At 47.9% G+C, this 115,343-nt stretch carries 93 protein-coding genes (2 of these 93 only partly in view); 58 read left to right on the top strand and 35 right to left on the bottom strand.

Annotated elements, in window-relative coordinates:
• Positions 1-526, bottom strand: the 5' portion of a protein-coding gene (locus KFF03_RS13280; protein WP_255857407.1) for a sterol desaturase family protein. 392 nt of this gene lie to the left of the window's left edge; only the first 526 of its 918 coding nucleotides appear in the window; it begins with the start codon at positions 524-526; the stop codon falls past the left edge of the window.
• A 124-nt stretch (positions 527-650) separates the two neighbouring features.
• Here KFF03_RS13280 and KFF03_RS13275 point away from each other — a divergent pair, with 124 nt between their 5' ends.
• Positions 651-2,906 carry a TonB-dependent receptor domain-containing protein gene (locus KFF03_RS13275; protein WP_255857406.1) on the top strand — a complete coding sequence of 752 codons (2,256 nt, stop codon included), beginning with the start codon at positions 651-653 and terminating at the stop codon, positions 2,904-2,906.
• Positions 2,907-3,035: 129 nt separating this feature from the next.
• On the opposite strand, the gene KFF03_RS13270 is transcribed toward KFF03_RS13275, so the two are convergent.
• The 4 genes from KFF03_RS13270 to mqo form a co-directional block, all read right to left on the bottom strand.
• Positions 3,036-4,445 carry an NAD(P)(+) transhydrogenase (Re/Si-specific) subunit beta gene (locus KFF03_RS13270; protein ID WP_255857405.1) on the bottom strand — a complete coding sequence of 470 codons (1,410 nt, stop codon included), beginning with the start codon at positions 4,443-4,445 and terminating at the stop codon, positions 3,036-3,038.
• An 11-nt stretch (positions 4,446-4,456) separates the two neighbouring features.
• A complete protein-coding gene (locus KFF03_RS13265) occupies positions 4,457-4,741 on the bottom strand; it encodes an NAD(P) transhydrogenase subunit alpha (protein ID WP_255857404.1) in 285 nt (94 codons plus the stop codon).
• A 14-nt stretch (positions 4,742-4,755) separates the two neighbouring features.
• On the bottom strand, positions 4,756-5,889 hold the full coding sequence (locus KFF03_RS13260) for a Re/Si-specific NAD(P)(+) transhydrogenase subunit alpha (RefSeq protein ID WP_255857403.1): 1,134 nt from the start codon (positions 5,887-5,889) through the stop codon (positions 4,756-4,758).
• A gap of 119 nt (positions 5,890-6,008) precedes the next feature.
• Complete coding sequence (mqo, locus tag KFF03_RS13255) at positions 6,009-7,544, bottom strand: malate dehydrogenase (quinone) (protein WP_255860916.1); 1,536 nt, start codon at positions 7,542-7,544, stop codon at positions 6,009-6,011.
• A 599-nt stretch (positions 7,545-8,143) separates the two neighbouring features.
• On the opposite strand from mqo, the gene KFF03_RS13250 reads away from it, so the two are divergent.
• From KFF03_RS13250 to fliD, 3 genes are all read left to right on the top strand, one after another.
• Positions 8,144-11,722: a flagellin gene (locus KFF03_RS13250; protein ID WP_255857402.1), complete on the top strand. Its 3,579-nt coding sequence runs from the start codon at positions 8,144-8,146 to the stop codon at positions 11,720-11,722.
• 79 nt (positions 11,723-11,801) lie between these two features.
• Positions 11,802-12,212, top strand: a complete 411-nt coding sequence (locus KFF03_RS13245; protein ID WP_255857401.1) for a flagellar protein FlaG — start codon at positions 11,802-11,804, stop codon at positions 12,210-12,212.
• A gap of 128 nt (positions 12,213-12,340) precedes the next feature.
• Positions 12,341-16,309: a flagellar filament capping protein FliD gene (fliD, locus tag KFF03_RS13240; protein ID WP_255857400.1), complete on the top strand. Its 3,969-nt coding sequence runs from the start codon at positions 12,341-12,343 to the stop codon at positions 16,307-16,309.
• 114 nt (positions 16,310-16,423) lie between these two features.
• On the opposite strand, the gene KFF03_RS13235 is transcribed toward fliD, so the two are convergent.
• Positions 16,424-17,392: a class 1 fructose-bisphosphatase gene (locus KFF03_RS13235; protein WP_255857399.1), complete on the bottom strand. Its 969-nt coding sequence runs from the start codon at positions 17,390-17,392 to the stop codon at positions 16,424-16,426.
• A 204-nt stretch (positions 17,393-17,596) separates the two neighbouring features.
• On the opposite strand from KFF03_RS13235, the gene mpl reads away from it, so the two are divergent.
• The 5 genes from mpl (at position 17,597) to KFF03_RS13210 (ending at position 22,924) form a co-directional block, all read left to right on the top strand.
• A complete protein-coding gene (mpl, locus tag KFF03_RS13230) occupies positions 17,597-19,006 on the top strand; it encodes a UDP-N-acetylmuramate:L-alanyl-gamma-D-glutamyl-meso-diaminopimelate ligase (protein WP_255857398.1) in 1,410 nt (469 codons plus the stop codon).
• Entirely contained in the window at positions 19,003-19,644 is a 642-nt protein-coding gene (locus KFF03_RS13225; protein WP_255857397.1) for a flavin prenyltransferase UbiX, read from the top strand. The genes mpl and KFF03_RS13225 overlap by 4 nt, the downstream gene beginning before the upstream one ends.
• Positions 19,641-20,048, top strand: a complete 408-nt coding sequence (locus tag KFF03_RS13220; RefSeq protein ID WP_255857396.1) for a hypothetical protein — start codon at positions 19,641-19,643, stop codon at positions 20,046-20,048. Before KFF03_RS13225 ends, KFF03_RS13220 begins: the two co-directional genes overlap by 4 nt.
• Positions 20,049-20,090: 42 nt before the next feature.
• On the top strand, positions 20,091-22,586 hold the full coding sequence (locus KFF03_RS13215; protein ID WP_255857395.1) for a thrombospondin type 3 repeat-containing protein: 2,496 nt from the start codon (positions 20,091-20,093) through the stop codon (positions 22,584-22,586).
• An 80-nt stretch (positions 22,587-22,666) separates the two neighbouring features.
• Positions 22,667-22,924 (top strand): DUF2175 domain-containing protein, encoded by a 258-nt coding sequence (locus KFF03_RS13210; RefSeq protein ID WP_255857394.1) that lies wholly within the window; start codon positions 22,667-22,669, stop codon positions 22,922-22,924.
• A gap of 12 nt (positions 22,925-22,936) precedes the next feature.
• On the opposite strand, the gene KFF03_RS13205 is transcribed toward KFF03_RS13210, so the two are convergent.
• The gene (locus KFF03_RS13205; RefSeq protein ID WP_255857393.1) at positions 22,937-24,493 is read right to left on the bottom strand and encodes a response regulator; all 1,557 of its coding nucleotides are present in this window, start codon (positions 24,491-24,493) and stop codon (positions 22,937-22,939) included.
• A 113-nt stretch (positions 24,494-24,606) separates the two neighbouring features.
• Complete coding sequence (gene crp, locus KFF03_RS13200; RefSeq protein WP_255857392.1) at positions 24,607-25,245, bottom strand: cAMP-activated global transcriptional regulator CRP; 639 nt, start codon at positions 25,243-25,245, stop codon at positions 24,607-24,609.
• 264 nt (positions 25,246-25,509) lie between these two features.
• On the opposite strand from crp, the gene KFF03_RS13195 reads away from it, so the two are divergent.
• The 3 genes from KFF03_RS13195 to KFF03_RS13185 are packed head-to-tail and all read left to right on the top strand — an operon-like array spanning position 25,510 to position 27,971.
• Positions 25,510-25,932, top strand: coding sequence for an OsmC family protein (locus KFF03_RS13195; RefSeq protein ID WP_255857391.1), 423 nt, complete (start codon positions 25,510-25,512; stop codon positions 25,930-25,932).
• A 24-nt stretch (positions 25,933-25,956) separates the two neighbouring features.
• A complete protein-coding gene (gene speD, locus KFF03_RS13190) occupies positions 25,957-26,769 on the top strand; it encodes an adenosylmethionine decarboxylase (protein WP_255857390.1) in 813 nt (270 codons plus the stop codon).
• A 14-nt stretch (positions 26,770-26,783) separates the two neighbouring features.
• Positions 26,784-27,971 carry an MFS transporter gene (locus tag KFF03_RS13185; protein ID WP_255857389.1) on the top strand — a complete coding sequence of 396 codons (1,188 nt, stop codon included), beginning with the start codon at positions 26,784-26,786 and terminating at the stop codon, positions 27,969-27,971.
• A 13-nt stretch (positions 27,972-27,984) separates the two neighbouring features.
• Here KFF03_RS13185 and KFF03_RS13180 read toward each other — a convergent pair whose 3' ends face one another.
• The 3 genes from KFF03_RS13180 to KFF03_RS13170 are packed head-to-tail and all read right to left on the bottom strand — an operon-like array spanning position 27,985 to position 31,943.
• Complete coding sequence (locus tag KFF03_RS13180) at positions 27,985-29,967, bottom strand: TonB-dependent siderophore receptor (RefSeq protein WP_255857388.1); 1,983 nt, start codon at positions 29,965-29,967, stop codon at positions 27,985-27,987.
• Between the two features lie 30 nt (positions 29,968-29,997).
• Complete coding sequence (locus KFF03_RS13175) at positions 29,998-31,014, bottom strand: class I SAM-dependent methyltransferase (protein WP_255857387.1); 1,017 nt, start codon at positions 31,012-31,014, stop codon at positions 29,998-30,000.
• On the bottom strand, positions 31,011-31,943 hold the full coding sequence (locus tag KFF03_RS13170; protein ID WP_255857386.1) for a MerR family transcriptional regulator: 933 nt from the start codon (positions 31,941-31,943) through the stop codon (positions 31,011-31,013). Before KFF03_RS13170 ends, KFF03_RS13175 begins: the two co-directional genes overlap by 4 nt.
• 189 nt (positions 31,944-32,132) lie before the next feature.
• Here KFF03_RS13170 and KFF03_RS13165 point away from each other — a divergent pair, with 189 nt between their 5' ends.
• Positions 32,133-32,594: a PAS domain-containing protein gene (locus tag KFF03_RS13165; protein ID WP_255857385.1), complete on the top strand. Its 462-nt coding sequence runs from the start codon at positions 32,133-32,135 to the stop codon at positions 32,592-32,594.
• A gap of 138 nt (positions 32,595-32,732) precedes the next feature.
• Here KFF03_RS13165 and ppa read toward each other — a convergent pair whose 3' ends face one another.
• Positions 32,733-33,266, bottom strand: a complete 534-nt coding sequence (gene ppa / locus KFF03_RS13160; protein WP_255857384.1) for an inorganic diphosphatase — start codon at positions 33,264-33,266, stop codon at positions 32,733-32,735.
• A gap of 200 nt (positions 33,267-33,466) precedes the next feature.
• Here ppa and KFF03_RS13155 point away from each other — a divergent pair, with 200 nt between their 5' ends.
• From KFF03_RS13155 to KFF03_RS13145, 3 genes are all read left to right on the top strand, one after another.
• Positions 33,467-35,689, top strand: coding sequence for a TonB-dependent siderophore receptor (locus KFF03_RS13155; RefSeq protein ID WP_255857383.1), 2,223 nt, complete (start codon positions 33,467-33,469; stop codon positions 35,687-35,689).
• A 105-nt stretch (positions 35,690-35,794) separates the two neighbouring features.
• Positions 35,795-36,673, top strand: coding sequence for a hypothetical protein (locus KFF03_RS13150; protein ID WP_255857382.1), 879 nt, complete (start codon positions 35,795-35,797; stop codon positions 36,671-36,673).
• Positions 36,670-38,544, top strand: a complete 1,875-nt coding sequence (locus KFF03_RS13145; RefSeq protein ID WP_255857381.1) for a response regulator — start codon at positions 36,670-36,672, stop codon at positions 38,542-38,544. The genes KFF03_RS13150 and KFF03_RS13145 overlap by 4 nt, the downstream gene beginning before the upstream one ends.
• A 74-nt stretch (positions 38,545-38,618) precedes the next feature.
• Here KFF03_RS13145 and KFF03_RS13140 read toward each other — a convergent pair whose 3' ends face one another.
• Both KFF03_RS13140 and KFF03_RS13135 read right to left on the bottom strand, forming a co-directional pair.
• Positions 38,619-39,425: a TatD family hydrolase gene (locus KFF03_RS13140; RefSeq protein ID WP_255857380.1), complete on the bottom strand. Its 807-nt coding sequence runs from the start codon at positions 39,423-39,425 to the stop codon at positions 38,619-38,621.
• Between the two features lie 114 nt (positions 39,426-39,539).
• Positions 39,540-40,127, bottom strand: coding sequence for a lysophospholipid acyltransferase family protein (locus KFF03_RS13135; protein ID WP_255857379.1), 588 nt, complete (start codon positions 40,125-40,127; stop codon positions 39,540-39,542).
• A 195-nt stretch (positions 40,128-40,322) separates the two neighbouring features.
• On the opposite strand from KFF03_RS13135, the gene KFF03_RS13130 reads away from it, so the two are divergent.
• Complete coding sequence (locus KFF03_RS13130) at positions 40,323-40,895, top strand: methylated-DNA--[protein]-cysteine S-methyltransferase (protein WP_255857378.1); 573 nt, start codon at positions 40,323-40,325, stop codon at positions 40,893-40,895.
• On the opposite strand, the gene KFF03_RS13125 is transcribed toward KFF03_RS13130, so the two are convergent.
• From KFF03_RS13125 to urtA, 7 genes are all read right to left on the bottom strand, one after another.
• The gene (locus KFF03_RS13125) at positions 40,892-41,305 is read right to left on the bottom strand and encodes a zinc ribbon domain-containing protein (RefSeq protein ID WP_255857377.1); all 414 of its coding nucleotides are present in this window, start codon (positions 41,303-41,305) and stop codon (positions 40,892-40,894) included. The two genes, KFF03_RS13130 and KFF03_RS13125, sit on opposite strands and share 4 nt — an antisense overlap.
• Positions 41,306-41,421: 116 nt before the next feature.
• Positions 41,422-42,657 carry a formamidase gene (gene fmdA, locus KFF03_RS13120; protein ID WP_255857376.1) on the bottom strand — a complete coding sequence of 412 codons (1,236 nt, stop codon included), beginning with the start codon at positions 42,655-42,657 and terminating at the stop codon, positions 41,422-41,424.
• 43 nt (positions 42,658-42,700) lie between these two features.
• Positions 42,701-43,390 carry an urea ABC transporter ATP-binding subunit UrtE gene (gene urtE / locus KFF03_RS13115; RefSeq protein WP_255857375.1) on the bottom strand — a complete coding sequence of 230 codons (690 nt, stop codon included), beginning with the start codon at positions 43,388-43,390 and terminating at the stop codon, positions 42,701-42,703.
• Positions 43,391-43,400: 10 nt separating this feature from the next.
• Positions 43,401-44,162: an urea ABC transporter ATP-binding protein UrtD gene (urtD, locus tag KFF03_RS13110; RefSeq protein ID WP_255857374.1), complete on the bottom strand. Its 762-nt coding sequence runs from the start codon at positions 44,160-44,162 to the stop codon at positions 43,401-43,403.
• Positions 44,149-45,390 (bottom strand): urea ABC transporter permease subunit UrtC, encoded by a 1,242-nt coding sequence (urtC, locus tag KFF03_RS13105; RefSeq protein ID WP_255857373.1) that lies wholly within the window; start codon positions 45,388-45,390, stop codon positions 44,149-44,151. Before urtC ends, urtD begins: the two co-directional genes overlap by 14 nt.
• 9 nt (positions 45,391-45,399) lie before the next feature.
• Positions 45,400-46,326 (bottom strand): urea ABC transporter permease subunit UrtB, encoded by a 927-nt coding sequence (gene urtB / locus KFF03_RS13100; protein ID WP_255857372.1) that lies wholly within the window; start codon positions 46,324-46,326, stop codon positions 45,400-45,402.
• A 90-nt stretch (positions 46,327-46,416) separates the two neighbouring features.
• On the bottom strand, positions 46,417-47,685 hold the full coding sequence (gene urtA, locus KFF03_RS13095; protein WP_255857371.1) for an urea ABC transporter substrate-binding protein: 1,269 nt from the start codon (positions 47,683-47,685) through the stop codon (positions 46,417-46,419).
• A gap of 202 nt (positions 47,686-47,887) precedes the next feature.
• Between urtA and KFF03_RS13090 the strand changes: the two genes are divergently transcribed.
• The 4 genes from KFF03_RS13090 to KFF03_RS13075 all read left to right on the top strand — a co-directional run bounded on the left by KFF03_RS13090 (position 47,888) and on the right by KFF03_RS13075 (position 53,922).
• Complete coding sequence (locus KFF03_RS13090; protein WP_255857370.1) at positions 47,888-51,307, top strand: ATP-binding protein; 3,420 nt, start codon at positions 47,888-47,890, stop codon at positions 51,305-51,307.
• Positions 51,294-52,211, top strand: coding sequence for a response regulator transcription factor (locus KFF03_RS13085; RefSeq protein ID WP_255857369.1), 918 nt, complete (start codon positions 51,294-51,296; stop codon positions 52,209-52,211). Before KFF03_RS13090 ends, KFF03_RS13085 begins: the two co-directional genes overlap by 14 nt.
• A gap of 82 nt (positions 52,212-52,293) precedes the next feature.
• A complete protein-coding gene (locus KFF03_RS13080) occupies positions 52,294-52,440 on the top strand; it encodes a hypothetical protein (protein WP_255857368.1) in 147 nt (48 codons plus the stop codon).
• A 375-nt stretch (positions 52,441-52,815) separates the two neighbouring features.
• Complete coding sequence (locus tag KFF03_RS13075) at positions 52,816-53,922, top strand: 3-deoxy-7-phosphoheptulonate synthase (protein ID WP_255857367.1); 1,107 nt, start codon at positions 52,816-52,818, stop codon at positions 53,920-53,922.
• A gap of 17 nt (positions 53,923-53,939) precedes the next feature.
• Here the strand turns inward: KFF03_RS13075 and KFF03_RS13070 are convergent, their stop codons facing one another.
• The 4 genes from KFF03_RS13070 to KFF03_RS13055 all read right to left on the bottom strand — a co-directional run bounded on the left by KFF03_RS13070 (position 53,940) and on the right by KFF03_RS13055 (position 60,811).
• A complete protein-coding gene (locus KFF03_RS13070) occupies positions 53,940-54,989 on the bottom strand; it encodes a tRNA dihydrouridine synthase (protein ID WP_370647411.1) in 1,050 nt (349 codons plus the stop codon).
• 154 nt (positions 54,990-55,143) lie between these two features.
• On the bottom strand, positions 55,144-56,277 hold the full coding sequence (locus KFF03_RS13065) for a porin (protein WP_255857366.1): 1,134 nt from the start codon (positions 56,275-56,277) through the stop codon (positions 55,144-55,146).
• Positions 56,278-56,422: 145 nt separating this feature from the next.
• Positions 56,423-58,129: a BCCT family transporter gene (locus KFF03_RS13060; protein ID WP_255857365.1), complete on the bottom strand. Its 1,707-nt coding sequence runs from the start codon at positions 58,127-58,129 to the stop codon at positions 56,423-56,425.
• A 168-nt stretch (positions 58,130-58,297) separates the two neighbouring features.
• The gene (locus tag KFF03_RS13055; RefSeq protein ID WP_255857364.1) at positions 58,298-60,811 is read right to left on the bottom strand and encodes a CoA transferase; all 2,514 of its coding nucleotides are present in this window, start codon (positions 60,809-60,811) and stop codon (positions 58,298-58,300) included.
• A gap of 512 nt (positions 60,812-61,323) precedes the next feature.
• On the opposite strand from KFF03_RS13055, the gene KFF03_RS13050 reads away from it, so the two are divergent.
• From KFF03_RS13050 to KFF03_RS13020, 7 genes are all read left to right on the top strand, one after another.
• Complete coding sequence (locus tag KFF03_RS13050) at positions 61,324-62,481, top strand: iron-containing alcohol dehydrogenase (RefSeq protein WP_255857363.1); 1,158 nt, start codon at positions 61,324-61,326, stop codon at positions 62,479-62,481.
• A 90-nt stretch (positions 62,482-62,571) separates the two neighbouring features.
• On the top strand, positions 62,572-64,062 hold the full coding sequence (locus KFF03_RS13045; protein WP_255857362.1) for a CoA-acylating methylmalonate-semialdehyde dehydrogenase: 1,491 nt from the start codon (positions 62,572-62,574) through the stop codon (positions 64,060-64,062).
• Positions 64,063-64,216: 154 nt separating this feature from the next.
• Entirely contained in the window at positions 64,217-65,113 is an 897-nt protein-coding gene (locus KFF03_RS13040) for a LysR substrate-binding domain-containing protein (protein ID WP_255857361.1), read from the top strand.
• A 238-nt stretch (positions 65,114-65,351) separates the two neighbouring features.
• A complete protein-coding gene (locus KFF03_RS13035; RefSeq protein WP_255857360.1) occupies positions 65,352-65,597 on the top strand; it encodes an OadG family protein in 246 nt (81 codons plus the stop codon).
• Between the two features lie 98 nt (positions 65,598-65,695).
• Positions 65,696-67,474: a sodium-extruding oxaloacetate decarboxylase subunit alpha gene (oadA, locus tag KFF03_RS13030; RefSeq protein WP_255857359.1), complete on the top strand. Its 1,779-nt coding sequence runs from the start codon at positions 65,696-65,698 to the stop codon at positions 67,472-67,474.
• 14 nt (positions 67,475-67,488) lie between these two features.
• Positions 67,489-68,799, top strand: coding sequence for a sodium ion-translocating decarboxylase subunit beta (locus tag KFF03_RS13025; RefSeq protein WP_255857358.1), 1,311 nt, complete (start codon positions 67,489-67,491; stop codon positions 68,797-68,799).
• A 180-nt stretch (positions 68,800-68,979) separates the two neighbouring features.
• Positions 68,980-69,576 (top strand): outer membrane beta-barrel protein, encoded by a 597-nt coding sequence (locus KFF03_RS13020; RefSeq protein WP_255857357.1) that lies wholly within the window; start codon positions 68,980-68,982, stop codon positions 69,574-69,576.
• A gap of 44 nt (positions 69,577-69,620) precedes the next feature.
• Here the strand turns inward: KFF03_RS13020 and KFF03_RS13015 are convergent, their stop codons facing one another.
• The gene (locus KFF03_RS13015; RefSeq protein ID WP_255857356.1) at positions 69,621-70,025 is read right to left on the bottom strand and encodes a DUF2956 domain-containing protein; all 405 of its coding nucleotides are present in this window, start codon (positions 70,023-70,025) and stop codon (positions 69,621-69,623) included.
• Between the two features lie 202 nt (positions 70,026-70,227).
• Between KFF03_RS13015 and KFF03_RS13010 the strand changes: the two genes are divergently transcribed.
• The gene (locus KFF03_RS13010; protein WP_255857355.1) at positions 70,228-70,365 is read left to right on the top strand and encodes a hypothetical protein; all 138 of its coding nucleotides are present in this window, start codon (positions 70,228-70,230) and stop codon (positions 70,363-70,365) included.
• Between the two features lie 123 nt (positions 70,366-70,488).
• Positions 70,489-70,659, top strand: a complete 171-nt coding sequence (locus tag KFF03_RS13005; protein WP_255857354.1) for a hypothetical protein — start codon at positions 70,489-70,491, stop codon at positions 70,657-70,659.
• On the opposite strand, the gene KFF03_RS13000 is transcribed toward KFF03_RS13005, so the two are convergent.
• The gene (locus KFF03_RS13000; protein ID WP_255857353.1) at positions 70,640-71,497 is read right to left on the bottom strand and encodes a hypothetical protein; all 858 of its coding nucleotides are present in this window, start codon (positions 71,495-71,497) and stop codon (positions 70,640-70,642) included. The genes KFF03_RS13005 and KFF03_RS13000 overlap by 20 nt on opposite strands.
• Positions 71,498-71,662: 165 nt before the next feature.
• Between KFF03_RS13000 and dnaE the strand changes: the two genes are divergently transcribed.
• From dnaE to KFF03_RS12980, 4 genes are read left to right on the top strand one after another with little or no spacing between them, the layout of a single operon-like run.
• Positions 71,663-75,157 carry a DNA polymerase III subunit alpha gene (gene dnaE / locus KFF03_RS12995; protein ID WP_255857352.1) on the top strand — a complete coding sequence of 1,165 codons (3,495 nt, stop codon included), beginning with the start codon at positions 71,663-71,665 and terminating at the stop codon, positions 75,155-75,157.
• Entirely contained in the window at positions 75,117-76,493 is a 1,377-nt protein-coding gene (gene tilS / locus KFF03_RS12990; protein ID WP_255857351.1) for a tRNA lysidine(34) synthetase TilS, read from the top strand. Before dnaE ends, tilS begins: the two co-directional genes overlap by 41 nt.
• Entirely contained in the window at positions 76,490-76,930 is a 441-nt protein-coding gene (locus KFF03_RS12985) for a hypothetical protein (RefSeq protein ID WP_255857350.1), read from the top strand. Before tilS ends, KFF03_RS12985 begins: the two co-directional genes overlap by 4 nt.
• Positions 76,921-77,409 (top strand): hypothetical protein, encoded by a 489-nt coding sequence (locus KFF03_RS12980; protein WP_255857349.1) that lies wholly within the window; start codon positions 76,921-76,923, stop codon positions 77,407-77,409. Before KFF03_RS12985 ends, KFF03_RS12980 begins: the two co-directional genes overlap by 10 nt.
• A gap of 29 nt (positions 77,410-77,438) precedes the next feature.
• Here the strand turns inward: KFF03_RS12980 and KFF03_RS12975 are convergent, their stop codons facing one another.
• Genes KFF03_RS12975 through pyrC form a run of 3 tightly spaced genes read right to left on the bottom strand, consistent with a single transcriptional unit; the run spans position 77,439 to position 79,534 of the window.
• On the bottom strand, positions 77,439-77,813 hold the full coding sequence (locus tag KFF03_RS12975) for a YacL family protein (RefSeq protein ID WP_255857348.1): 375 nt from the start codon (positions 77,811-77,813) through the stop codon (positions 77,439-77,441).
• Positions 77,813-78,478 (bottom strand): ribonuclease T, encoded by a 666-nt coding sequence (gene rnt / locus KFF03_RS12970; protein ID WP_255857347.1) that lies wholly within the window; start codon positions 78,476-78,478, stop codon positions 77,813-77,815. The genes KFF03_RS12975 and rnt overlap by 1 nt, the downstream gene beginning before the upstream one ends.
• A gap of 18 nt (positions 78,479-78,496) precedes the next feature.
• Positions 78,497-79,534, bottom strand: coding sequence for a dihydroorotase (gene pyrC / locus KFF03_RS12965; RefSeq protein WP_255857346.1), 1,038 nt, complete (start codon positions 79,532-79,534; stop codon positions 78,497-78,499).
• Between the two features lie 223 nt (positions 79,535-79,757).
• On the opposite strand from pyrC, the gene KFF03_RS12960 reads away from it, so the two are divergent.
• From KFF03_RS12960 to KFF03_RS12925, 8 genes are all read left to right on the top strand, one after another.
• Complete coding sequence (locus tag KFF03_RS12960) at positions 79,758-80,678, top strand: OmpA family protein (protein ID WP_255857345.1); 921 nt, start codon at positions 79,758-79,760, stop codon at positions 80,676-80,678.
• A 114-nt stretch (positions 80,679-80,792) separates the two neighbouring features.
• Positions 80,793-82,010, top strand: coding sequence for an argininosuccinate synthase (locus KFF03_RS12955; RefSeq protein ID WP_255857344.1), 1,218 nt, complete (start codon positions 80,793-80,795; stop codon positions 82,008-82,010).
• 316 nt (positions 82,011-82,326) lie between these two features.
• A complete protein-coding gene (gene ppc, locus KFF03_RS12950; RefSeq protein ID WP_255857343.1) occupies positions 82,327-84,957 on the top strand; it encodes a phosphoenolpyruvate carboxylase in 2,631 nt (876 codons plus the stop codon).
• Between the two features lie 215 nt (positions 84,958-85,172).
• Positions 85,173-85,826 carry an adenylate kinase gene (adk, locus tag KFF03_RS12945; protein WP_255857342.1) on the top strand — a complete coding sequence of 218 codons (654 nt, stop codon included), beginning with the start codon at positions 85,173-85,175 and terminating at the stop codon, positions 85,824-85,826.
• Between the two features lie 465 nt (positions 85,827-86,291).
• The gene (locus KFF03_RS12940; RefSeq protein ID WP_255857341.1) at positions 86,292-87,203 is read left to right on the top strand and encodes a hypothetical protein; all 912 of its coding nucleotides are present in this window, start codon (positions 86,292-86,294) and stop codon (positions 87,201-87,203) included.
• Positions 87,204-87,327: 124 nt separating this feature from the next.
• A complete protein-coding gene (gene tsaB / locus KFF03_RS12935) occupies positions 87,328-88,032 on the top strand; it encodes a tRNA (adenosine(37)-N6)-threonylcarbamoyltransferase complex dimerization subunit type 1 TsaB (protein ID WP_255857340.1) in 705 nt (234 codons plus the stop codon).
• Between the two features lie 9 nt (positions 88,033-88,041).
• Positions 88,042-88,839, top strand: a complete 798-nt coding sequence (locus KFF03_RS12930) for an undecaprenyl-diphosphate phosphatase (protein WP_255857339.1) — start codon at positions 88,042-88,044, stop codon at positions 88,837-88,839.
• On the top strand, positions 88,839-89,633 hold the full coding sequence (locus KFF03_RS12925) for a class I SAM-dependent methyltransferase (protein WP_255857338.1): 795 nt from the start codon (positions 88,839-88,841) through the stop codon (positions 89,631-89,633). The genes KFF03_RS12930 and KFF03_RS12925 overlap by 1 nt, the downstream gene beginning before the upstream one ends.
• Before the next feature lie 33 nt (positions 89,634-89,666).
• On the opposite strand, the gene plsB is transcribed toward KFF03_RS12925, so the two are convergent.
• Positions 89,667-92,135, bottom strand: coding sequence for a glycerol-3-phosphate 1-O-acyltransferase PlsB (gene plsB, locus KFF03_RS12920; protein ID WP_255857337.1), 2,469 nt, complete (start codon positions 92,133-92,135; stop codon positions 89,667-89,669).
• A gap of 293 nt (positions 92,136-92,428) precedes the next feature.
• Between plsB and KFF03_RS12915 the strand changes: the two genes are divergently transcribed.
• Genes KFF03_RS12915 through KFF03_RS12905 form a run of 3 tightly spaced genes read left to right on the top strand, consistent with a single transcriptional unit; the run spans position 92,429 to position 95,982 of the window.
• Entirely contained in the window at positions 92,429-93,379 is a 951-nt protein-coding gene (locus KFF03_RS12915) for an ABC transporter ATP-binding protein (RefSeq protein WP_255857336.1), read from the top strand.
• Positions 93,380-93,389: 10 nt separating this feature from the next.
• Entirely contained in the window at positions 93,390-94,121 is a 732-nt protein-coding gene (locus tag KFF03_RS12910) for an ABC transporter permease subunit (protein WP_255857335.1), read from the top strand.
• Between the two features lie 10 nt (positions 94,122-94,131).
• Complete coding sequence (locus KFF03_RS12905) at positions 94,132-95,982, top strand: Gldg family protein (RefSeq protein WP_255857334.1); 1,851 nt, start codon at positions 94,132-94,134, stop codon at positions 95,980-95,982.
• Positions 95,983-96,083: 101 nt separating this feature from the next.
• Here KFF03_RS12905 and KFF03_RS12900 read toward each other — a convergent pair whose 3' ends face one another.
• The gene (locus tag KFF03_RS12900) at positions 96,084-96,359 is read right to left on the bottom strand and encodes a SlyX family protein (protein WP_255857333.1); all 276 of its coding nucleotides are present in this window, start codon (positions 96,357-96,359) and stop codon (positions 96,084-96,086) included.
• 192 nt (positions 96,360-96,551) lie between these two features.
• Between KFF03_RS12900 and KFF03_RS17690 the strand changes: the two genes are divergently transcribed.
• Positions 96,552-96,986 carry a cold shock domain-containing protein gene (locus KFF03_RS17690; RefSeq protein WP_304941499.1) on the top strand — a complete coding sequence of 145 codons (435 nt, stop codon included), beginning with the start codon at positions 96,552-96,554 and terminating at the stop codon, positions 96,984-96,986.
• A gap of 238 nt (positions 96,987-97,224) precedes the next feature.
• Here KFF03_RS17690 and KFF03_RS12890 read toward each other — a convergent pair whose 3' ends face one another.
• Positions 97,225-97,998: an inositol monophosphatase family protein gene (locus KFF03_RS12890; protein WP_255857332.1), complete on the bottom strand. Its 774-nt coding sequence runs from the start codon at positions 97,996-97,998 to the stop codon at positions 97,225-97,227.
• Positions 97,999-98,135: 137 nt separating this feature from the next.
• On the opposite strand from KFF03_RS12890, the gene KFF03_RS12885 reads away from it, so the two are divergent.
• From KFF03_RS12885 to der, 12 genes are all read left to right on the top strand, one after another.
• A complete protein-coding gene (locus KFF03_RS12885; RefSeq protein WP_255857331.1) occupies positions 98,136-98,921 on the top strand; it encodes an RNA methyltransferase in 786 nt (261 codons plus the stop codon).
• Positions 98,918-99,760: a serine O-acetyltransferase gene (gene cysE, locus KFF03_RS12880; RefSeq protein ID WP_255857330.1), complete on the top strand. Its 843-nt coding sequence runs from the start codon at positions 98,918-98,920 to the stop codon at positions 99,758-99,760. The genes KFF03_RS12885 and cysE overlap by 4 nt, the downstream gene beginning before the upstream one ends.
• Before the next feature lie 60 nt (positions 99,761-99,820).
• Positions 99,821-100,306, top strand: coding sequence for a Fe-S cluster assembly transcriptional regulator IscR (gene iscR / locus KFF03_RS12875; RefSeq protein WP_255857329.1), 486 nt, complete (start codon positions 99,821-99,823; stop codon positions 100,304-100,306).
• A gap of 172 nt (positions 100,307-100,478) precedes the next feature.
• Positions 100,479-101,636, top strand: a complete 1,158-nt coding sequence (locus tag KFF03_RS12870; protein WP_255857328.1) for an IscS subfamily cysteine desulfurase — start codon at positions 100,479-100,481, stop codon at positions 101,634-101,636.
• A 190-nt stretch (positions 101,637-101,826) separates the two neighbouring features.
• On the top strand, positions 101,827-102,252 hold the full coding sequence (gene ndk, locus KFF03_RS12865) for a nucleoside-diphosphate kinase (protein WP_255857327.1): 426 nt from the start codon (positions 101,827-101,829) through the stop codon (positions 102,250-102,252).
• 138 nt (positions 102,253-102,390) lie between these two features.
• Positions 102,391-103,530 carry a 23S rRNA (adenine(2503)-C(2))-methyltransferase RlmN gene (gene rlmN / locus KFF03_RS12860; protein WP_255857326.1) on the top strand — a complete coding sequence of 380 codons (1,140 nt, stop codon included), beginning with the start codon at positions 102,391-102,393 and terminating at the stop codon, positions 103,528-103,530.
• Positions 103,530-104,333 (top strand): tetratricopeptide repeat protein, encoded by an 804-nt coding sequence (locus KFF03_RS12855; protein WP_255857325.1) that lies wholly within the window; start codon positions 103,530-103,532, stop codon positions 104,331-104,333. The genes rlmN and KFF03_RS12855 overlap by 1 nt, the downstream gene beginning before the upstream one ends.
• 6 nt (positions 104,334-104,339) lie before the next feature.
• Complete coding sequence (ispG, locus tag KFF03_RS12850) at positions 104,340-105,458, top strand: flavodoxin-dependent (E)-4-hydroxy-3-methylbut-2-enyl-diphosphate synthase (RefSeq protein WP_255857324.1); 1,119 nt, start codon at positions 104,340-104,342, stop codon at positions 105,456-105,458.
• A gap of 37 nt (positions 105,459-105,495) precedes the next feature.
• Positions 105,496-106,776, top strand: a complete 1,281-nt coding sequence (hisS, locus tag KFF03_RS12845) for a histidine--tRNA ligase (RefSeq protein WP_255857323.1) — start codon at positions 105,496-105,498, stop codon at positions 106,774-106,776.
• Between the two features lie 83 nt (positions 106,777-106,859).
• The gene (locus KFF03_RS12840; protein WP_255857322.1) at positions 106,860-107,534 is read left to right on the top strand and encodes a tetratricopeptide repeat protein; all 675 of its coding nucleotides are present in this window, start codon (positions 106,860-106,862) and stop codon (positions 107,532-107,534) included.
• Between the two features lie 5 nt (positions 107,535-107,539).
• A complete protein-coding gene (gene bamB, locus KFF03_RS12835; protein ID WP_255857321.1) occupies positions 107,540-108,811 on the top strand; it encodes an outer membrane protein assembly factor BamB in 1,272 nt (423 codons plus the stop codon).
• A gap of 77 nt (positions 108,812-108,888) precedes the next feature.
• Positions 108,889-110,415 (top strand): ribosome biogenesis GTPase Der, encoded by a 1,527-nt coding sequence (gene der, locus KFF03_RS12830; protein WP_255857320.1) that lies wholly within the window; start codon positions 108,889-108,891, stop codon positions 110,413-110,415.
• Between the two features lie 110 nt (positions 110,416-110,525).
• Here the strand turns inward: der and KFF03_RS12825 are convergent, their stop codons facing one another.
• Both KFF03_RS12825 and KFF03_RS12820 read right to left on the bottom strand, forming a co-directional pair.
• Entirely contained in the window at positions 110,526-111,548 is a 1,023-nt protein-coding gene (locus KFF03_RS12825) for a DUF2804 domain-containing protein (RefSeq protein WP_255857319.1), read from the bottom strand.
• A 94-nt stretch (positions 111,549-111,642) separates the two neighbouring features.
• Positions 111,643-115,343 carry the 3' portion of an OmpA family protein gene (locus KFF03_RS12820; protein WP_255857318.1) on the bottom strand. 2,206 nt of this gene lie beyond the right edge of the window, so 3,701 of the gene's 5,907 nt are visible here — the last part of the coding sequence; its start codon lies off the right edge, out of view; it ends in the stop codon at positions 111,643-111,645.

The raw sequence follows: 115,343 nt of genomic DNA, 5'->3' as shown, positions 1-115,343 counted from the left end.
TGAATAATGACAAAGGGGTAAGGATTGAAGCGCTGTGATGCACCGCGTGGATACGCCATAACCAGCGGCTATGGAGTAGCTTATGCAAACCGTAACGACTCAGATCTTCGGCCAGAAACAATACAATGCTATAGCTAACCAGTAACGTCAGGGAAGTGCTGGTTGCTAACTCGGCAGCAGGAGAAAGACTGCTGAGCGCAATAAAAGCCCAATTTGCCATACTGATACTAACAACCAGCCAGAACCCTGCGGAGCCAATAAAAATCAGACTGTTCAGAAGAATTAACAGGTAGTCTTGCCGGGTTGATGTGTTCCACCAATAAGACAGTGTCAACCAGGGTTTCAGGTGTTGTTTTCGACTTGGCCATGAGGCTGTTGCCCATATAACAACAATCACGGCAGCACTGAGCCAATAAGCCCAAAAAGTTCGGCTTTCTGGTGTCCAAATAATGGCTGATAACGCCTGAAGCCACTGTATCAGGGTAAATAACAAGCCATCCGGAAACATATCGGGAAAAGCTGACATAGCAAGGTTGCAACTAAATCAAAGTCTGAATGATAACTCATCTCCAACACCTTTAATATTGAATCTCATTTATGGTTAAATGCGCCACAGATTATTTTTTATAGTAGTTCCTGCGGAGTAAGCCGTGTCTAAACTGTTGCTGAACCTTCCCCTTTTTTCTAATCCTGGCCGTTATGCGGTGAAGCCCCTGGCTCTCGCCGTTGCTTTGGCTACTGCCCCATCTGTTATGGCGGTGGAAGCGAATGACGATGAAGTGGCTCTTGATAATGTTTATATCACTGGTGGTGCGGATGAAATCAGCCGCCAGCCAGGTTCAGCCACGCTGATCGATGATGTGGCACTGGATACGTTTGAATACACCGACATTCACCGGGTATTAAATGCGGTTCCTGGCGTTAACCTTCAGGAAGAAGACGGTTACGGTTTGCGTCCGAATATTGGTTTGCGTGGCACCGCTCCTGAACGCAGTAAGAAGGTCACAGTGATGGAAGACGGCGTGTTATCCGGCCCGGCTCCGTATTCAGCTCCTGCGGCCTATTATTTCCCGAATGTATCTCGTATGAGTGCGGTGGAAGTGTTTAAAGGCCCATCCACGATTCAGTATGGTCCCGCAACCATTGGCGGTGCCATTAACCTGGTAAGCCGCCCGATTCCTTTCAACCGTGAAGGGGAGGTTGATGTTCAGTACGGCAGCTTCAACTTTCAGCGTTTGGCGGCTCATTACGGCGGTCAACAGGGTGACTTTGGCTATCTGATTGAAGGCCTGAATGTCTCAACTGATGGTTTTAAGGATCTGGATACCGGCGAAGACACGGGTTTTGAACGCAACGACTTTAACTTAAAAACCAGCTATCAATTACAAGGCAGTGAGAGCAGCCAGTTATTTCAGCTGAAGTTGGGTTATGCCGATGAAAATTCAGATGAAACCTATCTGGGATTAACCAAAGATGACTTTGATGATGATGCGTATCGTCGTTATGCCGCATCACGTCTGGACAACATGGAATGGGAACATACCCAGATCCACCTGACGCATCAGTTTGAGATGAATGACTTTACGTTAACCACCGATGTGTATCGTAATGGATTCGAACGTGATTGGTTTAAGCTGAACAGTTTCAATACTAATGACGTTAGCCTGAGTGAAATCCTGGCAAATCCGGATGATCCGCAAAATCGTTCTTTCTATCAGATCCTGACTGGTGAGCGTGCCAGTGGCCAGTCTGAAGTAGAAGAGTTAAGAATTGGTAATAATGGTCGTGAATTTGTTTCTCAGGGTTTCCAGACTCGGGCAAATTATGTGCTGAACAGCGCTGATATCACGCACGATGTTGAGGTTGGTTTGCGCATTCATCAGGATGAAATCAAACGTCATCATACCGAGCAGAGTTACCGTATGCTGCAAGGCGGGGATTTGCAGGCCGTTGATGGTACGTTTGAATCCACCACTCGCAATAAAGATGAAGCAACAGCAATTGCGGTCTATATCAAAGATGATATTCAGATTGATAACACAACGATCACCGTTGGTGTACGTCATGAAGAAATCGAAACCACTCGTACCGTATACGACCTGGTTAATGGTTCTAAAGTAAGTAAAACGACATTAAATCAATCCATTACTCTGCCGGGTATCGGGGTATATTCCCAGCTCACCGAGAGCTTCGGTGTGTTAGGTGGTGTTCATAAAGGTTTCACTGCCGCAACGCCAAGCAGCTCCGCTGATATTCAGCCGGAAGAAAGCATCAATTATGAGTTTGGTGGTCGCTACAGTGGCTATGGCCAGGCGGAAGTCATTGCCTTCTTAAACGACTATAACCAGTTCAGCGGCACCTGCTCGTTCCAGAATGGCTGTGATAATGATCTGGTGGATGAGCAAGCCAATGCCGGTAATGCTCAGGTGTATGGTGTCGAAGCCAGTTGGGGTCATGAATATCAGCTCAGCAATCTGTCGTTACCAGTATCAACCAGCTATACCTACAGCCGTGGTGAGTTTGGTGAAGACTTTACTGATACCAGTGGAGCGTTTGGTGAAGCTGGTTTGGATATCGAAGAAGGCTACCGTATTGCTTACCTGCCAGAACATCGCCTGAATGTACAAACCGGTTTAACCAATGGCGTATGGGCTGTTCATGTATCTGCTTTGTATCAGAGCGAAGTGCGTAATGTGCCGGGCAAAGGCAGCATTGCCGAAGAAGATAAGGTCGATGCTTACACCGTATTCGATTTATCCGGTAGTTATCAGGTAACCAAGCAGTTACAGCTATACAGCACAGTTGATAACTTATTGGGTAACGAATATGTGGTAGCAGTTAAGCCTTATGGCTTCCGCCCGGGTAAAGATCGTTCCGTGAATGTGGGTGCTAAATTTAAGTTCTGATTGTGTTTTGATCCGAGTTTTAATCTAACTAGTACCGTACAAAAAAGCCCGTCATAGATTCAATATCTATGACGGGCTTTTTATTTTCAGGCAACTTGCAGAAGTTTTACTGATCCTGCAGTGCAGAGCTTACAGGTCTTTCAATGCAGAAATCGTATCCTGCAGCACCTTCTTCGCATCGCCAGCAACCATCAACGAGTTATCACGGATAAACAGCTCGTTTGGAATACCTGCAAAACCTGGTGATAAGCCACGTTTAACCACAACTACGGTTTTGGCGTTATGCACGTCCAGAATTGGCATACCAAAGATCGGTGAGTTTGGATCTTGTGCCGCTGCCGGGTTCACTACGTCGTTAGCACCCAATACGATAGTCACGTCGGTTTGCGAGAATTCCGGGTTAATGGCATCCATTTCAACCAGCTGATCGTATGGAACTTCGGCCTCGGCCAGTAATACGTTCATATGACCCGGCATACGACCGGCAACCGGGTGAATGGCGTATTTAACGCTGGCACCCTGAGCTTCCAGCATATTAGCCAGTTCACGGGTTGCGTGTTGTGCCTGGGCAACGGCTAAACCATAACCCGGAACAAAGACCACGTTTTGTGCGCCATCCAGCAACATAGCCAGCTCATCAGCAGAAGAGAACTTCACTTTACCTTCGTAGAAGGCATCGTTTTCATCACGGCTTACACCAGCTGTTTCAGCCATTGAACCACCAAACAGAACGTTGGTCAGTGAGCGGTTCATCGCTTTACACATAATGCTGGTTAAGATGATGCCCGATGCACCTACCAGAGAACCGGTGATAATCAGGCCGTTGTTCTCCAGCACAAAACCCGCGGCAGCGCCTGCTAAACCGGAGTATGAGTTCAGCAGGGCAACAACAACTGGCATGTCGGCACCGCCAATTGGCATCACCAGACAGATACCCAGTACCAGACACAGAACAATCAAACCAGCAATCAGCAGATCAGAGTTCAGTGGATCAACCGCCGCGAAGTAAGCCGCACCAGCCAGCAGAGCCACTAAGCACAGTTTTACGATGGTCTTAAACAGGAAAACTTTGTTGGAATCACCAATGCTGCCTTTTAATTTGCCCACGGCAATAAAAGAACCGGTTAAGGTAACGGCACCAATCAGAATCGACATAATAACGGCAATCGACCAGTCGTAGCTGGGAACAAACTTGCCCATTTCAGCCAGTTTCTGGCTCTCCAGATAGTTCGCCGCAGCAACCAGCAGAGATGCACCACCACCAATACCGTTCAGAGCGGCAACCAGTTCTGGCATATCGGTCATGGCGATTTTTTTCGCTAAGATCGCACCAATGGTGCCACCAATTAACACACCAATAATGATGTATTCGTAAGTCACCACGTTGTTGTCGAGCAGAGCAACGATAACCGCAATCAGCATGCCGGTGGCTGACATCTGGTTACCACGAACCGCCGTTTTGGGGGTGGTCATACCTTTGATGCCGAGGATAAACAGTACGGCAGAAACCAGGTAACCTAAATTAATTAATGTATCCACAAATCAGCCCCTTACTTCTTTTTAAACATATTCAGCATGCGGTCGGTCACCAAGAAACCGGCCACAATGTTGATGGTGGCTAAGGCAATTGCCGCAACGCCTAAAACGGTCGACAGAACCGTAGTGTGCTCACTGCCGCCAGAGCTGATAATCGCACCCACAACGACAATGCCGGAGATGGCATTGGTGCCACTCATTAACGGTGTGTGCAGGGTAGGCGGTACTTTATTGATCACTTCGACACCGACAAAAACAGCCAGCACAAAAATGGTCAGGCTCATGATGAACATTTCCATCTTGGGAATTCCTCTTAAGCGTTTTCGATTTGGGCTTTTAAGCCATCGTGTTTAATGGCACCGTCTTCGGTCACTAACGTGGCGGCGATGATGTCGTCTTCCATATCGATATTCAGCGCGCCATCAGCGGTCATATTCAGTAGGAAGGTGGTGATGTTTTTGGTTAACAGCTGTGATGCGTGTACCGGAACACGACCTGGGTGGTCGGTGTAACCAATAATGGTGACGCCATCCAGATAGACTTTTTCACCCGCAACTGTACCTTCGACGTTACCGCCACGTTCAGCCGCCAGATCGACAATCACGGAACCTTTTTTCATGTAATGCAGCATGTCTTTGGTGATCAGGCGTGGGCTGGCTTTACCCGGAATCGCGGCTGTGGTGATGACCATATCGGCTTGTGAGATTTTGGTGGTCATCTGTTCGCGCTGTTTGCGGTAGAAGGCTTCTGACTTCTCGCTGGCGTAACCCGATTCGTTGCCGCTTTCGGTTTCCAGGTCAAACTCGACGAACTTGGCACCCAGAGATTCTACCTGTTCGCGCACTTCGGCACGGGTGTCGTAGGCTTCCACTACAGCGCCTAAACGACGGGCGGTGGAAATCGCCATCAGGCCAGCAACGCCAGCACCAATGATGAATACACGTGCCGGGTGAATCGTACCCGCAGCGGTCATTAACATTGGGAAGTATTGTGGCAGTGCCATCGCACCCGCCAATACCGAACGGTAACCGCTGATGGCACCCATGGAGCTTAATACATCCATCGATTGCGCGCGTGTCGTCCGTGGAATAAATTCCAGCGCAAACGAACGCACTTTTTTCTCGGCTAACTGGCTGACCAGCGGCAAGTTAAACCAGGCATCCAGCAGACAGATCAGGGTACTGTTTTCTTTTAACAGTGGGATTTCCTGATCCAGCGGCTGGCGGACTTTTAAAATAATATCCGCTTGTTGGTATAACGACTCTGCGGTTGGCGCAATGCTGGCACCACAGTTACGGTATTCGTCGTCAGCAAAATGTGCCTCGTCACCGGCACCTTCCTGCACAACCACTTCAAAGCCGTTATCCAATAGCGCCTGAATACCCGACGGTATCAGGGCAACGCGGGCTTCCCCAGGATAAATTTCCTTAGGTACACCAATTAACATAGTGTGTACTCCTGTTAAGTTAATTATTAAATGTTTTTAAGCGAGCAAAAGCCGCCTGCAGCCAATAAATGACTGTGGAAAGCGACTTTTAAAATCAGGGATGTAGTTACATAAGGGTGTTACATAGCAATCGGCTTTTCTGACTCGTCAGCCGGGCGTAACCCCAGCGTATATAAGGTGTGTGAACGCACCTGCTCCAGCAGTTGAGCGTTATCAATCAGAGATTCACCATAAGAAGGAATCAACTGTTTCAGACGCTGTTGCCAGCCTGAGTTCATCTGTTGCTCAAAGCAGCGTTCCAGTACTTCAATCATGGCTTTGGCGGCAACCGAAGCACCGGGCGACGCGCCTAATAATGCAGCCAGAGAGCCATCCGCTGCGGCAACCAGCTCGGTACCAAATTCCAGTTTGCCTTTGCCGTTTTCATCTTTTTTGATGATCTGCACACGTTGTCCGGCGTGCGCTAAGCTCCAATCGCTTGCCTTCGCCGCTGGTAAATATTGCTGCAGAGTTTTAATTCGGTCTTCATGCGACTGCATCACTTCACTGATTAAATAACGCGTCAGATCCATATTGTTCAGACCAACCTGCATCATCGGCAGCAGATTATTGGCGCTGACGGATTTGATCAGATCCAGCTTCGAACCTTGCTTTAAAAACTGCGTGGTAAATCCGGCGTATGGGCCAAATAACAAGGCGGACTTGCCATTAATAATGCGGGTATCCAAATGAGGAACCGACATTGGTGGTGCACCGATGGCTGCTTTGCCGTACACCTTAGCGTGATGTTGTTTTATAACGTCCGGGTTCTGACAGACCAACCATTGGCCTGATACCGGGAAACCGCCGTAACCTTTGCTTTCAGGGATGTTGGATTTTTGCAGCAACGGCAAAGCACCGCCGCCAGCACCTAAAAACACAAACTTCGCCTGAATGGTTTCGGCCTGGCGGGTGATGCGGTTCTTAACCACAACCTGCCAATGATCTGCAGATTTGTTGAGCTGGCTGACTTCGTGATTCAGCAGCAGGTCAAAACCGTTCTGCTGCTCCAGGTTATTCACCAGATTACGGGTCAGCGAGCCAAAGTCGATATCCGCGCCATAGCTCACACGGGTAGCGGCAACCGCTTCATCCTGACCTCGCTCGGCCATCACCAGTGGCATCCATTGTTGTAAAACCGCCGGATCTTCGCTGTATTCCATATCGGCAAATAATGGATGAACCGACAACTTCTGGTAGCGTTTGCGTAAAAATTCAACGTTGTCTTTACCCCAAACAAAGCTGATGTGTGGGGTTGGGTTGATAAACTGTTGTGGTGCCGGTAAATCACCGGAAGCAATAAGAGAAGACCAGAGTTGCAAAGAGACTTCGAAATTAGCGTTGATGGCTAATGCACGTTCTATTTCAACCTCACCCTTGGCATTTTCCGGGGTGTAGTTGAGTTCACAATAACCCGCATGGCCAGTACCGGCGTTGTTCCAGCCATCGGTACTTTCGGCGGCAATCTCGTCGAGGCGCTCAACCATCAAAATATTCAGTGATGGATCAAGCTTCTTCAGTAAAGTGGCCAGTGTTGTGCTCATGACACCACTGCCGACTAGTAAGGCATCAACGTGTTTTTTGGTCATCGTCAGTCTCCTGGGCCTGTTATTCAGGCACCTGTTCGGGAACAGCTCTTGTTTCAGAGTTGATCCGATTCCGGATGGCACAGGTCAGCGCCGGTTATTCAGAGCTTATGGCTCGATATTGATCAGATTGGTCAGGCCAATGGCGACAATATGGCGATTTATACGGATATGCGACTTTAGTCGCAATAGCTGAGACAGTTATCAATCAGTAGAGTTTTTTATATTTTGCATAAGCTTTTGTTTATGGATCAGCTGTTATCTATTTGTATTCGATTATATTTTGATCGTTTTTGTATAAGAAACTGTCCTCAAAGGCCTTGGTTGTGACGTATTCAGCTTTTTGGTTGTTATTTGATCAGCAACTAGGGTTTGGTTTTTGGATTCCTTACCAGAGAGGGGGGACGTATTACTCCTTTCAGATGAAGCTGTCTTATGAATCAGAAAATTATTTCATAACGGGTGGATTTTTAGTTTTTAACTGAACCTTTAGAGATTAAAAGTAATATTTAAATTCCAAAAGGGTATAAAAGTAATCGTCTGACGTGCCGTTATAAAGGGTGTAACGAACTAAGTTGAGCCCCGCATCGTGGGCAATAGCCACCTCGGGTGGCAAAGGAGACGAAGCTATGCCTCAAATTATTAATACCAACATTGCCTCGATTAATGCCCAGCGTAACCTGGACAAATCGCAGTCTGCTAACCAACAAGCACTGCAGCGTTTGTCATCCGGTCTGCGTATTAACAGCGCAAAAGACGACGCGGCGGGTCTGGCTATTTCGACTCGTTTTACCTCCCAGATCAAAGGTCTGAATGTTGCGACCCGAAACGCGGGTGACGGTATTGCACTGGCGCAAACCGCTGAAGGTGCACTGGGTTCTATTAACGACAGCTTACAGCGTATTCGTGAGCTGGCGGTTCAGTCTGCTAACGCAACCAACTCCGATGTTGACCGTGATGCATTGCAGGCAGAGGTTGATCAGCTGGTTGCTGAGATTACCCGTACTTCTGAAGAAACTGATTTCAACGGCCGTAATCTGTTAGACGGCTCTTTTGCTGCAACCTTCCAGATTGGTGCTAATGCCGGTCAGACGGTAGATATCTCTATTGCAGAGTTAACGGCTGATAAACTGGGTTCTTCATCTCAGTCTGGTTTGAGTGCTATCGGTACTGACAGTGCGTTGGAAAATGGCGACTTAACCATTAATGGTGTTGCAATTTCAGCTTCTCGCGCAGAAGACGACACGGCTTCTGTTGCTAATAATTCAGCTTCAGCAATCTCCAAGGCGGCTGCAATTAACCGTTTTGCTGATCAAACCGGTGTGACGGCTCAGGTAAACGAAAATGTTGCTGCCGGTAGTGAGCAAACTGGCTTAGCTGGCTCTGGTAAGTTTACGTTGAACGGCGTAGATATTTCTTTCTCTACCACTACTGATGCGGCACAAACTCGTGCAGCCATTTCTCAGGCGATCAATGCGGTTGCAGATCAGACTGGTGTGAAGGCGATTGATACTGAGTCTGGAGCGACAGGTGTGAACCTGGTTGCTGAAGATGGTCGTAATATTACTCTGACTTTTGACACGACCGATTTGACTGGTCTTGATCAAAATACTTTCGCATCAGCAACTGGCCTTTCAGGTGGTGCGGATAATGGTGGTTCAGGTTCGGTTTACACCAACACTTACGAGGGTGGTTATACCCTGATTGCAGATGGGGATCAGAAATCGATTGAAATTGGTGGTGGTAATGGTACCGGCCGTGGTGACCTGGCCAATGCGGGTTTAACCGCGGGTACTTACGACCGTGCCGAAGCGGTTACCGTTTCCAGTAAAGAGTCGGATAGTTCTACAGCGTCGTCAATTGGTGCTGACTCAGCAGCTCTGACCAATAAAGTTGCTCGTGCTGATGATAATCGTGCATCGCTGGATGGTGGCTCATTTGCAAACCGCTTGATTGCAACGGCTGAAACTACAACGGCGGATACTGAATTTGCAGTGGATGTGAATGGTACCGTTAGTAATGTGCAGGTTGCAGCGGGTCAAACCACAGCACAGGCCGCCGCTACTCTGGATGGTGTAACAGGCATTGACGTGCAGGAACGCATTGAATTCAGCGTTTCTAACTACGCAACTGCAGCGAATACTGCTGGTACTTTGACTCTTGCTGGTGCAAACATTGCTCTGGCTTCTTCAGATACCTTTACCGGTGGTACTGCAACAGCAGATCGTTTAACAGCATTGGCTGATTCGATTAACACCGCTACAGGTTTTACTGCTGGAGTGACGGTTACAGCGGAACTGAACTTCGCTAAAACAGCAGTCAATATTACGGTGATTGATGACACTCAAAGTGGTACGGGCCAAACCATCGCAACGGATGCCGGTACAACCTCTCTGACTTCTGCAGATTCCGCAGGTGCTGTGTCTGTTACGAATACAGCTCTGACATTGCAGGGCAGCCTGGAAATCAAGAATACCACTGCTGGCCAGTCCGTTAGTGTTACTGGTACAGAAGCTGGTGGTGCCAGCAATGCTGAAATTTTGGATGCAGGTACGCAAACCATTACAACCGATGGCTCTGATGTGCTGGCGACTTCTGGTGAAAATCAGCTGACCATTGCTGTTGGTGATGCAGCGCCAGTGACTTCCACGATTGCGGCAAACTCAACTGTTGCTGATATTGCAAACAGCATCAATACTGCCAGCAATGGCGTTAAGGCTTATGAAGAGATCAACCTGACTCTGGATGGCTCAACACTGGAGTCTGGTGATGTGCTGGATATTGCCGGGGTTGATGTCACGGTTGCTGGTGCTACTGGTAATTTATCGGATCTGGTTGATGACATTAACAGTACTGACTTCTCAGGCGCTAACGTTGATGTTTCTGCAACATTGGACAGCAGCGGTGAAATTGCCTTGCAGATTCGTAACTACTCAGCCACTGAAGTCACTATTGCTACTGAAGCGGAAGGTCGTGCTTTAACGGCTGAAAATGCCAACGGTGATTCCTTCGAAATTACTTCGGTTACTAAGAATGTTTCTGGTGAGTTGAAGTTCTTCTCTGAAGATGGCCAGGATGTATCGGTTAGCTTGTCTGATCCGGACGTGGGTGGTGAGCTGTATTCAGGTAACTCATCGACTGTTGACTATACCGGTGTTAATGGGCTTGAAGATGGCGATGTACTGATTAATGGTGTGACCATTGGTGGTGCCGATGTTAATGCTGATACGGCGTCCGCGACTGTAGCATCCGATGGTGCTCGTATCTTGTCTTCTGAAAAGTCTCAGTCAGCTATCGCGATTGCTGCGGCTGTAAACGAAGTTTCTGACGAGACGGGTGTTACTGCAACTGTTAACGCAACGGAAGTTGTAGGTGGCACCGGCGTTGATACCTCTACACTATCTCAATTTGAGCAGGGTGATCAGGCTGGCATTTTCATCAACGGTGTTGAAATTGGTGTTGTGACTCTGCAGAACGATGCAGGGAATAATATTGATACTGACCGTGCACGAGCTGATGCCTTGAATCTGATCAATCAGAATGCCGGTAAAACCGGGGTTACTGCAGAGGACAACGGTGTATCTCTGACCCTGACTGCTGCTGATGGTCGTAACGTATCTATCGCGATCGATGACCGCTCTGGTGCTAACGCTTCTATCGGTGCGCTGTTTGGTCTGGATTCTTCGGTTGCCGGCATTGGTGAATCAACCTTTGGTGCTGCATCAGTCGACGGTGCTGCCACTTCTTCCGAAGCGGCGACATACGAAACTACATACGGTACTGTGAAGCTCTCTTCTGCTAAAGAGTTCACCTTAGAAGGTGGTGCTAACGGTAATTCTGAGTTGAACGCATTGGGTCTGGCAACAGGCACCTATGGTGGTGGTGAAGATGGTCAGTTCCTGAGTGATATTGATATCTCTACCTTCGAAGGTGCAACAGCTGCAATTACTGCCATCGATAACGCGATTGGCCAGGTAGCCAGCCAGCGAGCTGACTTGGGTGCGATTCAGAACCGTCTGGAATCTACTGTAAGTAACCTGCAGATCACCTCTGAAAACCTGAATGCTGCAAACTCCCGTATTCAGGATGCGGACTTCGCGGCTGAAACAGCGGAACTGCAGCGTACTAACGTACTGCAGCAGGCGGGTATTTCGGTACTGGCTCAGGCCAACGCCGCCGGTCAGCAGGTTCTGTCTCTGCTGGGATAAGTTCTTAAGAACTTACTTCTACGGCCTTTTGCCCTCTGGGTGAGGCCGTAGTTCCCCATTAAGAGATATGAGGTGATTTATGAGTGATTTAAAAGCCAATATTAATGATCGGGTTCTGCAGCTTTCTTCTGCAGCACAAAAACCGGTAACGGCTGTATCCTCGGGTGCTCGTGCATATCAGGCAGAACAGGGAGCGGCGGTATCCGGCAAGGATTTGCCGCAATCCACTGCTCCGGCTGCCACCGCTGAAAGCGAAGCTATTAGCCGCGAGAAGGTGAAGGAAGCCATCTCAAAGTTAAACGATTATGTACAATCAACCGAACGTACGCTGGACTTTCAGTTAGACGAGGATAGTGGCCAAACCGTTATTAAAGTGTTTGATAAGCAGTCTTCTGAGTTGATTCGTCAGATTCCCGACGAGCTGGCTCTGACACTGGCGCAGAAATTGAATGACGAAGAACCATCGTTATTATTCAGCGCTCAGGTGTAAGCAAGGCTCTTGTGATTAACAGATGACTTAACTGACACAGGCTCTAATAATAACCCCGGATCGGCCGATAAGGTTGATACCGGGGTTTTCTTTTTTCAGCTCTCAACCGCAAGGTATTGAGGAAGTATATGGCAGCAATTGAATCGTTGGGTTTAGGCTCTGGCGTTTTGACCAATGATCTGGTAGACAAAATCATTGGTGCAGAACGAGAAGCCAGTGAGCTTCGCTTAGATCGCGAAGAAACTATTGTTGATGCCAAAATTACCGCTTATGGTGAAATTCAGTCGCTGGCGGATAAGCTGAAATCCGCGGCTGGCGCACTGGCTTCTCCCAGTGAGGCGGGCTCAACCATTGCGACCTCTTCTGATGAGTCCATTTTAACGGCAACCGGTTCGGCATTAGCTGATCCGGGCACTTACAATATCGAAGTGTTAAATACGGCTAAGTCACATTCATTGGTAACGGCGGCGTATTCCAGTTTTAACGAAATTATTGGTTCGGGTGAGATTCGTATCACCTTTGGTGAGATCAGTTATAACGCTGGTGGTGATTTTCTCAGCCAGGATGTGAACCCTGATAAGGGTGGTGATCCGATCACCATTGATTCATCTAACCAAACTTTGAGCGGTATTCGCGATGCCATTAATAACGCTAATATTGGCGCGCGTGCGAATATTATTAACGACGGCACGGGTTATCGCCTGGTTATCAGCTCAGAAGATACTGGTGCTGAAAATGCGCTACGCATTGAGACTTTTGATGCCGATGGCAATCTGGCGACATCCGGCTTGTCGGCGTTGGCCTTTAATGAAAATCAAAACGGCAGTGGTAATCTGGAAGAGACTGCCCGTGGCGAAGATGCTCAATTGCAGGTTAACGGCCTGACTATTACCCGCTCATCCAATTCGGTGGATGAAGTCATTGATGGCGTCACACTGGACTTAAAAAGTGCGGATGTCGGAAAACAAGTCACGGTTTCTGTTGAGCCGGACTCTGAAGGTATTCAGGAAAATATTCAGGCGTTTGTTGATGCTTACAATGAATTTAAAAAATTCTCTGATGACCTGACTTCCTTTAATTCTGATACCGAACAAGCGGGTTTGTTATTAGGTGATTCCACCATTCGTTCGATTCAACAACAAATCCGTTCGTTAATCAGCCAACCCATTGTTGGTTTGGCGGGTACGCAGTATCGTTCTTTAACTGAATTAGGTGTAAACACCGATCGCAACAACGATTTTTTGTTAGGATTTGATGCCTCTGTTTTTAACAAAGCCATCCGTAACGAGCCGGATTCAATTGTTAGTATTCTGTCGAAGAGTGGCAATACTTCCGATAGCCAGATTACTTATGTCAATGACTCCATTAATACCCAGCCAGGTAGTTACGGAGTCGAGATTACTCAGCTTGCAACTCAAGCCAAACTCCTTGGCGGCAGTGTCAGTACGTTGGACTTTTCCCAGCCGGTGATCATCGATGAAAACAATGACGGCTTCACCATTAATGTTGATGGTACTAATGAAGCGGTAACATTAACCCATGGCAGTTATGCCACTGGTGATGACTTAGCCAAACAAATTGCGCTGCAGATTAATAGCGGAAAAAATATCCGTAATAACTTCTCGTCGGTTTCGGTTGATTACAATGCGAATAACCAGTCGTTTGATATTACCTCCAATAAATTTGGCTCGAAATCACGCGTTTCTTTTACCAGTGTGGATTCAAATTCTGCCAATACCTTAGGGTTTAATATTCTTGGCAAAGGTGAGTACCAAGGTGTTCCTTTAACGACCATTAACTCCGATGCATTTTTAGGTGAGGGCGCCTCTACTCAACCAGGCAGTCGTGCCTTAGCACAAAATGAAGGCATTAACTTTGCTGCCAATAACGCCACCTTTTCCATTGATATTGGAGGTGGCCCTGTTGCGGTCACCGTTAATCAAAATGCAGCCGGTAATGACTTAAATAGTGATGGTGTAATTGGTGATCGCAAAGATACTTTGCAGGCAATTCAGACGGCGATCGATGCTACTTCATTAAACGGTGATGTTGAAGCCAGCTTTGATAACAACGGAAATCTGATTTTTAACACCACGGCTGTGGGTGATGCTCAACAAATTGAAATTACCGCCGTTGGTAGCTCTGTGGCTGATGGTCAGTTAGGCCTGGATGCGACCCAGGGCGTTCAAATTAATGGTGATGATGCCGGTATTACTTTTTCTGATCCGGTTGAATTTAATCTCACTGTTGATGGTGTGACGACGTCATCCAAAGTCAGTGTGCCAGCAGGCACGTATCTCAATGGCGACGATATGGCGACCGCCATTCAAGCGGCCATTAAAACGCAATTAGATGTTGATCCTGAATTTTCAGCAGTAACCAGAGGAGCTGAGACATCAGTTGGTAGCCGTGATATCAGTACCAATATTGATTTTTCCAGCGTGAATGCTGGTTTCACCCTGAATGTTTCTGGTGTGGAAAAAGAAGTCATTGTGAACTCGGACTCCGGCGATAATGTTGCCGATGTTCAGGCCGCGTTAGACACCGCTTTTGGTGCCAATGTTGTGACTGCCAGTCAGGATGGTAATGGCCTGAAGTTAACCACTGTCGTTGCTACACCACCGACCACTCCGCCACATCAGGATTTTATTCAGGTGACCAGTGATGGACGTGGTGCCCAAACGTCGGCTGGCGCTGTGATTAACTCAGGTGTTGATTTCAGCGGCGCTAATAACGCTACCTTTACGCTGGCGGTTGCCGGTATCGATATTAATGTTGATGTAAATGGCAACGGAACAAATGGCAATAATGATAAAAACTCTACGCTGAATGTGGTTCAGCAAGCACTGGATCGGGCTTTGGTGTCTTCAGGGCAATTCCAAGCTGGTGATGTGGTAGCTAAGCTGGATGACTCTGACCAGTTGTACTTTGAAACCTTGTCGAAAGAAGGTACCAAAACCGCAGCAACCTTTGGTGCTGCTGCGCAGATTGAAATTAAAAATCTCGGTGGTGCCGCTGCTACCACGCTTGGTTTAACCGCTGAGACGCAAACCAACGGCTATGATGCATTTGGCTTATCGGATACCCGTAGCTATGGCTATGATGTGATTCCTGAGGTGTCTTACGAGTTTGACCCGGAAACCAACCTCGGTTCTTTTGCTATTAATATTGGTGGTAATGCTACCAGCGTGTCTTTTTCGGATCTGGATACACCTGCGGTTACCATTTTTGGTTTATTGGATGCAGACAGTTTTACGCCGCGTGGTGCCACCGGTACGGACGTTGCGGGAAAAATTAACGGGGTTGATGCAAAAGGTAATGGCCAGTTTTTAACCGCTGAAAATGGCAATAAAGAAGCCACCAATGGGTTTTATATTGCTAACCCAACTGCCGATTTGAGCAGTGGTATCACCATTAATAGCTCAAATAATACGTTCACAATTAATGTCGATGGTACCGAAGCAGAAATTACCTTGGTAGATGGTGCTTATAATTCAGGTGAAACCCTTGCAGCTGCTTTGCAAAAAGCCATTAACGACAATGCGACTCTAAAAGCTGAAAAAATAAGCGTAAAAGTCGAATTTAATAATGATCCAGAGTCTTTTGCCTTTCAGAAGCTGGGGATTATTTCGGCATCAACGGGCGCAGAATCATCGGTTACCATGGTGGATGTACCTGCGGGTGCTGCAGCGGCATTTGGTTTTATTGCGGGTCGAGCTGATGGCGAAGCCGGAAAAGCCAAAGAAGGTGAAATAGACCCATCCAGCGGCATTCGTTTAAAAGTTACGGGTGGCATCATAGGTAATCGGGGTAATGTGACGTATATCACCGGTTTTGGTGATCAGCTGAATGATATTCTCGGCAGCATCCTGGATGGTTCCAGCGGAACCATCAAAACCCGGCAAGATGCATTGGATAAAGAGAAACTGACTATTACCGAAGATCGGGAGCGCCTGGATACGCGCCTGGCCGCTCAGGAAGCACGCTTAAAAAGTCAGTTTTTATTTAATGACGCCATTATTCAGAAACTGAATTCCACGGGTGATTTTATTAAACAGCAGTTTGAAGCTATTACCGGCGCGAATCAGCGGAACTAGCTATCCTTGAGTCATAGGGGATAAAATAAAAAATGCCCGTTTCAAAGTGACTTGAAGCGGGCATTTTTATTATCTGCGTTTTTATTCACAGAAGTTTTATTAGCTGTTCTTGTATTAACCGTGATACTTGATCACTGTTTCGACTTCTTTAGCCGAGCCCATCACAACGGAAACGCGCTGGTGAATACCTTCCGGTTTTACCGACATAATATCCTCGAATGCTGTTGAGGCTTTACCACCGGCTTGCTCAATTAGCATGCTCATTGGATTACCTTCGTACATCAAACGCAGCTTGCCCGGTTTTTTTGGATCACGTTTGTCGTAGGGGTACATAAAGATACCACCACGGGTCAGGATGCGATGGATTTCCGCTACCATGGAAGCAATCCAACGCATGTTATAACGCTTGCCTAGAGGGCCTTCTTCACCTTGCAGCAAGTCAGCAACATAGCTTTGCATTTCTGGCAGCCAGAAACGCTGGTTCGACATATTGATGGCAAATTCCTGGGTTTCTGCAGGAACCTGGATGTTTTCACGCTGCAAGAAGAATTCACCATCGCGAGGGTCCAGCGTAAATGAAAATACACCGTTACCGACGGTTAAAACTAATAATGTCGATGGGCCATACAGAACATAACCGGCGGCAACTTGCTCTGTGCCTGCTTGCAGGTAAGCTTGTTGTTGCGCTGCGTCGGCATCCGGTGCGGCTTTCAGAATGGAAAAAATAGTACCAACGGTGACATTCACGTCGATATTGGAGGAACCGTCCAGCGGGTCAAACAACACCAGGTATTCACCATTGTCGTTGCAGGCAACTGGCTCATCTTCTTCTTCGCTGGCGATGCCTTTCACGTGAGCAATTTTAGCCAGCGTATCTTTGATCAGATCGTTGGAGATAACATCCAGCTTCTTCTGACATTCACCCTGAACGTTTTCCTGCTCGGCGCTGCCTAAGATGCCTGCCAGAGAACCCAGGTGCAGTTGATGGGTGATGTCTTTGCACGCAACCATCAGTCCGTCGATGATTTCAGTGACGGCCAGATTGTCACAGTGCTGATCCAGGAAGGGGCGCAGGCGTTGCATGATGGATGATCCTCTCTCTCAGGCGATTTCAAATGCGGCGCAGTCTACCGGAAAATTGCTGGAATTTCAGTCGATCTCTGCTAATGAACATTTGAAAACCGTAAGAAAAGCGCGATTCACCTGTCAAAAGTCATATTTCCAAGCTTGGGGACAGACAAAGATGTCAGTACACTATGGCCTTTCTCTACGACAAGTGTACTAGTCATGCGTCTTCATATTCTTGGCATTTGCGGCACCTTTATGGGGTCTTTGGCTCAGCTGGCTAAAGCGCAAGGCCATCGGGTTTCCGGCTCGGATGCCGGCGTTTACCCTCCCATGAGTGACCAGCTGCAGGCTGCTGGTATTGAATTAACCGAAGGGTTTGATCCGACAGGTATTCCCAGTGATGTCGATCTGGTGATTATTGGCAATGCTATGTCGCGCGGTAATCCATCGGTGGAATATGTGCTGGATCGTGGCATTGCTTATATGTCTGGCCCGCAGTGGCTGGGTCAGTATGTGTTACAGGGAAAATGGGTGGCTGCCGTGTCGGGTACCCATGGCAAAACCACGACGTCCAGTATGCTGGCCTGGATTTTAGAATATGCTCAGATGGCACCGGGCTTTTTGATTGGTGGCGTACCCGAAAATTTTGGCGTTTCCGCACGTTTGCCTGGTTCTGCTGAACTCGGCGACTCGCCGTTTTTTGTCATCGAAGCTGATGAATACGATACGGCCTTTTTTGATAAGCGTTCTAAGTTTGTTCATTACCAGCCGCGCACTCTGATTGTTAATAATCTCGAATTTGATCATGCTGATATCTTCACTGACTTAGCAGCGATTGAACGTCAGTTTCATCATGTGATTCGCACCGTTCCGACCTCCGGATTGGTTGTTGCTCCGACTAATGAACCTGCTATTCAGCGGGTATTGGAGATGGGTTGTTGGACCCCTGTACAAAGGTTTGGGCAGGATACAGAGGCTGCTCCTTGTGATTGGCAATGGCGTCTTGATAAGGCGGATGCTTCGCAGTTTTCTCTACTGGCCGACGGCATAGAAGTCACAGTTAATTGGTCACTGAGTGGTTTGCATAATGTCTCGAATGCGATTGCTGCCATAATTGCTGCTCGCCATATGGGGGTGACACCTGAGGTTTCGGCCAAAGCATTGGCCGAATTTATTTCAGTGAAGCGCCGTATGGAGCTGGTGGGTGAGGTTAACGGCATTCAGGTATTTGACGATTTTGCTCATCATCCTACCGCCATTAAAACCACGCTGGCCGGCGCCAAAGCACGATTGCAGTCTGATAATCCGTCTGGTCGAGTGATTGCGGTATTGGAGCCACGTTCCAACACCATGAAACTGGGTGTGCATAAAAATGACTTGGCCGAGTCGGTGGTCGACGCCGATCAGGTGTTTTGGTTTCAGCCGGTGAATATCGACTGGTCGGTTGCTGATATTGCTGAGCAGTGTGGTGTACCGGCGGTGTGTTTTGATGATCTGGCCGAGCTGCGAACCTCGATTGTGTCGCAGGCAAAGCCGGGTGATCGGATTGTGGTGATGTCGAATGGTAGCTTTGGTGGTTTACCACGTTTGTTAGTCAGCGATTTAGCGGATACGGAGGGCAGGGGATGACCGATGTCATTCAAGAGCGCATTTGTGTTGCTATTACCGGTGCTTCCGGCTCGTTATATGCGTTGCGCTTAATTGAAGTGTTGGTGAAAGCCGGTAAACCGGTCGACGTCATTATTTCAAAAGCCGCACAACTGGTATTCGCCACAGAAGTGAATTTAGCGATCCCGGCCAAGCCACAAGCTCAGGCCGAATTTCTGGCTAAGCACTTTGCAGTGGATGCCAATCTGGTTCGCGCCTTTGGTCGTGAAGACTGGATGGCGCCCTGGGCATCTGGTTCTGGTCAGCCGGGTCCGGTTGTGGTGTGTCCATGCAGCACCGGTACCTTATCCGCAATCGCTACGGGTGCCAGTAACAATCTGATTGAGCGAGCAGCGGATGTGGCGTTAAAAGAGCGTCGACAACTGATTCTGGTACCGCGCGAAACACCGTACTCAGAAATTCACCTGCAAAATATGTTAAGCCTGACGCGCATGGGAGCCGTTATTTTGCCGGCATCACCGGGCTTTTATCATCAACCGGAAACGATAGAACAATTAATTGATTTTGTTGTCGCCCGTATTTTAAACCAATTAAATATTTCCCAGCAGTTAATGCCTGCATGGGGAAAAGATAACGACCATCAGGAGTCAAACGTATGACTAATCAATCGACAGCCACTGCCAAAGAATCGAATCAGGAACCGGGCCAGGAACCTGATATTGTGAAATGGGTTGGCCTGGGTTTTGTGATTGGTTTGGTCGTTGCTGTGATTACCCTGGAGATGTATGGCTACATCAAGCACCCCAGTGAAGTCGATAAAGCGACCATTGCCGAATTTAAATTATTATCGCTGCAAACCGAAGCGGATGTGCGGGTATCTGAAAAAGATTCGGGCAAAGAAGCATTTTGTGCCAATGATTATCTGTTAGTACGCCCAACCAACGGTAATGCGGTGGCTGGTATTCTGGTGGATAAAAAAAATCGCCCGGTTAACTGCCGTTATGGTTTCGCCAAAACCGAATCCGAGGCCAGTTATCTGAAGCAGCAAGAATCCAAAAAATAAGCATCTGAAAACAAAAGATCGTTAAAACAAAAAGAACTCATCATGGCTGCTGTATTGTTAAATTTTTTCTCCTCTTGCCAATCCGTTTTGCGTCTGGCTGCATTATGCGGGGCTGCCGTTTTGTGCATGCCACCGCTGCAAGCTGAAATCAGCGATCTGGACGGTGATGGTATTGCCGATCACCTGGATACCGATCGCGATGGCGACGGTATCTCCAACTTCCTTGAAAAAGCAGCCGGTACGGATCCGGATAAGGCTGATCGGTTGGATTCTGATGAGGATGGTATTCCGGATGCTCTGGATGATGATGCGGATAACGATGGCGTCAATAATACTCGTGATGATTTTCCGACGGACGCCAGTGAGTGGCTGGACACGGATGGCGATGGCATTGGCGATAACAGCGATCGTGATATCGATGGTGATGGTATTCGTAATGATCTGGAAGAGCAGCTCAGCTTTGATCCAAAAGATAATAGTGAGACCCCCAAAGACAGCGATGGTGATGGTTGGCCGGATTTGTTGGATGATGACATGGATAACGACGGGTATCTCAACAACGAGGATGATTTCCCGTTAAACGATCAGGAGTGGTCTGACTTTGATGGTGATGGTATCGGCGATAACAGCGATGACGACTGGGACGGTGATCGCATCAGCAACGATATCGAAAATGAAGTCGGCACAGACCCACGCGATAAAAGCTCAGTTCCCGCCGATCAGGACCGGGATGGCACTCCTGATATTCTTGATGACGACCGCGATGGCGATGGTGTTGCTAATGCCGATGATCTCTATCCGGATAATGGCGGGGATTGGGCTGATACTGACCAGGACGGCATCCCGGATAACCGTGATACCGATGCCGACGGTGATGGTATTCCTAATGTCTTTGAACTGCACATGGGAACCGATCCATTAAAACCAGACAGCACACCCAATGACAGTGATGGTGATTCTTTGCCTGATGTCTTTGATACGGATCGGGATGGCGATGGTTATGCCAATAACCTGGATGCTTTCCCAGACGATAGCACAGAGTGGTTAGACACCGATGCTGATGGTATTGGCAATAATGCTGATGCCGACCGTGATAATGATGGCTTCAGCAATGAGAGTGAATTCAAAGCGGGTACGGATGAGCTCGACCGGCTCAGTCATCCGGCCGACCTGGATCGTGACGGTATTGCGGATGTCGATGATGAAGATATCGATGGAGATAGCTACCTGAACGAACAGGATGCGTTCCCGCGTAATCCTACCGAGTGGTTGGATACCGACGGTGATGGTATTGGTAACAACTCTGATTCGGATCAGGATGGCGATGGTATTGCCAATAGTTATGAGAAAACCCTCGGCTTTAACCCGTTAGATGCGACTAATAAACCGGCTGACCTGGATAGTGATGGTATCCCGGATGCGCTGGACAGCGACCTCGACGGGGACACGATTGGTAATGCCATTGATCATTTCCCCAGAGATGCCAGTGAATGGAATGACCTTGATAACGATGGCATTGGTGATAACCGAGATGAAGACCGCGATGGTGACGGTATCAGCAATGACTATGAAGTCCGTGCGGCAACCAATCCGGCAGATGCCAGCTCTGTTCCTGCAGACTTAGATGGCGACCGTATTCCGGATGTATTTGATGAGGATATCGACGGTGACGGCTATCCGAATGCAGAAGATGCTTTTGTCCGTGATGCCAGTGAATGGTTTGACCTGGATAATGACGGTTTGGGTAATAACAGCGACCCGGACGGTGATGGCGATGGCATTTTAAATCAACACGAGGTCACGTTAGGGTTTGATCCTTTTGATGCGACCTCGATGCCGCCTGATCAGGATCAGGACTCGATTCCCGATGCGTTGGATGCAGATATCGATGGTGATCAGGTGAAAAACTCAGACGATGCCTTCCCTGAGGATAAGAATGAGTGGGCTGACCTGGATGGCGATAGCATAGGCGATAACTCCGATCCAGATATTGATGGTGATGGCATTGCGAATCACTATGAAACCCAGCTTGAAACCGATCCATTAAACCCAGCTTCTGTACCTGCCGACCTGGATAAGGATGGCATTCCCGATGCGCTCGATAGTGATCGTGATGGCGATAATCATGAGAACAGTGCCGATGCCTTCCCGGATGATCATCGGGAATGGGGTGATCTCGACAATGATGGTGTTGGTGATAACTCAGACCCGGACAGGGATGGGGACGGCTACAATAATACAGTGGAAATCAGTCGTGAAACGGATGATTGGTCAGCCGAGAGTTTTCCGGATGATGTGGCTCCGGTGTTGGATTTTATTCAGTGGGATTCCGCTCAAGCGCGATTAACCGGTATGGCCTTTGATGATGGTATGGGGTTGCAGGCGGTTTGGTTAGAGCACAGCTCTGGCGCACGTTGTGAAGGACGCATTATCTACACGGGTCATTTGCAGATTGTTTGCCCACAAGCGAAAGAAAATGCGGGTTGGCGGGTGATTGCGCAGGACAAACAAGGCAATCGGGCTGAGGTTGAGCTGTAGGTTAAGATTTTACATTCTGAGATCGTAAAAAAGCGCTAAGACCTATAAAATTTGTGGCTTTCCACCTGGTCAGTTTTTTTATGTCTTTGAATTGTATTTTCTGCGATAAACTCGTGTTTGGTTCGACCGGCCTGACCGTGCCCAAAAAAGGGCCGGCTCATCATCATTGTTATCAGGCCGATGCGGCACTGCGCAGAACGTTTCAGACGCTGGACATTACCGAGCTGAATGACGATGAGCTACGAGACCTGAAAGATCTGGTGCTGACCGAGGAAAACGATCGTGCCCGCCGTCGTAACGGCGGTGCCGAAGATAGTGCCGATGTAGAGCTGTTTTAGGCCAGACCTGTTTTAATCCGGAAAGTGCTCACGAATCGCTGCAATCTCATCGATATGCGCAATCAAAATTTCGACCAACTGTGGGTCAAAATGCTTGCCGGATTCTGAGGTGATCAGCTTCACAATCTTTTCAACCGGCCAGGCTTCTTTGTAGCAGCGTTTGCTGCCCAACGCGTCAAACACATCGGCCAGCGCAGTAATTCTCCCGGCAATATGAATGTTTTCACCGCTCAGTCCTTCCGGGTAGCCATTGCCGTCCCAACGCTCATGGTGTTGTTTGGCAATAATGGCTCCTAGTTGCAGAACACGACGATCGGACTTAGATAATAAATCATGACCGATTGTGGCGTGACTTTTCATGATCAGCCATTCATCGGGTTCATGCTTGCCGGGTTTGTTCAGAATATGATCCGGGATCGCCACTTTTCCGACATCGTGCAGTGGTGACGCCATTTTAATGAGTTCTGATTCTTTGGCTGAAAGGCCATAAGCCAGCGCCAGAAACTCGGAGATTTTAGCCACCCGTTTAACATGTGCGCCGGTCTCTTGTGAGCGTTGTTCGACTGCTTCACCTAACATGTAAACCAGTTCATTCTGGGTTTCGACAATATCCTCACGCATTAGCAGATTTTCGTATGTGATAGTGACATTGGTGGCATAAATTTCCAGCAACTGTTTATCCAGCTCTGAAGGCTCTTTGTGATACTGCACATACAGTAGATTTTCACTGCCTCGTTCTGATGCAAAATAGCCAACGTAATGTTTGTCATAATATTGACTGGAGCGAGACTTCATCGCTTTTTCAAACACACCACGTATATGTGACGGCATGTTGTCAAAGGAATCGACGTCGGAAAATGCCTGCATATCTCCGGTCGCTGCCAGCACCCGAAAGCGCTTTTGAGAGAGTTGTAAATCATCCGGTTGGTCGGTGTTTGAGCAATATAAGGCCGTTTGCTCAAGCCCTAACAGGTTAGTCACTTGACCCAGAACTGCCGAGGCAAAATGAGAAATTTCGCCAGCACTAAACACCTCTGCTGAGGCTTTGATCACTCTTTCAAGGCCGCGGCGATGTTCATCCAGGATGCAAATATCCCGATAGCTGCGCAGTGTGGCATACATCAGGGTATTGAGTTTGGTGGTGGTTAATTCCGTCTTATCTTTGTAGTCATTGATATCGTAGGTGCGAATGACTTCTTGTTCCGGCGCCTGACCGGGTTGGCCCGTGCGCAAAACAATGCGGGTGTAGCGGTTTTTTAATTCTTCACGAATGTAGCGTGCCACGTTAAGCCCTGCGTGATCTTCTTCCATCACTACATCGAGCAAAGCCACCGCAATATCATCATTTTGCTGCATGATTTCACGGGCTTCTTCGCCGGTGTAGGCACTGATGAGCTCAACCCGTCGTCCATCAAACTGAAATCCGGTAAGCACCATGCGGGTAATGCGGTGTACGTCCGGTTCATCGTCGGCGATTAAAACTCGCCAACTACGAGTATCTTCTGAACCAGGCATGCTTGCGTCGGTATGACCTGAGTGGTCGTTGGCGAAAAGCAGATCGTTGGGCATATTCTATTCTCGAAAATCGGCGACATGGGAAGTGTCGCACCATAAAAGATACTTCAATAGTTCAGTATAGCCACTTATGAAGTATTCACGAGAACAGTGCCATCGCTATTGCTTCAGCGAGTACCAAACACCACCATGGTTTTGCCTTTAACTGAAACCAGCCCCTGTTCTTCCAGCTCTTTCAGTACCCGTCCGACCATTTCACGAGAACAACCGACAATGCGGCCAATTTCCTGGCGGGTAATTTTGATCTGCATACCGTCCGGGTGGGTCATGGCATCCGGTTCACGGCTCAATTCCAGTAAAGTACGGGCAACCCGGCCAGTGACATCAAGAAACGCCAGGTCACCGGCTTTGCGTGTTGTTCTGGTCAGGCGCTCAGCCATCTGACGGAAAATACGGAAAATCAGTTGTGAGTCGTGCTTGCTGAGTTCACGGAATTTGTCGTAACTGATTTCAGCGACCTCGCACTCAGTTTTGGATTTTACCCAGGCGGTGCGTTCTTTTTGTTCTTCATCAAACAAGCCCATCTCGCCGAAGAAATCGCCTTCGTTGAGATAAGCCATGATCATTTCACGGCCGTCACTGTCTTCAATAAAGACAGTGACGGAACCTTTTATCAGATAGTACAAGGTGTCGCTTTCTTCTCCGGCATAAATCAGGGTACTGCGGGCCGGGTAGCGACGGCGGTGACAATGAGATAAAAAGTCTTCCAGATGCTGGTGTTTCGAAATTAATGGAGGAAGGCTCATAAGCGGTGTCCGGTGTCGAATGTTTGTCGAGTGTCGTATCAGGTGTAGCGTCAGGGGGTAACCCTATAAATAATAATTGATTATAGGGCCAACTGGCCGATTGCCCAAAGCCTATCTGATAACTGTTGTCAATATTGCGACAGCTGTATCTAAATAGGCTGAACTCGTCCTTTTTTACTTCTACGCTCAAGAGCCCTTATGGTAATCTCCGCGCTCTTGGCGGTCGGAAAAGTCCGGCTTACAACACTGCACTGGAGAGTTCTGATGAAAGCAACCGTGAAATGGGTTGATAACGCAATGTTTCTGGGAGAGTCCGGAAGTGGTCATGCGGTCGTGATGGATGGCCCGGAAGATCATGGTGGTCGCAACATGGGTGTCCGTCCGATGGAAATGTTGTTGTTAGGCCTGGGTGGTTGCACCAGCTTTGATGTGATGAGCATCCTGACAAAACAACGTCAGAAAGTGGTGGATTGTGTCGCGGATATTGAAGCAGAGCGAGCCGATGCCGTTCCCAGCGTTTTTACTAAAATTCATGTGAACTTCACCGTCACCGGTCATAACCTCAAAGAGTCTCTGGTGGAACGTGCTGTGGCATTGTCTGCGGAGAAATATTGTTCGGCATCCATCATGCTGGAGCAGGGTGGTGTTGAAATCACTCACAGTTTTAACGTGGTAGAAGCAGAATAATCTGCGTTTAAAGAGGACACGCTATTGAACAACAAGTTGCGTCTGCACGGTTTCAATAACCTGACAAAATCCCTGAGCTTTAATATTTACGACATCTGTTACACCCAGACTGAAAAAGAGCGCCAGGAATACATTGAGTATATTGATGAGCTGTACAGTGCAGACCGCCTGACTAAAATCCTGACCGATGTGGTTGATATTATTGGTGCCAATGTACTGAATATCGCCCGTCAGGACTATGAGCCGGAAGGGGCCAGTGTCACCATTCTGATTGCTGAGCATGAAGTCCCGCCCAATGATGAGCTGATGGAAGAAACGCCTGGGCCGTTAAAAGAAGCTCAGGCGCCACTCAAAGATTCAGTTGTAGCGCATCTGGATAAAAGCCATGTGACGGTACACACCTACCCTGAAAGTCACCCGCATGGCGGTATCAGTACTTTCCGTGTTGATATTGATGTGTCTACGTGTGGTCTGATCTCACCACTGAAAGCATTGAACTACCTGATTCACAGTTTTGACTCTGACATTGTGACCTGTGATTACCGTGTGCGTGGTTTCACCCGTGACGTCGACGGTGTGAAACATTATATCGATCACGATATTAATTCGATTCAGAATTACCTCAGTGAAGATACTCAAAACGCTTATCAGATGATTGATGTGAATGTGTATCAGGAAAATACCTTCCACACTAAAATGCTGCTGAAAGATTTCGAACTGGATAACTATCTGTTTGGCGAAGGTGCCAAAGGCCTGAGCGTTGACGAGCGTCAGCAGGTCGAAGAAAAGGTCCGTAAAGAAATGCTGGAAATTTTCTATTCCCGAAATATGCCGTAGCCCACGGTTCTCTTATGAACTTAAGAAAAGCGCAGGTTAAGCCGCTGGTCTGGTATCTGATGCTGGTGCAGGCATTATCAATGAGTGCCGCCCCGTTAATGGTGATGGTGGGCGGCTTAATCGGTAAACAGCTGCATCCTCAACCTGGGTTTGCCACTTTACCGGTGGCTCTGATGATTATTGGTACTGCTGCCAGTGCACTACCGGCGGCAAAACTTGCTTATCGCTGGGGCCGAAGGCTCTTATTTCTCATTGCTCATTGCCTGGGTATCAGTGCTTCCGTGCTAGCCGCGTATGCTGTGGTCACCGCTGATTTCTGGTTGTTCTGTCTGGCATCTCTGGGTTTTGGTGTTGTGATTGCGGTTGTGCATCAGTTTCGTTTTGTGGCGATGGATTCTGTCGATGATGCTGACAAACCTGTGGTTGCCGCCCGTCTGTTATTAGCAGGGCTGGTGTCTGCTTTTTTAGGGCCAGAGCTCACTTCACTGAGTGTATTCTGGCCGCAGTCCGGCTTTGCCGCTGCTTTTATCGGGCTGGCCGGGTTGTACGGTATTAGTTTCCTGTTGCTATTTTTCACCTTACCGCGGCTCAACGTCTCCGCTGTTGCGGAGGCTTCTGATGCCAGAAGCTACACCGAATTATTTCAGCAACCGGCGTTGTGGCTGGCGATTGCCGCCGCAGCCGGTGGCTATGGTGTGATGGCTTATGTGATGACTGCCACACCACTGAGTATGACGGTATTGTTTGATCACGATGTCAGTGAGGCAAAGTGGGTGATTCAGAGCCATATTGCCGCGATGTTTCTGCCCTCGCTGATTTCCGGACAGCTGGTTCGCTGGTTGGGTGTTTGGCGAATGGTTTTTCTGGGTGTCGTGATTTACGCGGCGACCATCATGGTTGCCTGGTGGGATCAGAGCCTGATTCATTATTGGTTTGGCCTGGTGATGCTGGGCTTGGGATGGAACCTGCTGTTTGTTGCCGGCACCGCGCTGTTGCCCAGATGTTATCTACCACATGAAGCCAGTCATGTGCAGGGGATTAACGATATGTTGGTGTTTACGTTTCAGGCGATTGGCGCGTTGGCATCCGGGGTCGTATTGCTGTTACTTGGATGGCATGGATTGTTACTCAGCAGTTTGCCGGTGCTGATTCTGTTGGCAATGTTATTGTGGCGTATACCGGCATCATCTCTGCACGATTGATCTTACTGAAACTTCAGAAATCCAATGCAACACTCAAGCGCCATAGGGTGTCGGGCGTGATAGTGAACTCTCTGCCCGGTGAGCGGTATTGCTCTTCACTGGCTAATATCTGCGATGCTGTCAGGCTGGCTTGCCAGTGCTGGGTACGATAATTCAGATATAAATCCAGGGTATGCCCCGGAGATCGAGTCTGTATCGCATCCTGCTGTCGGACATTATTCAGCCGTTCTTCACTGTCTCCCTGATAGCGCCATTGGGCTCCGCCACGCCATGCCTGGATGTGCTTATCAATGCTGGCTTGTAAGCGGTAGTCTGGCTGGTTGCTTAAGCGTTGACTTTGGTTGTTGTTCGTTGCGCGCAAATAAGAACGATAAAAACCCGCGGAAGCTTTCAGGCTAAGGTCGGGTGATAACGACAGGCCGCCACTGAGTTCGCCTCCTTGCTGGATGGCGCTGACATCACTATTTTGTGGCTCAATGATGGTCAGGGTTTCATCGTCGATGATTTCCTCACGCTCGGTGTCGATAATGGCGTTGGTGATACTGCGATGAAACAGTCGGATGCGGGTAAAACGATGGGCATTGCGTGTGTGCTGATATTCATACCTGAGATCAATGGCACTGACGACTTCGATATCCAGATCGGTATTGCCCTGAAAAACGAATTCATCGAATCGATAGCGATAAAGGCTGCGCTGAGCAAAATCCGGATGGCGTGCACTCTGACTACCGCTCAGACCAATCCGGGTTTCATCATCATAGCGATACATCAGATGCAGGTTGGGTAGCCAGACGGTATTGCCGCTGATTTCCTGCTCACCAATCAGCTGGTCACGTTGTTCTAACTCGTGGGTTTCCATACGAAAACCGGCTTCAAAATGCAGCTTCTGGGTGACGCTCCAGCGGTCCAGTGCATACGCATGCAGGCTGAGTTGTTTCGCTTTAATCTGATGGGCAGAGGCTGTTGAGGAAGCCGGCGAGGTTGATAATGAATCAATCTGATAATCACTGGAGAGGAGATTTATGCCGGCTTTCCAATGATGTTCATCGATCTTTTCCGCCAGACTGGCACCTATTTGTAACCGCTGTTCCCGGTGGTCGAGCTCCGCTTCAAGTGATTGTGGTCGTTGGGGCTGTGATTGCTGGAGTTGTGGCTGCTGGCTGGCATCAAACTGCTCAGCCAATAACTGCAACTGCCAGCGGATGTTATTGCTCTGATCCTGATATAAACCGTTGGCGGATGTATTCAGACGCCAGGTGTCAGAATCAGTCTTGCTTGTTAAAAATGACGTAACACTATCTTCAGATGACCGCTGTTGTTCATCGTTATGCAAATACAGCAGGCGACTGTTGAATCGTATTGGCTGGCTGGTTGGGTTTTGGTAACTCAACGACACTGTATGCGATTGATCTTCCGCAATGCTGTCCTGTTGCTGATTATTTTCTTCAATTGAAAAACGATGCTGTTGCTGTTGCTGACGCAGGTCGGCTATCACATTGAGCTGTCCCCAGCCGGGTGTAACGCTTTTCAGCAGTGAGGCCGAATAGTTAACAGGCTCTCCAGCCACACTCGCTGCAACCTGGGATTGTTCGGTATTACTGTGTTTCAGGGTAATATTGATAATGCCCGCAGCGCCGCCGTGCGCATCCAGATCGGCAACACTGTTAGGAATGATCTCGATGGTATCAATCAGGCTGGCAGGAATCTGAGACAACGAGCGGTTATTATTTTCGCCATTGCCCGCAAGTGGGTAGCCATCAATTAACACCGCCAGATAGCTTCGATCCATACCATGGAGCTGAACCTGTAATGATCCATCCGGCTGCCGCTGCACGCTGGTATCGGGCACCCGCAGTAACATATCCAGTGCCGTTTGAGGTTGCCAGTGAGAGAAATAGTCCTGTTGGTAAATTTGGTATTCATAAGCCGTATCTGGGGAAATACGATAAGTTTCCCCGTGGCTAAACGCTGCAACCAGCATGGATAGCAGGGTCAAACAGAACATCCGTGTCAGCATGTTAGAAGCCTATTTTTTTGCATGCGACAAGCAGATGATTTTAAAGCCTTCTTGTTGGGCCAATACTTCACAACTGGCAAAGTATTGTTGGCCCCACTCTTCATAAGACAGGTGGCGGTTGGCGACAATCCAGAGTTGCCCATCGGTAACCAGGTGCTGTTTCGCTTGTTGGAACAGGGATTGTGCAAAGCGGTAATCCGTATCTTTGCCTTGATGGAAGGGTGGGTTGCTGATGATGAAATCAAAACGACCGTCGATATCGTGCAGGCCATCGCTGGCAATCACGTCAGCTTTGATACCCATCCGCATTGCGTTGAGCTCTGCGCTGCGCAGTGCAAACGCATCAACATCCCCCAGTGTCAGCTCTAATGCCGGTTGTTGTTGCTTCAGGCTCAGGCCAATCACGCCGGAACCACAGCCCAGATCTAACACTTTGCCATGGGCTGGGGCAGGGAGGTGTTCCAGTAATACACGAGTGCCAACGTCCAGTTTGCCATGGCAAAACACACCGGGGAGCGTCAGGTAATTCTGTTGCTGATGAGCAAAGGATTCGGCTTTTTTCAGCCAGTTCATCGGCGCTTGTGGTATCAGCGTCAGTTGCCAAAGCGAACAGCGACGTGCACTGTCGATTTTGTCACTGTGGCTGGCGAGTTCTGAACAGGCTTTGCCGATGCTTTTACCACCAGCATCATTGGCGGCAACAGCATAGATGGATTCGATCTGGGTCTGCGACGCAATCAGTTCGATCAGATTTAACGCCTGTGTTTTCGCTTTGGGCCAAAACAAGATAATTTGCTTGGGCTGCAGCGTCTGAATCTGATTTTGTGGCATGGCGAAGTGTTTATGATCTTCATCCAGCATTGTGTATTGCTGAAATGTTTGCCAGTCCCAGGTCAGGATATGGCTACCCGACTGTTGTACTTGTTGTTGCCATTCGGGTGGTAACTCTGCGCCGTTACCAATGATCAGAGTGTTATCCAATAATTGTGGGTGCCGTTGTAGCAGTTCATAAGCAGCCAGGCTCATGCTTGGAATCCTTTTAATAAATCGCGGATGTTCATCGCCCCTTGTTGGACATCATCCCCGCTAGGAATTAACCCCGCTGATCGCAGTTTATCCGTGTCCTGAGCGTCATGATTACAGGCGAAAACGGGCTTTCCGGTTTCGACCGCCAGGCTATGCAATTGGTTCAGTTGGCCACTTTCCAGCGCTCTGGGAACCTGAACCACAGCGGCTTGCCACTGCTGTTGATGAATCACTTCACTGATTTGAGCCGGTGTCATCAGACCATTAAAATAAATCGGACGCATACCCATTTGTTTGATGAGTACTGCCATCAGCAGCAGTGGGACTTCATCTTGTTGACTGAAGTTCACCACAGCAACAGCCGGGCAATCTTCCAATACTGCGTTGTTATCAGACTGGTAAAGACGTAACGCTAGCCTGGCTTGTAAAAATGCGGAATAAAAGCGCAGTCTTGCCTGGCCGAGGTCGGCACGGATATTGTCTTTTAATTGTTTGTAGATCGGTACCAGCAAAAAACGTAGCGCAATATCAATGGGAAAGAATTGCGCGATTTCGTCAAAGGTTTCACATAACGCTTTTTCATCAAATTGCTGCAGCGCGTGATTAATGGTCTGGCGATAATGTTGCCATTGTGAGGTCTGATCGCCGCTGGCCACCCGGCTTGGCTGTGCCGGACTGTCACCTTCCTGATCAATCATCGCTTGTGCCTGAGAGATTGGGATGCCGCGATTGAGCAGGGAAACCACTTGTTTTATCAGGCGAATATCGGCTTCGCTGTACAGGCGATGACCTTTGGCCGTTCTTTTGGGCGTGAGCAAGCCGTAACGACGTTCCCAGGCCCGCAGGGTAATGGCATTAACACCGGTTTCACTGGAAACCACTCGGATCGGGTAATAAGCGGCCTGATTATCAGAACTGGAGCTTGCCATGTGGGAATCTTTCTCTGTTTGTGTACTGCAAGTGATTTTATAAGCAGTTATACACAATGTAAAAATTTTGATGCGTGAGTTATACGAAAGCCACCGCCGGGACTTTCACCTAAGACGCAGTCGTAGTAAATTGATCCTCAGTTTATCAGGAAGGCCTGATGCGCGATAAATGATGCCAGCGGAGGAAGCATGGTTAGCGATGAGTCGGCTCCAATCGACCTGGAGTTATTAAAAAAGGCAATTGATGCCTCTAATGACGGGATCGTGATTGCCGAGCGTGAAGGGGATGACAACATCCTGATTTACGCCAACAAAGCGTTCGAGCAATTATCCGGCTATCAGCAGGATGAAATCCTGTTTCAGGATTGCCGCTTTTTACAGGCCGGTGACCGCGACCAGGAAGGTCTGACAAAGATTAAGGTGGCGCTTGAGAACAATGAAGCCTGCCGGGTGGTGCTGAGAAACTATCGTAAAGATGGTAGTCAGTTCTGGAATGAGCTGAGTATATCGCCTGTCTTTAATGATCAGGATCAGTTGATGTATTACATCGGTGTGCAAAAAGATGTCACGCGTCAGGTGGAAGCCGAAGCACGCGCTCAGGCGGCAGAAGAAGAGTTGGAAAAACTGAGAAGACAACTAAGCAACGCATAACCGCTGTTATCAGCTCAATGTAAAGCCATTAACGTTAAAGCCAGCAATCAAACGTCAGTCTTGATCATACGAATAAAAAAAGGAGCCATGTTGAAGCTCCTTTTTTTGTACCTGCCGGAATCAACCGGCGGAAAACACTTATTTAGCGTCTTCGTAAGCTTTAGCAGAATCGATGATCATCTGACGAGCGTCGTCAGCATTGCCCCAGCCCTGAACCTTAACCCACTTGCCTTTTTCCAGATCTTTGTAGTTCTCGAAGAAGTGTTTGATCTGCTCGCGCAGCAGTTCAGGAACATCGTTAACGTCCTGTACGTCGTTGTACAGCTGAGTCAGTTTCTCGTGAGGAACGGCAACCAGCTTGGCGTCTTCACCGGCTTCGTCTTCCATGTTCAGAACACCAACCGGGCGAGCACGGATCACAGAACCTGGTTGTACCGGGTAAGGCGTAATAACCAGTACGTCCAGTGGGTCGCCATCGTCGGCCAGAGTATCGTTGATGTAGCCGTAGTTCGCCGGGTAGAACATAGGGGTCGCCATGAAGCGGTCAACCATCAGACAATCCATATCTTTATCGATTTCGTATTTGATTGGTGAGTGATTCGCAGGAATCTCAATCACAACATAAACATCGTTTGGCAGATCTTTGCCAGCTGAAATCGCGTTATAGCTCATAGTTTTTTCCAGTCTTGTGTGTGAAGGTATTTTGATCGGGCGATTATAGCGACTTGCAGCTTGCTCTGACAGCCTGCCGTAAGTATAAAAGCCGGGTTTAATCACTAGTCTTAAAGTATTAGACTGCAAAAACCTTTCTACTCATCCACTTTGTATTGACTAGACTGATTCCATACGTTGTTCAGCTGATGGGCGTTTTCATGCGTAATAAGAAAGTCAGAGATCATCTGACCTGTCCGGCCAAGCCGGTTTATGTTCGATTGGGGGCTTTGTTAACCACCGCTTTATGGGCCTTTTGCCCGGTGGCTCTGGCTGATTTTGACAACGAATTTCATGATGCGTTTCTGCAGGAAAATGAGATTCCGGTGGTGTTGACCGCGACACGTCTCAAGCAACCGCGTGCTGAAGTCCCGGCCAGTGTCACGGTGATTTCCGCCGCTGAGATTGAGGCCTGGGGAGTCCGTACAATCCCCGAGCTGATGCGTTTTGTTCCAGGTATGTTTATTGGTCACGGTGATGATGAAAATAATGCGTCGGTGATTTATCACGCTTCGACACCTAACATCATGCGTCGTTTGCAGGTATTGATTGACGGTCGATCGGTATACCGTGCCTCGATAGCGTCGGTCACCTGGGATGATATCCCGGTGGCGTTGGAAGATATTGCCCGGATTGAAGTCACCCGCGGGCCGAATGCCGCGACCTATGGCGCCAATTCATTTATGGGCGTAATCAATATTATCAGTAAGCACCCGGATGAAACGCTGGGGGCACGTGTTCGCTATCGAAACGGTTCAGAGGGTTACGATGATTCGTTTGTCAGCTATTCGGGTATCCATCAAGACACCAGTTATCGTGTTACTGCACAAATTAATGCTGATAACGGCTTTGACGGCAATGAAGATAATGGACGCGACGAATGGCGAGACGCGCGTCGCCATGGTTTTGTGAATACATTTATTAGCAAGCAGCTGGATGACCACAACCATCTGGACTTTCAGGCTTCTTACAAAAAAGGCCACACCGATATTCGCCAGGATTCGTTTGATACCAGCTTCCCTGATCAGAAAACCGAGCAGGGGCATCTTTGGGGAAAGTGGTTAACCGAGTTTAATGAAACTCACTCCTCACACTTGCAAGCCTATTGGCAAATTGACCAACGCCAACAAGAAGCGGATGCCTGTGTACCAACCATCGCACTGGACCCGGATCTATTTCAGTTATATCGGCTTAACCCTGATCTGGCCTATGGTTTGTTATCCGGCACATCTGTGGCCGATTTAGCCGCAGCGGCATCGCCTCAGGAAGCAGCATTGTTGACCAGTACACTGGCACGGATAGGCGATGCTGATCCGACGGCAGAGGTATGCGGTTACACCAATCGCGCTGTGGATGAGCAACGCTTTGATATCGAATGGCAAGACACCGTACAGTGGTCTCCTGCGTTACGAACGGTATCAGGTGTTAGTTTCCGTCGTGACCAGGTTAACTCAGAAACACTGTTTGATGGTCAGGTTAAAAATGATACCTACCGTTTGTTTGCCAACGCCGAATGGCGTGTCGTTGATTGGCTGGTCATGAATGCAGGTGGTATGTACGAAATTGAAGAGCATAACGATAATGCCTTTTCTCCCCGTATTGCTGCCAATGTACTGTTGACGCCACAACAAAGTATTCGAGCCGTGTATTCACAGGCCGTGCGTTCACCAGATTTGGTTGAGCAGATTCCTGACTATCGGATCACTATTAAAAATCTGAGTGATAATTATCTGGGCGCGGATGAAGCTCCGGTATTTGTTAATCAGGCTGATCTGGAGCGGGATTTAGATCACGAAAAAATCACCAGTATTGAATTAGGTTATTACGGTGCCATTAATCACTGGCAATGGGACCTGAAAGTTTATCGTGACGCTTTAACTCAGCTGATATCCAATCCGATTGCATTGAATACCACGGTACTTACTTCCGATAGTGAAATGGATATTGATGGCGCTGAGCTACAGTTACGCTGGCAAGCAACTAAGCGTGATTGGTTCAGAGTGGTTGCTGCTTATGTGAACCCGGTGTACGAGGCCGGAGATACCGAAGGTTTAACGGAACGTGAAATCTCTTCTCTTAACCGCATTGAGTTGAGAGCCAGTGCCCGAGACAGTGTAGTTGCCAGTTGGCATCATCAGGGCAATCGCTGGAGCTTTACCGGTTCTCACTTTTGGTATGATCAATACGGCGATACCACCAACCGTAGCCTGCGTCGTTATCGTCGTTATGAAATTAACCTGCGCAAAGAATTTTCCCTGGCCGGAACAGAGCCTTGGGTTGGTGTTTTCTGGCATCACATTATTGACCAGAACCCACTGGTTTACTCCAATCAGCAATACGAAAATGACGACCTTTATTATGTTCAGCTTGGGCTGAATTTTTAAAGCCGCTTTTTGAAGGTAATTAAGGGAGCCGTTATGTTCAGCATGGATGCCTGGTTGCGACGTTGGCAGACAAAAAAAAGGCGAAGGCTGGTGATAACTGTCATAGTGTCTGTTACCTCCTTGATTCAGCCATCGTTTGGTTATGCTGAAGAGATTGCCATCATCAGCCATAAAGCTGTTAAGTCGGTACAGAACCTGGCAGATCTCACTGCAGAAAAAACGGGCTTCAAGATTGACTCCCTGGTATATGCGCCCGACATGAGCTTGCAAGGGTATCAGGCCGTTGTATTGGCGGGTGCACCGGTTGTGCAGCGTTGGCAGCGACGTGATCTTCCTGCGATCGCTGTTTTTGTCAGTCGTGATGTGGCTGAAAATGCGGCTGAATATCTGAGCTCAGCTATTTATATTGAACCACCGCTATCGCGACAATTATCACTGGCCGAACAAATACTGGGTCGTGACAGTGATTTGGGAGTGCTGTTATCCAAAAAACATTCATCGGATTTATCTCAGCTTCAGCACTCAACTGATCGTCGTTCGGTAATAACGCCCTATTTCATCGAAGATTACACCGACCTTAATCGCGCGCTATCGGATTTATTAAAAAATAATGATGCCTTGGTTGGAGTCTATGAGCCAGAACTGTTCAGTTCCGCTAATATTAAAAATATTCTGATCACGGCGTATCGCCAGAATAAGCCGTTAATTGGTCCATCCAGTTCCTATATTAAAGCCGGTGCATTGGCATCAACATTCAGTGATCTTAATGATATTGCGCAACGCCTGAGCGAAGTTTTACTGCAGGGCTTGAACTCAGCAAAAGAAACGTCTGAAGTCATACGGCCTTCGGCCTGGCCTGAGCCAGGTTATAACCCATACTTTCATGTGCGTTATAACAAACAGGTAGGCCGTTCACTGAATCTGACATTACCGGATGAGAAGGCGTTAACACAAAAGCTGATTTCGATGGAGGTTACTCCATGAAATTTCATGAATGGTCTATCCGCAAGCGGCTTATTCTTGTCGCAGCTTTGCCAACGATCGCGGCAGTATTAATGTTGTCTTTGTTTCATATGTCTGAGCGCTGGCAGGATGTTCGTCATAGCCGCGATAATATGGCGGATGTATTGCTTGAGAACCTTGCGGCTGCAGCTGAATATCCGGTTATTTCTGGCAATTACCAACTGTTAAAGCCTCTGGTTAATTCTGTTTTACAGCAGCCCGATATTGTTTCTGTCACCATTCTGGGAGCTGATAACAAGGAACTATTAAAGGTTCTTGATGAGCATTATGAGCAGCTAGATTCAAAGGATATTTTTGTCCGGGAGTTTGCCATAACACGAGAACTTCAGACGCTGGATGAATACTCAGAATTTTCAGATATAACCGATTCAGAAAAAAAGACGGAATATCTGGCTACCATTGAGTTAGGGATGTCAGAGGCCTTTTCCCGGGAGAGGGAGGTGTCTATTGTTTGGCAATCTGCTGTTGTTGGTTTGCTGGTGGTATTGGCGGGGCTGATTATTGCTCATTTAACCGCCTTTGATATTGTTTCGTCGTTAAAGTCATTGGCGGTCTTTTTTACCGGGCTGGCTGATGGTCGATTGACTGAACGTATGCCTGTTGATAACGGTGCTGAGCTTGGGCAACTTCAGTTAAATGCCAATTTACTGGCCGCATCGTTGCAACGAGCTGACCGGGAACAGCAGGAATTTACCGCAAGGTTGCTGGACGAACAGCAAAAAACTCAATTGGCCAATCAGGCTAAAACCGACTTTCTGGCGATGATGAGCCATGAATTTCGTACTCCCTTGAATGGTGCAATGGGAGCGCTGCAACTGCTTGAATCCGGAAGCGATGCATCCGCTTTTCAGGATTATAAAAACATGGCGGATCAATCTTTGTCGCACCTGTCTCAGTTGCTCGAAGATGTATTGGTGGTCGCTGATATCGAAAAAAATAAATTGTCGGTCAGCGCGGTCGCTCATCACCTGCAGCAAGCATTAAAAGAATTGATGTCTTCGTTTGCGACGGTAGCGATGAAACGCAGTCTTTCGCTGGTGGTTAATTATGATGAAGCTACTAAAAAAACACCCATATGCACAGATGCAGCCCTGGTTCGCCAGGTATTGAGACACTTAATTGATAATGCCATTAAATTTACCAATGATGGGTTTATTCTCGTCGATATCCGACTGTCACAAACCGAGGCGGGTACAACCAATTTGGTGATTAACGTCACGGATACCGGTATCGGAATACCAGATCATCAGAAAGACAGTGTATTAGCGGCATTTTCTCAGGTGAGCTCTTCATTTAGTCGTAAGTATGATGGTATGGGACTTGGCCTGACCATTACTCATCATATCTCCACCATGCTCGATGGCTCATTAACACTTAAAGATAACCCGGGCGGTGGAACCATCGTTTCTGTGGAGTTCCCAGTGACTGTGATGCCTGCGGAGGTTTTATCGGAAGCGGAGGCGTCGCTACGTCCGTTCCGGGTGTTAGTCGTCGAAGACAATCCGGTTAATTTAAAAGTGGCCGAAAAAATTCTGCAGAAAAGTTTCGCCCGTATCGTAATCGATTCCGTCAGTAGCGGTGAGGCGTGTTTGCAGAAAGTGGAAAAGCATCATTTTGATATGGTACTGATGGACTGCCATATGCCAGGCCAGGACGGTTTTGATACGACCCGGCGTATACGCGATGCTGGTTTGGCTATTCCTGTTATTGCCTGTACCGCTAATACAACGGATCAGATTCGCTATCGTTGTCTCGAAGCAGGTATGAACGACTTTATTGCCAAGCCACTGAAGATAGAGACACTGAGACAAGTGTTACCCCTCTGGCTGTAGCGGGGTAAACCAAATGCCTTGCTCATGAAAAGACTGACTTCCAGCAGCAAAGATCTGAATAGTGTTAACAGGCCCTAGCTGAAGAAGGTATTTAATGAATTCTGATAGGTTTGTTGCAACACTTGTTCAACCGTTACCTCTTTCACTTCTGCGATTTTTTCGGCAATAAAAGGCAGGTATTTCGGCGCATTTTCATTACCCCGATACGGTACGGGCGTAAGATAAGGCGCGTCGGTTTCCAGTAATAAATTCTCGAGTGGCGTTTGGGCAACGACTTCCCGCACATTATCGGCTTTATTAAAGGTAACAATGCCGTTGATACCTAAACAAAAGCCCAGGTCAACGGCAATGCTGGCTAACTCCAAACCCGACGTGAAACTATGCACGACCCCTTTTTTAGGCATTTTCGGCGCATATTCCTGCAGAATGTTAATGGTGTCGTCATCGGCTTCGCGGGTGTGAATCACGACCGGTAATTCACAGTCAATCGCGAGTTGCAGTTGACGTTTGAATACTTGTTTTTGCACTTCGCGATCACAGTGATCATAAAAATAGTCCAGGCCAATCTCACCAACCGCCACGACCTTGGGATTAATGGCATGAGTTTGAATATAAGCGTCGGCTGACTCATCAAATGAAGCGGCTTCATGTGGGTGAACACCAAGAGTGGCGTACACATCGTCAAATTGCTCCGCCAGGCCAAGCGCTGTGGGCATATTATCTGGCTGAACCGCAATCGTCATAAAGCGCTCAACACCAATATCACGCGCCGCAGCCAGAATAGCTTCCGGGTTTTCTTCTTTCAGGTAATCGAGATGAAAGTGCGTTTCAATGATAGGTAACTGATATTGGGGAATATCACGGCGCTTTTTTTTGCTCATAAGATCGTTGAAGGTGTCGTTTCAGAGGTTGAGGGTGCTGTTTGGATGTGGTGTAGAGGGAGTATATCACAGGCTCAGGACACAAAAGCGCAGCCTGTGATATCTGGTGATGATTTAATCGTTGTGGTACTGGTCGGCTTTTTTGCCACTGACTTCGGCATAGATGGCTTTGATTTTTTCCATATCCGCTTCAATTTCACCCGTAGTTGTATAGGTGCCTTTGATACCACCACGTTTGTTTTTGTAATCCAGAAAGCCCATCAGAATCGGTACACCAGCACCGTGTGCAATGTGGTAGAAACCAGTTTTCCAGTAGGTCACTTTGGAACGTGTGCCTTCCGGCGGCACAATCAAGAAGAGCTGTTCGTTCTCGTTGATGGCATCAATGGACGCCTGAACCATATTGTTCGCTTTAGAGCGATCAACCGGGATACCTCCCATCCACATCATCAGACGTTTAAATGGTGGTTTAAATATTTGCTCTTTGCCCATCCAGTAGATTCTTGCGCGCAGTTTAAACGCGACAAACAACATGAATGGCAGATCCCAGTTACTGGTGTGAGGGGCGGCAATCATGACGCATTTCTTCAGGTCTTTGGGAATTTCCCCTTCGGTTTTCCATCCCAATAACTTGAGTGTAACCACTGAAAACCAACGCAGGATCGTTTTCAGAATAGGGGTGTCGAACATGGTGGAGTGCATGACTACCTCTGGTAATAACATCTTAGAGGCGCGGATGATACTCTGAGCGTATGACAACACAAAGCCTTGTGTTGCATGATTATGCTGTTATGTCACGTTATGGTCAGAAAACTGCAGTTTATTTTCTTTTTGTCATGATAGTTGTTCTTATTTTTCACTACTCTTTCTTCATTATTTTGCGGAGCGCTTTTGATTATGCCGATACTTCATGCTCAGACTCCTTCATCGCTAACCCGGCAGGAGGGAAGCATTTGCCTGGTCGTTCCGTCGGAGTTTGGTGACATCGTGGTACGGGGTGATGAACAGGTCATTCGTAGCTTGCGCTTTCAGCCTGGGCAGGTGAATCAAAACATTGAGAAAGCGTTGTGGGTTGATGACTGTCGACAACAGTTAAGCCGTTATTGCGCCGGAGAAACCGTCGTGTTCGACTTACCCATCAAGCCCTTGGGTACGGTATTTCAGCAAGCGGTTTGGCGAGCGTTACAAAATATATCTTATGGTCAGCTCAGCAGTTATCAGCAACTGGCCGATGCGCTTGGTAACCCTGGCTCCGTGCGCGCAGTTGCCAGTGCCAATGCCCGTAATCCAATCAGTCTGATTATTCCCTGTCATCGGGTGATTGGTTCTGACCGGGCATTACGGGGGTATGCCGGTGGCATTGAAATCAAAGCCAGGTTATTGCAGTTAGAAGGGCATACCATTAACGGTGAAACGCCCTCTAAAACAAGTAAGGTGAACGAACCCTATCAGCAAGCTTTATTTGCTTAATGACTGATCATCCAGGGGCGCATGCCGGGAAACATTTTGTTGCCTTCGGCGGTATACATCAGATTGCTTCTGCGCTTCTCTCCATTGCTGCCATGACTGCCGTTATGCCCACAGCCACAATGTGAGCCGTGAGGGGGTTTTTGTTGATACGCTTGGCGCTGTCGGCGTTCTTCTTCGCGTTCATAAAACTGTTGGCTGGTCATTACGTCAGGGGATTCACGTGCTTTTTCATTGCGTTCAACGGCCTGTTGTGTTGCTTTAAGCACTTTGGCAATTTCCGGGGGAACCACAATCACCCTGGCTGATAAGGTCTGACATTGCGGGCAGTGAGTGGGTTGGTCGTGTTCGCTCATGGGTGCCAGTTCCTGAAAGACACCGTGTTTCGGGCATTTGTATTCGTATAAAGGCATGAGCCATTCTCCGTTAATAAGAGCAGGTAATTCAGTTCCGGGACTGGCGGCATCTCACTGCGTACACAAGATGCCGCCAGGGTTGCGGAGCTGTCGCTACGATTAGGTGTTAATGATCAGGTATTGATATCCGGTGCCTTGGGAATATCAACCGAACCATCCAGATGTTTAACCGGACCGGAAGCGGATGGCTGAACATCAAACTCAAAGATATCGGTGGGCAACCATAAGGTGGCACAGGAGTTCGGGATATCCACCACCCCACTGATATGCCCCTGAATCGGGGCACAGCCAATGATGGCGTAACCCTGAGCTTCGCTGTAGCCAAAGTTGGTCAGATATTTGATGGCATTGAGGCAGGCCTGACGGTAGGCAACACTGGTATCGAGGTAATGCTGCTTGCCGTCTTCATCCACAGAAATACCTTCGAAGATCAGGTAGTCATCATATTTCGGAACCATTGGACTGGGTTTAAAAATCGGATTTTTGATCTGATATTTGGCCATGCCATCTTTAATCAGATTAACCCGCATATGAATCCAACCTGCCATTTCAATGGCACCGCAGAAGGTAATTTCGCCATCCCCCTGGCTGAAGTGCAAATCACCTACCGATAATCCGGCGCCATCAACATAAACCGGAAAATACACTTTGGCACCGCGGGTTAAATCCTTAATGTCGCAGTTACCGCCATGCTCACGTGGCGGTACGGTACGCGCTCCTTCGGCAGCGGCATTATTACGCTCATCACCCTTTAAACGGCCCATGTGTGCTGTTTCTGCATAGGGCAGGGTTGCCAGTGCAGGGACACGATCCGGTTCGGTATCGTACAGTTCTTTTTCACGGCTGTTCCAGGTGTCGAGCATTTTCCGGTCGGGTAAACATCCAATTAACCCCGGGTGTAAAATACCGGCAAATTCAACGCCGGGCACATGGCGGGATTTGGTGTACATACCATTAAAATCCCAAATAGACTTTTGTGCTTCCGGAAAGTGTTCGGTTAAAAAACCACCGCCATTCTGTTTTGAAAAGAAGCCGTTAAATCCCCATTGCTGTTCAGCAAAAGCACCAATATCAAGAATATCCACTTCTAACAAATCGCCGGGTTCTGCACCTTCTACCTCAATTGGGCCGGATAAAAAATGCACCTGGCTTAAGTCGACATCACGTACATCAGATGCATCATCGTTGTTCTCAATTTGTCCACCTGTCCAGTCAAAACATTCAACAATAAAATCATCGCCGGGTTTAACCTTAGCGACCATCGGAATATCCGGGTGCCAACGGTTATGAACATTATCATGTTCATAAGCAGACTTATTGAGATCAATTTTGATAATAGTATCAGCCATGGCTTACTCCTTTCCGGCAACATGCCGGGTGTGTTAATAATGTTTAAACGGATAAATATTTGGTGATCATTTCCTGATCGGCTTCTTCAACCGGAACATCCAGTACGATGTTGCCTTTCTCTATCACCAGGATTCGGTCTGCCATATCCAGTGCAAAACTCAGAACCTGTTCAGAAACGATGATGGTGAGGTCGCGTTGTGTGCGTATCTGTTTCAGCGTGCGCGCCATTTCTTTGATGATGGAGGGTTGGATGCCCTCGGTGGGTTCGTCGAGCAATAACACGCTGGGGTTACTGGCTAATGCACGGGCAATGGCCAGTTGTTGTTGTTGTCCGCCTGAGAGATTTCCACCACGGCGTTGTTTCATTTCATCCAATACCGGAAACAAGCTGTACAGGTCGCTGGGGATCCGGGTTTCTCCGGTACTGGTCAGGCCAGTTTCAATATTTTCAGATACCGTCATGGTGGAAAAAATCATACGCCCCTGTGGCACAAAGCCGATGCCCGCGCTGACACGTTCATGACTTTTTAACGGTGAAATCGATTTACCATCTAATGTGATCTCGCCGGACTTTGATGGGATCATGCCAATTAATGACTTCATTAATGTCGTTTTACCCATGCCGTTACGGCCTAAAATCGCAACAATTTCTTTCGGTTTTACGGTTAAATTAAGGTTGCTGATAATGTCACTTTGGCCATAGGCAACCCCATAATTGGATAGCTCAAACATACTGTTCTCCTTAATGACCCAGATATACTTCGATTACCTTTGGATCGTTCTGAACCCGTTCCATCGAACCTTCGGAGAGTACTTTTCCCTGATGCAGAACCGTCACTCTGTCGGCAATATCAGCAACAAACTGCATATCGTGTTCGATCACTAAAACGGAACGGTCTTTGGTAATTCGCTGCAATAAATCGGCGGTTTGCTTTCGTTCAGCAACCGACATTCCGGCAACCGGTTCATCCAGCATCAGCAACTCTGGGTCCTGAATTAATAACATGCCGATTTCTAGCCATTGTTTCTGCCCATGACTGAGTAAGTCGGCTGGGCTATCAAGCTGATCACCGAGAAAAATCATGTCGGCAATTTCCTGAACTTTATCCATAACCTGTTGGTCCCGGCGAAAAGTCAGAGCTCCCCAGACGTTGCGTCCTTTGGGGTAAGACAATTCCAGATTTTCAAAAACCGTCAGGTCTTCATAAATGGATGGGTTCTGAAATTTACGGCCAACCCCGGCATGTACAATCTGATGTTCGTTTAATTTGGTCAGCTCCTTACCTTTGAACCGGATCGAACCATCGGTTGCTTTGGTTCGGCCACAAATTAAATCAAGCACTGTTGTTTTTCCTGCACCGTTCGGACCGATGATGACTCGGATTTCCTGTTCTTCAACATACAGGGATAAATCGTTAACGGCTTTAAAACCATCGAATGAAACCGTCAGGCCTTCAACGCTGAGAACAAAGTCTTTACTGTCGATATGTTTAGCTTCCAGCATGGCTGTATTCCTCTTTTGTATCAGATGAGGTTTTAATCTCACTTTCCGGTTTTTCGCTGACGTCCTGAGAAATTTCTTTCGTGCTTATATTCGTTCCCGTGCTCTGTGTAATTCCGGTATTACCCTGGTTACTAACAGGTTGTTTTTTCCTCAAGAATTTATTGATCCAGGGAGCTGCATAAGATTGGTAAAGACCGGCAATACCATTTGGAAATGCCATCACAACGCCAATAAACAGAGCACCCATGGCAAATAGCCAAAGTTCCGGGAAGCTTTCAGAAAAGCTGGTTTTGGCCCAGTTGACTAACAGTGTTCCATATACCGCGCCCAGGATAGAAAGGCGTCCGCCAACGGCGCAGAAAATCACCATTTCAATGGAAGGAACGATGCCAACAAAGGTCGGTGACATAAAACCAACCTGCAGGGTGAACATGGCACCACCAATGGCAGAGAAAACAGCGGCAATGCAGTAAATGAATATTTTAAAAGCTGAAACATCGTAGCCGGAGAAGCGTACCCGATCTTCACGTTCACGCATGGCAACCAATAGTCGTCCCAGTTTACTTTTAATGATGTAGCGGGCAGCAAATAAACAGGCGAATAACAGTAAACCATTGATAAAATACAGAATGTATTTAGCTTCATCGGTACGGATATCCCAACCGTGCAAGGTTCGCAGATCCGTAATGCCATTGACACCGCCGGTATAACCCTGCTGACCAATAATTAAAATAGTCAGAATGGCTGCAATAGCCTGAGTAATAATGGCAAAATAAACTCCGCCAACCCGACGTTTAAACATGGCGACTGCAATCAATAAGGCGAACGCGGCCGGAACTAAAATAATGGCAATCAGAGTAAAGCCAAAACTGTTGAAGGGTTCCCAGAACCAGGGCAGTGCCGTTAATTGGTTCCAATCCATAAAGTCCGGAATGCCAGGGGTGGACTGAATCGCAGTATTTTCAGGCGTGGATGCTTCTAATTTAAGAAACATCGCCATGCAATAACCGCCTAAACCAAAAAACACACCTTGGCCAAGGCTAAGGATTCCTCCATAACCCCAGCATAAAACCAGGCCCAGCGCGACAAAGGCATAAGTCAGATATTTTCCTACCAGGTTGAGGCGGAAAATATCGAGAAATAAAGGCATCACAACAAATATCAAAGCTGCCAGAATAATAAAATGGCTTAACTGATACCGTTCAATAAAGAAGGTTAGCTTATTCATGGCAGACTCCTATTTGCGCATTTTTAAGGTGAATAAGCCCTGAGGGCGAATCATCAGAATGACGACCACAATAAGCAGTGTCAGCACTTTGGCCATCGATCCGGATAAGAAAAACTCCATCGTTGACTGAGCCTGAGAAATTGTGAAAGCAGAAGCGACGGTACCAATCAGGCTGGCTGCACCACCAAAAACAACAACAAGGAAGGTATCGACAATGTACTGTTGCCCAGCCGTTGGTCCGGTAGAACCAATCATAGTGAAAGCAGAACCCGCGATACCTGCAATACCGCAGCCCAAGGCAAATGTCATACGGTCTACCTTTTCAGTATTAATACCAACGGCAGCAGCCATAGGACGATTTTGCACCACAGCTCGGGTTTGTTTTCCAAGGCGTGACTTCTGCATCATTAGCGCCACAGCAATGGTGATAACCATGGTTAGCCCCATCACAAAGATGCCGTTAATGGGAACTTCAATCATGTCAGTGATGGCATAAGACCCCATCAGCCAATCGGGCAATGTGACACCCACTTCCCGTGCACCAAAAACCGAACGATATAACTGCTGTAAAATCAGGCTCAGTCCCCAGGTCGCCAGCAAGGTATCTAACGGACGTTTATACAGGTGGCGAATAATTCCCCATTCCACCAAAGCTCCGAGTGCTGCGGTGGTGATAAAAGCCAATATCATGGCGATGAAAAAATAACTGCCATACAGTGAGGGTAAGTAGGCTTCAAATAAATTTGAGGTCAGGTAGGTTACATAGGCACCAAGAATCATAAATTCTCCATGAGCCATGTTAATAACTCCCATCTGGCCGAAAATAATCGCCAGCCCCAATGCCATTAATACAAAAACAGAAAACAGAATCAGACCGGCAAACCCTTGCATCGCAAAAATTGAAGTCAGCTCAGTCATCGTGTATTCAGCAAACATGATCAGATACTCCCGTTTAATAAAGCAGTGATGGCGGCTCGGCTACGAGCCGCCCACTGCGTAATCGATGGTTGTTACAGCAGGTAATCCTTACTGATAACCTTTCGGGAATGGATTGGGTTCGATTAATCCGGCACTTTCGTAAACCACATCATATTGCCCATCTGTTTTGGCAACACCAATACGGGTTTTTGACCATAAGTGGTGATTTTCGTGAACTTTGACATAACCTTCCGGAGCCGTTTTTAACTCGATGCCAGGAGAAGCTGCACGGACTTTATCAATATCGAATGAACCGGCTTTTTCAACCGCTGCTTTCCACAACCATGGGCCGAGATACGCAGCCTGAGTTACGTCACCAATAACAATGTCTTCACCCCATTTTTCTTTGAAGGCTTTTACAAAAGCTTTGTTATTATCGTTTGGCAGACTCTGGAAATATTTCATTGAGGCATAAATACCTTCAATGTTTTCACCACCAATGCCAAGAATTTCATCTTCAGTCACTGATATGGTCAGAAACAGAGGTTTCTCTTTGGTCATATCAATACCAGCGGCTTTCAGCTGTTTATAGAAGGCGACGTTAGAACCACCGACAACAGAAATAAACACGACATCTGGTTTTTTTAATTTGATTTTATTAATCACGGAGTTGAACTGAGTGTGGCCAAGAGGGTAGTACTCTTCACCCACGACTTTAGCACCCAGTTTATTTTCAATGTGCTTGCGGGCAATTTTATTCGAGGTTCTTGGCCAGATATAATCAGAGCCTAACAGAAAGAATTTTTTCGCTTTCTTTTTATCCGATGCCCAATCCAAACCTTCAAGAATCTGTTGAGTGGCTTCCTGACCGGTGTAAATCACGTTGGGTGATTGTTCCAGACCTTCGTAAAAGGTCGGGTAATACAACATGCCGTTATATTGTTCAAAAACAGGTAACGCTGCTTTTCGTGATGCTGATGTCCAGCAACCAAATACAGCGGCCACTTTATCGTTAACCAATAATTTTTTTGATTTCTCTGCAAAGGTAGGCCAGTCACTGGCTCCATCTTCCTGAATGAATTCGATTTTACGGCCTAAGACGCCACCCATGGCATTAATCTGTTCTATCGCCAATTTTTCAGCCTGAACCGACCCGGTTTCACTGATTGCCATAGTACCTGTGACCGAATGAAGAATACCCACTTTCACGGTGTCATTGGTAACAGCCAGTCCTGTGGTGTTTACTGATGAGGCAACTGCAGATGCACTCAGTGCAATGGCGGCTGGTAATGCTAATAAAGACTTCAGCAAGCTGCGGCGTTGCTGATTTTTTATACCGTGTTGCGGGTTCGCTGTTGAACGTTTGCCAGAATGCATAACGTCTCTCCTGTTGCTGATTGAACTATGTGAATTGATGCCTGATCAGAATGCGCCAGCGGTACTTTTTCCGGTATGAGGAGACTGTCTCATTGAGGTACGTTATTTGACGTATAAGGATTGGCACAGGATGTGTTTGAACCAGTGCTGAAAGCAGCGCAATTGAAATATTGGGGCTGTATGTTTACTGGAGATGGACACTATGGCCGGACAATATGCATTTAAACGTCGGCGAAATTACAACCGTTGGGTTGCAAATCAGACATTAGAAGATTTTGCGTTGCGGTTTACCGGAAAAGGTGCCCGAAAATGGTCTGCAGTCCGTGTTTCCAACACCGCCTTGGGCTCTATTTCATTCCTTGCCCTTGAGGCGATTGGGGCTGCCATTACCTTATTGTATGGTTTCAATAATGCAGTCGCCGCCATTATGGTGGTTTCTCTGATTATTTTTCTGACTTCCATTCCCATCAGTTATTATGCGGCAAAATATGGCGTTGATATTGACCTTCTCAGTCGTGGAGCGGGGTTTGGCTATATTGGTTCAACCATTACTTCGCTGATATACGCATCCTTCACGTTTATTTTCTTTGCTTTGGAATCCGCTATTTTGGCATCAGCAATGGATATCTTGTTTGGTTTGCCATTGGCCGCCGGATATATTCTCAGCTCTCTTATTGTTATTCCTTTAGTCACACATGGCATTAGCCTGATCAGCCGGTTTCAGCTCTGGACACAGCCCTTATGGCTAATACTGCAAGTAACCCCTTTTATTTTTATTTTATCTCATGAATGGCAGGTGGCATTAGACTGGGTCGCGTTTACAGGTATTGAGATGAAAAACAGCAATATTGCACCTGAAAGTGGCAATGACCTGAATGTGATCTATTTTGGTGCCGCTTCAGCGGTTGTTTTTTCATTAGTGGCTCAAATCGGTGAGCAAGTTGATTTTTTAAGATTTTTGCCGGAGACGGGGAATAACAAACAGCAAAGGCAACGCTGGTGGATTGCTCTATTAGGTGGAGGGCCCGGGTGGATAGTGGTTGGCGCTCTTAAATTTCTGGCAGGTTCTTTTTTAGCAGTATTAGCCTTGACGGCTGGTTTGTCAGTACAACAAGCAGCTGATCCAACCCATATGTATCGCATTGCCTTTGGCTATATGAGTGAATCGCCTTTAGTGATAATGGCTTTAACTGGTATTTTTGTTTTTCTTTGTCAGATAAAAATTAATGTTACCAATGCGTATGCAGGCTCAATTGCCTGGTCTAACTTTTTTTCGCGTCTGACCCATAGTCACCCGGGTCGGGTAGTGTGGCTGGTATTTAATGTCATCATTGCATTGTTGTTGATGGTGCTGGGCGTTTATGAAGCACTGGAACAGATTCTGGGTATTTACTCGAATGTTGCGGTTGCCTGGGTGGGAGCTTTGGTTGCCGATTTGATTATTAATAAACCTTTGGGGCTAAGTCCCAAACACATCGAATTTAAACGAGCCTATCTTTACGACATTAACCCGGTTGGCTTTGGCTCCATGTTATTGGCATCCATTGTTGGCATCATCTGTTTTGTCGGCAGTGCCGGGGAAGTCGCTCAGGCTATGTCATCCTATTTTGCGTTAATCACAGCTTTTGTTACCTCTCCTTTGATTGCCTGGTTTACTAAAGGGAAATATTACCTGGCCAGAGACGTTATTCCACACCATATTCCTCTGCACAATGAGAACCAGCAGCTGCGTTGCATCGTTTGTGAAAACGATTTTGACCATGAAGATATTGCAGTATGTCCTGCTTATGAAGGCAATATTTGCTCATTATGCTGCACACTTGAATCACGCTGCCACGATCAATGTAAAACCCGTTCAACGCTTAATGACCAGATGGCGGCTTTGTTACAAGCGATATTGCCAAAAAATATAGCGCAACGTATGAATCCAAGGTTAATGCAGTTTACGAGTTTATTAGCCATCATTGCGTGTATTGTTGCAGCCCTTTTTTGGCTGGTGCATATGCAATTGCCAGAAGGAGTGGAAGGACAGGGGTTGGTCGGTGCTACTCTGATTCAGGTGTATTTTTTATTGCTGATTATTATTGGGGTACTGATCTGGCTATTCGTACTGGCGAACGAGAGCCGAGAGTTTGCACTGGAAGAAGCGGTAACCCAAACAGAACTATTAACACAGGAGATCAGCGCCCATGAGGCAACTGACAGAGAGTTACAGCGGGCAAAAGAAATGGCTGAGTCGGCTAACCAGGCCAAAAGCCGCTATATGGGTGGAATCAGCCATGAACTTCGAAGTCCTCTGAATTCTATTTTGGGTTATACCCAGCTACTGGAAAAAGATGAGGAGTTACTTCCCGGACAATTAAATAAAGTGAAGTTGATCAAGCGCAGTGGTGACCATCTTGCTGATTTAATTGAAGGGCTACTGGATATCTCGCGGATTGAAGCCGGGCGGCTGGAAATTCGTCGTGATGAGGTTGCTATCCGGCTATTGTTGCAGGAGTTGTCTGATATGTTCCGCTTTCAGGCAGAAAGCAAAGGCATTGAGTTTGTTTATCAATCGTCCCCTTTCTTACCTGAGTATGTAACAACCGATGAAAAACATTTGCGACAGATCTTAATCAATTTGTTGTCCAATGCGATCAAATTCACAGAATCCGGTTCTGTGTCTTTTATTGTGCATTATCGCAATCAGGTTGCAGATTTCAGCATTATTGATACTGGATCAGGTATTGGTGATATTGAATTAGCACGAATATTTCAGCCTTTTGAGCGAGTACGCACTCCGGGGTCGCCACAAAAACCGGGTACAGGGCTTGGCCTTACAATCAGTCAGTTGTTGGCAGATGTGATGGGAGGTGAAATTACCGTTGATAGTCGCCTGGGTGAAGGCAGCAGGTTTCGATTATCTATGATGCTTTCCAGTGTTAGCCGGCCTGTTGAGAAGTCCATTGTGCCTCACCAGAAGATTATTGGTTACGAAGGTGATCGAAAGGTCGTTTTGGTTGTTGATGACGATGCATCGCATCGTGGTCTTGTCAGTGAGATTTTGCAGTCGTTAAATTTTGATGTAATTGAAGCAACCGATGGCTTTCATTGTTTGGATATATTGAATCAAGTGAGTGTCGATATTTTTCTGCTGGATATTTCTATGCCGGGTATGACGGGCTGGGAACTGTTAAAAACCCTTCGTCAACGGCAGTTCAATCAACCGGTGATTATGGTTTCTGCCGATGCTGAAGATCGTTGCTCTGCTCAGGATCAGGGTGCCGATAATACCATTGAGCGAACGAATAATGATTATTTGATTAAACCTATTCGTGACCAGGCACTGATCAATAAAGTAGGTAACGCATTAAACATTAGCTGGCATTTTGCGGAGGATAAACCCGTTACTTCCCGGCATGTTTCAATTAATTGTGATTGTTTACCGGATGCTGTGGCCAGAGAACTGAATAATATGGCTGAGCTGGGTTATGTCAGTGGTATGGAGAAATTATTGGAGTCATTGGATGACTTCAGCTGTGATGCTTGTATTCGTGAACTTCAGGAATTGGTTAGAAATTATCGGTTTGCCAGCATTATCTCAATCACTAATAAGGTACTTAGCGATGCAAACAGTTGATAACAAGAAAATGATTCTGATTGTAGATGATACGGTTGAGTCGCTGTCGATGTTAAATGAAGCATTATCTGCTGAGAACTATACGGTGTTAGTTGCCATGGATGGCGAACAGGCATTGACCATCGCCGAGCGGATGAAACCGGATTTGATTCTGCTTGATGCGGTTATGCCAAAGATGGATGGTTTTGCGACCTGTGAAGCTCTTAAGAAAAACGTGGAGCTTCAGGATGTGCCGGTTATTTTTATGACAGGCCTTAGTGACAGTGAAGATATTGTTCGTGGATTAAAAACCGGGGGTGTTGATTATCTGACCAAGCCATTGGTGTTGGAAGAAGTTCTGGCAAGGGTTGAAGTGCATCTGGCGAATGCACGAAAAACACAAAGTATTCGTGATGCATTAAATGAAATTGGCCAGTTGGCTTTTTCCTGCAATCTCAAAGGGGAAATTCTCTGGTGTACATCAGATACTTCGGAGCTACTGGGCAAATGGGATACCAATGTCGTGCAGCTGGCAGCATTATTGGAGCAACAAGGCGTGCTGACCTGGTTGGCTCGTCAGCCAGAAAAGCGTAGCCAGACTCTGGTTTCAGTCGCAGGACATAACATGAATGTTCGTATTTTGGCACAGCCCAACCCCGGAGAGTTTTTATTGTCGTTTGTTGCTGAAGATGACCTGTACTTATGTGATCGGTTACGCCGGGAATTCTCGCTGACTGAGCGGGAGAGTGAAGTGCTGTTATGGCTTTCCCGGGGGAAGAGTAATCAGGATATTGCCCAGATTCTGACGATGAGTCCGCGAACGGTTAATAAACATCTGGAGCCCATTTTTCGCAAGCTGGCTGTTGAGAATCGCACCTCCGCCGCTGCTGTCAGTCTGGGATTTTTGTCTGGAATTAGTCTTTAAATACAGAATAGTCAGGTCGCAAGTTTCAGGTATAAGGAAAATTCTGGCTTGCAAACTCAGTTTAAAGCGTTAATATCAGGGTATGAATATTTTAAACACACGTACATTCCTGATGGGAAGCCTGCACAAAACAGCTCAAGCCGCTAACGGCTTGACCGCTGGCGCACGTGTGTATTTTTGGTGGTATGGCTTTGGCTATTTTAGTCAGGAGTCGGGTCGCCAGTTGTAACACAGAGACAACAAAGGCAGTCCCGGCGAAAAGCCAGACTGCCACCAGGGAATCTGAAACCCCGATTGGCAGTCAGCCAGTCGGGGTTTTTTATTGGTCGTCGTTTTTAACAGAAGCAAAAAACGGCACACACTGAAGAGAGCAATGCGATGGAAACACACTGCATGCAAAACATCACTCATTCTCAACCTGCTAACGCTGGAAGCGTTGTTGATACAGGTCGATTTAGCGCTGCGTATTTATTTGGTACGGCTTTATTTGTAACGGGTTCAGTGCGTTATTGGCGCTGAGCCCGGTCAAAAATAAGTAACTCAAACAAGTAAATCGAAACAAGCGTTAACGTTCAACAAGCTAAGAGAATTAAGAGAGACAGCGATGAATACTTCAGTAGCAAAAGCACAACCGCAATCAAAATCACAAAAGACCGAAAAAATGGCCGCCAATGATCCAGCGGTTCGCCAAGTGCGTACACCGCGTGAATTAAAGCAGCAACTATCACTGAGCGATGCACTGGTGCTACAAATTGACCATCAGCGTCAACAGGTGCGGGATGTATTGAATGGTGACGATGACCGCCTGTTGATTGTCACCGGCCCATGCTCATTACATGACGAAGAAGCCGCACTGGATTACGGCAAACGTCTGGCTGCTTTAAATGAACAGCTCAGCGACAAGTTATTAATTGTGATGCGCGCCTACGTGGAAAAACCGCGTACGCATATTGGCTGGAAAGGTCTGGCGTACGATCCGGAGCGTGACGGTCGTGGCAATATGGAACAAGGTGTGACCCGCTCTCGCCAGTTAATGATCCAGCTGGCAGAACTTGGGCTGCCTTTGGCGACCGAGGCTCTGAATCCGCTCACTATGCTGTACCTGGATGATTTAGTGAGCTGGACGGCTATTGGCGCTCGTACGGCAGAATCACAAACTCACCGTGAAATGGTCAGCCATTTGCCGATGCCGGTTGGTATTAAAAACGGCACCGATGGTTCAGCAACCACCGCAGTAAATGCTATGATTTCAGCGCGCCACAGCCATCATACTCTGGGGCTGGATGTGGACGGTCAGATTGCCATGCTGGACACCCCGGGAAACCCGGATACCCACCTGGTACTGCGCGGTGGTAAAAATATTCATGGCCAAACCATCACGAATTACGATGCTGATAGTATTGCAGCTTCACTTACCACACTGGCTGCGGGCGGCGTTAATGCCAAAGTCATGGTGGATTGCAGCCATGATAATGCTGAGAAACAACATCTGCGTCAGATTGATATTGCTAAAGAAGTGGTTTCTCAGCGAACAGCTGGTAATAAGGCCATCATGGGTTTGATGCTGGAAAGTTTCCTTGAAGAAGGTAAGCAAGGTATGGATGGTGAGCAGGGTGATGGCCAGCTGACTTACGGTAAGTCGATTACCGACCCGTGTATCAGCTGGGGGCAGACGGAGTCTTTATTAAAAGAACTCCATGAAGTGCTTTAGTTCTTAATAAATAGTAATCAAAACCCACTATGCTGATACTGTTTAAAATCCTCCCGCTGCGGAGGATTTTTTTCGACCTCAATAATTGCCTGATCTAATTTTTCAAAAAATACATCTTTATCGCGCTCGCGTTTCACCTGCTGAAATACAGCCGAGATTTCCAGCGACTGCATGGTGAAATAATGCAGCCATTGTTTTAAGCGGTCGGTCAGTTGTTTATCGTTTAAGTGCTGAATATCGTCAGCTAATTTACGAAACAACTGTAAATGCTGCTGCCAGCTTTGCGGTTGATAATCTAAACCCGAGTGCTGCGCTTTAATGCGTAATCCTAAATCGGGTGTGGCGACTAAACCACGACCAATCATCAGAATATCCGAGCCACTTTCTTTTATACATTGTTGGGCGTTTTCGGGCGTCCAGATTTCACCATTTGCTAATACCGGAATAGTGAGTTGTTGTTTAATGCGGGCAATCCAGTCCCAATAGGCCGGTGGCTTGTAGCCTTCGGTTTTGGTGCGGGCATGTACGGTCAGCCATTGAATGCCTGCCGAAGCCAGTGCATTAGCATTCTCTAACGCCAGGCTTTTATCCTTGAAGCCTAAGCGCATTTTGGCGGATACCGGGATATGAGACGGCACGGCGTTGCGTACTGCTGCGGTAATATCGTGAATCAGCTCAGGCCACTGTAATAACACGGCGCCACCCTGGCTTTTATTCACAGTTTTGGCCGGGCAACCAAAATTCAGATCGATGGCTGGAGCACCCATCGCCGCAACTTTGGCAGCGTTTTCGGCCATCAAATGTGGATCGCTGCCCAATAGTTGTATGTGAACAGGCGTTCCTGCTCTGGTTTTACCACCATTATTTAATTCAGGGCTAAAGCGTTTAAATACCCGCTGTGGATATACCTGTTTAGTAATCCGGATAAATTCGGTGACGCAGTGATCAATACCACCCACGGCGGTCAGCAGCTCTCTGAAATGACCGTCCATCAGGCCTTCCATGGGGGCCAGTGCGATATAAGGCGGTGAACAATTTGAGAATGGAGTGGTAACAGACGACATCATAAAAAAAGAAAGCTGATCAATAACGGCAATGGATTATACGCGCTGGAAACTGATCAGGCAGCATGAATATAAAATCCCCGGTGCTGAATAGCCCAACTGATGGGGTGCAGTTCAAACTATACCGGGGATTTTATCTTATTGATGATATCTGTTATCAGAAATCCTGACGCAGAGATACCAGCACGATATTGGCATCGCCTTCCAGAGCATCGTTATCTGAGCTGTAGCTCACTTGTTCGACTTCCAGACGAATATGGCTGCTTTCGGATGTGGCATAAATCAGCTGTGCGTAGACATTGCTGTCCAGCTGACGTGCCATATCATCATCGTCTTCACCGGCACCGTAACCTGCGTGCAGGCTCATCTTGCTGTTCAGCTGATAGGTACCGCTGAGGGCAAACGCGGTTTTGGTATCATCTTCATCCACATCTTTATCGAGCATGTGGTAGAAGAAGCCTACTTCTAAGTCGTCCGTTGCAAAGTATTTACCGCCCAGGCTGATGATCGAAGGTGCTGGAAGGTCGCCGGATGTGCTGCTGTCGTAATCGTCTCCTTCAGACACAATGGAGGTTTGATAGGCAGCATTGACGGTGACGTTGTCGAATGTTGCAGCCCCCGCAATTGTCGCACCGGTAACGCCTGATACATTGTCTTTGGTGGTGTCACCATTAGTATTGCGGCCGTCACCATTAAAATGCAGGGCGGCTGTTACCGTAAACGGATCTCTGCCATAACCACCAGAACCGTATGTGTAATTCACAGTGCTTTCTGTACGGAAGGTACATTGCAGCGAGCCTGGCAAGTCACAAGTGGTGTAGTAATAAGCGCCATAACCGTGTACTTCTGATTTTTGTGCATTCCAGGCGCTGTAATCGTAAAGCGGATTATCCTGGGTCCCCACTTTTAATGAGTGTTTGCCTTTGGCCATGCTTAACCAGGCTTGGCGGGTGGTAGGGGCGCCGCCATGATTCAGTACATCGGCTAATAACTCGTATTGATAACCCAGCACGACGCCGGTATCGAGTGTGGTAGAGCCTTTAACACCAAGGCGGGAGTGGTTACCATTGCTGACACCGATATCCTGCTCATCCAGGTTGCCGTTATCGGATTGTTGCCCAGCAAAAATATGGGCGCCGACACCATCGGAATCATTGTACGATTCAAAGCCCAAATCAATACGACCGTATAGATCAATCGACGGCATCTCAGCCATCGCGCTTGCTGGTAACAGCGTGGATGCAATGGCGGAAGCCGTTAAGGTTGAAAGGAATATATTATTATATTTCATGTCTTGCCTCTTCTATAGATTGAGATCGTGCACAGTTACCTACGAAGCCAAGAGCTCCATAAAGTATTGGAAATAAATTGTTTATTTTTAAATGGGTATATCAGTAGAGAGGTGAGGCTAATGCCTGACCTCTCTCTTTAATTATTCAGTGATCTTTAATCATTGCTTTAAGCAGTGAAATACACATCAGAATCATGATGAAAGAAAAAGGGATCGCACCAATGATCATGGCCGACTGAATCGCACTTAGACCACCGGCTAACAGCAGTGCTCCAATAATTGTTGTGAGAATCACACCCCAGATAACGATATGAAGGCGGTTTGTTTGCGCAGCGCCGCCACCGGCGTTAATCGTATTAATAACCAGTACAGCGGAATCGGCAGTTGTAACCAGATAGGTCAGCAATAAGACAATCACTAATGCCGACATCAAGGTGGCAAAACCCGGTGATAGCAATACATTTAATACTTCATAAAGTTGTGCCGTTAAGCTTTTGGCAAAAATAGAACCCTCGGCAACACCACTCAATTCCAGATTAATGGCTGTGCCGCCTAACAGACTGAACCACAGGAAACACATCAGTGACGGCAGAATAATTGCGCCTAAAACATATTCCCGAATGCTGCGGTTTTTAGAAACACGGGCTAAGAACAAGCCAACAAAAGGACCAAATGCAATCCACCATGCCCAGTAGAAAATAGACCACCAACCTTGCCACTCGCCCGGGCTACCAGGGCCTTCGGCAGGGAAAACGGTGAACGTCATTGCGGGTAAGCTAACAACGTAGCTGAATAAGCCTTCGCCAAGAATCTCGAAGCCAATCATAGTGGCACCAAATACCAGGAAGAAAGCTAACAGGCTGAACGATAAAATCATATTAATGTTACTCAGCCACTTAATGCCTTTGCCTACACCAGATAACGCCGATAACGTCGATAAAAACATAACAATTGCCAGTGCTAATAACAGAGAAGCGGTGCTCGGCTCGCCGTTTGTGACTAACCACTCTGCACCGGTAATGTTATAGAGGCCCGAGGAGAAAGAGGTCAGACCTAAACCAATGGTTTGTGAAATACCGAAGATGGTGGCTACCACAGCCGTGACATCAACAAAATGTCCGAGCGGACCTTCCAGTTTTCTGCCAAACAGAGGGACTAGCGTCGAGCGAATGGTTAATGGCAAACCACGAGTGTAGCTGAAGAAGGCTAACGCCAGGCCAACGATTGCATAACATGCCCAGGCGCTAAAACCCCAGTGTAAAAAAGAATAACGGTAAGCAGCATCAATAGTGGATTCGGTTCTTGGGATGGCAAGGCCATCAATGGCAGCAATACCACCGGCTGCGACTTGTTTGGAATATTCTGCCCAGAGATCAGCGCCTTCAGCCAGAGTGATATTGGCGCTGGCAAAAGCTTCTTTTACTAATGTAGCACTCATGCGGATGTCGGGGTTGTCGCTCATATGATACATAGGCTCGCCGGTTGCATAACCCAGCATACCGATACCAATGCCCGCGCCAAACATCATTGAAAACCAGGAGAAGTTTGAAAATTCAGGTTTACCGTCGGCATCCCCCAGCTTGATTTTTCCCCAGCGTGGGTGAGCAATCAGCACGATAAAAACCAGCATGTAAAAGGCAACAGCCCAAGTGTAATAGTAATTCAGATTCGAGAACGACCAGCTTTTAACTTTACCCAATATATCGGCAGCTGATCCCGGATCAAAAACAGCCCAGATAACAATTAAGGTCATAATCGCCTTGGATGCTAAAACAACCGTATTGTTAAAGCCCTGATAAAAGCCAGACTTGGCCCTTTCAATTTTCAGCTCTGTTTCGGTAGTTGATGACATAAAACTATCTCCTGTTATTATTTTTCAAGCGAGTCAGGAAATGACGCAGGGGACTGTGCATTTCCTTTCGGTCGACCAGAAAAGTCCGGCCAGAAAATGCACCGAAACCTTTATTATTTGCTTTATAAAATCGATGGCTTTCATAAAGCATTATTTATTGGGTTGATATCAGCTTGGCAGGTACTCTTTACCCCAGCCCAGGCCGGCTACTTTATTTTCAATTAATGTCTCAATATCAGCGTGGCTATAGCCAAGGTCGGATAACACGTCACGCGTGGAGTGTCCGAATCGTTGCGTTGGATTAATGCTTTTTATTGCTGCTTCAGTAGGACGAATGGCATACGAATCAATGTGTGTCACTTTATGACCACTTGGATGATCCGGCATAATTGAGAAGGAATAACTGCCGTTATCCAGGCCCGCCGTTCCATCCGCTAAGCGACTGTTTTGTTCTCTGAGCTGATGGATGGAATTTGGTTTCGCTGCGGCAATGCCCGCATTTTGCAGAACTTTAGCCCAATATTCGCTACTGGCTTTGGCGAAGGCCTTGGTCAGAAATTCTTCGATATGAGCCGTTGATGCGATTCCTTGTAAATCTTCAATTTGTTCCAGATTGCTCAGCTCGGATGGTTTTGAATCAATAAAAATCCAGCCATTTTGAGTCGGGTAAAAGCGGGATAATTCGTGGTTGCCCAGAATGTCTCGACCAGACGGGGTGTTAAACGGTGGGCGGCCTTCATAATCAAACGCAAAAGGTATTTGAGCGTAATTGGTGACCGCCGATAGCGATGTCCGCGCACGTGTCACTTCACCGGTTTTTAATTTGTGATACAGCGCCAGGCCAATGGATAAACCGGCAGCAAAGCCACAGTTCACATCCAGTGTGCCAATGTGTGCGTGTTCTTCCGGGGTGTCAGCACCACCAAATCGGGTCATGATGCCACTGATTGCCTGAATAATATCGTCGTAGCCAAGGTAGTTGGTTTTTGGGCCAGGGCGTGGGCCACCCAGACAATCAAGACGGCAGAATAATAAGCCAGGGTTAATGGCTTGCAGGCTTTCGTGATCCAGTCCCAATGGTTTAATTTGTCGCTCAGGCGCATTAATCACGACCAGATCAACAGATTTAACCAGCTGATTAAAAATGTTGCGGCCTTCATCATTCATAATGTCGATCAATGCACTTTGTTTTCCTTGTCCGGCAATAAAGGCGTAGACGATACCAATCATCGGATCGTACAAGGGCGTTACTGGGTCCAGCTTAATGACTTCAGCACCAAAGCGACCTAAAAACGCGCAGGAATGTGGCCCGGCAATCACGTTGGTGAGGTCGAGTACACGAAGGCCTTCCAGCCAACCTTTGCCCGATACAGGTTGAATGTCCTGGTTTTGTGGGCGGGTAATGGTTTCCACAGCCGCGGTCAGTTTTAATTGCTCAAGGGCTTCTGATGGTGTGACGTATTTTCTTGGTTTGGGTTGCAGTAATTCATCGCTGCTGTTTTCAAACCAGGCGAGAGGACCAGGTTGTTTCATCCGACCATGCACCGGATCATCGACTTCAACGATTAATTTGGCGCTGTTGGTATGTTCACTGTTAACCCATTCTTCGGTTGAGCGGTGCGGTGCTCCCGGGATTTGCCCCTCACCAAATAATACTCCCCATTCTTCAGAGGTTTTGGTTAAGAAGGCTTTCTCCATTTTTTCAGCAATTAAATGCGCCCACTTTTTGGGTAATGGATATACCCCGAGTGATGTCTCGCCATCCCACTCGGAAATCGGCAAATGCAAATCAGCAACGTCCGGCATGCCGGCTGCCATCACTTCGTCATAAATGCCTAATACCTCAAGGCAGCGTCTTGCATGGTTGCGGTGGGACGGGCAAACACAATAAAAGAAACGGCCATCGGCGCAGCGGTAGGTTTTAAAAAACGGGTCCAGATATTCCTGCAGATCGTCGTAACTTATATCCATCGGGATATTATTTTGCTGGCGACGCTCAATTTCCTCTTCGCGCATATTGATATAACGACGAGGCATGTTTTCCACTTCGATGGAGTTGTAGCACAAACCTTCCATTAATGCGGCCGCAACAGGCACTTCGATGCTGTCACCGCGGCCGGTTTTTTCGCGTTCAAATAAGGCAAAAACGGTCGACGAAGCCGCCAGACTGATAGCATAAGATGAACCTAAAGGTACCGGTGAAAAGCTGGGGTCAACACCCATTAATACCCGGTTGAATCCCATGTCGTTAAAGACACCGGAGGTTGTCGCGACAATGGCTTCGGTGGCTTTCCATTCTCTGCGCAATTGATCGTTACTGGCAAAACCGGGTACCGATACGGTAATCAGCTCCGGGCGCTGTTGACGTAGTTGCTCAAAATCAATCCCCAGTTTTTTCATGGTACCCGGGCGGAAACTTTCAAGAACAACGTCGGCCTCGGCAATCAGCTCCAGCGCTTTAGCCAGCCCTTCAGGGGTTTTTAAATCCAGATTAATGCACAGTTTATTGCGATGTAATACGGCATTGGCTGCATGGTCCCACTGCGGGCCTTCAGGCGGATCGATATGAATAACCGTTGCTCCCTGGTCGGCCAAAACCATACCAACCGCAGGCCCTGCGATTTGTTGCCCGAAATCAATCACACGAACATGTTTTAATGGGAGTTGATTGTTATTGTTCATCTCAAATTACCCTGTCAATCATAATCACTCTATTAATAGGTCGAGTGATGTTTTTCTATTTATAAGGTCGGGCAATCAGGATTTTTAAATTGCCCGGTAGGTTTTAATTCATATTTAAAATGAAAAAAAAATACTCACCAGCAATAAAAAAATGTTCTTAGGGTAAAAAAAATTTATCCGTAACTTTCTTGTTATACCTTGGTGTTGGTTCGGTTGATTTAGCAGGAATGTTGTGTTGGTTGAGCATGGCTTGTTGAATCAGATGAATCTCATCCTTTCTATGTAGCCTTTCTGTTTAGTCTGACATTAGAGAAATTTTAGGAGGTATAAAAAAAATTAGGTCTATGAGTCTTTTTTTATTGCTTTTAAGGCTCCGCATTCTTCATTAACAATGACAGCCATCAAGAATGATAAGAGCAACTCAGGGTTTGCAAACGATTTTTTGGCATCTGAGTGAATATGCAATGGCTTGGATTATGTCCGGGTCAGCAATAATAAAAAGAGGTAATTCTATGTCTAACCGAATAATACTCCCAAGAATGATGCAGGTAGGAGGTGGCGCAAGCCAACAAATTCCTGACATCCTGCAAAGCCTTGGTTGTAAAAAACCATTGATCATTACCGATAAAATGATGGTTGAGCTTGGTTACGCAAAACGCATTCAGGCTTGTTTGGAAGAGGCATCGGTTATTGCAGATGTATTCGATGATACTGTGCCTGAACCCACGATGGCATCCATCGAAGCGGGCGTCGAAAAAGTTCGTCACGGTAGCTACGACAGCATCATTGCTTTAGGTGGTGGCAGCCCGATTGATAGTGCCAAAGCCATTGGCATTCTGGGTAAATTTGGCGGCGATATGAGTGATTATAAGTTTCCGCGTATTGTCGACGAAGAAGGCCTGCCGATTATTGCCATACCAACCACCGCAGGCACCGGTTCTGAAGTAACACGTTTCACCATTATCACCAATGAAACCACCGACGAAAAAATGTTGTGTGTCGGTGTTGGTTTTATGCCTGTGGCTGCGCTGGTGGACTTTGAACTGACACTGAGTTTACCGCCACGTATCACAGCCGATACCGGTATTGATGCTCTGACCCATGCGATGGAATCTTATGTCAGCAAAAAAGCCAGCCCATACAGTGACAGCCAGGCTCTGTCTGCAATGCGTCTGATAGGGCCAAACCTGCGGGCGGCATACCACGATGGTCAGGATGTGAAGGCACGTGAGGCCATGATGTTGGGTTCTACTCTGGCTGGTATTGCATTTTCTAACGCTTCTGTGGCCCTGGTTCATGGTATGAGTCGTCCGATTGGTGCCGCTTTCCATGTGCCTCATGGCTTATCGAACGCCATGTTATTGCCAGCGGTAACCCGTTTTTCTATTCCAGCAGCGGCTGAGCGTTATGCCGATTGTGCCCGTGCTATGGGTGTGGCTACCGAACAAGATAGCGATGAAGTTGCTAACGCAAAACTGATGGATGAGCTCAATGCGCTGAACGATGAACTGAACGTGCCAACACCTGAGCAGTTCGGAATTGAGAAAGAGGCATTTTTCGACCTGATGCCGGTGATGGCGGAACAGGCACTGGCCTCCGGCTCTCCGGGAAATAATCCGCGTGTTCCAGGCGCTGAAGAAATTATTGAGATTTATAAAGAGCTCTGGTGATTTTCCGGCTCTTTTTTATCTGATTTTTATTTTTTATTTGATTTTTATATAAGGCAACGATTGCCAAATCCATATTTGAGGAAAAACGTTATGACAACAGTTGGACATTTAATCAATGGCAAAATTATAGAAGATGCGGCACGCGTTCAGGACGTGTATAACCCGGCGACGGGTGGCAGCACAACCCGTGTGGCACTGGCCTCCAAAGAAACCGTCGAAGAAGCCATTGCATCTGCTCAGACTGCTTTTCCGGCATGGCGTAATACTCCGGCCATTAAACGTGCCCGTATTATGTTCCGCTTTAAAGAACTGCTGGAAGCCAATGCCGATAAAATTTGTGAATTGATTGGCCAGGAGCACGGCAAAATTTCTCATGACGCCGCTGGCGAATTGCAGCGTGGTATTGAAAATGTTGAATACGCGTGTGGTGTTCCTGAATTATTGAAAGGCGAATACAGCAAAAACGTTGGCCCGAACATTGATTCCTGGAGTGAATTTCAACCGTTAGGTGTGGTTGCCGGTATTACGCCATTTAACTTCCCTGCCATGGTGCCGATGTGGATGTTCCCGCTGGCAATTGCCTGTGGCAATACCTTTGTCTTAAAGCCATCCGAGCGTGATCCGAGTTCTACTCTGTATATTGCACAGCTGTTGCATGAAGCGGGTTTGCCTGAAGGTGTTCTGAACGTTGTTAATGGCGATAAAGAAGCCGTTGATATCTTACTGACTGACGAACGTATTAAAGCGGTGAGTTTTGTCGGTTCGACCCCAATTGCGGAATACATTTACGCCACAGCCAATGCTAACGGTAAGCGTTGTCAGGCATTGGGTGGTGCAAAAAACCATGCGATTGTGATGCCTGATGCAGACATTGATAACGCCGTAAACCAATTGCTGGGTGCTGCGTTTGGTTCTTCCGGCGAGCGTTGTATGGCGTTGTCAGTGGCTGTTGCTGTTGGTGATGCGGCGGCGGATGAGCTGGTTGCCAAAATGAGTGAGGCAATGAAACCACTGAAAGTGGGTGCTTACAGCGATAGCTCTAACGACTTTGGCCCTGTGATCACGCGTGCGCACCAACAGAAAGTGAATGGTTATATCGACAGCGCAGAAAACGATGGCGCAAATGTTGTTGTTGATGGTCGTAACCCGGCTGTTTCCGGATATGAAGACGGGTTCTTTGTGGGAGCCACCCTGATTGATCAGGTAACACCAACGATGCAAAGTTATCAGGAAGAAATTTTTGGTCCGGTATTGCAAGTCGTTCGTGTTGAGACGATGGAACAGGCCATGCAACTGATCAACGACCATGAGTATGGTAACGGTACCTGTATCTTTACTCGTGATGGTGAGGCGGCACGATATTTCTCTGATCATATTCAGGTCGGCATGGTGGGTATTAATGTGCCTCTGCCAGTGCCGGTGGCGTATCACAGCTTTGGCGGCTGGAAGCGCTCGTTATTTGGTGATCTGCATGCGTATGGCCCGGATGGTGTTCGCTTTTATACCAAGCGTAAAACTATCACTCAGCGCTGGCCATCGAGTGGTGTGCGTGAAGGCGTTTCGTTTGCCTTCCCGAGCTAAATGTCGATAAGTAAAGTGGCGATAAATATGTAGCCAATAACGTCCTGAATATTCAGGACGTTGTTTTTTTAGCTGTCTACTTGTCAGGTAGTTTAAACAGAACTTGGTACAACCATTATTGTCAAAATTCAGGCTTGAATAGTGAGGGTATAAAATGAAGAAAAAAATTCCTCCGCTGAATTGGTTAAGAACATTTGAAGCTTCCGCGCGAACCCTGAGTTTTACTCAGGCGGCTTCTGAACTCAACATGACTCAGGCGGCTGTTAGTCAGCACATCAAAGGACTTGAAGCCCAGTTGGGTGTGGCTCTGTTTAACCGTTTGCCTCGTGGCCTTGAGCTATCGCAGGCGGGGAAGGCCTATATTCCAATTGTACATGACTCAATTGAACGATTGGCTGATGCAACCAATGAGCTGTTTGGTAAGGGGCAAATGCGACCGCTCACAGTGCGCACCAATCTGGTATTTTTTACCACCTGGCTGGCCCCAAGGATTGGCAAATTCCGCGCTCAGAATCCGGATGTGAATATCCGCTTTTCCAGTAACATCTGGGTTGGGGATATTGACCGGGAGTCCAATCTGGAAATTCGCCATGGTGAAGGCGAGTGGCCCAATGTAAACAGCGACAGGCTGACTTGGGATAAATTGGTTCCTGTGTGTTCGCCCAATCTGTTGGATGGCAAAACACGATTAAGTCCACAAGACCTTGAAAATTTCACGCTGTTACATGTGATGGGTTATCGCGCCGGTTGGGCTTATTGGCTTAAACAGGCAGGCTTTTTGGATGTTGATTCTTCTCAGGGAATTCATTTTGATACGCTGATTTCAGCACTGGAAATGGCTAAGGCCGGGCAGGGCATTGCCCTTGGCCGATCGTCATTAGTTCAGGAAATGTTGAAGTCAGGCGAGTTGATTGCGCCCTTTGATGTATCGATTCCAACCTCGGAGGCGTTTTATCTGATTAGCCCGGTTAATCAGTATGAGCATCCTCAGGCGGGTTTATTTCGCGACTGGTTATTGGCTGAAGCCGCTGATAATAAAGATTGTGAATGATGAATAACACTGCTGCTTATAGCGGCAGTCCACCTCGCTTCTGGCGGAATTTGAGTAACAAGTGATTATAATCTGATCGACTGACAACTGGTTTTGGTTGCGCCTATATAGCCTTTTCAGTAATCTACAGCGGCTTACCATCCCCATGATTGCGCGCTTCCGAAGGTATTACCTTTGTTTGAATGAGCCTTGATGGAGACGGAAAGCTCCGACAAAAAAACATTAGAGGACGCCTGACATGACTGAGCCAAGTCTGGTCTCTCAAGGTTTGGATTTGATGGTGTTTGGTATGGGAGTCGTGTTCGTCTTCCTGACCATGCTGGTATTTGTAACCAGTGCCATGTCCAAACTGGTAAATAAAATTGCGCCGGAACCAGAAGTTGTTGCTACTCCAGCTGCACCTGCTGCTCCAACCCAAGGCGTAGATCCTGTGCTGTTAAAAGTTTTAGCAGCGGCAGTTAAAGAGCATCGCGCGCGCCAGTGATCAAGCATCACTGTTAACAACTATCAAAAGTAGTAGCCCGCGAATAATAAGATTACCCAAACGTTTACAACGTTAACGGATTGAAAAGGCCATCACCCATGACCGATTCTAAAAAACCTTTAGGTATCACCGATGTCGTACTGCGCGACGCACACCAGTCTATTCTGGCAACCCGTATGCGCATCGACGATATGCTTCCCATCGCTGAAAAGCTGGATCAAGTAGGCTACTGGTCTCTTGAGTCCTGGGGCGGCGCAACCTTCGATTCTTGCATCCGCTTCCTGGGCGAAGACCCATGGGATCGCATTCGCGAATTCAAAAAAGCCATGCCAAAAACCCCGCACCAGATGCTGCTGCGTGGTCAGAACCTGCTGGGCTACCGTCACTACGCTGATGACGTGGTTGATAAATTCGTAGAACGCGCTGCTACCAACGGTGTAGACGTTTTCCGTGTATTCGACGCGATGAATGACCCGCGCAACCTGGAAACGGCTTTAAAAGCTGTTAAGAAACAGGGTAAACATGCACAGGGTACGCTGTCGTTTACGACTTCTCCGGTTCATACCATGGAAGCATGGGTGTCTCTGGCGAAACAAATTGAAGATATGGGCGCAGACTCCATTGCCATTAAAGATATGGCCGGTGTACTGACTCCATACGATGCATTTGAACTGGTTAGCAAGCTGAAAGCTCAGACTGACCTGGAAGTTCAACTGCACGCTCACGCGACTTCTGGTCTGTCTGACATGACCATTCTGAAAGCAGTAGAAGCGGGCATCGACCGTGTTGATACGGCAATCTCTTCTATGTCCATGACTTACGGTCACACTGCAACGGAATCCGTTGTAGCTGCACTGGCAGGTACCGAGCGTGAGACTGGCATTGATCTGCTGTTACTGGAAGAAATTGCTGCATACTTCCGTGATGTTCGTAAGAAGTACGCTAAGTTCGAAGGTGCTCTGAAAGGCACAGACTCCCGTATCCTGGTTGCTCAGGTTCCTGGCGGCATGTTAACCAACATGGAAAACCAGCTGCGCGAGCAGGGTGCGTCTGACAAGTTCGACGACGTACTGAAAGAAATCCCACGCGTTCGTGAAGATCTGGGTTTCATTCCTCTGGTAACACCAACTTCTCAGATAGTTGGTACTCAAGCGGTACTGAACGTACTGACTGGCGAGCGTTACAAGTCTATCTCGAAAGAAACTCAGGGCATCCTGAAAGGCGAATATGGTGCTGCACCGGCGCCAATGAACGCTGAGCTGCAGGCTCGTGTTCTGGATGGTGCAGAAGCCATTACTTGTCGTCCGGCTGACCTGCTGGAAAACGAGATGGACAAGATCATTGCAGATGTTGACGCACTGGCTGCCGACAAAGGTATCAAGCTGGCTGACGAGAAAATCGACGATGCACTGACTTACGCTCTGTTCCCACAGATTGCTCCTAAGTTCCTGGAAAACCGTGGTAACCCGGATGCGTTCGAACCAGCGCCTAAAGGTGCTGACGAAGATACCTTCACTGTAACCGTTGATGGCAACGAATACGTGGTGAAAGTTGACGACGGTGGCGATGTTAAAGAACTGGCTCCGGTTAACGGTGCTCCACTGAGCTTCGGTGGTGCTGCACCAGCAGCAGGTGCTCCTGCGGCAGCGGCTCCAGTTGGTGGTGGCGACCCAATCGCAGCGCCTCTGGCTGGTAACGTCTGGAAAGTGATGGTTCAGCCAGGCCAGCAAGTTGCTGAAGGTGATGTAGTTATCATTCTGGAAGCCATGAAGATGGAAACTGAAGTACGTGCTCCACGCGCCGGTACTATCGGTAGCGTTGCGGCGGCGGAAGGTTCTGCTGTGAAAGTTGGCGACACTCTGTACACGCTGGCTTAATGGGAGGCTGACTGATGGATAGCTTACTCCGTCTCTGGAATGACACTGGTATTGCCCATATTGAGGGTGGCCAGGCGTTCATGATGTTGGTGGCCTTTGGTATGTTGTACCTGGCCATCAAAAAAGGCTTTGAGCCACTGCTGCTGTTGCCGATTGCCGTTGGTACTCTGATGGTTAACATCCCGAGTGCTGGTATGGGCTGGTCGGCTGCTGAAGCGGCGATCCGCTCTGCTGATCCTAAAGTGTTGGCAGAATTTGCTGAGCTGTTTGGCATTGCTGCTAATTCGACCATGGATCAGGTGTTTGCCGCTTACAAAGAGGCCTATGAAGTTCAGGGTCTGATGTATAAGAAAGCCGTCGCACTGGGTTCTACCCTGGGCTTTGATAACGGCATGTTATACGTGTTTTACAGCATGACGATTGCCAGTGGTGTTGCACCGTTGCTGATCTTCATGGGTGTTGGCGCGATGACTGACTTCGGCCCTCTGCTGGCAAACCCTAAAACGCTGCTGTTAGGTGCGGCGGCTCAGTTCGGTATCTTCGGTACCGTTGCTGGTGCGGTTCTGCTGACTGACGCAGGTCTGATGGACTTCACCGTTCAGCAGGCAGCTGCGATTGGTATCATCGGTGGTGCTGACGGCCCGACTTCGATCTTTATTGCATCGAAACTGGCGCCTGAACTGCTGGGTGCGATTGCGGTAGCGGCTTACTCATACATGGCTCTGGTTCCTCTGATTCAGCCGCCAATTATGAAAGCACTGACCTCTGAATCTGAGCGTCAGATCGCGATGAGCCAGCTGCGTACCGTGACCAAAGGCGAGAAGATTGTCTTCCCGATTGCGGTACTGGTACTGGTGGCGATTCTGTTGCCATCTGCAGCGCCTCTGCTGGGTATGTTCTGCTTCGGTAACCTGATGAAAGAATCGGGTGTGGTTGAGCGTCTGAGTGATACTGCGCAAAATGCTCTGATCAACGTAGTGACCATCTTCCTGGGTCTGTCTGTTGGTTACAAAATGAGCTCTGATGCCTTCCTGAATGGCAGCACTCTGGCGATTATCGTTCTGGGTCTGGTTGCCTTCATGGTGGGTACCGCTGCGGGCGTGATCATGGCGAAAATCATGAACAAGCTGAGCAAAGATCCAATTAACCCGTTAATCGGTTCAGCAGGTGTATCTGCGGTGCCAATGGCGGCGCGTGTATCTAACAAAGTGGGCCTGGAAGCTAACAGCCAGAACTTCCTGCTGATGCATGCTATGGGTCCAAACGTTGCAGGTGTAATCGGTTCTGCAGTAGCAGCCGGTGTGATGATTTCCTTCTTTGGGTAATCTCTGACACCTTATTAAACGTTAAGAAAAACGCCGCCCTGGGAACAGCGCGGCGTTTTTTTATATCTCATAAAAATTTCGAATTAATGCTATTGACTGAATTGTAAATTTTATTAAAATCCGCATCGCGCTATGTCGGCGCCTTTATATTTTTTAATCTATGACCAAGGGATGTGGACGATGAAGTATCTCACCGCAAGTGCATTGGCACTATCAATGTTATCTTTTAATGCATCGGCTGAATTGTTGGTGGGTGGTAATTTATTCACCAGTATCTCCGGAGATGCTAAAGCCGAGTTTGATGTTCTGGATGATGAAATTACTGAGAATACTGATGTCTCGGGGTTGTCTTTTTTTATCGGTTCCAAGAGTGAGCGTAACAACCGTTTTTTACTGAGCCTGGAATCAACGACCGTTGATTTTGATAAAAGCAATGACAGTGAAGATTTAACGGGCCTGAACTTTGACTGGCAATTTGTTTACACCGACGAACAAATTAAACCTTATTGGGCTATTGGTTTTGGCGTATATAAGGTGGATGAAGCTTTGGTATTAACCGGAACCGATAAAGAAGGTGATAGTCTTTCAGGCTTCGCTTTTCAGCTTGGAGCTGGTGCCAAAATAGAGGTAACCCCTCAGTTTGAACTGGATGTTTCCTTCAAGCGTCAAGCAATCGTATGGCAAGATATTGAGCTGGATGTTGGCTTTGTAACAGAAACAATCAGCACAACTTATGTCCACAATAGTGTGAATGTTGGCGCCGCCTTTATGTTCTGATATCTCAACGCCTCTGATGTATTTATTGGTACTTAGGGGCGTTATTAATACGCACTGATATACGCAATAAACCCTACCCAACTTAACCCTAATAATATCCAGGGTAATAATACTGGGTTACTACCTTTCTCTTCAGAGATTGGCTGAGCTTCCGCTTTTTCTTTTGCTTTTAATTCCTGCTTACGCTGCTTGTCACGCTCCCGGGCTTTTTGTTTTTCGCGTTTTTTATATTCTGCGATGCCTTTTTCAATGCCTTGAGCAATTAGTTTTGTCTGCTCTTTGGTTTGTCCTGGCTTTTGAATACCTTTGGCAACTTTGAGAGCTTCCACTTTAGTAACATCAGAAATGGGGGCCGATTTGTTTTTTTTCATGGTGAATAAGTCGAGTGATAAAACCTTATGGTAACCACAAGTTGTGATGGTGTCTCCGCCCGATTTTGACGGAGACACTGAGGTCCGTTATTGAATTTGATCGCAGGTTCCCTGGGTTGCTGCTTCATAAGTTGCCCGGGCAGCAGGGTCGCTGATGCTTTGCCCTAAACAACGAATATACGATTGGCAGGCGCTTCTTAATAAACTTGAGCTTGAGGAGCCGCTACAAATTGCATTAAACAAGGTACTTGCCGTGCTCGTGCATAGGCTAGGGACCTGAATGCTGGTTCCACAAGCACTGATATTAGACAGTGAAACACCGCCTGACCCACCGGTGCTACCACCACCTGAGCCGCCACCGGAACTGCCGCCAGTACCCGATGTACCTGACAGTATTTCTCCGGTATTACTGAAGTGATCCAAAATGGTGTCTCGGCGTGATACGCAACTGCCGCTGCTGGAGTAGGACGAATGGAATGAGTAGCCACTGCTGCAGGATGAGGACGTACATTCTACCGACAGGGTATTTCCTGATCGTTGGGTGCACATTGAAAATGCGGAAGTGGATGGGCTATCAGAACCGCTGCTGCTTGAAGAGGAGCTGTCCTCCGAGCCACAAGCGACTAAAAAACCGCCAGCCATTATCAAGACGGCGGATTTGAGTGCGTTAAAGATGGTCATGATCTTTTCTCCTATGGCGTATGCCTGGTGATGGTCTTGGTGATTCCTGCCACCGAAACCAGTTGTTTAAATCGTTTGAAGTCATGTGGATTGCTAAAGTCGTCAGCTGTCACTGATAACTGTTGTTTCTGTAGCTGAATGGCTGTTTCATATTCTTGTTGCCAATAATCACCCGGGAGATTCAGCGGTTGTTCCGACAGCGCGAGCTGGCTGAGATCCTGATAGTGATTGATAAGAGTGTGATTGGTGTTGCTGCGAGGCAGGTGTTCCAGAGTGTCGGCAATCAATTGCATCTGGGCCTGAATGTATGGCGAAGTCTGTAAGTCTGCGATGTGTTGATTGACGAGTTGCTGCTTCTCTTCATTGGACATCAGCGTGTCTGTTAATGAGCTCAGTAGCGTTAACGATACTTGGTTATCTCTGGCTACGGGGTGATCACCAGCTGTGGAAGGCTGGGCCTCACTGCCGGATAAAATACTGGCGAGCAGCAGGTGTAAATCATGTTTTGTCTCGATACGTTGACCGGAATTGATGTAAGCACGTACTAACTTCTGCGCCAAAGCATGGTCGTAGAAAGTTGTATCAGAGGTCGCTGCTGCTTTGGTTTTTGCCGGATGGTTGTAGTTGGGCAGGTGTGTGTCGAATGATGGGTTATATAGTGAAGAGCTGTAACGTGAGGAGCTGTAACGTGAGGAGCTGTAAGATGTCGATTGCTGTTGAGCGTCGTGTTCTACCAGTCTTACAGAGGAACTTGGTGAGCTGTTGCCAAACGAGGAAACAACAACCAAATCGTCCATGGTTATCTGGCTCAACCCAAAAGCGCCTGTAATCAGGAAGAGACTTACGGCTTCCCATTGCTTAATCGCCATTGTGTTTCCTCAACTCCATGCTTAAGCATTTATTCAGGTTAATATCTGCACAGCTATTGAGCAAATATTAAACAAGGAAGGAGTTGGCTCCTGACGTCAGCACCGTATCCGTGAACCGCTAATATCGTTACAATCGTCGGCTGTTTTCAGTAAGTGTTTTTATTCATGTCTGCTTCCGGTTTTGTTCATCTGCGTGTCCATTCTGAATTCTCGCTGTACGACAGTACGGTACGGGTGAAAAAGCTGTTGGCGACTGCCGAAAGCATGGGGATGCCTGCGGTTGCTTTGACAGATCAGGCCAATATGTATGCGCTGGTGAAGTTCTACAAAGGAGCACTGGGCAGTGGTATTAAACCGATTCTTGGTGCTGATCTGTGGCTTGAGAATGAAGAAGATATTCATGCACCGTTTCGGATAACGGCTTTGTGCCAGACACCAGATGGCTACCTTGGGCTGCGTGAGCTGATTTCCCGTGGCTTTATGGACAACCAGCACTTTGATAAAGCCATCATCAAAAAAGAGTGGCTGTTTGAGCAGAATAACGGCCTGATTGTGTTAGCCGGCGCCCGTGATGGTGATATTGGCCAGCGTATTCTGAAAGGTGATTTAGAGGGGGCAGAAGCCTTAGCGGCAGATTATCAACAAGTGTTTGGTGATCGTTTTTATTACGAGGTACAACGTACCGGACGCCAGGGTGATGAATCGGTTGTGAAAGCGGGAATGATGCTGGGCGGCAAGTTGGGCATGCCGCTGGTGGCGACTAATGATGTACGTTTCTTAGCCGCCGATGATTTTGAAGCCCACGAAACCCGGGTTTCCATTGGCCAGGGGTATGCGCTGGAGGATAAACGCCGCCCGCGTGAGTACAGTAATCAGCAATACTTCCGCAGCGCTGAGGAAATGGCTGAGTTATTTGCCGATATTCCTTCTGCTATTGAAAACACCGTTGAAATTGCCCGCCGTTGTTCGGTTGAGGTTCTGTTAGGCAAATATTTCTTGCCGGATTACCCGATTCCGGAAGGCATGGATGAAGATGACTTTTTCCGCAAAATCTCCGAAGTGGGTTTGCAGGAACGACTGGAATTTATTTTCTCCGATCTTGACCCGAATTCCCCGGAATTTGCTGAAAAACGAAAACCCTACGATGAGCGTTTAAAGTTCGAGCTGGATATTATTATCCAGATGGGATTCCCCGGTTATTTCCTGATCGTAATGGACTTTATTCAATGGGCCAAAGATCACAATATTCCGGTTGGCCCGGGGCGGGGTTCCGGCGCAGGCTCACTGGTTGCTTATGCGCAAAAAATTACCGACCTGGATCCGCTGGAATACGACTTACTGTTCGAACGATTTCTGAACCCGGAACGGGTTTCCATGCCCGACTTTGATATCGACTTCTGTATGGAAGATCGTGAAAAAGTGATCTCCTACGTGGCCGATAACTACGGTCGTGAAGCGGTATCGCAGATTGTGACGTTTGGCACCATGGCGGCCAAAGCGGTGGTACGTGACGTAGCCCGTGCGCAAGGTAAGTCGTTCGGTTTAGCCGATAAATTATCCAAATTAATTCCCGGCGACCCAGGTATGACGCTGGAAAAAGCGTTAAAAGTGGAGCCCGCGCTTGGCGAGTTTTTAAACGACGATGATGAAGCCCAGGAAATCTGGGAAATGGCGTTAAAACTCGAAGGTATTGCCCGACAAACCGGTAAACACGCCGGTGGTGTGGTGATTGCGCCAACCAAATTAACCGATTTCTCAGCCACCGCCTGTGAACCGGGTGGCGCCGGTCTGGTGACTCAATTTGATAAAAATGACGTTGAAGAAGCAGGCTTAGTTAAGTTCGACTTTTTGGGCTTGCGGACGTTAACTATTATCGATTGGGCGTTAAAAACCATTAATCGTATTCGTGCTAAAGACAATCTTGAGCCGATCCGGGTAGAAGAAATTCCACTGGATGATAAACCCTCGATTGAGTATCTGAAAACCGCACAAACCACCGCGGTGTTTCAGCTGGAATCCCGCGGGATGAAAGATCTGGTACGCCGCCTACAGCCGGATAATCTGGAAGACATGATTGCACTGGTGGCGCTGTTCCGTCCGGGGCCATTGGAATCTGGCATGGTGGATGACTTTATTAACCGGAAGCATGGCCGTGCCGAAGTGGCTTACCCGCATCCGGACTTCCAACACGAAAGTTTAAAACCAATTCTGGAACCGACCTACGGCGTCATTGTTTATCAAGAACAGGTTATGCAGATCGCCCAGACATTGGCTGGCTACACGCTGGGCGGCGCGGATATGTTGCGTCGGGCGATGGGTAAGAAAAAGCCGGAAGAAATGGCCAAACAACGGGAAACCTTCCGCGAAGGGGCGATTTCGGTTGGGGTTGATCCAGACCTGGCGATGAAGATTTTTGACCTGGTGGAAAAGTTTGCCGGCTACGGTTTTAACAAATCTCACTCGGCGGCTTATGCGGTTGTTTCTTATCATACGCTGTGGCTGAAAAAACATTACCCTGCGCCGTTTATGGCGGCGGTAATGACCTCCGATATGCAAAACACCGATAAAGTAGTGGGCTTTATTGAAGAATGTCGTGAGATGGAATTAGAGCTGGTATTGCCCAATGTGAACCAGTCGGAATTTGGTTTTACCGTGAATGATGCCGGTGCCATTGTGTATGGTTTAGGCGCGGTAAAAGGTGCCGGTGAAGGCCCTGTAGAAGCTATTACTGAGGCACGTGCTGAAGGTGGTGAATTTAAGGATTTGTTCGATTTTTGTGAGCGTTGTGATTCCAAACGCATTAATAAACGTGTGTTAGAAGCCTTGGTACGTTGTGGTGCGTTTGATTGTTTTGGTGAAGATCGTTCTATTTTAATGGCCAGCATTGAAGATGCGGTTAAAGCGGCGGGGCAAAGCGCGGCTAATGAAGCGGCGGGCATGATGGATTTATTTGGTGAAGTGGAAGCCGAAGTGGCGGATGAAGCGGACCCGTATGAACGTCATCGTCAGTTGCGTAAGTGGACCTTAAAAGAGCGCTTACAGGGCGAAAAAGACACGCTGGGTTTATACGTTACTGGCCACCCGTTTGATGAGTATGAAAAAGAAGTTCGCCAGTTAGTCCCCACCAAACTGTCCCACCTTCAGGAAGGCAAAGGCTCACAAAAACTCACTGGCTTAGTGGTGGATATGCGGGTGATGAAAAACAAACGTGGTGACAATATGTGTTTTGTTACCCTGGATGATCGCTCAGGCAGGATGGAAGTTGCCTTGTTTGCTGACGTATATGAAGAAGTGCGTGAGGTGGTTGCCAAAGATAAAGTGCTGGTGGTGGAAGCCCAGGTTAGCCATGACGATTATTCTGGCGGGTTAAAAGCCACTGGCCGCAGCGCAATGGAAATCAGTCAGGCACGGCTCAACTTTGCTAAATCGTTGCGTATTCGTGTGGATAACGACAAAGCCACAGATTTATTGTGCAAACAATTGCAGCAAAAATTATTACCATTGGAAAACGGTTGCCCTGTGGTGCTGGATTTCCACAACGAAGTCGCTCGTTGCGATATTCAGTTAGGCGACCAATGGCGGATTAATCCAACGGATGATCAACTGTTGCAGCTGAAATATGAGTTTGGTGAAGATGCTGTCGAGTTGTTGTTTAACTGATGCCATTGACGCCGCATTAGGAGAATATCCAGCGGATAAAACCCTCTGGTTGGCACTGAGTGGCGGACTCGATTCGGTGTCCTTGTTACATCGGCTGGCGACATTGCCACAATACCAGCCCAGAATAAAACAGGGCCAATTAAAAGCCATTCATATACACCATGGTTTATCCGAGCATGCCGATGAATGGTTAAGCTTTTGCCAGCAACTCTGCGCGGAATTTAATATTCCGTTTTATGCTGAAAAAATCACTCTGAATAATCACCACAATAATATTGAGCAACAGGCACGTGATGCTCGTTATCAGGTCTTTAGCCAATATGTATCGGATGGTGAATATTTATTAACAGCGCACCATGCGGATGATCAGCTCGAAACATTCTTTCTGCGTTTATTGCGTGGTGCCGGATTAGATGGCTTGGCGGGTATTCCGCGACAACGTCAACACATGCATTTCACAATTGTCCGGCCATTGTTAGGCTGCAGCCGTGCTCAGCTTCAGGACTATGCGCAGCAACAGCAACTCCGTTGGGTTGAAGATGAATCCAATCAGGATACCCGGTTTGATCGAAACTGGTGGCGGCAACATTTATTACCACAAATCTGGCAGCAGTTTCCCGGGCGTAAAACAGCCGTATTACGTTCATTGCAACAGCTGCAGCAGGATCGGGCAATTCTTTCCCTGTTATTGGATGAAAAACTGGATGGGTGCCGGGCTGAATGTGATTGGCCGCAAACAAAGTCAAATTATCTTAAATTAACTGCGCTGGCGGAATACACGGATGAATTGCAGCCTTATATTATTCGTCGCTGGTTACAACAGAATGGCATTTCTGCACCATCTTCCGCACAGTTGCAACAATTCTGTGCTGGACTGTTTTCTGCTCACGTAGATAAACACCCGCAATTGTTAATCGGTGATTGGGTGATGCAGCGCTTCCAGCAAGGGTTGTATTTACGACAGCGGGAAGCCGGCCTGGAAACTGAAAAAACGCTGGTGGTTGCGGATATTGGAGGCAATCCTCAATCAACGGATTTATTAAGCTGGGGCGGCGCTTCATTGGTAGCAGAGGCATCGGAGTCTGGCGGTATTGTGTCTGGAACCTATCGTGTTGTTTCCGCCTCTGAGTGCCGGGGGATGACCCTGCAACCCAAAGGCCGTCCGCATAAAACCTTAAAACATGTGTGGCAGGAGAACCACGTGCCGCTGTGGTTACGTGATCATTGGCCTTGTATGCTCGATGAGCAGGGAGAATTAGTGGCTGTGATAGGATTATCATTGTCTCAATTGTATTATTCAGACTCCGGCTGGAGTTTGCACTGGAGAACAAAATGAAAAATAACCTGATGTGTTCCGCTATCAGTGTCGTCTGTTTATTGTTGTTGTCGGTTGTTTCTCAGGCATTGTCTGTCTATCAGGTGAATGCAGTGATGAGTTATGGTGGTCAGCTGAAAACGGATGCGGCTTTTGTGATTCTGGAAAACGATACCAGCCGCTATGAAGAACATGGCAAAGGTGGCTATAGCCTGGTGTTGTCGGTGCAGGAAAATGCAGCGGGCAGCTACACGGTAAGCACCCAGGTGTATGCTGATCAGGGTGATGGACAAGAGTTGTTAGCAACGCCCAGTGTGACGCTTGAAAAACAACAGCCTGCCTCTGTTACGTTTGATTCGGATTTGGTTGGACGTGTGGAGCTGGAACTCACACTGGTTGAGCATGCCGAGGTGGATGCAGCTGAATTTCAGGAATGTAAGTACGTAGAATGCGAATAAAACGACCTTTATCATCACTGAAACTGATTTTGTTAGCCGCTTTGGTATTGCTTCAAAGTGGTTGCGAAGATTCTCGTGAGCCAATCTTACGGGGAGTTAAACAAACCATTGATGAATTGTTTGATAGTCACCCTGAAAAAATCGCGGATGATTCGGGCAGTGTTGAGAATACTTCAGAGAGTTTGCCAGAGACGGAAAAAGAGCCGCTTAACCTGAATATCCCTGATGACATTTTGCAGGGAGAGTTGCCTCAAATGGCTCATGACCCTGTTTGGGGGCCAGATGTTAAGGCTGCGTCGGTGGGAGAGTATCAGACGTTTCCAAACTTATTTGAGGATGCACCTTCTGAAGATGACTCAACCATGGGGGTTTCGGGTAAATTGCATTGGGATGAAACCGAGGAAGAAACGGACGAAAGCATTCCGCGGTTGCGTGATATTAAAGGTGCAGAGTTGGAGATATCGGTAAAAACACGCTGATTTTACCGATATCTATTCAAGTTTCGCCTTCAGGAGCAGTATTCAAGCCAGGCGATTAGCAAGGCTTCAAAATCGTCCAGGCCACAACCAGCCACTTCTTCACTGTCGTAAAAGCTCAGTCCTTCGGCATCCATTTGTTCAGCACTGTCGGCATCGAGATTATTCACCAGACTGTTGGCTTTTATTTCTACTTCATCTTTGTTCAGCGTCAGGCGGAACTCTTTGCCATCCACATCCAACTCAAGAAAAATACCGTCGCGAATTTCAGCGATGTTATGCAATAAACCGTTCACCCGGTCAGTGTCAGCCCCAATTTCATCGCTTAACCAGCGGCCAATGGCCGCTTGTTCCATCGACAGTTCAGCAACCGGACCGCGAGCGCCCTGATAAAACTGATATTCCATTAATCGTCCTCTACCAGAGGAGCGCCAGCTAACGGCCAGCCGCCCAAATCTTTGTATCGATTCACGATATAACAAAACAATTCTGCGGTTTTGTAAGTATCGTATTCGGCGCTGTGGGCTGAGTTATTATCAAAATCAATACCGGCGGTTTTACAAGACTTTGCTAATACGGTTTGCCCCAGAGCAATGGCCGCAATGGATGCGGTATCAAACGATGAAAACGGATGAAATGGATCGCGTTTAATATCGTTACGATCCACCGCTGCACGCAGGAAGCCATGATCGAAGTGGGCGTTATGGCCAACTAACACTGCGCGGTTGCAACCGTATTTTTTAATATCCCGACGAATGGTCTGGAACATTTCGCTCAGCACATCGATTTCGAATTCGGCATCGCGCTCTGGATCAAACGGATCAATGCCGGTGAAATCCAGTGCTTCTTGCTCCAGATTAGCCCCATCAAATGGGTGAATATTGGCCGATAAGGTTTCGTCAGGGTGCAGGTAGCCATCTTCGTCCATACGAAGGGTTACCATGGCAATTTCTAGCAGGGCATCGGTGCGGGCATTAAACCCACCCGTTTCAACATCCACCACGACGGGCAAAAAGCCGCGGAAGCGTTGCGCCATTAATGACTTATCCTGATTGCCGGAATCCTGGCTCATGTGAGTTCCTTAAAAATATTAGTAGTCGAGTTTCCAGCGCAGGGTTTCACCTGCACGTAATGGCACAATAATGTCGTCACCGAATGGCATTTCGATGGGCGCTTGCCAGTCTTGTTTAATCAATGAGATTTCATCGGAGTTGCGCGGTAAACCATAAAAATCCGGGCCGAAGTGGCTGGCAAACCCTTCCAGTTTATCCAGTGCGCCTAAGTCATCAAAAATTTCGGCGTACAGTTCAATGGCAGCATAGGCACTGAAGCAACCGGCACAGCCGCAGGCACTTTCTTTAGCACCCTTGGCGTGTGGGGCAGAGTCTGTACCTAAAAAGAACTTAGGACTGCCACTGATAGCAGCTTCCTGTAATGCTTGCTGATGGGTGTTACGCTTCAGAATTGGCAGGCAATAAAAATGAGGGCGGATGCCACCAACCAGCATATGGTTACGGTTGTAGGCCAGATGTTGAACTGTGATGGTGGCAGCGACATTATCGCCCTGGCTCATAACAAAATCCGCAGCATCTTTGGTCGTGATGTGCTCAACCACCATATTGAGATTTGGATGGCGGCTGGCCAGTGGCACCAGAATTTCGTCTAAAAATTTCTTTTCACGATCAAAAATATCCACGTCTGAGTGGGTGACTTCACCGTGTACCAACAGTTTGATGTCGTTTTCGGCCAGTGCTGCGGCCAGTTCATCCAACTTGCCCAGATCGGTTACACCAGAATCTGAGTTAGTGGTTGCGCCAGCCGGGTACAGTTTAACGGCAACAATATGGCCCGCTTCTTTGGCTTCACGAATCATGTCCGGCGTGGTGTTGTCGGTGAGATACAGCACCATCAGTGGATTAAAGTTCAAACCCTGTGGCACCTTAGACAGGATGCGGCCACGATACTCTAATGCCTGCTCGGCATTCATTACCGGTGGTTGAAGGTTCGGCATGATAATCGCGCGTCCCATCACCCGGGCGGTAGCAGGCACGGTGTGCTGCAACACGGCACCATCGCGCAGGTGCAGATGCCAATCGTCAGGGCGAGTGATGGTAATGCGGTCAGTCATTGGGGCAAACCTCAGCTAATCTTAGAAAAGTTATCGGAGTATATGATCTCGGTTGGCCCGCATTGTACCGAAAAGTGGCGGACTTTTCCTGATTATCTCAGCGTTCGGGCGCCATCAAAATAACGAAGGGCTCAATCATTTGAGTATTTGGCCGATAACCCAGTGGTAACTCTGAAATATGCGTCGAATGGCACTTTTTTATCTGAATAAATGACGGTTTGTTATGTTACGAATGTTGTCTGTTATAACTCTGTTGTGCATCTGGCTGCCTTTGCCGGCGGCTCAGCCGCTGCAGTTTGCTGGTGGCCTGGACAGTACCGAATGGACCTTATCCGGTTCGGTATTTGAGTGCCGTTTTGCCCAACAGATTCCGGATTATGGCCGTGGTGTGTTTTATCATCAGGCCGGTGAGGATGTGTATTTCCAGTTAGAAACGACCCGCAATCTGATGGACTACAGTCAGGCTCAGGTGAGCATTCTGCCCCCTTATTGGCAACCGAGTGGTAAAACCGAGTTCTTAGGTACCAGTAAAATCAGTCGTCAGCAGCCGGTGCTCAGTCTGGATCATGAACGTACGAATCGCTTTTTACATGCGTTGATGGAAGGGAAATGGCCGACCATCAGCCACAAAACCTATTACGACGATGAACGCTTTGTGCAGATTCAATTGTCGTCGTTAGCGTTTGATGACTTTTATCTCGATTACCTGGAGTGTGTGAAACAACTGTTGCCGGTTAACTTTGATCAGGTCGCCCGTTCGAAGGTGTTTTTTGGAGAGGGTGAAAAAGACATTGATAAGCCCGATATGGAAGTGCTCGATACCATTATTTTTTATATGAAAAATGATCCGAGAGTGTTTGCGGCTTATCTGGATGGCCATTCTGATAATCAGGGGCGGCGTTATGACCAACGTCAGATTTCCAAAGCACGGGTGGAAGATGTTGAGCGTTATTTTATTAAACAGGGTATTGATCCGGAGATGATCACCACCCGTTTTCATGGCGGTCGTTACCCGGTTGCCTCTAATAAGAGCCGCAAAGGCCGTGCAGAAAACCGTCGGGTGACCATCCGCCTGGAGCAGCGCACGGATATGCCGATTCCCGATCACTTGCTGTTTAAGTTGCCTCCCCGTACTGACCGCTGATGATCTGAACGCCAAGCTTGGCTAGTTGCGGTGCAATCAGTACAATATGCCCCCTTAAATTTTTCTGTTGCCCGGGTTGAGAACAATCTGGGCCTAATCGTCCTGGAGAATTCCATGTCAGACATCAAAAAAGTGGTGTTGGCCTATTCCGGTGGTTTAGATACCTCGGTAATCGCTAAGTGGCTGAAAGAAGAGTACAACTGTGAAGTGGTGACCTTTACTGCTGACCTGGGTCAGGGTGAAGAAGTCGAGCCAGCACGTGCTAAAGCCGAAGCATTAGGCATCAAAGAAATTTACATCGATGACCTGCGTGAAGAATTTGCCCGCGATTTCGTATTCCCGATGTTCCGTGCAAATACCATCTACGAAGGTGAATACTTGCTGGGTACTTCCATTGCTCGCCCGCTGATCGCCAAGCGTCTGATTGAAATTGCTAATGAAACCGGCGCTGATGCCATTGCTCATGGTGCAACGGGCAAAGGCAACGATCAGGTACGTTTCGAGCTGGGTGCTTACGCACTGAAGCCAGGCGTTAAAGTGATTGCGCCATGGCGTGATTGGGATCTGACTTCTCGTGAAACCCTGATGGCTTACTGTGATGAACACGGTATTGAAGTTGAGAAGAAGGCAGGCAAGAAGTCGCCTTACTCAATGGATGCCAACCTGCTGCACATTTCTTACGAAGGTGACATTCTGGAAGATCCTTGGAATGAGCCGGAAGAAGATATGTGGCTGTGGACCAAGGCACCAGAGCAAGCCAAAGATGAGCCAACTTACCTGACCATCAGCTTCAAAAACGGTGATCCGGTTGCTATCGACGGTGTTGAAAAATCACCGGCAACCATTATGGAAGAACTGAACAAAACAGCTGGTGAAAACGGCGTTGGCCGTGTCGACATCGTAGAAAACCGTTATGTGGGCATGAAGGCCCGTGGTTGTTACGAGACTCCAGCGGGTACTGTATTGCTGAAAGCGCACCGCGCTATCGAGTCCATCACGCTGGACCGTGAAGCCATGCACCTGAAAGATGAGCTGATGCCTAAATACGCTAAGCTGATTTATAACGGTTACTGGTGGTCCCCTGAGCGTGCCATGCTGCAAGCCGCGATTGATGAAACTCAGAAAGTGGTTAACGGTGATGTTCGCATTAAGCTGTATAAAGGTAACGTGATTGTTGTGGGTCGCCAGTCTGAAGATACGCTGTTTGACGAAGCGATTGCCACCTTTGAAGACGATGCGGGTGCTTACGATCAGGCGGATGCAGCAGGCTTTATTAAGCTGAATGCTCTGCGCCTGCGTACTGCTGCGAAAAAAGGCCGCAGCCCGCTGTAAGCATTATTGCTGCTAAGCCAGGCATAAATAGGTCGACAATAGAAAAACGCTGGTGTGAAAACGCCGGCGTTTTTTTATGCGTGTTTAATACTCTCTCTTAGGTTTAATTCATAATTCAGGTACCGGGAATTTTAATAGCAGCAACAGGATGTTGCGGTAGCCCGGCAGGCACATGGATGTGCCTTCGGGGCGGTGGCTTAAAATTCCCGGTACCTGAATTATTGCGATACGACTCAGAACTTTCTTTAGGGGAGTGTGGTTGACACTATACTCAGTCAATGGGAATGTGAAGGTTCTTACTTAACGGAGTGTTGTCATGTCCGAACTGGATGGTTTATTGCGCGATAAAGTACGTTTGTTAGGTAATGTGTTAGGGCAGGCTATTGCTGCTCAGCACGGTGATTCGATGTTGCAACGTATCGAAGATATTCGGTTGCAAGCCAAAACGGCGAGAGCCGGGGATGATACCGACCGGGACCGATTGTTAGCTTTGTTAAAAACGATGCCGGACGATGCATTGGTGCCAGTTGTTCGGGGTTTTAATCAGTTTTTAAATCTCGCCAATATCGCTGACCAGCAACATACTGCCAGCTGGCGTCGTAGTGATTTTTTGAATGATGATGCTGATCGCCTTTTTAATGATTTATTAGATCGTTTGCAAAAAAACGGCATTGATGGCTTAGACCTTAGTCAAAAAGTTGCTGATGTGAATATTGAGCTGGTGTTAACGGCTCACCCAACCGAAGTCACACGTCGTACACTGATTCAGAAATACGATTTAATTGCTCAGTTGCTGCAGCAGCGCGATGACTTGCGTGACGGTCATCCTCGCCTGAAAGATATTGAAAAACGTATCGCTTCGTTGGTTGAAGAGATATGGCAAACCGATGAAATCCGACAAACCCGACCAACGCCGGTTGATGAAGCTAAATGGGGTTTTGCCGTGGTGGAAAATTCACTGTGGCAAGCCGTACCACAATTATTACGCCATCTGGATAACGAACTGCGCCAACGTGGCAGCAGTGCATTACCGTTAACCGCTGCGCCTATTCGTTTTTCTTCCTGGATGGGAGGCGATCGCGATGGTAATCCAAATGTGACCTCAGAAATTACCCGTGAAGTGCTGTATCTGGCACGTTGGATGGCCGCCGATTTATACCTGCGTGATATCGAAAAGCTGGGTATGCAATTGTCGATGACGGCTGCATCGGCTGAAATGAAACAGGCATATCCGGGTCATGAACCTTATCGTGCCTGTATTCACGATCTGCGTGATCGGTTAGAAAAGACACGTGCCTGGGCAGCTGCCAAAGCAAAAGGGAAAGAGTGCGATATTCAACCCATTGTCCATGTTGATGAATTATTGCAGCCATTAATGCTGTGTTATAACAGCCTGATTGATCAGGGGATGGATACCGTCGCCAATGGCTTGTTGTTAGATACGTTACGACGAGTCGCTTGTTTTGAATTGTCTATGGTGCGTTTGGATGTACGTCAGGAATCAACCCGACACGCCAATGTCATACAGGCAATTTGTGAGTTTTATGGCTGGGGTGATTATCACAGCTGGAGTGAAGAGCAAAAACAACAGTTCTTATTAAAGGAATTACAGTCTCAACGGCCATTAATTCCGACGCGCTGGCAGCCTGAGCCAGATGTTCAGGAAGTGCTGGATACCATGAAAGTCATCGCCTCGGATGTGGGTGAAGGGGTGTCTTGCTACATTATTTCAATGGCCAGTGAACCTTCCGATATTTTAGCGGTTGCGCTGTTATTACAAGCGTGTGATGTACGCAATCATTTACCGATTGTGCCCTTGTTCGAAACGCTGGATGACCTTGAACAATCATCGCCAAGAATGGAAAAACTCTGGTCGGTGGATTGGTACCGTGATTATTGCCAGGGTCATCAACAGGTCATGATTGGCTATTCCGATTCATCCAAAGATGCCGGGCAACTGGCTGCTGTTTGGGCGCAATATCGTGCTCAGGAAAGTTTGTCGAGCATTGCCAAAGAAAAAAATATTCGCCTGCGTTTATTTCATGGTCGTGGTGGCACGGTGGGTCGTGGCGGTGGTCCGGCTTATGGTGCCATTCTGGCGCAACCGCCAGGCTCGGTTGAAAATGGCCTACGAGTAACTGAGCAGGGTGAGGTTATCCGTTTTAAATACGGTATGCCGGAATTAGCCTTGCGCAATCTTAAGGTGTATGTCACTTCCGTTCTCGAAGCCAACCTGCTACCGCCTGAGAGTGCCAAACCACAATGGCGTGATGCGATGGAAACACTGGCCAGTGATGGTGTCGAATCCTATCGTGGCATGGTCAGAGATACTGAAGATTTCGTGCGTTATTTTCGGGCGGCAACACCCGAGCAGGAGCTGGGTAAACTGGCACTGGGCAGCCGCCCGGCACGTCGCAAAGCTGGTGGTGGTATCGAAACACTGCGTGCCATTCCATGGATCTTTGCCTGGACACAAATGCGTTTGATGTTACCCGCCTGGCTGGGCGCCGACGACGCGTTAGAACAGCACATTAGTCATGACAAGCTGGATTTATTGCAAGAGATGTATCAGCAATGGCCATTCTTCCACACGTATATTGATATGCTGGAAATGGTGGTTTCCAAAGCCGATCCGGTGCTGGCGCAATATTATGAGAGTCGCCTGGTTGAAGATGAACTGCAACCGTTAGGTCGTGTGTTACGTTCGCGTTTGGAGCAGATGCGCAAATTGGTGCTTCAGGTTAAACAGCAGACCACTTTGTTAGAAAACAGCCGTTCGCTTGAACGTTCGATGAGCATCCGAAACCCCTACACAGATCCGCTGCATTATCTCCAGGCAGAGCTGCTGCACCGTAATCGCTCTGCCGAAGAGGAGATTAGTCAGGTTGAGCAGGCATTGAAAGTGACAATGGCAGGTATTGCAGCCGGTATGCGCAATACTGGGTAAAGTCAGCCAGCTGAGAGTTTGAAGAGCCGGGATGTCCGTCGATGTAGGTGTAACTACCAAAGTCGAGCGGTACTTTCCCGGCTTTTTTTCCACAATGACTTGAGCAAGAACCTTGCTGAAGGTAAGGTTAGGCCAATTTTTTTTCGCGTCTGGCTAAAAAGTGAACAATTATGCCAGTCAGCCAAGATTTTAATTAACCATTAAGGAGTTTGCGCATGCGCGTAATTCTGTTGGGTGCGCCCGGTGCTGGTAAAGGTACTCAGGCCCAGTTTATTTGTGACAAATTTGAAATTCCTCAGATTTCTACTGGTGATATGCTGCGAGCCGCGGTTAAAGCGGGCAGTGAACTGGGTTTAAAAGTTAAGGAAATCATGGAAACCGGCGGTCTGGTCTCTGATGATATTATTATCGACCTGGTTAAAGAGCGTATCCAGCAACAGGATTGCGCCAATGGCTTCCTGTTTGATGGCTTCCCACGCACCATTCCACAAGCGCAGGCACTGTTAGATGCAGGTGTTGATATTGACGCTGTTCTGGAAATTGATGTAGCTGATGAAGAAATCGTCAAGCGTTTGGGCGGACGTCGCGTTCACCCGGGCTCCGGTCGTGTTTACCATGTTGTTTACAACCCACCTAAAGTGGAAGGTAAAGATGATGAAACCGGTGAAGAGCTGATTCAGCGTGACGATGATCAGGAAGAAACCATTCGCAAGCGTTTGGCTATTTATCATGAGCAGACTGCACCACTGGTTTCTTTTTATAAAGAGCTGCAGGCTGAAAAAGGTGATTCTGCACCAAAATACAGCCACATCCCTGGTGTTGGTTCTCTGGAAGAAATCACAGAATCAGTTATGTCAGCTCTGAGCTGAGTAGCTGCTTTTCTATAAAAGGGCCGATTGGCCCTTTTTTTATATCTGAAAAATACTTTTATTTTTTGGCCTCAGCACCATAAAAATATTCGGCATGGCTAATTTTTGGCTATTGAACGTCTGATTTATTGAACCTTTGATTTGTTATAAAACCACTTTGAATTATTTGACGGTCCACCGTAAAAAGACGGCAGCTAAATACCAAATCGATCAAACAGTGTATGACCAGGAATATATAAAAATCGTTTAAGTGATTCGTTTATCTGGGCAAAAAACCGATTTTAATCAAAAAAATCATCGCAAAAGGTAAAAAAAAGCCAAAATCAAGTTTTTTATGCGAATATTTTTTGGTTTTTTAATTTAAAAATACTATTATTGCAACGAATAGTTATTGTACAGCGCTTGCTGTTATTGGCGGTTGTACGTACTACGATTTCTGATCAGACATAAAATCGAGGACTAACCATGGCACGACCAAAGAAAGCGCCTGCTAAACGTGGACGTAAGCCTGCTGCCAAAAAAGCGGAAGCACCAGCTCTGCCAAAAGCAGTTGTAGCAGCAACTAAAGCCGTTGAAAAAGCAGCTAAAGCAGTTGCTACTCAACAAACTAAAGTAGAAGCAGCTGAGAAAAAAGCAGCGGCGGCAAAAGCAAAAGCAACTGCTGCTAAAGCAACTGCAGCAGCTAAGCGTGCTGCAACTACCGCTAATGCAAAAGTAAAAGCTGAAAAAGAGAAGCTGCAAGTTGCTAAAGCAGCAGCTCGTGCTGCAGCAACTGCTCTGAAAGTTGCTGAGATTGAAGCAAAAGCAGAAGCGGCTCTGGCAGCAGCAAAAGAAGCCGCTGTGGCCTATGAAGCTGAACTATCAGCTAAAGCAGATGCCGATCTGGCGAAAGCCGTTGCGACTTTTGAAGCTAAGTGGCGTAAAGCCCGTGCGAAGCAAGACGCTGTTAAAGTGAAAGCGCGCGCGAAGAAAGAAGAAGGCAAAGCAAAAGCTACAGCTAAGAAGCTGAAAGCAAAAGCAGCCGCAGCTGAAAAGCCAGCGAAGCCAAAAGGTAAACCAGGTCGTCCTGCTAAAGCGAAAACGGCTACAGCTAAAGATGCGGCTCCTAAACGTCGTGGTCGTCCAGCCAAAGCGGCGGCAGCTCCTGCAAAAACGGAAGCGCCTAAGCGTCGTGGTCGTCCAGCCAAAGCGGCAGCAGCTCCTGCAAAAGCGGAAGCGCCTAAGCGTCGTGGTCGTCCAGCTAAAGCGGCAGCAGCAGCTCCTGCAAAAGCTGAAGCACCTAAGCGTCGTGGCCGTCCGCCAAAAGCAGCCGCAGCTGCACCAGCAAAAGACGCCGCACCTAAGCGTCGTGGTCGCCCGCCTAAGGCAGCTAAATAATAAAAATGCCCGGCTTGCCGGGCATTTTTATATCCTTTCTTCCTTCCCCTGAATTCCGCTATGTTATACTGCGGCCTGTTTTTAAGGCTGTTTTTGTTTTCTCTGGAGCGGTATTGCTAGCGCTATGGCTAACCTGTTAATTCTTGATGCTTCTTCCGCATTATGCTCGGTATCTGTAACCACGGATCAAGGTAATTTTCATCTCTGTGAAGACCAGCCAAGACGTCATGCTCAACGACTCTTACCCATGGTGGATGAAATACTGCAGCAAGCCGGTATGAGTAAACATCAGTTGGATGGTATCGCTTATGGTCGTGGCCCCGGATCGTTTACCGGTATACGAATTGCGGCTTCGGTCATGCAAGGTATTGCTTTGGCTCTGGATCTTCCGGTTTATGGTTGCTCCTCGTTGCAAGCTGTTGCTCAGGAAGTGGCAGATACCCAATCGATTCACACTGCGCAAAAAATTGCCGTTGTTATGGATGCTCACATGGGTGAAGTGTTCTGGAGTATTTTCCAGTGTGACAACAATGGCATGATGCAACCACATGGTCAGGAGCATGTTTCGACCCCACAGGTATGCATTGATGCGTTAACTGGTTTTAATGGCTTAGTGGTCGGCGATGGTTTGGCTCTGGAGAGTTTGTCGGCGCTAACCGCTGATGATCCGACTGTTCAGCCGAAGACTGAATTTATGACTCGTTTGGTTCAGGCGGCCTGGAAAAACAATGAGTTTGGTAGCGAAGAACAACACCAGCCTGTTTATTTACGCGATTCCGTTGCCTGGAAAAAATTGGATGAACAGCCGAGCTTATTGAAGCGCTCTTAAGGATATATCATGGATTTGATTGAAATTATTGTACTGGCTCTGTTGCAGGGATTAACGGAATTTTTGCCAATTTCCAGCTCAGCACATTTGATTCTGCCGTCCAGAATGTTGGGTTGGGAAGATCAGGGGTTGGCTTTTGATGTCGCAGTACACGTTGGCACTCTGGCGGCGGTCATGTTGTATTTTCGTCGAGATATTGGGGTGTTAACGCTTAATTGGTTTAAAACCGGTTTCAGTTCGGCTCCAAATACCGAAGCAAAACTCGCCTGGTTTGTGGTTGTGGCAACCATTCCGGCTGGGTTAGCCGGATTATTACTTGATGACTGGATCGAAGCTAATTTACGCTCAACAGCGGTTATCGCGGCAACTACCATTGGTTTTGGTTTGTTACTGGGATTTGCAGATAAAACCCAAAAAGACGGTATCACCCTGACTCATATGACATTAATGATGGCTCTGGTGATTGGCCTGGCGCAGGCGTTGGCATTAATTCCGGGCACTTCACGTTCAGGGATTACCATTACTGCAGCGCTGTTGGTTGGTTTGCATCGAGTTGAAGCCGCTCGTTTTTCCTTCTTATTATCCATTCCGCTTATTCTGGCTGCTGGAGGTTTAAAAACTCTGGAGTTAGCCAATTCAGCATTGCCGGTTGATTGGATATCGCTGGCCTTAGGGGCTGCTATATCAGCAATCAGTGCCTGGTTGTGTATTTATTATTTTCTCGCCTTTATTAACAAAATTGGCATGATGCCGTTTGTGGTATATCGGTTGATACTGGGTGCTGTTCTTTTGGTGTTCTTTATCTGATGAGTTTGCTGATTTGTTTGGATCACAGTAAAGATTCTGAAGCGCTGGCGTTGAGCCAGCGTTTTTCTTTATCGTTGGCGGATGAGTCTCTGCTGGCAGAGCCGGGTTTTCACCTGTGTTTGGATGAACAAGGTTTAAGTTTGCAGCAAGGCAATGTTAAGCCCGGTAAAAAGCGTACACAGGTACAGGTTGATTTTTCACAAGGCGCGGTTGCTCACCGACGAAAATTTGGTGGTGGACAAGGACAGGATATTGCTAAGGCGATTGGTGTTAGCGCGTATAAACCCACCGTCATTGATGCCACTGCAGGTTTAGGGCGTGATTCCTTTGTATTGGCAACTTTGGGTTGTCAGGTAACGGCTTATGAGCGTCAGCCGGTTGTGGCTGCGTTATTGCAGGATGGCTTGAACCGCGGTGCGCTCGATCCGGAAATTAGCGACATTATCCACCGTATACATCTCGAATTTGGTAGTAGCCACGAGTTGTTAGTACCACCTTCTGACTCGGCATTATTAAAAGACGTGGTGTATCTCGACCCAATGTTTGAACACGACGAAAAGGCGAAGGCGCAGGTTAAAAAAGACATGCAGGCATTTCGTCAGGTCGTTGGGCAGGATGCGGATGCGGATGATTTATTGTCTCGTGCATTGGCGTGTGCCCGTTGTCGGGTGGTGGTGAAGCGTGCGCGGAAAGCACGGCCACTGGCCGACCGCGAGCCAACTTATTCGTTAACCGGAAAAGCCAACCGGTTTGATATTTATGTGAAAGCCAAAGTCGCACCGCCCCCGCTCTGAGAGCGGGGGCATCGATGTGCGTTTAAGGCATTGTTAATCCGGTAATTCAGTTTCCAGACTGCGTAAAATGCTCTGACGCAGAGCGCCATCAAGAATCACTTCTAATACATCCGACAAAGCTTTTAACTCATCGTTGTAGGCCAATAAATCATCGTCCGTTTTGGTCAGCAGCTGGCGCTCCTGCAAATGCTGGATCAAAGTGCGGAATAATGATTTATCGAAGAACTCGGGCGCATTGATGCCATACAGTAAGCTGATACGCTGTGCCAATAAGGTGCTCTGTTCCTCGGTTTCCTTAGCGTTTAAGCTGCCAGAGCCGCGGCGAATCAGCAGGCTGATGGTGAGGAAATAACGTTCCAGCGTCTGCATAACGTTATCGGCTAAGCCACGTAACATCGCAAACTCATTGCTGGTGGTTGGCGTGGCATGGAAACCCTGCTCATTTTCAAACAAATAGCCTTTTTCAACCAATGCGTTCAGCCAGCGATCAATATCCGCATCCAGCTCATCGGCACGCCAGTGGAGGAATAATTCAGCCTGTAGGAAGGAATACAATTGCTGAATATTCTGGTGTACCTGATCACGGTTATAACGTTGGTTATTCACAAATAAACAGGCAATCAATGATGGCAGCGCAAACAGGTGTAACACATTATTGCGATAGTAAGTCAGAGTAACAGCCTGGCGATCATCGGTCTGAATCAGGTCGCCCATCGGATGTTTGCTGCGTGAGAATACACCCAGTTTTTCAGCGTAAGCTAACCACTCAATGCCATTGCCCTCGGGTAAGGCGGTGATGTCGCTGTATGGCGTCTGTTCTAATAAATCACGATACGACTCCATCTGACGAATCAGAGTGTGTTCGTCCATCGCCTGGCGTGGCGCGGATAAAATACTCAGCGCCAATAAATTAATCGGGTTGACGGACGCGGCGTTATTAATTTCAGTTGCGACTTTTAGTGCCAGCTTGTTAACGACTTCAGGAGCCCAGTCCGGACGGAACTGACAAGCCTGGTAATCCTGCTGTTGCCAGTCTGGCTTTTCCTGATCAAGAAAATCCGTCAGGTAAATTGGGTTACCAAAGGTGACGTGTACTTTACCGAAGGACTTTTTAAAGGAACGCAGTGTGCCCAATAAACCAAAGATGCTTTCTTTCTTTTTCTTCTTGCCGCGTAGCTCACCCAGGTAGCTGCCAGCTTCAAAGACTTTTTCATAACCTGTATACACCGGCATAAAAATAATGGGCTTTTTGGAGTCACGCAGATAGCTGCGCAATGTCATGGCCAGCATGCCAGCTTTGGGGTTCAGTGTGCGTCCGGTACGGCTGCGGCCTCCTTCAACAAAATATTCAGTGGCGTAGCCGTTGCTGAAAATAGTGTGCAGGTATTCATCAAAAACAGCGGCATAGAGTGGATTATCGCGAAAGGTACGGCGCATAAAGAAAGCACCACCACGTCGCAGAATTGGCCCAACCACGGGCATATTCAGGTTAATACCGGCAGCGATTTGTGGTAGTTGCAAGCCCTGCACGTACAGAACGTAAGACAACAGCAGATAATCAATGTGGCTGCGGTGGCAAGGCACATAAATAATTTCGTTGTCTTTACTGACGTCTTTCAGTGTTTCGATATTGTGTAAATTGACCCCGTTATAAATTTTGTTCCACACCCAGGTCAGCAACACATAAAGAAAGCGTACATTGGTATAAGAAATATTAGACGCAATTTCGTCGGCGTATTTCAGGGCTTGTTGCTGCGCTTTGGCTTTACTGATGCCTTTGCTTTCTACTTCTTGCTGGATGGCTTTCAGCACCATGGGTTTACGTGGAATATTGTGCACCAGTGTCCGGCGGTGGGATAAGTCTGGCCCCAGAACCGAAGCCGATACCTGACGGTTATGAACGCGCAGAATTCGCGATACTTTGCGTGCCAGCACTTCTGGGCTTTTGTCCGCTTCATACAGCTCACGCAGAGAAACAGGTTTTGAAAAATGGACGAAAGTATTCCGACCATTGAGCAAAATGGCCATTAATGTGACCAGCCTTCCACCCAGTGCGCCACTGTTCTGCAGCCAGATTTTCAGGAAGGAGCCTTCTTTGTCCGGGGCTTTGCCCCAAAATACCCGTACAGGGATGATTTGGATGTCGCGTTGTTCATCCTCGGCCAGCCAGCTGGCATGTTTCACTAATTGTTTGGCAACCGTTGGCGATCCTTTACGACGGAAAATCCCAGTGCGTTTATACAAGTTGAAAAAAGGTTTGGCAGACAAACGTCGTGATAAGCGCTCTTCATTTGGGCTGGTCCAGCCAAACTGAGTCACTTCTTTATCAATCACCAGTTGTTCTGCATGGGATGGCGAAAGCAGGGCATAAACGACTGGCTGATCTGATGAAAGGTTAAATTCTGACGTATCCGGGCCAATCACACGGGTCTTGATAACGCTGTACAGCATTTTTTGCTGCCAGCGATAAAGTGTGCGGCGCAGTGACTGTATAAACTGCATATATAAATCTCATAACGATAGGCAAAGCGCGATGATCTGACAGGTGAATCTGCCGGATAAAAGCTGGCTTAGTTTACCCTTCTGTCGTCAGGGTTAAAATGACTTATGCGCTTTGGTGAGCTGTCATTAGAGTATTTTTGATTTTCCTACTGTTCCGGGTCTGAAAGTGTCGAAAATTGTCAATCAGGCTCAACAAATTCGCTCAATATGATAGACATTAACGCGCTGATAAAACCGCTGCACAAAGGTGCAGTGAAGTTATGTGAAGATGCAGATTTTTCACGGAGTTGGAAATGATTAAGGTAGAACAATTAACTAAGCGATTTGGCGGCATTACCGCTGTTGATCAGTTATCGTTTCAGGTAATGCCAGGTGAGGTTTTGGGTTTTCTCGGGCCGAATGGTGCCGGAAAATCGACCACCATGAAAATGATTACGGGTTTTCTTGAGCCGGACTTTGGCTCAGTTGAAATTTTTGGCGCGGATATTGTGAAAGCGCCACTTCAGGCAAAACAGCAGATTGGTTATTTGCCGGAAGGTGCTCCGGCCTATGGCGATATGACGGTATTGGCTTTTTTGCGGTTTATGGCTGAAATCCGGGGTTTTTCCGGATCTGAATTGAGCAATCGTGTGGCCGCGGTTGTGGATAAAACCGAACTCAGAGAGGTGCTTAAACAGCCGGTTGAAACCTTATCAAAAGGGTTTAAGCGTCGTGTGGGATTAGCGCAAACCCTGATTCATGATCCGGCGGTACTGATTCTGGATGAACCAACCGATGGCCTGGACCCGAATCAAAAACAGCAGGTCAGGGATCTGATTACCCATTTATCCGACGACAAAATTGTGATTGTTTCTACCCATATTCTTGAAGAGGTCACGTCGGTTTGCTCGCGAGCTATGATTATCGCACAAGGGAAAAAAGTGATTGATGGCACGCCACAGGAGCTGGAAGCGCGCTCCCGTTATCATCAAGCCATTTCACTCAGCTTCAGTGAGCCTGTTGCACAAGCGGCTTCCGCTTTGGCTGCACTGGATGGCGTGATGGAGGTAGATGAAACGCAGAATGGTCGTCATTACCTGCTGTTCCCTGAACCGGGTGTCGCGTTATACCCGCAGGTCAATACCCTGATCAATCAACAACAGTGGCCAATCGATACTTTGCACATTGAACGCGGGCGACTCGATGATGTATTTCGTTCATTGACGATAGCTGATCATGATCAGACTGACATGGCAGTAAAATAAGGAGGTTGATATGAGTACCTGGATTATATGCAAACGTGAGCTGGCGGCTTATTTTTCGACACCGGTTGCTTACGTATTTATTTTAATTTTTCTGATGATGTCGGGGGTTTTTACCTTTTATCTCGGTGGTTTTTACAGCCGTGGGCAAGCGGACTTATTGCCTTTTTTCAGTTTTCACCCGTGGTTGTATTTATTCTTTATGCCGGCGATTGCCATGAGTTTGTGGTCGCAGGAGCGACAGTTGGGCACCATTGAATTATTAATGACCTTGCCCATCACATTGTGGCAAGCGGTGTTAGGGAAATTCCTGGCCGCCTGGTTATTTGCCGGTATTGCCTTGTTGTGCACCTTTCCGGTTTGGTTGACGGTGAATTACCTGGGGGAAGCCGATAATGGTGTGGTGTTCACCAGTTACCTGGGCAGCTGGTTAATGGCGGGAGCATTTATTGCGGTTGGCTCCTGTATGTCAGCACTCAGTCGCAATCAGATTGTGGCTTTTATTCTGGCGGTATTGGTGTGTTTTATTCTGATGTTATCGGGTTTGCCGATGGTGTTGGATGTATTCCGCAGCTGGGCATCGGTTCAGGTGGTTGATTTTGTTGCCAGTCTTAGTTTTATGACACATTTTGAGGCTTTGTCACGGGGTGTGGTTGATCTGCGAGATGTGTTGTTTTTTTTACTGACAATTGTCATCTGGTTGCTGGCGACGCGTCAGGTTCTGCTGGTTAAAAAAGCTCAATAAGGAGGTCGTTATGAAATTAAAGTCATTGTTTTTATTCGGGCTATTTGCGGCTTTTATTGCAGGGGCAGCGTTGATTCACAATCTGGGCGGTAAAGTGCGCCTGGACCTGACCGAACAAGGTTTATTCACCTTATCCGATGGTACCAAACGTATTCTGGCTGATATGAACAAACCACTGGAAATGCAGCTGTTTTTTTCACAGCAGGCCAGTCAGGATCTGACCCAATTACGGGCCTATGCCAAACAGGTTGAAGAGTTACTGGCCGAGTACGTACTGCACTCGAATAACATGCTGGTGCTGACGGTGATCGATCCTGAACCTTTTTCTGAGCAGGAAGATAAAGCAACAGAATTAGGCCTGCAGGCAGTGCCGGTGTCGACTTTTGGTGATGAGTTGTATTTTGGCCTGGCACTTAAAGAATTAACCGAGGCCGGTGATGGTGCTGTCGCCGTCTTACCTTTTTTACAGCCGGATCAGGAAGCGTTTCTGGAATACGATGTCACACGTCTGATCCATCAGCTACAGCAGGATCGTGCTCCGGTCATTGGTGTGCTGAGCGGATTAAATGTCAGGGGTGGGTTTGATCCTCAAACGGGAAGACAAACACCACCCTGGATGTCGGTTGAGCAGTTGGAACAACAATACGAAGTTCGTTCCTTGACGCCTGAACTCGACCACATTGATGATGATATTGATCTGTTGATGTTGATTCAGCCGCCGGAGTTAACTGACCAGGCGTTGTATGCCATCGATCAGTTTGCATTAAAGGGTGGGCGTATTTTGGCATTTCTCGATCCGGTTGCCGAAAGTTCATCGGCTTCTGCCATGGCGGTAACGGATGCGGGGTCGCCAACGGCTTTGAACACATTACTCTCAAGCTGGGGGGTGAGCTGGGATGCCGGACAAGTGGTATTGGATGCGGCTAATGCATTGGTGGTTTCTCAGGGAGCGAATCGGCCTCCGATGCGTCATTTTGGTTTGTTATCACTGACTCAGGAGGGTGTGGAAAGTCACAGTGTGGTCACGTCTCAGTTGGAAAGTCTGAATCTGGGAACGGTTGGGGCTTTTCAGGCGACCGCTGAAGCGACAACAGAGATTCAACCCTGGCTGTTTTCTTCGGTTGAATCTCAATTAATGGATGCAAATAGGATGCGTCTTGGTGTTGATCTGATTGAGTTGCAACGGAATTTTGTTGCCTCCGGTGAGGAATACGCGTTGGCAGTTAGGGCGTTGGGCAATGCCAATACGGCCTTTCCAACGGGTGTTGATCATAAAAAAGCGGAAGGGCATTTAGCGCAAACAGAATCGTTGTCTGTCACACTTATTGCGGATACCGATGTATTGACCGACCGTTTGTGGGTACAGGTGCAAAACTTCTTTGGGCAGCGTATCGCATCGCCCTGGGCCGATAACGGCAATTTGGTGATCAACCTGGTCGATCAATTGGCGGGCAGCCCTGAGTTGATTACTTTACGTGCCCGAGGCCAATACAGCCGACCTTTTGACAGGGTAAATGAGTTACAGGCGTTAGCAGAAGAACGCTTTTTAGTCAGTGAGCAACGTTTGCAACAACGCCTTGAGGAGACGGAGGTGCAGCTGGCGCAGTTGCAGCAACAAAAAGACGGTGAGGGGGCATTGCTGGCATTATCGGATGAACAACAAGCAGCGCTGGAAGATTTTCAGCGACAAAAGGTCGAAATCCGTAAAGAGCTGCGTAGCGTCCAACATGAATTGGATAAAGATATTGAAGCGCTGGGTACACGCCTGAAGGTACTTAATATTTTTGTTGCGCCTGTGCTTCTGACGTTTTTATGCTGGTTGGTTGCCTATCTGATACGGCGACGTCAAACATTGTCGTAAGCTGTCAAGCCAACGCTTTTCTTTCACATCAGCCGACTTATGTTTCACCGAGTGCGAGACATGAGTCGGATTGATCGTCAAAGATGCGGTTAAGGCTGGAGTTAATAATGAGGCGGCGGTGTCTCATCAGACAATTGTTTAATGCCGTTATCACCCGCTCCGGCTTGTTCCAGTTTCTGATGCATCATCTGAATGGCACGTTTTGCCAGCTCAAACTGCTGCGATAAATCAGCCACTTCGCTGTTTAAACTGTCGACGGTGTCCTCCAGGAAAGCAACTCGAGTCTCCAGCTCGACGATTTGCTGCTGGTGCTTTTCCGGAGAAAGCTGCTTTTCTGAGGCTAGACTTTTTTCTGCTGGGGATTGTTTCTCTGACACTCTTTACCTTATTGCTATCGTGTTGATTTTTTTAATGAATTGGGCTTTCATAGCCCACTTGTTATATTTGCGCATTGTGTCTTCCAGTGTGTCATCTTGCCATTTTTTTACGGCAGATTGCTATCAGGAATTCATGGATGTGTTCGCGCAAATTGTGATTAAACGATAATAACGATAGATACGAGAGAAAACATGGGTAAAGTTCTGATTCGTAAATTAATTATAGCCGCCGTCTTTGCAGCACTGCTTCCGGTTCTGATGCAGGTTGCCTTTCCGCTGAGTTTTGAAGGTAAAACTAATCTGTTGGCCACACTTGCGGTTGCCGCGTTTGTGATCAGCGTTGTTTCTGCACAGTTAGTGCCGGCACGTCGTCGCCGTTACCGTGGCAGCGGCACCATTGTTGAAAACGATGTTGAAGATGGCCGTGAGCGTGGTGTGGTGAAATGGTTCAATGTGAAAAAAGGTTTTGGTTTCATTACCTGGGATGATGGCGAAGATGTCTTTGTTCACTTCCGCTCAATTCGTGGTCAGGGCCACCGTTCATTAACCGAAGGTCAGCGTGTGAAGTTTACCGTGGTTCGTGGTCAGAAAGGACCTCAAGCCGAAGACGTTTCTGCCGTTCGCTGAATGTTTTCAGCAATCAGCTAACTAAAAAAGGCCGCATCTGCGGCCTTTTTTGTGGGTGTCATTCTGACGGTGTTGCGGAATTATTTCCCTGGTGGAGGCTGAGTTCATCACAGCTTTGTGTTTCAGCGTACCATTGCATGATCAGAGTGAGCTGTTGCCAGATTGCCATCGCGTATCTCCTGCAGGTTTGAATTCAGTATAGACAAAACCTGCGGGAGTAAAGCGCGTTGTTGAGCGCTTATTTCAGCGCAATCAGTGCTTTTAATAAGCGTGGGTTGCTGACAACAATGTTGGCCCCCGGTTTTACCTGAGGTGCGCCGCTGATATCCGATACCAGGCAGCCTGCTTCTGAAGCAATCAGAGTGCCTGCCGTTAATGCAAACTCATCGACATTGCTCAGTAACGCGCCCTGGAAGCGATCGGCAGCAACATAAGCCAGAGATAAGGCATTGGAGCCAATGTTGCGCAGATCGTAGCTTTGAGCCATCAGCTTTTGTAAACGCTGGCGTTGATCAAACGCTTCTTCGTTAAAGCTCAGCGGCTGGGTGTAGCCAATCATGGCATCTTCCAGTGTATTGATCTGGCTGGCACGAATGCGGCGGTTGTTCAGCTGAGTACCACGGCCACGAGAGGCAGTAAACTCATCGCCATTCATTGGATTAACCATAATGGCATGTTCAGTTTTGCTGTTTTGCACGCAGCTCAGAATGATGGCAAAAGAAGGAATTCCTACACGGAAGTTCGAGACATCATCAATCACACAAATCTGCCAGGTTGGCTGTTTTTCATCGGTGATATTGTCGCCGGTTTCGCGACCATAAAAATTATGTTCTGGCAGCGACTTCTTCAGCTCAAAAATGATGCTTTTTTCCAGACCGATGGTGCAGTCTGCGATAAATTTTGCTTTTTCCTGATCCGTACTTTGTGACGCATCAAAACGATCAAGACGACGAACGAGATCCTGACCAGCATTACGCGCAGCGCGCAACGCCAGGTTAACCATGGGCTGCATAGGAATTGCTATCTCTTAAAGAACAGTGAACAGACAATTATATCACCGGCGCTACCTTTTGCGCTACACTTCTGCTCCTTTGGCTGGCATCTAAAATGGTTGTCAGTCTGACTTTAGGCTAGAGAAATACGCGAGCTATGCTGGACAATATTCTGATCGTCATGGTCAACACCACTCACTCGGGAAATATCGGTGCAGCAGCACGGGCGATGAAAAATATGGGGTTGAGCCGCTTGGTTCTGGTTGATCCAAAAGCCGAGATTAACGATGAGGCAATCCAACGCTCTTCGCGTGCTGAAGACATTCTTCATAATGCTGTTATCACCGAGACATTAGAGCAGGCGATTGCCGATTGTGGCCTGGTGGTTGGCACCAGTGCACGTAGTCGCAATATTCCCTGGCCCCTGATGAACCCTCGCCAGTGTGCGGCAAAGACGGCGCAGGCGGCACAACAAGGCAGTCAGATTGCGCTGGTATTTGGTCGTGAGTCGAGCGGCCTGACTAATGAAGAGCTGCACTTGTGTCATGCTCATGTGCATATTCCAACCGATGAAAACTTCTCATCGCTGAATGTCTCTCAGGCGGTTCAGGTGATGTGTTATGAAATGCGCCTGGCTTCAGAAGTGGATAAGCAATCGGCTGATGAGGCACAAGCCTGGGGGGTTGATTGGGATCATGAGCTGGCCAGTCACGCTGAATTGAACGGCATGTTGCAGCATATGGAACAAACCATGGTTGATATCGGCTTTCTTGACCCCAATACTCCCAAGCAAACCATGGCACGGTTGCGCCGTCTGTATCAGCGGGCAGGTGTGGATAAAATGGAAATCAATATTATGCGAGGCATGTTCAGCGCAATGCAGCGCCAACAGGCTTCTTTAAAAACAGCAGATAATGCTGAGCAAGACGGAGACTCACATTGAGTATCAAACACATTCGTGAAGACATTGCCTGTGTCTTTGAACGAGATCCGGCAGCACGAAATACTTTTGAAGTGATTACCACGTATCCGGGCGTACACGCCATCGTGCATTATCGATTTGCCAACTGGCTGTGGCGCAAAAACTTTAAGTGGTTGTCACGGTTATTATCTACTTTCAGCCGCTGGATGACCGGCATTGAGATTCATCCGGGCGCGACCATTGGGCGTCGTTTTTTTATTGACCATGGCATGGGCGTTGTTGTTGGTGAGACGGCGGAGATCGGTGATGACTGCACCTTGTATCACGGTGTCACATTGGGTGGCACCAGTTGGAATAAAGGTAAGCGTCACCCCACGTTAAAAGATGGTGTGGTTGTGGGTGCCGGAGCTAAGGTTCTGGGGCCTATTGTAGTGGGGGATAATGCCCGTATTGGTTCAAATGCGGTGGTCACTAAAGAAGTACCTGAGGCGGTGACTGTGGTGGGTATTCCTGGTCGTATTGTTCGTAAAGCAACCACTGAGCAGGACAGCCGCCGTAAGGCCATGGCGGAAAAAATGGGCTTTGACTCCTATGGCATGGCCGATGAAATGCCAGATCCGATCGCTCGCTCGATTCATAACATGATGGACCATATGCACGCGGTGGACGACAAAATTGACCGTATGTGCAAAGCGCTGAACGATCTTGGTGATAACACCTGTAATGAAGCGTTACCGGAACTGAAAGAGGAAAACTTTGTCAGTCTCAGTGAGCTGAAATCATCAGGTGATGACGAAACAGCAGCTGACGGCCGGAATGATGTGGCTTCGAATGACAAGAAAAGTCAGGATGCAAACTAATACTTGACTGGTTTTGTCGGGTATCCGCATAATTCGTCCTGATGATGAGAGGAGAAATTTATGCGATTAACGACAAAAGGCCGCTATGCGGTGACCGCGATGCTGGATCTTGCCATTCATGCACAGACCGGCCCGGTGAGCCTGAATGATATTTCGGGTCGTCAGGGAATTTCTCTCTCTTATCTTGAGCAGTTGTTTGCCAAGCTGCGCCGAAATGGTCTGGTTGCCAGTGTGCGAGGCCCAGGTGGTGGTTATCGCCTGAGCCGTGCGGATGATGAAATTCAGGTGGCAGAAATCATTGATGCGGTCAATGAATCCATGGATGCTACTAAGTGTAATCGTCAGGGTGATTGCCAGAACGGTGATGCGTGCCTGACGCACCACCTCTGGATGGATCTGAGTGACCAGATTCATCAGTTTTTAGCGGGTATTACGCTGAAGTCGCTGCTGGAGCGTGAAGAAATTCGTCAGATTTCTGAACGTCAGGACGAAGCGGCAAAAAGCCGGATTGATACAATTCTGGCCGCCGAAGGCGCTTTAGCCTAACGACATAGGCGCTCTGGCCTAATGAGGCGAGTGCTCTAGCCTGGATGACGTAGCCACTCTGGCTTAATGACATTGGCAGTTTGTGAGTAAATACAAACTGCCTACTTGACCTGCTTTCGTTGCTGTTGACAATGTCCGTTCGGATTTCACTTTCAACATCGATATCTTTTTCATGAATCCTATTTATCTTGATTATGCCGCCACCACGCCGGTTGACCCCAGAGTTGCCGAGCTTATGGCACAGTGTCTGACACAGGAAGGCAACTTTGCTAACCCGGCGTCTCGTTCCCATAAGTTTGGCTGGAAGGCGGAGCAGGCGGTTGAGCAGGCACGCCGACAGCTGGCCGATCTGCTGTGTGCTGATCCGCGCGAAATTGTCTGGACTTCCGGGGCAACCGAAAGCAATAACCTGGCATTAAAAGGAGTGGTTGAACACCTTCGCCAGAAAAACCCTCAGCAGGCATTGCACATTGTTACCTCTGCGATTGAACACAAAGCCATTCTGGATACTTGCGCCTATCTCGAAAGCCAGGGCGTTGAGGTGGATTATCTGACCCCGGATGCCGATGGTCTGATCAGCCCTGATCAGGTTGCGGCAGCGTTAACGCCGGAAACCTGTTTAGTCTCTCTGATGGCCGTGAATAATGAACTGGGAACACTAACGGATATTCCGGCTATTGCTTCTGTTCTGAAAGGAACCGACGTGTTATTGCACGTGGATGCTGCCCAGGCGGTTGGCAAAATGGCGATTGATGTGAATCAGTGGCAGGTGGATTTGCTGTCGGTATCGGCGCACAAAATGTACGGCCCAAAAGGCATTGGTGCTTTATATGTTCGTCGTGAGCCGCAGGTGAAAATTGCGGCTCAAATACACGGTGGTGGGCATGAACGCGGCATGCGCTCCGGTACGCTGGCGACTCATCAGCTGGTGGGGTTGGGCGAAGCTGCCGTGCTGGCGCAGCAGGAAATGGCGGATGAAATTGAGCGTATCCGCCAGTTACGTGATGCCTTATGGCAAGGACTTGAGTCATTCGGCGGCGTTTATCTCAACGGCCATGAAGAGCAGCGCAGTGCAGGTCACCTGAACGTCAGCTTTGACGGCGTTGACGGTGAAATTCTGTTGGCGTCCTTAGCGAAAGTGGCCGTCTCTTCTGGTTCAGCCTGTACCTCGGCCAGTGTTGAGCCGTCTTATGTGCTAAAAGCGATTGGCCGTAGCGATGAGCTGGCTCATGCCGGGCTGCGTTTCTCCGTCGGGCGTTTTACCACCCGTGAAGAAATTGACGCGACCATTACTGAAGTAGGGCGGGTTTTAAGCTTATTGCGTGTCTGATATTTGTGGCTTGCCGCCGTGAATGATCGCAGTTGGCAATTGCCCACACAAATTTACGTGCAAAGCACGGAATTCGCGTACAACTTTCACAAAAAGCTGCGTATAATCCGCGGGTTTTATTTGGAGAGCCGGTTTTGTGTGCTTTCCAATCGTATTCTTAAACTTAAATCGATTCTAATGGGAGCTTAAAATGGCTGTAGAACGTACTCTTTCTATCGTTAAACCAGATGCAGTTGGCAAAAACGTTATTGGTGAAATCCTGGCACGCTTCGAAAAAGCAGGTCTGCAAATCGTTGCTGCTAAGATGCTGCAACTGGACGACGAAAAAGCGGGCGGTTTCTACGCTGAGCACGCTGAGCGTCCTTTCTTCAAAGATCTGGTTGGTTTCATGACTTCTGGCCCGGTTGTGGTTCAGGTTCTGGAAGGTGAAGGCGCAATCGCTAAAAACCGTGAGCTGATGGGCGCAACTAACCCACAAGAAGCTGACGCTGGCACTATCCGTGCTGATTTCGCTCAAAGCATCGATGCTAACGCGGTACACGGTTCTGACTCTGCTGAGTCTGCTGCTCGCGAAATCGCTTACTTCTTCGCTGCAGAAGAAATCTGCCCACGTTAATTCTCACCAGAGAATTCGTGCTGGGGCTTGGGTTTAAAACCTGAAGGCCCCAGAAACACAAAGAGCCGGATATTCAGGCTCTTTGTGATCCCGCCAGGATGCATCTGATTCACACGCTTAATCCAGGTACTCAACCCGATGTCTGAAACTGCTGAAAAAATTAACCTGTTAGGTTTATCTCCCACCAAAATGGAAGCCTTTTTTGCCGAACTGGGCGAAAAGAAGTTCCGTGCCCAGCAGATGTTGAAGTGGATTCATCAGTATGGCGAAGCCGATTTCGGCAAAATGACCAATATGAGCAAAGGTCTGCGTGCCAAACTGGCCGAGGTCAGTGAAATCAAACTGCCCGAAGTGACCTACGATCAGACTTCCAAAGACGGCACCCGTAAATGGGTGATGAAGATGGAAGGTGGCAGTTCGGTAGAAACGGTTTATATCCCGGAAAAAGAACGTGGCACCTTGTGTGTCAGCTCTCAGATTGGTTGCTCGTTGGATTGTTCTTTCTGCTCAACCGGTAAGCAGGGTTTTAACCGGGATCTGAGTGCGGCTGAAATTATTGGACAGGTGTATGTCGCGGCCATGGCATTTCATGAGCCAGGCGAACGCCGCGAACGCAAAATCACCAATGTGGTGATGATGGGCATGGGTGAACCCCTGCTGAATTTTGATAACGTTGTTGATGCCATGGCATTGATGATGGAAGACAACGCTTATGGCTTGTCAAAACGCCGGGTGACCTTGAGTACCTCGGGTGTGGTGCCACAAATTGATCGTTTGGGTGAAATTACCGATGTGTCGCTGGCTATTTCGCTGCACGCCCCGAACGATGAATTGCGTAACCAGCTGGTACCTCTGAATAAAAAATATCCAATCAAAGAACTGATCGCCTCGGTTAATCGTTATCTCGATAAACTGCCGGATCGTCGTAAAGCAACCATCGAATACACCTTGATTGATGGGGTTAACGATGAACTGGAACACGCCCAGCAGCTGGCTGAGCTAATGAAGCAGGTGCCGTGCAAAATTAACCTGATTCCGTTTAACCCATTCCCGAATTCAGGCTATAAACGCCCGAGTAACAACCGCACCTACCGTTTCCGTGATCATCTGATTAACGCTGGTCATATTGTGACCATTCGCTCTACTCGTGGCGATGATATTGATGCCGCCTGTGGTCAGTTGGTCGGGCGCGTAGAAGACCGGACTCGTCGTAGCGCAAAATACATTAATGCGGTACAACTGGATGACTCTCAACAACCCACAGAAGCAGGTCGTTAATGATGAAAGGAAGCCGTGTGATTTTACGGTCACTGTTAGCCATGTTGGTGTTATCTCTGGCCGCATGTGTGACGGTTGTCGAATCGCCGTTTAACAAAAAAGCCTCACCGGAAAAGGCTGTCGATAATTACACTCAGCTGGGTCTGGGTTATATGCAGAAAGGTCGTAATGACCTGGCTCGTCAGCGCTTGCGTAAGGCGTTGAGTATTAATGAAAACTACGCACCGGCGAACGATGCCATGGGATTGTTATGGCAAAGTGAAGGCGAACTCGATTTAGCCGAAGAGTCATTTCTGAAAGCCATTTCACTGGATGGTGACTTTTCTCTGGCGAAGCATCATGTTGGCCGCCTGTATTCCCAACTAAAACGTTACGACGAAGCTGAAGAATATTTGTCTGTCGCGGCTCAGGATCGTTATTACGATAATCGTGCGTCAGCCTACAATGACCTGGCGCTGAGTTATTTCCGTGCCGGACAGTCTGAAAAAGCGATAACAACTTACCGTGAAGCATTGCGTATCTCGCCTTACAACGTCGATTCATTAGTGAATATCTCCACATTGCTGTTTGAAGCGCAGGATTATTCCGAATCGGGTAAATATTTTGATCGTTTTGACCGCGTGGTAAAACGTGGCCAGGCCGGTTATTCGGCACACAGTTTATGGCTGGGTATTAAACTGGCCACAATCGGCCAGAATACCAAACGTACGATTGAACTGGCGACTCAGCTGAAACAGCTGTACCCGGAGTCACAGGAATACAAAGAATATCAGCAGTCTTTAAAAGACGCTGGAGCAGGTTAATAATCCATGAGCGCATTATTTGAGAATCCAATCAAACGACGTAAAACCCGCCAGATCATGGTGGGCGATGTGCCGATAGGTGGCGGTGCGCCAATTGCGATTCAGACCATGACCAACACAGAAACAACCGATATTGATGCCACGGTTGCGCAGATTCTGCGAGCACAGGATGCTGGTGCCGATATCGTTCGGGTTTCTGTTCCAACTATGGAAGCGGCTGAAGCGTTTGGTGAAATCCGCAAACAAGTGAATGTTCCATTGGTCTCCGATATTCATTTTGATTACCGCATTGCGTTGCGTGTGGCAGAACTGGGTGTCGATTGCCTGCGTATTAATCCGGGTAATATTGGTCGTGAAGACCGGGTTCGTGCGGTTGTTGATGCCGCGCGTGAACGAAATATTCCGATTCGTATCGGGGTGAATGCTGGCTCTCTGGAAAAAGACCTGCAGAAAAAATACGGTGAACCAACACCAGATGCGCTGGTAGAGTCTGCCATGCGTCATATAGACATTCTTGATCGTCTGGACTTCCAAGATTACAAACTGAGCCTGAAAGCGTCGGATATCTTTATGACGGTGGCTGCGTATCGTAAGATTTCTGAACAAATTGACCAGCCTCTGCATTTAGGCATCACTGAAGCCGGTGGCTTACGTGGTGGTACGGTCAAATCGTCGATTGGCCTGGGGCTGTTATTGTGGGACGGCATTGGTGACACCATTCGTGTATCTCTGGCTGCCGACCCGGTAGAAGAAGTGAAAGTTGGCTGGGATATGCTGAAATCCCTCAAGCTGCGTTCCCGCGGTATTAATTTTATTGCCTGCCCAAGCTGCTCGCGCCAGAACTTTGATGTAATTAAAACCATGAACGAGCTGGAAATGCGCACCGAAGATATCCGTACATCGATGGATGTGTCGGTGATTGGTTGTGTGGTGAATGGCCCGGGTGAAGCCAAAGAAACCGACGTAGGTCTGGCCGGTGGTCAGCCGAACCTGGTTTATATTGACGGCAAACCGCAGGAAAAAATCGGCAACGATAATCTGGTGGATGATTTAGAACGTTTAATTCGCGAACGTGCCACCGAGCTGGAAAAACAGCGCGAAGAATTAATTGCCACCGATGCCTGACAGGGCGTTTGTAAAAGACACAGTGTAGATAGATAACATGAGCAAAAAAATTCAGGCCATTCGTGGCATGAACGACATCAAGCCGAATGAAACACCAGTTTGGCAGTACCTCGAAGGCACGGTAAAAGAGCTGTTGGCATCCTACGGCTATGGTGAAATCCGTATGCCGATTGTTGAGCAAACCAATTTGTTTAAACGCTCAATTGGCGAAGTGACCGACATCGTCGAAAAAGAAATGTACACCTTTGACGACCGTAACGGCGACAGCCTGACGCTTCGCCCGGAAGGCACCGCCAGCTGTGTCCGTGCCTGTGAAGAACACGGCTTGTTATACAACCAGACCCAGCGTTTGTGGTACACCGGCCCGATGTTCCGTCATGAGCGTCCGCAAAAAGGCCGTTATCGTCAGTTCCACCAGATTGGTGTGGAAACCTTTGGCATTGCGTCCGCCGATATTGATGCAGAAGTCATTCTGCTGACGGCACGTTTGTGGAAAATGCTGGGCTTGCAGGATGCCGTTACTCTGCAGCTGAACACACTGGGTAGCAACGAAGCCCGAGCTGAGTACAAAGACGCATTGGTCGCGTATTTGTCTGAGCGCAAAGATCAGTTGGATGAAGACAGCTTGCGCCGTCTGGATTCCAACCCGCTGCGTATTCTTGACAGTAAGAATGAGCAAACTCAGGCATTATTAGTGGATGCACCTCAGCTGCACGATCACCTCGATGACGAAAGTCGTGAGCACTTTGCCAAATTACGCAGTGTACTGGATGCCGCGGGTGTGAAGTATGAGATCAATCAGCGTCTGGTGCGTGGATTGGACTATTACTGCAAAACCGTATTCGAATGGGTAACGGATAAGCTGGGTGCTCAGGGTACGGTTTGTGCCGGTGGCCGTTATGATGGCCTGGTTGAACAACTGGGTGGTAAGCCAACACCAGCGGTTGGTTTTGCTATGGGTGTTGAACGTCTGATTCTGATGCTTGAGACTCTGGAGCTGATTCCACAAGCGGTACTGAATATCCTTGATGTTTATGTTTGCGCATTAGGCGAAGGTGCTGACCAAGCTGCATTGTTGTTATCGGATCAGATTCGTAATGAACACGACTGGTTACGTATTCAGACTCATTGTGGTGGTGGCAGCTTTAAGAGCCAGATGAAAAAAGCCGATAAAAGCGGTGCTCGTTTTGCCATCTTGTTGGGCGAAAGTGAAATCGCCGAACAGCAGGCAACGGTCAAAGATTTATCCGGTGAGCTGGACCAGCAAACCATGCCGCAAGCAGACGTTGCAGGCTGGATTGCACAACAAATTAATTAATTTTTAAAAACAGTTTCAATAACACGTTTTAATAGCACTTTTAATAACAACAGCTGACAAGCAGTTAGTGTAGAGGATTGGGAATGAACGAATTTAAAACGGAAGAAGAACAGGTCGAAGCGTTAAAAAAATGGTGGTCTGAAAATGGCACCAGCCTGGTTCTGTCGATCGTTGTTGTCGCCGGTGGTTGGTTCGGCTGGAACACTTATCAGGATAATGTACGTGCAACGGGCGAAGCGGCTTCAGCGGTTTATGCTCAATTGGTTGAAAAGGCGGCACAGCCAGCTGCGAGTCAGACGGATGCACTGAAAGCTGAAATGATTGACCTGGCAGAGCAGCTGAAAAACGAATACGACAGCACCGTGTACAGCCAGTTTGGTGGTTTATTCCTGGCACGTTTTGCTGCGGATAACGGTGACTTTGATAGCGCTGTTAACGAATTAAATGCGGTGATTACGGCTGCAGAAGATGGCCCGGTAAAACTGACTGCGACGGTTCGTTTAGCCAAAATTCTGGTTCAACTGGATAAGTCTGATGAGGCGCTGGCATTAATTCCGGCACAGCCTGATGCTTCTTATGCGGCACAGTTTGCAGAAGTGAAAGGTGATGCGTTATTCCGTAAAGGTGATAATGCTGCAGCGCGTGAAGCGTATGTTGAAGCTCAGGCAGCTGCACAACAGGCGGGCATGAATACCCAACTGTTACAGCGTAAAATTGATAGCTTAACCAGCACCGAGCTGGTGGCAGAGGAGTCTTAATTCCCGTGCGTTTGTCCTGGCTTGAAACTACGCCATCGCTGCTGATGAAATGTATCCCGGCGATGGCACTGAGTGTATTGCTCTCTGCTTGCTCCTCGACCCCTGCTAAAGAAAAAGAGCAGGAAGAAGAGGCGGCAGAATTACCTGAATTCACTGAGCAGGTCGAGCTGGATGTTCGCTGGCGACAAACGCTGGGTAAAGGCCCGGGTTCTGTATTTAATCGTTTGTACCTCGCCGAGCAAGATGGTGATGTTTATGCCGCTGATGCATCGGGTGATGTGTATTCACTGGATCTGGAAGACGGTTCGCAGAATTGGAAAGTGACCCTGGATCAGCCGATTATTTCGGGTGTGACATTAGCCGGTGAACAGCTGTTTGTGGTGACCAAAGATGGTTTATTGCATTGTTTATCCGCGGCGGATGGTGAATCCATCTGGCAGGCGGTGTTAAGCAGTGAATCCATTGCTCCGGTGGGTTATGACGCTGGCCGGGTTTTTGTTCACACCATTGATGGTCGCGTCAGTGCCTTTGAGCGTACGGATGGCCGTCAGGCCTGGTCTTACGAAAACGCCATGCCAGTGTTAACTGTGCGTGGTACCAGCTCTCCTTTGGTGCTCGATAATCTGGTGATTACCGGTTTTGCGACCGGCAAAGTGGTGGCTCTGGATAAAGTGCTGGGCATTCCTCGTTGGGATAAACGCCTGGCAACGCCGGATGGCCGTTCTGAGCTGGAACGATTAGTGGATATCGATGGGACTCCGGTCTGGGAAGATGGTCGCATTTATGCTTCCAGTTACCATGGCAAGTTGGCCTCGATCAGTCTTCAGGGTGAAACTGAATGGGAAGAAGAGGGTTCTTCTTATACCAGCCCGGTACTGGCGTTAGGTAATATTTATCTGACATTGGATGACTCCAGCGTTCAGGCTTACGACCAGCGTAATGGTGCGGTGCAGTGGTTACAAACGGCTCTGTCACAACGCAACCTGGGTAAGGTTGTGGCGGTTGGCAACCATCTGTTGGTGGCTGATAACGAAGGTTACCTGCATGCATTGCGTCAGGTTGATGGTGAGCTGGTAGGGCGTTTATTAATGCGACCAAAGCCGCTTCATATCAGTTACCCGAATCAGTCTGAAATGACCAACTGGCGTTTGTTGCGTGGCCGTGATTTTGGTATCCGCAGTCATATGGTGAATACCCGTGAAGGCGTTTTGGTTTATACCAATGCGGGTGATCTGGCGCTGGTAACTCTCGAAAAAACCGGTGACGATTCTCAGTAAGCAATCGCTGGTTATGTGTTTTTTCGGGCTGACTCCAAAGGAGTCGGCCCATTTGTTTTTTTAAAGGCAGTTAATTTATGGTTCCTGTAATTGCGCTGGTTGGCCGACCGAATGTAGGAAAATCAACGTTATTTAATCGTTTGACCAAAACCCGCGATGCCCTGGTGGCTGAAATTGCAGGCCTGACCCGTGACCGTAAATATGGCGAAGGTAAAGTGGGTGATCGTCCCTTTATTGTCATCGATACCGGTGGTATCAGTGGTCAGGAAGAAGGCATCGATGAAGCGATGGCGAGCCAGAGTTTTCAGGCCATGCAGGAAGCGGACATCGTTTTCTTTATGGTCGATGCCAACGCCGGTATTACCGCCGGTGACCGTATGATTTCTGAATATCTGCGCCGTAATAACAAAGAAGCGTATCTGGTTGTTAACAAAATCGATGGCCGTAACCCGGATCTGGTTCTGGGTGAATTCTATGAATTAGCCATGGGCGAGCCGTTGGCCATTGCTGCAGCGCATAACCGTGGCATCAGTGCATTAATTGATTATGTACTGGATGAGCTGCCGGAAGAAAAAGAGAAAAAGGCAGCGGAATTGGCTGCGGCTCAGAATCGTGAATTGGAATACATTTACGAAGAAGAGGAAGACGAAAAAGAACAGGAAGTTCAGTACGAAGCGTTAAATGTTAAAGGCGTTAAAATTGCGGTTGTTGGTCGCCCGAATGTGGGCAAATCAACACTGGTGAATCGCTTCTTAGGTGAAGAGCGGGTGGTGGTATACGATCAGGCTGGTACCACCCGAGACAGCGTTTATATTCCTTACGAGCGTCACGGCCAGGATTACACCCTGATTGATACGGCGGGTGTTCGTCGTCGTAAAAATATTCACGAAGCGGCTGAAAAATTCTCGATTATTAAAACCCTGCAGGCCATTCAGGACTGCCACGTGTGTATTCTGGTACTGGATGCACGTGACGGCATTGTTGAACAAGACCTGCATATGCTGAGCTTTGTTTTAAACTCAGGTCGTGCGCTGGTGATTGCCATCAATAAATGGGATGGTATGGATGCTTATGACAAACAGCGGGTTAAAGACGAAATTGACCGCCGTTTTGACTTCTTAACGTTTGCTGAAATGCACTTTATTTCAGCATTACATGGCACCGGTGTGGGTCATTTATACGACTCGGTAGATCAGGCGTATCGTTCGGCCATGGCCAAATGGCAAACCAATATGCTGACCCGGATTATGGAAGATGCCGTCTCCAGCCATCAACCACCTATGATCCGCAGCCGTCGTCCTAAATTACGTTACGCTCACCAGGGTGGCTCAAACCCACCGCGTATTATTGTGCATGGCAATATGGTGGAAGACTTACCGGAAGATTATAAGCGCTATCTGGCCAATACCTTCCGTCGGGTGCTGGATATTCGTGGTACTCCTATTCGTTTTGAATTCCGTCAGGGTTCTAACCCATTCTCGGATAAAGAAAAAGAAGTGCAGCACCGCAGTAAGCGCCGTCGGGACTCTGTGGTTAAAACGGCGTCTATTCGTAAGGCTAAACACGATAAAATGCGTAAGCAGCGTAAAAAATCCGGGCGTTAATCGCGTCTTCAGAATACATCGCACGATTTAAAGTTTGTGTGCGGGCAATAAAAAAGCTGACATCGGTATTCGATGCCAGCTTTTTTTGTTTTAAGAAGGCTCAAAAAATATTACCACTTAGCATAATGATCTTCGCTGAATCCCCATTCGCCATCCAGTGTGATGACTTCATTGGGTAGGTGTATTTCACCGTAATACTGGCCAAAATGCTGAGTGAAATTAGATGCAGCAACCAAGGCATTCATTTTTTCTTTGCGTTGCCCTTTAGGCTCAAAGTGCAGCTGAATAATGCCATCGTTAGAGCGCATGGCCCAGGCATGTTTCGGTTGATAGCGATCAAACTGGAAGTCGACCATGTCGACTTTGATGAGTTTACCATCCAGCCATAAGGCATTTTCACTGGTGCCGGTTTCATTCACACCGGCGGCGAGATTGAACCCTAAGCGCCTGCCGTCGGGTAAGGTGCAGGATAAACTGCCCCAGTTCCAGAAGGTTTCGCGACGCATAAAACCGCAGCTCCAATCGACAGAAGCCAGCGCTTTAATACGCTCAAGGTCGTACGTTTTATTTTTCCAGCTCACCTGGCCGTTACAGACCAACGCATTACTTTTTTGGGTGAAAACCCAGCCCTGATATCCGGCCCGGCTACAAACCGCCAATGGGTTATATGACGTGCTTTCATCAATGGTTGCGTCAATGGTTAAGCCGCTGGTTAACGATACACTGACCTTCCTGACGCCTGGACGGGCTGTTGCTTTAAATGAAACGCGGTTATCACCTTTGCGAAAGGTGGCCTCTCCGTCGTTCGGGAAGGGTTCAATGCGGGTATTGAGTGCCAACGGCTGAATAAAGGAGAACTCTTCAAACTGCTGCGTATCCGGCTCATACAAATAGATAAAACAATTGCTCGCAATTTTCAGGTCAACAATGGCGATGCCAACAATCAGCTCAGGGCTGATCAGGCCAATAAACTGAAACTGATTAAATTTAAATCGTTTGGATAAATTGCTTAACTTGCGATCCATCGGCGTGCGCAGGTCAAAGTCCATGTAATTAATTTGTTCAATGCTATCGGGAAACACACCATAACTGGGTTGCCCGCTGGCATTAATCAGCAAGGGTTTAGCGGCCATAAAGAAGTCCTGAATCCATGAGTGAGATTGTTGTTATTTGTTGCCATTGTCTGTTGCTACCAGACAATGGTCAATCACGGAAAGGATAAAGTGGTTACTGGAACGCGGTTCGCAAAGCGGCCAGTGTATCCTGGTCTGCTTTGAAGCGCATTTTCAGATACATGCCCTGAGCGGTGTAATTGGCTGAAGAGAAGTCATCATCAACAAAACCAGCGAAGTTATAACCAACACCTAACCAGACGTTGGTTTTTGGAATCCAGCCAACTGAAAGTCCGTAGCCTTGCTCGGTCTGATCGGAGTCATAACCGTGAAGGCGGCGAGCGTGAGCGCCTACATCCCAGGTGCTGTTAATGTGATGACGCCATTCCGCTGCCATAAAGTCGATGGTGGAGTTGTAGTCTTCGCTGTTGTACTGATCGAGTACGCGCTTGATGCCATATTGCGCGGCTAACTGATCCTGCTTAGTGATCAGCCAGTTGCCATGAACGTTATTGATCAAGCGACGACTGCGGGTTGGAGTGCCGGTACCGCCATCGGCTTCTTGTATCCAACGCGTCTGCAGTAACAAGGCGTAAGGGTCTTTGCGTGGGCGAATAGCCAGATCAAAACGTGCATCCAGCTGATTACTGTAGGATTCACGATTGTCTTCGGTGAAATAATCCAGACTACCACCGGTTGCCAGCGCTTCGCTGAGTGGGTGATACACACTGGAACGTAATACCCATTTATCGTTATCAGTACCGTCGCGGTATTCTACCCGATTATTCCACTGCCATTTTTCGGTACGGTAAGCCGTGCCACCGTATACAGCGTAAAAATCTTCGCTGTTCTGGCCCACTTCGGTTGGAGCATTGCTTTCGAGGTTTTTGGCCTGATCGAAACCGGCACTGATGCTCCATTCATCAGTGATATTAAAGTCCTGGCTCAGGCCCGATACGCTGAATAAACGATACGCATCGTCTTGCTCAACTTGTTCTATCGACTGCTGCACTTTACCACCGGCCCACGGTGTTGCACGCATGCCCATGACTGTGCGTTGTGGTGCATCTTTTTCAAAACCAAACTCGTGCTCAGCGAAGATACTGTAATCATTGTTAATGCGGTAATCGGCACCTAAACGTAATTGGTCTGCGGCGTCACTGCGTTTGGAAATACGTGCCAGCAGTTGTGCATTTAATGTCAGGCGATCATTCATAAAGCGGTTACTGAAGCCAGCCGTTAACTGGTCGCTGTAGAGGTTTTCACCTTCATTTTCTTCTGATGAAGTTAATGCACCTAATGAGAACTGTTGATCGCTGTTAAGGCGGTGAACCCAGTCTAATTGGGTCTGATAACGATCATCGCCGTTACTCAGGCGGTAATGATGGAAGCTTTCTAATGTCAGTCGGTTTTTATCTGACATATACCAGGTGCCTTCAACACCGGTCTTGCGTTGATCAGTTTCACCGGCAGAGGTTTGGTCGATACCAAAATGTTCTTCCTGACGACGAATATACGCTTTGGCTTCGATCGTATCAGTACGCTGGGTAATTTCTAATAAATGCGCTTTGCCTTCTTCATTATTACCTTCAACGATTTTTTCACTGCGGGCAATTTCGGCGGTGATTTCCGTGTTTTCATTTTTCCAGGTGAAGTCTGTTCCCTGTAATTCGCGGTCATCACCGGCCTGGTTTTGTACAACCGCTGTAACACCGGCTTTCAGATTATCATCCAGCAGCTTAACACCGACCCGGCCACCGGCTACATGGCCCAGTTCTCCGCCGGTATCGACATCGTATTCCGCGATAATGAATTGCGGGTTAAAGCTGTCATCGGTACTGAGAATCGGCTCTTTGAAATAAATCGTACCGTCCTGATAATCGATTACATAGTCGGTATCGCGTTGTAACTCACGGTGAGAAATAATAATTTCACTGCGGAAGCGGTCACGTACTTCGAGCTGAATTTTTTCGCTGTTGATCACGATCAGGCGGTTCGATAAACGGTACAAGCCTGAAGTGCCATCACCCTGAATTTCATCACGGGCAAAGCCATTATCGGTTTCGGCAACAAAGGCAGAAAACTCGGTTTTTTCACCCTGATAGGCACTCTGAATACCCGTCATCTGACGGCTGTAGCGGGCCAGTTCGGTGACGGTTAATTCAGTATTAATATCACCGAATACCGTATAAAAACGACCACGCTCAATTTTCACATACAGTTTTTTCGCCGAGCTGGCATCCAGGCGTTGCTGACTGGCATCACCGTACAGGGTGTAATAACGGTTTGGTTCAATGGTACGAGCAAAGGCTTCTGCTTCGGGTTTACCGGAGTCATAAGCGGCCGTCATTAACCATTCGCCATAAATCTGGCCCTGAGCGAAGAAAGCTAAACGGCCATCATGGTAAATCTTGTCATCAACGTCAGCGGAATCCAGGCCAGCGTCGTTACCACCACTGGCGTTGTAGCCAACGGTTAAATCACCTAAACCGACCAGAATCCATTCACGTTGAGGTGCTTTCAGCCAGATGCGCAGTTCATCTTCCTGACCATTGTTATGACGGAAGCGTAATACGGCTTCACCGGATACACTGGTTGGTGCCAGCTGAATCATGGCCACACCATCGGCACCAACGCGATAGCGGGTCGCACCAATTGGCCCCAGCGGGTTAGCTTCAATGCCTAAGGATTCATCGTATAACTGATAAGGTGCCAATACTTCGATATCACCCTGGACATCGGTACGGATCGGGAAGCCTTCTTTATCCGTTAATTTCACCGCAATGGTCGGTGGCGTCAGACCATCTGCAACCGCATTGCTCAGTTCTTCAACGAGTTCTGCTTTTGCCGGTTCCTGGGAATACTGTACCGTGCGTTTAAATTCACTGACGATGTCACCCTGTTCATCAATGATGAACACATTAAAGTGGTTCGCACCCGGTTCAATATCCACACCACGCCACAGGCTGACAGACAGATCTCGCTGATTGCCTTTCACATTGCCATCAAAATTAAGCGCACTTACGGGCTTATCATTTAACAGCAATTTAACCCGATGATTTTTTTCATGTGAAATAGCAATTTTCACCGAGCCAATGGTTGGGCTGCGATCCAATGGCGGCCACAACCATTGTGGTTCGTCAGCGGCGGTTTTAAACCACTCATCATCAAATTCAGGAATCAGCGGTTCAATAGGTAGCGCAGCCGGGTTACCGGATGCCGTTGCCGGTAACTCGCTGAGGAATCCGGCGATATCAGCTTCAATGGCAGCGATCTGGAACTCAGGTGTGCCAGCGTTTAATTGGATATCCGGTTCACCGGAAAGAATTTTAACTTCGACACGACGGTTTAATGCACGACCCTGACGGGATGCATTTGAAGCAACCGGCTGGGTTGCGCCTTTACCACTGAAAATAACCTGCTGTTGTTGAATGCCCAATTGCTCTGCAACATATGTCGCAACCGATTGAGCACGCGCTTCTGATAATTGCTGGTTGTCGGCATAAATATGGCGGTTACGACGAGCAATTGGTGTGCTATCCGTATGACCGACCACCTCAACTTTCAGATTACGTAAACCATTGAGGCGATTAACCACAGATTTCAGATTGACCTTATCCTGATCCGTTAATTGCGCAGAAAAGTTGGCAAACTTAGGAGGCTTAATTGGCTTAATAATGCCGCCTTCGGGCAATAACTGCAGTTGTGCCGTGGTGGATACCGGTTTGATCTGCTGAGCGGATTTATTTTTAACGTTAAAACGTGCCACCGCTCTTGCTTCTAATGAACCACTTTTGGCTTTATCACTGATCACCG

This window comes from Bacterioplanoides sp. SCSIO 12839 (genome assembly GCF_024397975.1).
Taxonomy (GTDB): Bacteria; Pseudomonadota; Gammaproteobacteria; order Pseudomonadales; family Oceanobacteraceae; genus Bacterioplanoides.
Note: the sequence above shows the minus strand (reverse complement) of the source record. Positions and strands in the feature narration are given on the sequence as shown.

What these genes read in the sequence shown, in the direction of transcription:
- KFF03_RS13265 (WP_255857404.1), bottom strand. Translation starts at nt 4,741, where the DNA reads ATGGAAATGTTCATCATGAGCCTGACCATTTTTGTGCTGGCTGTTTTT.
- KFF03_RS13260 (WP_255857403.1), bottom strand. Translation starts at nt 5,889, where the DNA reads ATGTTAATTGGTGTACCTAAGGAAATTTATCCTGGGGAAGCCCGCGTT.
- KFF03_RS13250 (WP_255857402.1), top strand. Translation starts at nt 8,144, where the DNA reads ATGCCTCAAATTATTAATACCAACATTGCCTCGATTAATGCCCAGCGT.
- KFF03_RS13245 (WP_255857401.1), top strand. Translation starts at nt 11,802, where the DNA reads ATGAGTGATTTAAAAGCCAATATTAATGATCGGGTTCTGCAGCTTTCT.
- fliD (WP_255857400.1), top strand. Translation starts at nt 12,341, where the DNA reads ATGGCAGCAATTGAATCGTTGGGTTTAGGCTCTGGCGTTTTGACCAAT.
- KFF03_RS13235 (WP_255857399.1), bottom strand. Translation starts at nt 17,392, where the DNA reads ATGCAACGCCTGCGCCCCTTCCTGGATCAGCACTGTGACAATCTGGCC.
- mpl (WP_255857398.1), top strand. Translation starts at nt 17,597, where the DNA reads ATGCGTCTTCATATTCTTGGCATTTGCGGCACCTTTATGGGGTCTTTG.
- KFF03_RS13225 (WP_255857397.1), top strand. Translation starts at nt 19,003, where the DNA reads ATGACCGATGTCATTCAAGAGCGCATTTGTGTTGCTATTACCGGTGCT.
- KFF03_RS13220 (WP_255857396.1), top strand. Translation starts at nt 19,641, where the DNA reads ATGACTAATCAATCGACAGCCACTGCCAAAGAATCGAATCAGGAACCG.
- KFF03_RS13215 (WP_255857395.1), top strand. Translation starts at nt 20,091, where the DNA reads ATGGCTGCTGTATTGTTAAATTTTTTCTCCTCTTGCCAATCCGTTTTG.
- KFF03_RS13210 (WP_255857394.1), top strand. Translation starts at nt 22,667, where the DNA reads ATGTCTTTGAATTGTATTTTCTGCGATAAACTCGTGTTTGGTTCGACC.
- KFF03_RS13205 (WP_255857393.1), bottom strand. Translation starts at nt 24,493, where the DNA reads ATGCCCAACGATCTGCTTTTCGCCAACGACCACTCAGGTCATACCGAC.
- crp (WP_255857392.1), bottom strand. Translation starts at nt 25,245, where the DNA reads ATGAGCCTTCCTCCATTAATTTCGAAACACCAGCATCTGGAAGACTTT.
- KFF03_RS13195 (WP_255857391.1), top strand. Translation starts at nt 25,510, where the DNA reads ATGAAAGCAACCGTGAAATGGGTTGATAACGCAATGTTTCTGGGAGAG.
- KFF03_RS13185 (WP_255857389.1), top strand. Translation starts at nt 26,784, where the DNA reads ATGAACTTAAGAAAAGCGCAGGTTAAGCCGCTGGTCTGGTATCTGATG.
- KFF03_RS13175 (WP_255857387.1), bottom strand. Translation starts at nt 31,014, where the DNA reads ATGAGCCTGGCTGCTTATGAACTGCTACAACGGCACCCACAATTATTG.
- KFF03_RS13170 (WP_255857386.1), bottom strand. Translation starts at nt 31,943, where the DNA reads ATGGCAAGCTCCAGTTCTGATAATCAGGCCGCTTATTACCCGATCCGA.
- KFF03_RS13165 (WP_255857385.1), top strand. Translation starts at nt 32,133, where the DNA reads ATGGTTAGCGATGAGTCGGCTCCAATCGACCTGGAGTTATTAAAAAAG.
- ppa (WP_255857384.1), bottom strand. Translation starts at nt 33,266, where the DNA reads ATGAGCTATAACGCGATTTCAGCTGGCAAAGATCTGCCAAACGATGTT.
- KFF03_RS13155 (WP_255857383.1), top strand. Translation starts at nt 33,467, where the DNA reads ATGCGTAATAAGAAAGTCAGAGATCATCTGACCTGTCCGGCCAAGCCG.
- KFF03_RS13145 (WP_255857381.1), top strand. Translation starts at nt 36,670, where the DNA reads ATGAAATTTCATGAATGGTCTATCCGCAAGCGGCTTATTCTTGTCGCA.
- KFF03_RS13140 (WP_255857380.1), bottom strand. Translation starts at nt 39,425, where the DNA reads ATGAGCAAAAAAAAGCGCCGTGATATTCCCCAATATCAGTTACCTATC.
- KFF03_RS13135 (WP_255857379.1), bottom strand. Translation starts at nt 40,127, where the DNA reads ATGCACTCCACCATGTTCGACACCCCTATTCTGAAAACGATCCTGCGT.
- KFF03_RS13130 (WP_255857378.1), top strand. Translation starts at nt 40,323, where the DNA reads ATGCCGATACTTCATGCTCAGACTCCTTCATCGCTAACCCGGCAGGAG.
- KFF03_RS13125 (WP_255857377.1), bottom strand. Translation starts at nt 41,305, where the DNA reads ATGCCTTTATACGAATACAAATGCCCGAAACACGGTGTCTTTCAGGAA.
- fmdA (WP_255857376.1), bottom strand. Translation starts at nt 42,657, where the DNA reads ATGGCTGATACTATTATCAAAATTGATCTCAATAAGTCTGCTTATGAA.
- urtE (WP_255857375.1), bottom strand. Translation starts at nt 43,390, where the DNA reads ATGTTTGAGCTATCCAATTATGGGGTTGCCTATGGCCAAAGTGACATT.
- urtD (WP_255857374.1), bottom strand. Translation starts at nt 44,162, where the DNA reads ATGCTGGAAGCTAAACATATCGACAGTAAAGACTTTGTTCTCAGCGTT.
- urtC (WP_255857373.1), bottom strand. Translation starts at nt 45,390, where the DNA reads ATGAATAAGCTAACCTTCTTTATTGAACGGTATCAGTTAAGCCATTTT.
- urtB (WP_255857372.1), bottom strand. Translation starts at nt 46,326, where the DNA reads ATGTTTGCTGAATACACGATGACTGAGCTGACTTCAATTTTTGCGATG.
- urtA (WP_255857371.1), bottom strand. Translation starts at nt 47,685, where the DNA reads ATGCATTCTGGCAAACGTTCAACAGCGAACCCGCAACACGGTATAAAA.
- KFF03_RS13090 (WP_255857370.1), top strand. Translation starts at nt 47,888, where the DNA reads ATGGCCGGACAATATGCATTTAAACGTCGGCGAAATTACAACCGTTGG.
- KFF03_RS13085 (WP_255857369.1), top strand. Translation starts at nt 51,294, where the DNA reads ATGCAAACAGTTGATAACAAGAAAATGATTCTGATTGTAGATGATACG.
- KFF03_RS13080 (WP_255857368.1), top strand. Translation starts at nt 52,294, where the DNA reads ATGAATATTTTAAACACACGTACATTCCTGATGGGAAGCCTGCACAAA.
- KFF03_RS13075 (WP_255857367.1), top strand. Translation starts at nt 52,816, where the DNA reads ATGAATACTTCAGTAGCAAAAGCACAACCGCAATCAAAATCACAAAAG.
- KFF03_RS13070 (WP_370647411.1), bottom strand. Translation starts at nt 54,989, where the DNA reads ATGATGTCGTCTGTTACCACTCCATTCTCAAATTGTTCACCGCCTTAT.
- KFF03_RS13065 (WP_255857366.1), bottom strand. Translation starts at nt 56,277, where the DNA reads ATGAAATATAATAATATATTCCTTTCAACCTTAACGGCTTCCGCCATT.
- KFF03_RS13060 (WP_255857365.1), bottom strand. Translation starts at nt 58,129, where the DNA reads ATGTCATCAACTACCGAAACAGAGCTGAAAATTGAAAGGGCCAAGTCT.
- KFF03_RS13055 (WP_255857364.1), bottom strand. Translation starts at nt 60,811, where the DNA reads ATGAACAATAACAATCAACTCCCATTAAAACATGTTCGTGTGATTGAT.
- KFF03_RS13050 (WP_255857363.1), top strand. Translation starts at nt 61,324, where the DNA reads ATGTCTAACCGAATAATACTCCCAAGAATGATGCAGGTAGGAGGTGGC.
- KFF03_RS13045 (WP_255857362.1), top strand. Translation starts at nt 62,572, where the DNA reads ATGACAACAGTTGGACATTTAATCAATGGCAAAATTATAGAAGATGCG.
- KFF03_RS13040 (WP_255857361.1), top strand. Translation starts at nt 64,217, where the DNA reads ATGAAGAAAAAAATTCCTCCGCTGAATTGGTTAAGAACATTTGAAGCT.
- KFF03_RS13035 (WP_255857360.1), top strand. Translation starts at nt 65,352, where the DNA reads ATGACTGAGCCAAGTCTGGTCTCTCAAGGTTTGGATTTGATGGTGTTT.
- oadA (WP_255857359.1), top strand. Translation starts at nt 65,696, where the DNA reads ATGACCGATTCTAAAAAACCTTTAGGTATCACCGATGTCGTACTGCGC.
- KFF03_RS13025 (WP_255857358.1), top strand. Translation starts at nt 67,489, where the DNA reads ATGGATAGCTTACTCCGTCTCTGGAATGACACTGGTATTGCCCATATT.
- KFF03_RS13020 (WP_255857357.1), top strand. Translation starts at nt 68,980, where the DNA reads ATGAAGTATCTCACCGCAAGTGCATTGGCACTATCAATGTTATCTTTT.
- KFF03_RS13010 (WP_255857355.1), top strand. Translation starts at nt 70,228, where the DNA reads ATGCTGGTTCCACAAGCACTGATATTAGACAGTGAAACACCGCCTGAC.
- KFF03_RS13000 (WP_255857353.1), bottom strand. Translation starts at nt 71,497, where the DNA reads ATGGCGATTAAGCAATGGGAAGCCGTAAGTCTCTTCCTGATTACAGGC.
- dnaE (WP_255857352.1), top strand. Translation starts at nt 71,663, where the DNA reads ATGTCTGCTTCCGGTTTTGTTCATCTGCGTGTCCATTCTGAATTCTCG.
- tilS (WP_255857351.1), top strand. Translation starts at nt 75,117, where the DNA reads ATGAGTTTGGTGAAGATGCTGTCGAGTTGTTGTTTAACTGATGCCATT.
- KFF03_RS12985 (WP_255857350.1), top strand. Translation starts at nt 76,490, where the DNA reads ATGAAAAATAACCTGATGTGTTCCGCTATCAGTGTCGTCTGTTTATTG.
- KFF03_RS12980 (WP_255857349.1), top strand. Translation starts at nt 76,921, where the DNA reads ATGCGAATAAAACGACCTTTATCATCACTGAAACTGATTTTGTTAGCC.
- KFF03_RS12975 (WP_255857348.1), bottom strand. Translation starts at nt 77,813, where the DNA reads ATGGAATATCAGTTTTATCAGGGCGCTCGCGGTCCGGTTGCTGAACTG.
- rnt (WP_255857347.1), bottom strand. Translation starts at nt 78,478, where the DNA reads ATGAGCCAGGATTCCGGCAATCAGGATAAGTCATTAATGGCGCAACGC.
- pyrC (WP_255857346.1), bottom strand. Translation starts at nt 79,534, where the DNA reads ATGACTGACCGCATTACCATCACTCGCCCTGACGATTGGCATCTGCAC.
- KFF03_RS12960 (WP_255857345.1), top strand. Translation starts at nt 79,758, where the DNA reads ATGTTACGAATGTTGTCTGTTATAACTCTGTTGTGCATCTGGCTGCCT.
- KFF03_RS12955 (WP_255857344.1), top strand. Translation starts at nt 80,793, where the DNA reads ATGTCAGACATCAAAAAAGTGGTGTTGGCCTATTCCGGTGGTTTAGAT.
- ppc (WP_255857343.1), top strand. Translation starts at nt 82,327, where the DNA reads ATGTCCGAACTGGATGGTTTATTGCGCGATAAAGTACGTTTGTTAGGT.
- adk (WP_255857342.1), top strand. Translation starts at nt 85,173, where the DNA reads ATGCGCGTAATTCTGTTGGGTGCGCCCGGTGCTGGTAAAGGTACTCAG.
- KFF03_RS12940 (WP_255857341.1), top strand. Translation starts at nt 86,292, where the DNA reads ATGGCACGACCAAAGAAAGCGCCTGCTAAACGTGGACGTAAGCCTGCT.
- tsaB (WP_255857340.1), top strand. Translation starts at nt 87,328, where the DNA reads ATGGCTAACCTGTTAATTCTTGATGCTTCTTCCGCATTATGCTCGGTA.
- KFF03_RS12930 (WP_255857339.1), top strand. Translation starts at nt 88,042, where the DNA reads ATGGATTTGATTGAAATTATTGTACTGGCTCTGTTGCAGGGATTAACG.
- KFF03_RS12925 (WP_255857338.1), top strand. Translation starts at nt 88,839, where the DNA reads ATGAGTTTGCTGATTTGTTTGGATCACAGTAAAGATTCTGAAGCGCTG.
- plsB (WP_255857337.1), bottom strand. Translation starts at nt 92,135, where the DNA reads ATGCAGTTTATACAGTCACTGCGCCGCACACTTTATCGCTGGCAGCAA.
- KFF03_RS12915 (WP_255857336.1), top strand. Translation starts at nt 92,429, where the DNA reads ATGATTAAGGTAGAACAATTAACTAAGCGATTTGGCGGCATTACCGCT.
- KFF03_RS12910 (WP_255857335.1), top strand. Translation starts at nt 93,390, where the DNA reads ATGAGTACCTGGATTATATGCAAACGTGAGCTGGCGGCTTATTTTTCG.
- KFF03_RS12905 (WP_255857334.1), top strand. Translation starts at nt 94,132, where the DNA reads ATGAAATTAAAGTCATTGTTTTTATTCGGGCTATTTGCGGCTTTTATT.
- KFF03_RS17690 (WP_304941499.1), top strand. Translation starts at nt 96,552, where the DNA reads ATGGGTAAAGTTCTGATTCGTAAATTAATTATAGCCGCCGTCTTTGCA.
- KFF03_RS12890 (WP_255857332.1), bottom strand. Translation starts at nt 97,998, where the DNA reads ATGCAGCCCATGGTTAACCTGGCGTTGCGCGCTGCGCGTAATGCTGGT.
- KFF03_RS12885 (WP_255857331.1), top strand. Translation starts at nt 98,136, where the DNA reads ATGCTGGACAATATTCTGATCGTCATGGTCAACACCACTCACTCGGGA.
- iscR (WP_255857329.1), top strand. Translation starts at nt 99,821, where the DNA reads ATGCGATTAACGACAAAAGGCCGCTATGCGGTGACCGCGATGCTGGAT.
- KFF03_RS12870 (WP_255857328.1), top strand. Translation starts at nt 100,479, where the DNA reads ATGAATCCTATTTATCTTGATTATGCCGCCACCACGCCGGTTGACCCC.
- ndk (WP_255857327.1), top strand. Translation starts at nt 101,827, where the DNA reads ATGGCTGTAGAACGTACTCTTTCTATCGTTAAACCAGATGCAGTTGGC.
- rlmN (WP_255857326.1), top strand. Translation starts at nt 102,391, where the DNA reads ATGTCTGAAACTGCTGAAAAAATTAACCTGTTAGGTTTATCTCCCACC.
- KFF03_RS12855 (WP_255857325.1), top strand. Translation starts at nt 103,530, where the DNA reads ATGATGAAAGGAAGCCGTGTGATTTTACGGTCACTGTTAGCCATGTTG.
- ispG (WP_255857324.1), top strand. Translation starts at nt 104,340, where the DNA reads ATGAGCGCATTATTTGAGAATCCAATCAAACGACGTAAAACCCGCCAG.
- hisS (WP_255857323.1), top strand. Translation starts at nt 105,496, where the DNA reads ATGAGCAAAAAAATTCAGGCCATTCGTGGCATGAACGACATCAAGCCG.
- KFF03_RS12840 (WP_255857322.1), top strand. Translation starts at nt 106,860, where the DNA reads ATGAACGAATTTAAAACGGAAGAAGAACAGGTCGAAGCGTTAAAAAAA.
- der (WP_255857320.1), top strand. Translation starts at nt 108,889, where the DNA reads ATGGTTCCTGTAATTGCGCTGGTTGGCCGACCGAATGTAGGAAAATCA.
- KFF03_RS12825 (WP_255857319.1), bottom strand. Translation starts at nt 111,548, where the DNA reads ATGGCCGCTAAACCCTTGCTGATTAATGCCAGCGGGCAACCCAGTTAT.